The following is a 111,960-nucleotide window of genomic DNA, read 5'->3' as shown; positions in this document are numbered from 1 at the left end:
TCAACAAGATCATGCGACCTCGTTGCCTATCCGGTCTTAGCATTCGTTTCCGAATGTTATCCCGGTCTTCAGGGCAGGTTGCCTACGTGTTACTCACCCGTCCGCCGCTAACCAAGTTCAGAAGCAAGCTTCTAAACAAGATCCGCTCGACTTGCATGTATTAGGCACGCCGCCAGCGTTCGTCCTGAGCCAGGATCAAACTCTCCATAAAGGTAAGCTTGACTTGCTCATTTCATTGCTGGTATAACTTTTGCTTCCACCCCGAAAGGCTTCAGCGTCCGTTTGTTTTAACGCTCGATGTTCAGTTTTCAAGGAGCAATCTCGTTCGTCGCTTGCAATATTTCCTCGCAATGGCGACTTTTATAATATATCACAGCGAGCCCAGACATTGCAACTTGTAAGATTTGTAAATCCTCATCTTCTTCTTCGCTGCAGTGCTTGTCCGCTCTCCCCTTCAGGAGGGGCGTTAGATAATTTATCACATTACGTCGTATATCGTCAACCTTTTTATTCCACTTTTTTCTATCTTTTATAACTGCGTATTACGGCGCTTCAGGAGCGTTGATTGCGAAGCCCCGAAGCGTATCTCGAGAGCTCTCTGGGCGCCGCAATTCTCGCATACATTCTAAAAATCGTCTTGTAGCGTTTAAAGATCGCTTCCTTCACCGGGCCTTCCATTCTCCGGTCGCCCAGATCGAGCAGCATCTCGTCAAGTTCCTTGCGGAGCATATAATCCAGCTCTCTGCATTCCTTATCGGTGAACATCATTCCCAGCATCCTACGGTTGGCCTCCTGTGCAATCCCAGCATCGCGTTGCGGCAATCCGCCTTTAAGCGTTTTACTGTTATGCACCAATTCAGCCTGAATTATGACAGGGGACGCTGTAAAAAATCAGGACTTCACGAGATACAGCGTCAGCGTGCTCTCGATGACCGCCGCCACGAGAAGCAATAGCGCTACAACGGCATAGATCGCTACCGAGCCTTTCATCGCTTCGGCGAATCTTGCCCAAGGCTTGGTTTTGCCCGTCAAAGAACGTCCGATCCCCTGCATCAAACGAACGCCGAGCAGAATGCCGTATGCGCAAGCGAGAAAAATAGCCGGAAGCTCCAGAATGCCATGCGGCAGTATCCCCCGCACGATTACCGACCAAAGATTTGCGCCTTCATTCGCCATTTGTCCGAACAAATACCCCATTACGAGTCCGTTTACCCCCAGCGTAAATAAGGGCATGATGCACGCCGCAATGCCGAGGTACATCGCGAACGCTGTAGCTACGAGATTGTTTACGAGAATGAGCCAGAACATCGAAAGGCTTACATTGTCCGATGCATTAGCCTTCTTCGCAATGTCGCTTATGCTTTGAAGCTGCTTATCCAGCCAAGCGATGTCTCCATTCGACATGGCACCGGCGAACAGGCCGGCAAAAAAAATGACGGCTGCCGCCCAGAAGTAAGGCTTGACGTCCGTCCACGCTTGCCGAAGCATTTTTTTGATCAAATCGAATCTCCCCTTCGCTCCCTTATCATAACTTGCTATGGGTCAAGCATACATTGCAATTAGAACAAGCTGTAGCGTCCAAGCCTTATTCTAACTTCTAATCGAGAGGGGATCGGAATCATGAATTACTTTTACGTATGGAGCGGCCGCCGCATCAAGCGGTACTTCTTCCTCACGCTCGCCGTACTGCTGTCTGCGGGGGTGATCTGGACGGAAAGGGATAACATCACCGTATTCGCCCCGCATCCGCCGGCCGCCGTATATAGCGTACCGACGGACCGCAAGATTGTCGCGCTGACCTTCGATATCAGCTGGGGCGATAAAAGAGCGCAGCCGATTTTGGACATTCTAAAAGAGAAGAACGTGAAGAACGTAACGTTTTTCCTGTCTTCGCCCTGGAGCAAGACGCATCCGGACATCGTCCAGAACATCGTGGACGGCGGCTACGAGATCGGCAGCCATGGTCATAAGCATGTGAACTACAGCCAATTGAGCGACGATGAAATTCGCAAACAGATCCAGACCGCCCATGGGATGCTCTCCGATCAAACCGGTAAAAGCCCGAACCTGATCCGAATGCCGAACGGCGACTTCGACAAACGGGTATTAAGAATCGCTGAAGACTTGAACTACAAGGTCATTCAGTGGGATACAGACTCGCTTGATTGGAAAAATCCCGGTGTAAACGCAATCGTGCAACGCGTCGTAACCAAGGCTCACCCAGGGGATATTATTTTGCTGCATGCGAGCGACTCTTGCCTGCAGACGCATGAAGCGCTGCCGCAAATTATCGATCAGCTCCGCGCCAAAGGCTATGAATTCGTAACCGTGTCCCAATTAATGAGTCAAACGGACACCAAAGGGCAAAGCGTCCAGGACAAGCAGACATGGAACCAAGTCGCTTGATTGCCGATGAAGCGCTAGTGGCTGCCCGCTTCGGCCTCAAGCTTCTGCGCCGCGCGCGGAACGCTTAAAATATGGTGCAAGCGCAAAATCTGATAAGCGTTGCACACGAAAATCGGAACGAGCGTAAACGTCAGCTGCGTCCAAAGCCCGCCTGACCGAAATCCGGGCAAGCCTTCGATCGTCGTTACGGCGATCATGAAAAACAAAGTCGGAATCCAGGCGCCGGCCGTCGTCTCCTTCACCTTGCGCCAGGCGACTGCAAGCGCACCGACCAACAGCAGCAGCGGCACGATCCAAAAAGCGGCGGGCGGAAACTCGCTATCGTGCGTCCAGTAAACAATCTCCGCCAGCACAAATAACGCGACAAAGCCTTGAAGCGCTACCCACAGGTACGGACGCTTGATAATGCTTCGGGCAATGTAATTGAGCATCAGGTACGCAAAAAAGCCCATATGCGCAAACGCGCCGAACGAAAGGCCTGCCAGCGCCATCATAATCACGTTAAACGTCCAGCCTTTTGCGCCTCCGATTTGAAAGTTCGGATCGCATACCATCATGATCACGCCGGTAATCAAAGCGGCCCCGCCGCCGATGAGAATCGTCGTGCCGAACAAGGTCATCCATTTGCGCAAATTCAATTGTATTCCTCCCCCGTCAGTACAAAAACATTTTACCATGTCCGTCCCAAAAAGCCATGAAGTCTTCCTTATAATCGACCCGCCGAAGTCGCATACTACGATCAAATTCCCGGAAAGGGTGATGATCGCATTATGCGGCTTCGCTTGTGGTGGACCGGCCTTGCCCTGACGGCCGTCATCCTGCTCTCTTCCTGCGGTCCGGAATCCAGCGCCAGCAGCGAGCAGATGAGCTATAAAGACGTCAAATCGATGGTGATCGACATCCTGGGCTCCCAGGAAGCGCAAGAAGCACTGAACAAAGCATCGACGGAAAAGTACGGAACCAGCTCGCTGCACGCGCAATCCTTGACCCCCTCCGACCAAGAACAGATTCGGACGGCCGTAAAGGACGTGCTGACCTCTTCCAATTATTCGAAGGTGCTTCGCGAAATCATGACCGACACGAAGTTCGCGGGCGAGTTTGCCAAGGCTGTCAGCAAGGACAACAAGCAAATCCATAAGGATTTGCTCAAGGATCCGACTTATCAGCAAGAACTCGGGAATGTGTTTAAAACCGGGGACATGAAAACCGTGCTATTCGAAACGACCAAGACGGCCGAATATCGGAAGCAGATGATGAGCGCCGTCGGCGAAGCGATCCAGAATCCGGTGTTCAAGCTGGAGCTCATGAAGATCTTGCAAGATGTCGTGAAGGAAGAGCTTACGCCGAAGCCCGAGCAATCTAAAGGCGAGTCCGGGAGCGGCGGCGGCGAAAGCGGAGGTCAAAGCGGCGGTGAAAGCGGCGGCGACCAGCAATCCGGCGGCGGCAGTGGCGGGCAATAGCGAAGAAAAAGAAAACAACCGTCGGTGCATGAGCGCCGGCGGTTGTTTTGTCCGTCTTATTTGCCGCAGCGGGCGATGACTTCATCCGCGAGCGCGAGATATTCTCGACCTGTCGGATGGTCCGCCTTGTATACGGAAGGGGAATAGTCGGGCTCCGAAGGGTGATTATCTGGTGCTCCCAGGGGAAATTGAGTGAGCAGCGACGTACGGAGCGTGTCGGCCAGCATGCCGCCGCCTCCTCTTCCGAACACGTAATCCCGCTCACCGTTTTTTTCGTACCAAGCCATGTTCTCGACAACGCCGAGGATCTCGTGCTCGGTCTTGATCGCCATCGCGCCGGCCCGCGCAGCGACGAAAGCAGCGGTCGCATGAGGCGTCGTCACGATGATCTCTTTGCTCTTGGGCAGCATCTGATGCACGTCCAGCGCGATGTCGCCCGTGCCCGGCGGCAGGTCAAGCAGCAGGTAATCGAGCTCGCCCCAAGCGATATCGGCAAAAAAGTTGCGCAGCATCCTGCCGAGCATCGGGCCGCGCCAGACAATCGGGCTGTTGTCTTCGACAAAGAAGCCCATCGAGATGACCTTGACGCCGAACCGCTCGATCGGCATAATTTTGTCGCCGACCTGCTCCGGCCGTTCTTCAATCCCCATCATGTCCGGCACGCTAAAACCGTAAATATCGCCATCGATCAATCCGACTCGCTTGCCGCGTCGTGCCAGCGCGACAGCCAGATTCACCGTCACCGTGGACTTGCCTACGCCGCCCTTGCCGCTCGCAATCGCGATCGATACAACCTCGCTGTCGGGACTAAGCAGCGGATGTTGTTCCATGCCTGCGCTGTGTCCTTTGACCGGCGCAGCCTCTTTCTTCGTTCCGGCCGCTGCCGCAGCCTCGGCTTGCCCGCCTTCGCGGCGCGATTGCGCTTCACTCTGCTCATGCTCCGTCATCGGCCGAATCCGCACATGAGGCTTGCCCGCATGGATGGCGGTCAATGCCATCACGATCTCGGATTCAAGTCGTGACGCAGTAGCGATGCTGTCCGGATGGAGCACGGCCGTCAGCGAGATCCCAGTGTCGCGGACGACGATGTCTCTAAGCAATCCCAAACGAGCAAGAGGCTGCTTCAAGGTTGGCTCTTCAAGCCCCTTTAGCGCCTCGATCACTTCTTCTCTCGTTGCCATTCGCGTTTCCAACCTCCAACCGTTGCGCGTTATCTTGAGTGTCTATTATAGCACAATCGCACCAGGCGAATGTGTATCGGACAGGCGACCGGCAAAGTCTCCAAGTCGGTAGCTAATGGATCGCTTGGGGAGCTGCGGATTTTCCCTCTCCTTCTACGTACCGGAGTATGCCTCTATAGAGGGCTGCCGCTACTTTCGTTTGATATCCCTCGCCCGCGAGCAGCCGCGATTCGCCTGGATTGGACAGAAATCCGACCTCGACGAGTGCCGTCGGCATCTTTAACGCTTTCAACAGGTAAACGTTATCCTTGGTAAGCGCTACGCGGTTCGTATTGCCCACAGACTCCCGGATCTCGGCTTGCACCAGTGTCGCGAGCCGTCCGCCCTCCGTGTTGGATGGGAAATAAAACGTCTGAGCGCCGGACCATTTGGCCGAAGGTACACTGTTCATATGAATCGTTAGCGCGATGTCCGGACGTTTGCCGGTTATGAATGCGGTCCGGTTGAGCAAGTCCTGGGTTTTGCGTTTGGAATATCCCTTAACGCCCGAATCCGCCAGATCATGATCGCCCTCGCGCGTTAAATAGACGATGGCTCCCGCCTGTTGCAAGTAATCGCGCAGCTGCAGCACGAGCGCCATATTGATATCTTTTTCGATCACGCCGTCGCGGCTCACCGCGCCTCCGTCCACGCCGCCGTGTCCCGCATCCAGTACGATCGTTTTTCCTGTGAGCGGCGTCTTTAGATAGCCCTGACCGCCAGTCTCCAGCGCGGGGATCTCCGCCCATAGCAAAATGCTGAGAAGCGCGACAAGCCCTGCCACGGCCGCGAGACGGACCGCTCCCTTGCGGGTGATCCAAACGATGATTCTTTTTGAATGCTTGCTGCCCGAATGACGCTGCCGCTCGTTCTGCCGCATAATAAAAACCACCCTGTCCATTTGATGTACGCTACATCTTATGGGACAGGGTGGTTATTTATGATCGTCCTTAACGGGCGGCCGTCTCGGCGGATGCCGACATGCCTTCGATCAGGATCTTGGCAACCTCGGGTCTGGAAAACTCAGGCGGCGGGCAGATGCCGTCGCGCAGCAGCGCGCGCACCTTCGTGCCGGACAGCGTCAGATGCTCTTCCTTGCCGTGCGGGCAAGTCTTGCTCGAAGCCATGTTGCCGCACTTTTTGCAAAAGAAGCTGTGCTCGAAGTACAGCGGCGTAATGCCGAGCTCGTCCGCCGAAAAAGTCTTGAGCAAATCCTGCGCCTCGTACGTGCCGTAGTAGTCGCCTACGCCGGCATGGTCGCGGCCAACGATAAAGTGGGAGCAGCCGTAATTCTTGCGGACCATCGCATGGAAAATGGCCTCGCGCGGACCTGCATAACGCATCGCTGCCGGGAATACGCCTAGGAATACGCGATCCTTCGGGTAATAATTCTCAAGCAAGGCCACATAAGAATGCATACGAACGTTAGCCGGCACGTCGTCGGACTTCGTCTCGCCTACAAGCGGGTTCAGGAAAAGCGCGTCGACGATCTCCATCGCACACTTCTGAATGTACTCGTGCGCGCGGTGAACCGGGTTGCGCGTCTGGAAGCCGACAACCGTGCGCCAGCCTTTTTCGGCGAAGATCCGCCGGGTCTCGGCCGGGTCGAAGTAATATTCGCCGAACTTCTCCGGTTGCGGACGGTTCAGCACCTGTACCGGTCCGCCGACATAGACGTTCGGACGCTCCATCAGCTTGACGACGCCGGGATGCTCCAGATCGTCCGTCTTGAACACTTGCACGGCTTCATGCTTCTTGTCCGGCGTGTAGATGCTCTCAATATCGACGACGCCGTATACGACGCCATCCTGTTCGCCTACCAGCGCCGCGCGATCGCCGATAGCCAGACCGGCCGCCTGCTCCTCGGTCACCGTCAGCGTGATCGGAATGCTCCATACCGTGCCGTCCGCCAGACGCATGGTGTCGACGACGCTCTTGTAATCCTGCTCGTTCAAAAAGCCTGTCAGCGGGCTGAAAGCGCCGACGCCGATGAGATCAAGGTCCGAGATCGTCCATGCGTTGACCTTTATTGACTTGAAGCCGCTCGCTTGAGCCAACAGTTCGTCCCTGGCGGCTCCTTCAAGCACGCGGTTGATCAAAGTGCCGCCATGCGGCTGAATCGTACTCATTAGATGTAGCTGCTCCTCTCGTAAGGCCGCTTATTTGTGCAGACCGCACTCGGTCTTCTCTTGACCTGCCCAACGTCCAGCGCGCGGGTCTTCGCCCGGCATGACTTGGCGCGTGCAATACTCGCAACCGATGCTCGGATAATAGTTGTCGTGAAGCGCGTTATAAATAATGTTGTTGGAACGAATGTAGTTCCATACGTCATCGTTCGTCCAGGAAGCGATCGGGTTGAACTTGACCAGACCAAACTTGGTGTCGTATTCGACCTTCTTCGCGTTGGCGCGCGTCGGCGCTTGATCGCGGCGAATCCCGGTGATCCATGCTTCGTATTGACCCAAAATGCGGGTCAGAGGCTCGACCTTGCGAATATTGCAGCACGCATTGGCATCAGCCTTCCAAAGCTCTGGGCCGTGCTGTGCTACTTGATCTTCAGGCGTAATGAGCGGGCTGACGCGAACGAACTCCAGGTTATAATAAGCCGCGAGCTTGTCGCGGGTCTCGTACGTTTCTTTAAAGTGGAAGTCGGTATCCAGGTAAAAAATATCGGTTTTCGGGCTGATTTTCTGAAGCATATCAACCAGCACGACGTCCTCTGCGCCGAAGCTGCAGGCAAACGTAATGTTAGGGAACGTCTCAACTGCCCAACGGATCACGGTCTCCGGAGAAGCATGCTCGAATTCTTCCGCTTTCTCGCGGATCAGCGCTTCTTTCTCAAGCAAATTCATTTTCACTACCCCCTGTTGACAAGTAGGTGATGCAATTCGATGCTTTAGTCTAAAAAATTATACGCTTCCTGATCGGAATATACAAGAATAAAATCGGCATAAAAAAGCCCCGACGTCGTCCGAAGAAGCCGTCGAGGCTTGAAAACATAGATTAACGCTTGGAGAACTGAGGCGCACGGCGTGCAGCCTTGAGGCCGTACTTCTTACGTTCCTTCATACGCGGATCGCGCGTCAGGAATCCGGCTTTCTTCAGGGAGCCGCGAAGCTCCGGATCAGCCTTCAGAAGAGCACGGGAAATGCCGTGACGGATCGCGCCTGCTTGGCCAGCGATTCCGCCGCCGTTAGCCAGTACGATGATGTCGTACTTGCCAGCGGTCTCGGTCAGGTTCAACGGTTGCTTAACAATCAGCTTGAGCGTCTCCAGACCGAAGTACTCGTTAATGTCGCGCTTGTTGATCACGATGCGGCCTTCGCCGGGCACGAGACGTACGCGCGCTACCGAATGCTTGCGTCGGCCAGTTCCGATATATTGCACTTGAGCCATTGGTAGGTCCTCCCTCTCGATTAACCGCGAAGTTCGTAAACTTCAGGTTGTTGTGCTTGGTGCGGATGCTCAGCGCCAGCGTATACCTTCAGCTTCGTTTGAAGTTGATGTCCGAGCTTGTTCTTCGGCAGCATGCCGTAAACGGCAAGCTCGATGATACGAGCCGGCTTCTTGGCGATCATATCGCCAGCCGTCGTCGTCTTAAGACCGCCCGGGTAGTGCGAGTGCGTGTAGTATTTCTTTTGTTGAAGCTTCTTGCCCGTGAGGACAATCTTCTCCGCGTTGATGACGATGACGAAATCGCCCGTATCGACATGCGGCGTGAATTCCGGCTTGTGCTTGCCGCGGATCAGCGCTGCGGCTTCGGTAGCCAGACGACCCAGCGTCTTGCCTTCAGCGTCGATGACATGCCACTTGCGTTCAACTTCGTTCGTCTTCGCCATGTACGTTGTGCGCATGTTACTTCCTCCTTCAATCCTGCTCTTATCCGTGATCGGCCTATAGGCCTCGTCAATTGCGTATCGGTCGGGAAATGCAAATGTTGCGATCGTCCGCTTCTGCGCCTCTATCTTCGGGAAGGAGAACGCGCGGCGCGCGACAGGCCGCTTGGCGTATTCTTCATCGGGGCCGTGGGAAGCCATGAAGAACACACAATGACTATTGTACATGATATTCCTGGGCGCCGCAATACTAATTCATGCATTTTAACGCATTAATTATAAGGCGGTTGCCAGTTCAATCCCCACTCGGGCCCATACGCCACGCTGCACATCGTCAGACCGTAAGGCACGGCCGTCGGACCGCTCCTTGCCCGGTTCTTGGCGGCGAGAATGTCGGCGATCTCTTGCGGCTTCCGCTTGCCTTCTCCGACCTGCAGGATCGTCCCGGTGATGATGCGGACCATGTTATAAAGAAATCCGTTCCCCGTAACCGTAATATGCGCGACGCCTCTTCCTGCCGCCTCGCTGCCATTTGCAGCCGTATCCACATGCAAGGAAGCTTCGTAAAGCGTACGTACATGATGCGGCTTGGTGGAAAGCGGCGAAGTGAAGGACGTAAAATCGTGCTCGCCCAGCAGATGCTGCAGCCCTTCGCGCATCGCGGCAAAGTTGAGCGGTGCCGGATGATGGAAGACGCGCTGCCGGGCGAATACGTCCGGGAAACGGAAGGAATTGATCGAGTAGCGGTAGGTCTTGCCTACGGCGCAGCGCCTGGCATGAAAATCCATGTCGACCTCGACGGCCGCATGCACGACGATATCGTCCGGCAGCCGGGAATTCAGCGCGATCGCCCAGCGTTCAGCCGGAATGCTTGACGTCGTCTGAAAATTAGCGACCTGTCCGAGCGCGTGCACGCCGGCATCGGTGCGACCCGAGCCCGTCAGCTTGACGCGCTCGCCGGAAAGCATACGAATCGCCTCTTCGATCTTGTCCTGCACCGTATTGCCGCCGGGCTGACTCTGGAAGCCGTAGTAGCCCGTGCCGTCGTAGCTCACGAGAAGCGCGATGTTGCGCATGCGCCATTCCTCCTTGTGACACAAAAAAAGGATGTGCCGAAAGGGTAGCATTCGGTCCATCCTTTTTTGAATTCAAAGCCCTGTTCGCCGTAGGCTATTTGAGCTTGGAATTCCTCCGCGTGAACGGACGCGCGCCTCCCGAAGGAGGGCGAAGCCGTTAACGCCGCGCAACGGCTTCTCATCTTGGAAGAGGTCGAAACCGATGCGCTGGATCCGCGGGATTTAAGCGCGGTCGACGAGCTCGAGATACACCATTGGAGCCGAATCGCCCCGGCGAGGTCCGAGCTTCAGGATGCGCGTGTAGCCGCCTGCGCGCTCCGCGTAACGCGGTGCGAGATCGGAGAACAGCTTTTGGATCGCGTCCTGCTCGCCGTTCAGCGTCTCGCGGCGCACGAATGCCGCCACTTGACGACGCGCGTGCAGGTCGCCGCGCTTTGCCAGCGTGATCAGCTTCTCGGCGATGGAGCGAACTTCTTTTGCTTTCGCTTCCGTCGTTTGGATACGTTCGTAAAGGAACAGGTCGGTGACCAGGTCACGGAAGAGCGCCTTCCGCGAGCTCGAATCACGACTCAGTTTCTGGTATGCCATCTGTTATTCCCTCCTTGTCGCTTGATGCGGTCTTGTCAGGTCTTCTATTCTTCGAAGCGAAGACCGAGACCGAGTTCTTCGAGCTTCTCCTGTACTTCCTCCAAAGACTTGCGGCCCAGGTTGCGGACCTTCATCATGTCTTCTTCGGTCTTGGTGATCAGCTCTTGAACTGTGTTGATACCGGCGCGCTTCAGGCAGTTGTAGGAACGAACGGAGAGATCGAGCTCTTCGATGGTCATCTCGAGCACTTTCTCCTTCTTGTCCTCTTCCTTCTCCTTCATCGTCTCGGTATCCTTGGCTTCGTCCGTAAGGCCGACGAACAGCGACAAGTGATCCGTCAGGATCTTGGCGCCCAGACTGACCGCTTCTTCGGGCCGGATGCTGCCGTCGGTCCATACTTCAAGCGTGAGCTTGTCGTAGTTGGTTACTTGACCGACGCGGGTATTCTCGACCTTGTAGTTAACGCGGGTAATCGGCGTGTAGATCGAATCGATCGGAATGACGCCGATCGGCTGATCTTCCTTCTTGTTGCGATCCGCCGGGACGTAGCCGCGTCCCTGTCTGGCGAAGATGCGCATGTGAAGACGCGCACCGGAAGCCAGCGTGGCGATATGCAGATCCGGATTAAGGATCTCCACGTCGCTATCTGCCCGAATGTCTCCAGCCGTGATGATGCCCTCGCCTTCAGCATCAATCTCCAGCACTTTCTCCTCATCCGAATGAATCTTCAGGGAGAGACGCTTGAGATTGAGGATGATCTCGGTGACGTCCTCAATCACGCCAGGAATGGTGGAGAATTCATGAAGCACGCCATCGATCTGAACCGATATGACGGCGGCGCCTGGCAGAGACGACAGCAGAATCCGGCGAAGGGAGTTGCCGAGCGTCATGCCATAGCCGCGTTCGAGCGGTTCTACCACGAAGCGTCCGTACCTCTTGTCTTCTTGAATCTCCACCGATTCGATCTTTGGCTTCTCGATCACAATCACAACCAAACCCTCCTTCAAAACGTCGCTGCGTTGCTGACGTTGCCGTTTGTTCGCCCCGTCCGGTCATCCGGGATGACGTACAGTCCCTCAACCAGTATAACCGAATTGGGCAAACCATGTAGTATGCCTAACCATTACAACCATTATTCACAAGTTGTTTTTGTTTGATACCACATAGTGGCGCATATTATACGCGGCGACGCTTCGGAGGACGGCAGCCGTTGTGAGGGATCGGCGTTACGTCTTTGATCATGCTGACTTCAAGACCTGCAGCTTGCAGGGAACGGATCGCGGCTTCGCGGCCGGCGCCAGGACCCTTGACCATGACTTCGACAGCGCGCATGCCGTGTTCCATCGCGGCGCGGGCAGCCGTCTCGGCAGCCATTTGCGCAGCGAACGGCGTGCTCTTACGCGAGCCTTTGAAGCCCATGTTGCCGGAGCTGGCCCAGGAGATCGCGTTGCCGTGCGGATCCGTGATCGTAACGATCGTGTTGTTGAACGTCGAGCGAACGTGCGCAACGCCGGACTCGACGTTTTTCCGATCGCGGCGTTTCGTGCGGACAACCTTCTTGCCTTTTTGTGCCATGCTGATTTATCCTCCCTTCTTACTTCTTCTTGTTCGCTACCGTACGACGCGGACCTTTGCGCGTGCGGGCGTTCGTTTTCGTACGTTGGCCGCGGACAGGCAGGCCGCGACGGTGACGGACACCGCGGTAGCAGCCGATTTCGATCAGGCGCTTGATGTTCAGCGCGATCTCGCGGCGCAGGTCGCCCTCGACCTTTTGCGTCTTGTCGATCGCATCGCGCAGACGAGCGAGCTCGTCTTCGGTCAGATCGCGGACGCGAGTGTCGGGGTTGATTTCTGCCGTAGCAAGAAGCTTCTGGGACGTCGTCTTGCCGATCCCGAAGATGTACGTCAGGGCGATTTCCACGCGCTTGTCGCGCGGGAGGTCAACACCACTAATACGTGCCATATGTTAGGAGCACCTCCTCTTAGCCTTGTTTTTGTTTGTGCTTCGGATTTTCGCAGATAACCATTACGTTACCCTTGCGGCGAATAACTTTGCATTTTTCGCAAATGGGTTTGACCGATGGTCTCACCTTCATGGTAATAGCCTCCTAAAGTGTGCGGCGGCGCTGATGCGCCTATGCGCGTCATGCTGCCGTCACGTGTGGTTCGGTAGACCGGAAGAACTATTTGCGGTAAGTGATGCGGCCTCGCGTTAGATCATACGGCGAGAGCTGGATCACGACCTTGTCGCCAGTCAGGATCCGGATAAAGTGCATCCGCAGCTTGCCTGAGACATGAGCCAGAATCTCATGGCCGTTCTCGAGCTTCACTCTGAACATTGCGTTCGGCAGCGGTTCGACGACCACGCCTTCCACTTCGATTACGTCCTCTTTGGCCACCGTCATTCTCCTTTCTCTTCAGCATGCGCTTCGAGCCGCCTCATGGCAGTGACGACGGTATGCCTAAGCTTGCCGTTGGTCACGCGTCCGGTGTCCCGAATGCTGCTTGCGACTTCGTCGCTCACGATGCCGACCGATTCGAGATGCAGCACGTTTTTGCGCTTCGGCCGGTCGAACCGGCGCTTGTCGCCGTCCGCGACGATCGCGAATCGTTCGTCGGCTAGGGCGATGACCACCGCGAGCTGACCTTCGTCTTTGCCGCGGCGGCTCCTCACGACTTCCCCGGGCGACAGCGATGGCGTCTCCGTCATGGCTGTCGCCTAGTCTTCCGCACGGGTCAGAATCTCGAACCCGTCCTCGGTTACGGCGATGGTGTGCTCAAAGTGCGCGCACAGCGAGCCGTCCACCGTCACGACCGTCCAGTTGTCCGAGAGGGTCCGCACGTAGCGCGAGCCCAGGTTCACCATCGGTTCGATGGCGAGCACCATGCCCGGCTTCAGACGCGGCCCTCTGTCGGGCACGCCGTAGTTGGGAATCTGCGGCTCTTCGTGAAGTTCGCGTCCAACGCCGTGTCCGACGTATTCCCGCACGACCGACATGCCCGCCTCTTCGATCACCTTCTGGATGCCGTGTGACACCGTGAACAGCCTGACATCGGGCTTCACAAGCGCAAGGCCAGCATACAGCGAGGCTTCGGTCACCTCGAGCAGACGCTGCGCGTCCGCGGAGATGGTGCCGACGCCGTACGTCCAGGCGGAATCGCCATGGTAGCCTTTGTACTGCGCGCCGATGTCGATGCTGATGATATCGCCCTCTTGAAGCACCCGGGGACCGGGAAAGCCGTGCACCAGTTCTTCGTTGACCGATGCGCAAATGCTGGATGGAAAACCGTTATAGCCTTTGAAAGACGGAACCGCGTCCTGGCTGCGGATGTACGTGTCGGCGATCCGGTCAAGCTCGGCGGTCGTCACGCCCGGACGCACAGCTTCTTTCATTAGCTGATGCGTCTTGGCGACGATCTCTCCGGCCCGTCTCATCAAGTTCAGTTCCGATTCGGACTTGCACACGATCATGGCCGGTTACCCTCTGAGGAGGGAGGAAATATCGGCCGTAACCGCGTCGATGTCCTTCTCCCCGTCCACTTCTCGGAGCAGCCCTTTGCCTTCATAGTAGGCAAGCAGCGGAGCCGTCTTGCTCGTGTATTCATCCAGCCGGGTGCCGACCTTCTCCTCCGTATCGTCGGAGCGCTGATACAACTCTCCGCCATCCTTGTCGCACACGCCCTCAACTTTGGGCGGATTGAACAGAACGTGATACGTAGCGCCGCAGGTCCGGCAGATCCGTCTGCCCGTCAGGCGCGCGAGCAAACGATCGCGATCAACCTTCAGGTTCACGACATGATCGATCTTCTTGCCGAGTCCGGCGAGAATCTCGTCAAGCGCTTCGGCCTGCGCCAGCGTGCGGGGGAAGCCGTCGAGCAGGAATCCCTTGTCGCAGTCGGCCAGGGACAGTCGGTCCTTGACGATGCCGTTGGTGACTTCGTCCGGAACGAGGAGGCCTTGGTCCACGTACTTCTTGGCTTCGACGCCAAGCGCGGTGCCTTCCTTCATCGCCAGACGGAATGCGTCGCCGGTCGAGATGTGCGGCACGCCGAACGAATCGACGATGCGTTCCGCCTGCGTGCCTTTGCCGGCCCCAGGAGGACCCATAAACAGGATGTTCATTGCCGTACCTCCTGAATGTCCCTCATTTTGAAGCAGCTTACTTATTGATGAACCCCTTGTAGTGACGCTTGATCAGGTTGCTCTCGACCTGCTTCATCGTCTCAAGCGCGACGCCGATAACGATCAGCAGCGACGTGCCGCCCAACTGAACCGACTTCGGAAGACCGAAGGCAGAACCGAAGATAACGGGAAGGATCGAGATGACAGCCAGGAACAGCGCCCCGGCGAGGGTGATGCGGGTAATGACTCTCATCAGATAGCCTGCCGTCGGCTTGCCCGGACGAATGCCTGGGATGTAGCCGCCGTTCTTCTTCATGTTGTCCGCGAGCTGTTGCGGATTGAACTGCACGAACGTGTAGAAGAAGGTAAACCCAACAATCAGCAAGATATAGAATACCATACCGAGCGGCTTGTTGTAGTACAGGTTGTTGATGATCCAGTTGGCCCAAGTGTGACCGGCCCAGAATTGGGCGATTGTGATCGGGAACATCAGGAGCGACGAAGCGAAGATGACGGGGATGACGCCCGCGCCGTTAACCTTGAGCGGGATATGCGTCGATTGGCCGCCATACATCTTCTGGCCGACTACGCGCTTGGCGTATTGGACCGGAATCTTGCGTACGCCCTGCTGGACGAAGATAACGCCGACAATGATCAACAGGATCACGATCAGGATGATGACCATCTTCAGGACGGCCCAGAAGATCTGGTCGCCGTTCACGAATTGGTCCTGATAGATCTCTTGGATATACGTCGGAATTCGGGAGACGATCGCCGCGAACATCAGAATGGAAATGCCGTTGCCGATGCCCTTCTCGTTGATCTGCTCGCCGAGCCACATCAGGAAGGCCGTACCGGCCGTAAGCACGATGGCGATCAAGATATAGGTCGCCGGCGACGGATCGATGACCATCTTCGCGCTATAGATACGGTTAAAGCCGATCGAGGTCGCGAAAGCTTGGATCAAACCGAGGACAATCGTTAGGTAACGGGTCAACTGCGCCGACTTGCGCTTGCCGATCTCGCCTTCTTTCGCCCACTCCGCAAGCTTCGGAATAACATCCATGGAGAGGAGCTGCACGATGATCGACGCCGTGATATACGGCATGATCCCGAGCGCGAAGATGGAGAATTGGAAAAGCGCGCCGCCCGAGAACGTATTGAGCAGGCCGAACAGCTCGTTACCTTGCTGATTGGCCTGTTCCAGCACGCTCTTGTCGATGTTCGGCACCGGGACAAAGGAGCCGACGCGATAGACGAGCAGTATGAAAAGCGTGAATAGGATCCTCTTGCGAAGGTCCTCGACCTTCCAGATGTTGCTCACGGTAGCGAACATTAGATCACCTCGGAGTTACCGCCGGCGGCCTGGATTTTTTCAGCAGCGGATTTGGAGAACTTGTGGGCTTTTACGGAGATAGCTGCAGTCAGCTCGCCGTTGCCCAGAATCTTGATGCCGTCCTTAGGGTTCTTTACGATCCCTTCGGAGAGCAGCAGTTCCGGCGTTACTTCCGTGCCGGCCGCGAATCCGCTCAGTTGATCCAGGTTAACAATCGCGTATTCCGTAGCAAAACGGTCGTTGTTGAAGCCGCGCTTCGGAAGTCTGCGGTACAACGGGTTTTGACCGCCTTCGAAGCCGGGGCGTACGCCGCCGCCGGAACGGGCGTTCTGGCCTTTATGACCGCGCGTGGACGTCTTGCCCATGCCGCTGCCGATGCCGCGACCGACGCGTTTGCGGCTGAACTTGGATCCAGTTGCAGGAGAAAGTTCATGCAATTTCATCGTTCGTCGCACCTCCTTGATTGATTTGCCTTGCTTTTGGCTATATAGCCTTATACTTCTTCGACGGTGATCAGGTGGCTAACGGTGTTAACCATGCCGCGGATCGCCGCGTTGTCTTCTTTGACGACCGTCGAATTCACTTTGCCGAGGCCCAGCGATTTGACGGTTTGGCGTTGGTTCTCAGGACGGCCGATCAAGCTGCGCTTGAGGGTGATCTGCAATTTCGCCATTTTAACCCCTCCTTAACCCAACAGCTCTTCCACGGTTTTGCCGCGGAGCTTGGCTACGTCTTCGGCGCGCTTCAGGCGGGACAGACCTTCCAACGTCGCGTTGATCATGTTCATCGAGTTGGAGGAACCCAGCGATTTCGTCAAAATATCGCCGACGCCGGCCAGTTCGAGTACAGCGCGGACAGGACCGCCCGCGATGACGCCCGTACCTTCGGATGCCGGCTTCAGCAGCACTTTGCCGGCGCCGAAGTGACCCGTAACGGCGTGCGGAATCGTTTTGCCGACAAGCGGAATGAAAATCAAGTTCTTCTTTGCGTCATCGACGCCTTTGCGGATTGCGTCCGGCACTTCGCTGGCTTTGCCGATGCCCGCGCCAACCCAACCTTTGCCGTCGCCTACGACGACAAGTGCGCTGAAGCTAAAGCGACGGCCGCCCTTGACGACTTTGGAAACGCGGTTGATCTGGACCATTTTTTCGGTAAGTTCCAGGGTATTAGGATCTACACGCAAGTCGTTAACCTCCTTGTTTGCGTAATATTAGAACTGAAGACCGGCTTCGCGAGCCGCGTCCGCCAGTGCTTGAATGCGTCCGTGGTACAGGTAACCGCCGCGGTCGAATACGATGCTCTCGTATCCCTTCGCCTTAGCGCGTTCTGCAACCAGTTGACCGACCTTAGCAGCCGCTTCAACGCTGCCGCCGTTGCCGATCTCGCCGATTTCCTTATCCAGCGTGGATGCCGATGCCAGGGTCACGCCCTTGACGTCGTCGATCAGCTGCGCATAGATATGCTTGGAAGAACGGAACACGGAGAGGCGCGGACGTTCGTTCGTGCCGCTGATCTTCTTGCGCACGCGCAGGTGACGCTTCAGACGGGCCTTGTTCTTATCGCCTTTGGTAATCATTCCGGGGTTCACTCCCTTCTCGCTTCGCTATCCGACCGGTCATCAGGCAACGGATCGCCGTGTGCCGGCCGAGTGCCATATCTTAAGCGGCGCGATGCCGCCTTTCATTACTTCTTCTTGCCGGCTTTGCCTTCCTTGCGGATAATGCGTTCGCCTTCGTACTTGATGCCTTTGCCCTTGTACGGCTCAGGCGGACGGACTTCGCGAATCTTCGCTGCGATCGCGCCGACCGCTTCCTTGTCGATGCCGCGAACCGTGATACGGTTCTGAGCAGGCACTTCGAATTCGATGCCGCTAGCAGCGACGAACTCGACCGGATGCGATTTGCCGACGTTCAGGACGAGCTTCTCGCCTTGCTTGCTGGCACGGTAACCGACGCCGACAAGCTCAAGGTTCTTAGCGAAGCCTTCGGTAACGCCGCTTACCATGTTGGCGACGACGGAGCGCGTCGTGCCGTGCAGGGCGCGGTGTTCTTTGTTGTCGGTAGGACGTTCGACGTTGATGACGCCTTCTTCGACAACCAGCTTCATGTCTTTATGCAGTGTGCGGCTCAGCGTGCCCTTGGGGCCCTTGACCGTGATGACGTTGTTGTCCAGGTTCACGTTCACGCCGTTTGGCACCTGGATGGGTTTGCGTCCGATACGGGACATTGGTACACCTCCTAACTTGTCGCTTTAAATTACCAGACGTAGCAAAGGACTTCGCCGCCGGCTTTCCCTTGACGGGCTTCCTTGTCGGTGATGATGCCTTTGGACGTCGAGATGATCGCGATGCCGAGGCCGCCGAGTACGCGCGGTACTTCGTTCGACTTCGTGTAGACGCGCAGGCCGGGCTTGCTGATACGCTTCAGGCCCGTGATGACGCGCTCGTTGTTCGGTCCGTACTTCAAGAAGATGCGGATCAAACCTTGCTTGTTGTCTTCAACGTATTCGGCGTCGCGGATAAAGCCTTCGCGCTTCAGGATCTCAGCAATTTGCTTTTTGACCATAGACGCAGGCAGCTCCACCGATTCGTGGCGGACGAGATTCGCGTTGCGAATGCGCGTCAGCATATCTGCAATGGGATCAGACATAACCATGGGGTAAACCTCCTTCCCGAACTAGGCTGATTACCAGCTCGCTTTTTTAACGCCAGGAATCTGGCCTTTGTATGCCAACTCGCGGAAACAAATCCGGCAAATTTTAAACTTTTGCAGAACGGAGTGCGGACGTCCGCAGCGCTCGCACCGCGTGTAAGCCCGAACTTGGAACTTCGGCGGACGTTGCTGCTTGATTTTCATCGACGTTTTTGCCACTTTGCTTTCACACCTCCCGTAGGGTACCTTGGCTTGGATAGCCAGGCTCGGCGGAGTTACTTCACGAACGGTGCGCCCAGTTGGGTCAGCAGTTCGCGCGCTTCTTCGTCCGTATTCGCCGTCGTGACGATGACGATGTCCATCCCGCGGACCTTATCGATCTTGTCGTATTCGATCTCGGGGAAGATCAGTTGTTCCTTCAAGCCGAGCGTGTAGTTGCCGCGACCGTCGAACGATTTGCTCGAGATGCCGCGGAAGTCACGTACGCGAGGAAGCGAGATGTTGAACAGCTTGTCGAGGAAGTAGTACATGCGGTCGCCGCGCAGCGTGACCTTCACGCCGATCGGCGCGTTTTCACGGAGACGGAAGCCTGCGATGGACTTCTTCGCACGGGTGATGACCGGCTTTTGACCGGCGATCTTTTGCAGATCTTCGACCGCTGCGTCCAGAACCTTGGAGTTCGAGACCGCTTCGCCGACGCCCATGTTGATGACGATCTTCTCGATCTTCGGTACTTGCATGACCGATTTGTAGCTGAACTTCTGCACCAGTGCAGGCGCGATTTCAGCGTTGTAACGTTCCTTCATTCTTGCTGCCATGTGTCACAGTGACCTCCTTTCTTTCAGGGATCGTATTAGTCGATTTCTTGGCCGGACTTCTTCGCGACGCGAACTTTTGTGCCGTTGTCCAGCACCTTGTAGCCGATACGCGTAGGCTTGCCGCTCTTCGGATCAACGTGCATGACGTTGGATACGTGAATCGGCGCTTCCTGCTCGATGATGCCGCCTTGCGGGTTCGTCTGGGAAGGGCGCGTGTGCTTCTTCACCAGGTTGACGCCTTCGATCAGTACGCGGTTTTGACGCGGGTAAGCGGCGATTACGCGCCCCTTCTTGCCCTTATCCTTGCCGGTGATGACGATGACGTTATCGTCTTTTTTGACGTGAAGCTTATTGTTGTGCGATTCCAGCACTTTTTTCAAACGGGGCATGGGTACACCTCCTTGAGTGTTTCTCCATGGACATCGGCCGGATTAAAGCACTTCCGGTGCCAGAGAAATGATTTTCATGAAATCACGTTCGCGAAGCTCACGTGCGACTGGCCCGAAGATACGGGTACCGCGCGGGCTCTTGTCTTCCTTGACGATAACGGCTGCGTTCTCGTCGAACGCGATGTAGGAGCCGTCTTTACGGCGTACCGAACGCTTCGTGCGGACGATTACGCATTTGACGACATCGCCCTTCTTGACAACGCCGCCTGGTGTTGCTTGTTTGACGGAAGCGACGATCAGATCGCCGATGTGACCGACGCGACGTCCCGTGCCTCCAAGCACGCGGATACACATCAGTTCCTTCGCGCCGGAGTTGTCGGCAACGCGCAATCTCGTAAACGGTTGAATCATCGTGAGGTCCTCCTTTCGGTGCTAAGGTGGCGTTTCTTACAGAATAACGGCTTTCTCGGTAACTTCGACCAGGCGCCAGTTCTTGTCCTTGGACAGCTTGCGGGTCTCCATGATCTTCACGGTGTCGCCGATTTGTGCTTCGTTGTTCTCGTCGTGCGCCTTGAACTTCTTCGTGTACTTGATCCGCTTATGGTACAGGCTGTGCTTCTTGTGCGTTTCGACAGCCACTACGATCGTTTTGTCCATCTTGTCGCTAACGACTTTGCCGATCTGAACCTTACGGTTGTTGCGTTCGCTCATGGTAATACTCCTTCCCGGAGGCGTCTTGGGCTCGATTCAGCAATTAGCTGATGATGCCCAGTTCACGCTCGCGCAAAATGGTTTTGGCCCGGGCAATCTCTTTCCGCAGTTCGCTGATGCGATGCGGGTTGTCCAGTTGGCCGGTAGCCAGTTGGAAACGAAGGTTGAACAGCTCTTCCTTGAAGCCGGAAACCTTCTGTTCGATTTCGACCGAAGTAAGGTTACGGAATTCACTGGCCTTCATTTGCTTCACCACCCAGTTCTTCGCGTTTCACGAACTTCGTCTTGATCGGCAGCTTGTGCGCAGCCAGACGCATCGCTTCGCGTGCGATTTCCTCGGAGACGCCTGCGAGCTCGAACAAAATCTTGCCCGGCTTCACGACGGCAACCCACTTCTCGACGTTACCTTTACCGCTACCCATCCGCACCTCGAGAGGCTTTTGAGTAATCGGCTTGGACGGGAAGATTTTGATCCATACCTTACCGCCACGCTTGATATAGCGGGTCATTGCGATACGCGCAGATTCGATCTGGCGGTTCGTCACCCACGAAGGCTCCAGTGCTTGCAAGCCGAATTCGCCGAAGCTTACTTCCGTACCGCCCTTGGCACGGCCCTTCATCTTCCCGCGGTGCTGCTTGCGGTGTTTGACGCGTTTAGGGACCAACATGCTTAGTTGCCTCCTTCCTCAGCTACTACTCTCTTCTTCTTGGCTGGAAGGACTTCGCCGCGGTAGATCCAGACTTTAACGCCGATACGACCGTAGGTCGTGTGCGCTTCAGCCGTACCATAGTCGATGTCGGCGCGCAGCGTGTGAAGCGGAACCGTTCCTTCGCTGTAGCCTTCCGTACGTGCGATTTCGGCGCCGCCCAGACGTCCGCTTACGAGGGTCTTGATACCCTTGGCGCCCATGCGCAGCGTGCGCTGCATCGATTGCTTCATAGCGCGGCGGAACGAGATACGGCGTTCGAGTTGTTGCGCGATGCTCTCGGCGACGAGGATGGCATCCATTTCCGGGGTCTTGATCTCGGAGATGTTGATGTGTACCTTCTTGCCGTTCGTCAGCTTCGTCAGCTGACCGCGGATAACTTCTACTTCGGAACCGCCCTTGCCGATGACCATGCCCGGCTTGGCAGTATGAATCGTGACGTTGACGCGGTTCGCGGCGCGTTCGATCTCGAAGCGCGATACGGATGCGTCCTTAAGCTTGGCCTTGAGGAATTCGCGGATTTTGACATCTTCCATAAGAAGCGTGCCGAAGTCCTTGTCGGCGTACCACTTGGATTCCCAATCGCGGATGACGCCGATACGAAGACCGACCGGATTTACTTTCTGACCCACACGTTATCCCTCCTTATTTCTCGGATACGACCAGCGTGATGTGGCTGGAGCGCTTGAAGATGCTGAACGCGCGGCCCTGCGAACGGGGTTGGAACCGTTTGAGGGTCGGACCTTCGTTGACGAATGCTTCGCTGATAACCAGCTTGTTGACGTCGAGCTGATAGTTGTGCTCTGCGTTAGCCACTGCGGAGTTCAGGAGCTTCTCCAGGATCGGGGAAGCCGAACGCGGCGTGTGGCGCAGAATGGCGATTGCGTCGCCTACCTTCTTGCCGCGGATCAGATCTGCGACCAGACGGACTTTGCGGGCCGGGATACGAATGTATCGCGCTACGGCCTTGGCTTCTTGTGCCATCGATGTACCTCCTCCCGTGTTGCGTTCGCCGGACGAAGCCGGCGCTTAGGATTTATCGTTTGCCGGTCTTCTTGTCATCGGCGGTATGGCCTTTGTACGTGCGCGTAGGCGCGAATTCACCAAGCTTGTGACCGACCATGTCTTCCGATACGTATACCGGCACATGCTTGCGGCCATCGTAGACGGCGAACGTATGACCTACGAATTGCGGGAAAATCGTCGAGCGACGCGACCACGTCTTGATGACGACTTTTTTGCTGGACTCGTTCAGCACTTCGACTTTCTTCAGCAGATAGCCGTCGATGAACGGGCCTTTCTTTAAGCTGCGACCCATGGGTAAATCCTCCCTTCAGCCCGTAATGGACTCGCCTTTACTTGCGGCGGCGTACGATGTATTGGCTCGAGGCCTTCTTTTTCTTGCGCGTCTTGTAACCGAGCGTCGGCTTGCCCCAAGGGGACAGAGGAGACTTGCGGCCGATTGGAGCGCGGCCTTCGCCACCGCCGTGCGGGTGATCGACCGGGTTCATGACGACACCGCGGACAACCGGGCGTTTGCCGAGGTTGCGGGAGCGGCCGGCTTTACCGATATTGATCAGCTCGTGGTCTTGGTTGCCCACGGATCCGATCGTAGCGCGGCACTGCTTCAGGATGCGGCGAATCTCGCCGGATGCAAGGCGGATCGTGACATAAGTCTCTTCCTTACCCAGCAGTTGAGCTTCGGTGCCTGCAGCGCGAACCAGTTGTCCGCCCTTGCCCGGCTTCAGCTCGATGTTGTGGATAACCGTACCGACCGGGATGTTCTCCAGCGGAAGAGCGTTGCCCACTTTGATGTCGGCGTCAGCGCCGGACACGATTTGATCGCCGACCTTCAGGCCTTTCGGAGCGACGATGTAGCTCTTCGCGCCATCCAGGTAGTGGATCAGAGCGATATAAGAGGTACGGTTCGGATCGTACTCGATCTGAGCGACCTTGCCCGGTACGCCGTCCTTGTTACGCTTGAAATCGATGATACGATATTTGCGCTTGTGTCCGCCGCCTTGGTGACGAACCGTAATCTTACCTTGGTGGTTACGACCGCCGCGCTTCGACAGCGGTGCAAGCAAGGATTTCTCCGGTACGTTCGTGGTTACTTCCTCGAACGTAGACATCGTCATCTCACGACGGCTTGGCGATGTCGGATTAAACTTTTTGACTGGCACTTGGTTTCCCTCCTTACTTTACGAAGATGTTAGACCGATGCTTCGAAAAATTCGAGCGGCTTGCTGTCCGCGGACAGCTGCACGATGGCCTTCTTCCATTCGGAAGTGTAGCCGGAGTGACGGCCGTAGCGGCGCGGCTTCGGCGGTACGCGCATCGTGTTGACGCTGACGACCTTCACCTTGAAGATCGCTTCGATCGCTTGCTTGATTTCCGTCTTGTTCGTGCGAAGGTCGACTTCGAAGACGTACTTCAGCTGATCGATGAATTCGCTCGTGCGTTCCGTGATGACGGGGCGCTTGATAATATCGCGAGGGTCTTTCATTACGCGAATACCTCCTCGACTTTAGCGACCGCGTCCTTCGTGATGATCAACTTGTCATGGACAAGAACATCGAGCACGTTGATTCCGTTGGCGGAGACGAACTTGACGCCAGGAATGTTGCGTGCGGACAGGGCCACATTGTTCTCATAATCGGCAGTGACGACGAGCGCCTTGCGGCCGACCTTGAGGTTGTTCAGAATGCCTTTGAATTCCTTGGTCTTAGGCGATGCCAGACTCAGTTGGTCCAGGACGATGATGTCGCTGGCGATGACTTTGCTGGACAGCGCGGACTTGATCGCCAGACGGCGAACCTTGCGAGGAAGTTTGAAGCCGTAGCTGCGCGGAGTCGGTCCAAAGACAACGCCGCCGCCCTTCCATTGCGGGGAACGGATCGAGCCCTGACGAGCGCGGCCGGTACCCTTTTGCTTCCATGGCTTACGGCCGCCCCCGCGTACTTCGGAGCGCCCTTTGGTCTTGTGAGTGCCTTGGCGCACGGCTGCTTGTTGAAGCACGACCGCGCTGTGCATGACCGATGCATTCGGGTTAACGCCGAAGATCAGGTCCGACAATTCGATCTCGCCGACCGCGCTGCCGCTCACGTTGTATACAGATACTTTAGGCATGTGGTAGTCCTCCTTTCTTGTTGAATCGGATTATTTCTTCACCGACGAGCGGAGTTTGAGGTAGCTGTTGCGAGCGCCCGGCACGGATCCCTTGATCAGGATAACGTTGCGTTCAACGTCGATCTTGACGACTTCAAGGTTTTGAACCGTGATCGTCTCGGAGCCGAGACGGCCGTGCATCTTCTTGCCCTTAGGTACGCGGTTCGCGTCGCGAATCGTAGCAAGCGAGCCGTTACCGCGGTGGTACTTCGAACCGTGCGTCATCTTGCCGCGTTGGAAGCCCCAACGCTTGATGGCGCCTGCAGTTCCCTTACCCTTCGAAATACCCGTTACGTCAACAAACTGCCCTTCGGCAAATACGTCAACTTTAACTTCAGCGCCGACTTCGAGTTCCGAAGATCCGCTAACTTCGCGGATGAAGCGCTTGGGCGCCGTACCGGCCTTCTTTGCATGGCCCGTTTCCGGCTTGTTTGCGAGCTTTTCGCGCTTGTCGGCAAAGCCGAGCTGCACAGCTTCGTATCCGTCGTTGTCGGAAGTTTTTTTCTGCAGCACGACGTTTGGCGTTGCTTCGATGACAGTGACCGGCACGACGCTTCCGTCAGCCGCGAACACTTGCGTCATACCGAGCTTACGTCCCAAGATTCCTGGCATGTTGACACCTCTCTTCTACTTCTTATTCACATCTGGATAAGTCTTTGTCGTGCTTATTACAGCTTGATCTCGATGTCAACGCCGGACGGCAGGTCCAGACGCATCAGCGCGTCGACCGTTTGCGGCGTCGGATTGACGATGTCGATCAGGCGCTTGTGCGTACGCATTTCGAACTGCTCACGCGAATCCTTGTACTTGTGGACCGCGCGCAGGATCGTGATGATCTGCTTTTCGGTCGGCAGCGGGATCGGACCGGATACGCCGGCACCCGTGCGCTTTGCCGTTTCTACGATCTTCTCCGCGGATTGATCAAGAATGCGGTGGTCGTAGGCTTTCAAACGGATACGGATTTTTTGCTTTGCCATAGAAAATTCCCTCCTTCATTCGCCCAATTTTGGAATCGGACATACTCCGTGAGAATACCCCGACAATCACCGCTCAGCCACCCTATGGCAAAGGGGCCGGGTGTGTCGGCAACCTCTCACATCATCGCACAGTCGCAGACCAACATTTATTATTATAGCGATTCGCCCAGGTCAATGCAACAAATTTTTAGGCAAATTGAAAACAAATCATGTGTCGCATCGCAAAGGGCGATTTTTATCCTGCTCGATCATACCGCCATTCAACGTGTTTCTTCTATATATAATAGCGATGGATACAAGAACAAGAAAAGCCGAACGCGTATGCGTCGGCTTCTCATTGATATCGCGGTTCGCTTAAATCCGAAATCGGCTGACCGCTTCGTTCAGCTCCGACGCCAGCGACCGGAGTTGTTCGGCCGAGCCTGCAATCTCCTGAACGGAGGCAAGCTGCTCCTCGGACGCTGCAGCCACCTGCTGCGATTCCTCGGTGGAGCGTTTGGCTACGCGTTCGAGCTCTTCGATCGAGGCCGCCACCTCCTGGCTGCCTGCGGACATTTGCTGGGAAGCGGCGGATACGTCCTGGACTTGGCCGGACACTTCTCGGATTGCCTGAAGTATCGTACGGAACGACTCTCCCGTTTGCGTCGCAAGCGCCGTTCCCGCCCGCGCTTCTTCCGCCGATTGCGACAAGGTCGACGCAGCTGCGGACGTTTTGGATCCGACCGCATGCAGAATCGTCGCGATCGCTTCGGACGATTCCTTGGAGCGTTCGGCCAGCTTGCGGATCTCCTGCGCGACAACGGCAAAACCCTTGCCTTGCTCGCCTGCGCGCGCCGCTTCAATCGAGGCGTTCAGCGCGAGCAAATTCGTCTGATTGGCGACTTCTGCGATCATGCTGACGATCTCCTGAATTCTCACGCTCGAAGCTTGCAGTTCTCCCATCATATCGCTGGCACCGAACACGTTTTGCTCGATCTGCCGCATTTGCCGTGCCGTATCCTCCAGCGTTTGCTCGCCTGACGTCGCCAGCTCGGCCGTACCGACCGCGAGTTCGGATAACGTTGCCGACGATTCTGCGATACGGCCGATCCCAATCGCGATCTCGGACATCGCACGCTGACATTCCTGCGAGCTCGTCAACTGCGCTTCGGCTCCCGAGGCCACAGTTTGAATGGACTCCGTAATTTCTCCTGTGGCGACAGCCGCTTGCGCAGAAGTATCCTTTAACGTGCGTGAAGCGGCGGTTACCTCGTCTGCCGTACGTTTAACGCTCCCCGTCAGATCCCTAAGGCTACGAACCATCGCATTAAATGATTCCGCCGCCTGTCCGATTTCATTATTCGAACTCACCGGCACTTGAACGGTCAGATCTCCCTTCGCTGCTTCTTGTGCGAGCGCGGCCAGTCGCTTGAGCGGGCGCAGCGCGTAACGCATAAAGAGGACAAGCAGCAAAATCGCGGCCACTGCGACCGCCACACCGATCCAGACCGCGCGAATCAAAATTCCTTTCATTCGCCCCTGAACCTTGCCGTAATCATAGTCGAGACCGAGTACCGCGACAACTTGTCCATTGCCGTTCTTCACCGGTCCCTGATAGGATATCCAAGTTCCGGCGTTATCCGTATAGGCATCGCTCAGCGAAGACTTCCCAGCCAAAGCATCCGTATATGCCCGTTTAAAATCCCCGGAAAGCATATAGTCGCTACCGGTATGAATACCGGCTTCGTCGAACGCTTGATTGACTTGAAGATGGACGACCTTCGTTCCTTCCGGCGTCTCTTCAGAAAACGTCGAGAAGTAATATGAATTGATCATAAGATCTCCGTCGGTCATGGCATTCAGCAATCTGCGCAATATGGCCTGATTCTCCTGGTCAGGCTCAGCTCCCTTTTCAAAAGCTTCGGCAACGGGCTGCAGCAGATTCGTATTGGCCGAGGCCTGCGCAGTGAGCCGATCGCCTATGGACATAAACTCTTTGTATGCAGCATCGCGCTGCGCGTTGTATTGAAGCCACGACATAATTCCAATCAACAGGATAAAGAGTACGGACAGCACAAGACTGCTTGTAAAAACCAGGCTTTTGCGAATTTGAAGTCTAGACAGATGGATGCACCTCGCCCTTGGATTTGTTTCTATTATAAGGGAGAAAGGTTAGAAATACATGTCATTTCTTGTCGAATTAAGACCGATATTGTCGTATTTTTTACAGACTTTGTTTACTGCAACAAAAAGAAGACCTTATCGAGCGCAGTGCCCGATAAGGTCTTCTCTAGGTAAGGCGAAATTACTTTTGGATGGAAGCAACAGCGCCGGCGCCAACCGTACGGCCGCCTTCGCGGATGGAGAAGCGAGTGCCTTCTTCAACAGCGATCGGAGCGATCAGTTGAACGGTAACGGTGATGTTGTCGCCAGGCATAACCATCTCAGTGCCTTCCGGCAGGTTGATGATACCCGTAACGTCAGTTGTACGGAAGTAGAACTGAGGACGGTAGCCCGTGAAGAAAGGCTTGTGACGGCCGCCTTCTTCTTTGGTCAGGACGTAGATTTGAGCCGTGAATTCCGTGTGTGGCTTAACCGAACCCGGCTTAGCGATAACTTGGCCGCGTTCGATGTCCTTACGGTCAACACCGCGAAGCAGTGCGCCAACGTTGTCGCCGGCTTGAGCGGAGTCAAGCAGCTTGCGGAACATTTCAACGCCCGTTACAACGGATTTGCGGGAATCTTCAACCAGACCGATGATTTCAACTTCATCGCCGATTTTGATCGTACCGCGCTCAACACGGCCCGTAGCAACAGTACCGCGACCCGTGATCGTGAAAACGTCCTCGACAGGCATCAGGAAAGGCTTAGCCGTGTCGCGTTCTGGTTGCGGGATGTAGGTATCGACTTGTTCGAACAGCTCAACGATCTTGTCAGCCCAAGGGCCGTCAGGATTTTGCAGAGCTTCACGAGCAGCGCCGCGGATGATCGGCGTGTCGTCGCCCGGGAACTCGTACTCGTTCAGCAGGTCGCGGACTTCCATTTCAACCAGCTCGAGGAGCTCTTCGTCTTCAACCATGTCGCACTTGTTCAGGAATACGACGATGTAAGGAACGCCTACTTGCTTGGAGAGCAGGATGTGCTCGCGCGTTTGCGGCATAGGGCCGTCAGCAGCGGATACAACCAGGATCGCGCCGTCCATTTGAGCAGCGCCGGTGATCATGTTCTTGACATAGTCGGCGTGTCCAGGGCAGTCAACGTGAGCATAGTGACGGTTAGGCGTTTCGTATTCAACGTGAGCCGTGGAGATCGTGATACCGCGCTCGCGCTCTTCAGGAGCCTTGTCGATTTGGTCGAACGCAACAGCTGCGCCGCCGTACTTCTTGGACAGAACCGTCGTGATGGCAGCAGTCAGCGTCGTTTTGCCGTGGTCGACGTGGCCGATCGTACCGATGTTAACGTGCGGTTTATTACGTTCAAATTTAGCCTTTGCCATGGATCTTTTCTCCTCCTTGTTAGTAAAGCCATTTTTATAGGGAGGACAAAGCCGGAGACCTCAGGCCCCGCGGCTCGTCCGAATGCCCGAAAACTTAAGCGCCTTTGCTCTTGGAGACGATCTCTTCCGAGATCGACTTCGGCACTTCTTCGTAGTGCGACAGTTCCATGGAGAATACGCCACGGCCCTGCGTACCGGAACGAAGGACGGTCGAGTAACCGAACATTTCAGCCAACGGCACCTTGGCGCGCACGATGAGCGCACCGTGACGGGTGTCGCTGCCTTCGATGCGTCCGCGGCGGGAGCTGAGCATGCCCATTACATCGCCCATATACTCTTCCGGAACAGTTACTTCGACCTTCATGATCGGCTCGAGCAGGATAGGATTACACTTGTCCTTGGCAGCCTTAAGCGCCATCGAGCCGGCGATCTTGAACGCCATTTCGTTCGAGTCGACGTCGTGGTACGATCCGTCGAAGATCGTCGCTTTGATATCGACGAGCGGGAAGCCGGCAAGTACGCCGTTCTTCATCGACTCTTCGATACCGGCTTGTACCGGCGCGATGTATTCGCGAGGTACTACGCCGCCGACAACCTTGTTCTCGAACACGAAGCCGGAGCCTGCTTCGAGCGGTTCGAACTCAACCCAACAATGGCCGTATTGGCCGCGTCCGCCGGATTGGCGAACGAACTTGCCTTCGACCTTCGCTGAAGTCTTGAACGTCTCGCGGTAAGCAACTTGCGGCTTGCCCACGTTCGTCTCGACCTTGAATTCGCGAAGCATGCGGTCAACGAGAATTTCCAGGTGAAGCTCGCCCATACCGGCGATAATCGTCTGGCCAGTCTCTTCGTCCGTATGCGCACGGAAGGTCGGATCCTCTTCGGACAGCTTCTGGAGCGCGATACCCATCTTGTCTTGGTCAGCCTTGGTCTTAGGCTCAACCGCAAGCTGGATAACCGGCTCGGGGAAGTTCATCGATTCGAGGATAACCGGGTTCTTCTCGTCACACAGCGTGTCGCCAGTCGTCGTGTCCTTCAGACCGACTGCTGCGGCGATGTCGCCGGAGTAGACGATGCTGATTTCTTGACGGCTGTTCGCGTGCATCTGCAGAATACGGCCGATACGTTCGCGCTTGTTCTTCGTCGCATTGACGACGTACGAACCGGAGTTCAGAACGCCGGAATAGACGCGGAAGAACGTCAGCTTGCCGACAAACGGGTCGGTCATGATCTTGAACGCCAGCGCCGAGAACGGCTCCGTGTCGGAAGAATGACGAACCGTCTCTTCGCCGTCTTCGGTCGTGCCCTTGATAGCAGGGACGTCGATCGGAGCCGGGAGGAAGTCGACGACAGCATCCAGCATTGGCTGAACGCCCTTGTTGCGGTAAGAAGAGCCGCAGACGACCGGGAAGATGCGAACATCTACGACGCCCTTGCGAAGAGCTGCCTTGATCTCGGCGACCGACAGTTCTTCCCCTTCAAGATACTTCGCCATGAGATCGTCGTCAAGCTCGGCAACCTTCTCGACGAGCTCAAGACGCAGCTCTTCGGCTTGGTCGGCCAAGTCGGCCGGAATCTCAACCGTCTTCGGATCTTTGCCGAGGTCGTCCTCGTACACATAAGCGACTCGTTCGATCAAGTCGATCATGCCTACGAACCCGTTCTCTGCACCGATCGGAAGCTGGATGGCAACAGCATTGGCTTGCAGACGCAAGCGCATGTCGCGGACAACGTTCAGGAAGTCCGCGCCGATGATGTCCATCTTATTAACGTAAGCGATGCGCGGAACGCCGTAACGGTCGGCTTGACGCCATACCGTTTCGGATTGAGGTTCTACGCCTTCTTTGGCGCTAAATACGCCGACAGCCCCGTCCAATACGCGCAGCGAGCGCTCGACCTCGACCGTGAAGTCAACGTGTCCCGGTGTGTCGATAATATTGATGCGGTGACCTTTCCATTGAGCGGTAGTCGCAGCAGACGTGATCGTGATGCCGCGCTCTTGCTCTTGCTCCATCCAGTCCATGGTGGCGGCGCCTTCATGCACTTCGCCGATCTTGTGGACACGGCCGGTATAGAACAGGATCCGCTCGGTCGTAGTCGTCTTGCCTGCATCAATATGCGCCATAATGCCGATGTTGCGCGTATTTTGCAAGGAGAACTCTCTAGCCATGCAATGGTCTCCTTTCGTTCCCTAGTGTCCGCGGGATTACCAGCGGTAGTGGGCGTACGCTTTGTTGGCTTCAGCCATCTTGTGCGTGTCTTCGCGCTTCTTGACGGCAGCGCCGGTGTTGTTCGAAGCGTCGAGAATCTCGGCCGCCAGACGCTCTTCCATCGTCTTCTCGCCGCGGTTGCGGGAGTAGTTGACAAGCCAGCGCAGTCCAAGGGACGTGCGGCGCTCCGGCTTGACTTCGATCGGAACTTGGTAGTTAGCACCGCCTACACGGCGAGCCTTAACTTCGAGCACAGGCATGATATTCTTGATGGCAGCTTCGAAAACTTCCATCGGATCCTTGCCGGAGCGCTCTTGAATCAGCGTGAACGCATTGTAAAGCAGCTGTTGGGCTACGCCCTTCTTGCCGTCGATCATGATGCGGTTGACGAGGCGAGTGACGAGCTTGCTGTTGTATACCGGATCCGGGAGCACGTCCCGCTTCGGTACTGGTCCTTTACGTGGCATCTGAGTTCCTCCTTTCCCCTATCAATGATAAAGCCGAAATGTTCCGGCAGAATTATCTTACTTCTTCACCTTGGCGCGCTTCGTACCGTACTTGGAACGAGCTTGCTTGCGGTTGTTGACGCCTGCGGTATCGAGCGCACCGCGAACGATGTGATAACGTACGCCCGGAAGGTCCTTGACCCGGCCGCCGCGAATCAGAACGACGCTGTGCTCTTGCAGGTTGTGACCGATACCCGGAATGTAAGCCGTGACTTCTACGCGGTTCGTCAGACGTACACGCGCATACTTACGAAGTGCGGAGTTTGGTTTTTTCGGCGTCATCGTGCCTACACGCGTGCATACGCCGCGCTTTTGAGGAGCGCTCAGATCGGTCTCGATGCGCTTCAGGGCGTTAAATCCCTTTTGCAGAGCAGGAGACTTGGACTTGACCACCTTAGGCTCGCGACCCTTGCGGACGAGCTGGTTAATTGTTGGCATGTTGCCACCCCCTTCCCATGATTGCCTTGCATGAAACTAACGGCTACCGGTTCCCGCGGCGCGAAGCCCACAGATCCAGGCGGTTCATTTTGAGAAAAACGAAAGGGTCCGCCCGCTGTACTCCCCATACGAGAAGCGCGGTAAGGTCCCGGTTCATGCTCTCTCTACTACCACGGCCATCGCCGTACCGACATCGATTCCGCACTGTCTGCCGAGCTCGCGCATGGTGCTCACCTCGTGTAAGGGAACGCCGCGTTGCTGGCATAACTGCGCGATGCGGCCGATCAGGCGCGAATCTGCATCTTGCGCGACATAGACGCCGATGGCCTTGCCTTGTTCTACCATCTTGGTCGTCTGCTTGGTGCCGACTTTGACGTTGTTCGCGAAATGATGAGCCATCAAGTCCATCAAAACAACTCCTACGAAACGATCAAAATCCACCACGTCGGGCACACACATAGGCTATCTTAACACCTTGGTCGGGCAGTGTCAAGGAAGCCTTTTACGCCCGTTTCATCGCGTCCAAGCGCTCTGAACGTCTACGGGTTGCAATCCTTTTCGCGGCATCTTTAATGATTTCAATAACTATCGCGCAGGGACGAAAAGATTCACGATCGTACAGGCAAAGGCGACAGCTGCGCGCCGGCAAATGGGCCACGCAGCTGTCTTGGCGTTTAGTTCGAAGGAAAACGCGAGCTTTCGGCTTCGCTATCTATTCTTCAGCCTGGCCCGCATAAAGATATATTCGGTATAGAAAGACTGCCGCTTCAGCCCTCGTCGCGTGTTCGGCGGGACGAATTCGTCCGTCATAGCCTTGAACCAGTCCGGCGGCCGCGAGTCCCGCTATTCCTTCGCGGGCGTAAGTAGAGATCTCGCCGAAATCCTCAAGCTCAGGCTGATGTCCGGCTTCCGGCGCTTCCATTTTGCCGGCCAACCGGAGCGCCCGCGCCGTCATCGTCATCATCTCCTGACGGGATATGACTGCGTTCGGCAGGAAGCGACCGTCTCCGGTCCCGTTCGCGATGCCGTTCTGCCGCAGAGCGCCGGCAGCCCGGTAGAAGTAATCCCCCGGCTTCACGTCGGGGAAGCTTGGCCGCGTATCGCCCGCAAGCCCCAAGGCTTCGACCAGCATAACGGCGAATTCGGCTCGCGTCACGCCGCGGCCCGGCTCGAAGGCCTGGCCGCCTACACCGCCGACGATCTCTTTTGACGCAAGCGCTTCGATGCTGTCGCGCGCCCATACATGGCGCTCCAAATCGGCGAAGCTCTTCTTCGAGAAGGCCACCCCGAAACGCGAGAAATGGTCTGTCGTGAAGACGACTGCGCCGCTCGCCTTGTCGTATCGGCCGTTAGGAATCGTGTCCATTCGCCCTTGGGCATCTACGTAATACGCAATGATGGCACCCGGCGTCCGGAGCTCCTCCTCCGAAGGCGCATAAGGAATCGCTACCGTAATCCTGGCTTGCGGGTTGCGCCATTCTTCGGATACCCCGTTCCGAAACAGGACGAGGTCGATCAGCGGTCTAACGCCCGCTGTTTGCGCAGACGGCTGATCGAGCCGCGACCGATCGCCCGGGGACACCCGGATCGCGATCTCTTCGCCTGCGTCCTCGACCTTCCGTTCCCGCTGCAGCATGTCGGAAGGGATGGTTACCGTGCCGAGCGCGGTTTTCACGGATACCCGGCGGCCTCCGTCCCCTGCGGCGAAAAAGCCGGCCGGCAGCTTTATTTTATAGGAATCGACGCCCGTAGTCTCCGGCAGCTCGATCAGGACCGATCGATTGCCTCCCGCGCTCTCCGAAGCGGCATCGAGCGCCTTAGCCAGCGCTGCCGAATCCAACGTTATGTCCAGTTCCTTCGCGGCGCGGTCGAGCATCGCCGTAGCGATGCCGCCCGGTACCGCCACCTGCTGCGTCGACGGCTGCTCAGTTGTTGACGGAAGGTCGGGACCTCCTGGATTCTCCGGATCAACGGAGCCGACGACCGTTACGTTTATAGAAGTCTCGAACGCGCCGTATACCGCCTTGACGACAGTCGTCCCTACGCCCTTCGCTTCCATCCATCCGTCCGGGCTCACGGACAAAATCAAACCGTCGTAGTCTTCGTACCTGATTCCCGCGGATGCAGCCGTCACGTCCCGTTCGCTACCGTCCGACATCGCCGCCCGGATGGCCAACTGCACCCCATCCTGGCCGAGCGTCATCGTCTCCGTCGGCCTGGCAGCCGAGATACCGGTCGCCACGGGCGCCGCGGCGTCGGTGCGAATATGATCGATAAAGAAATAACCGCCCCAAGGCCCCGAATAATGAGCCGTATCCTTGCCTCGATAAGAGATCTCCAAGCGCTTCACGCGATCGCGCTCCGCGAACGCGGAGATGTCCGCGGACACGGTCGTCCAGCTGTCGCTCGCGATCTGCCGTTCGACCGCAAACGTCTCGCCGCCCTCCGACGTCAGCCTGATGCCGGCGATGTACGCCGAAGACGTACCGCCCCAGCCGAAGATGTCGAAGTCGATCTTACCGTATGGGCTCAGGTCGACCGGCACTTGGAACGTCTTTGTCACTTTGCTCTCGGTCGTCGCGATTTTGGCGGTCTTCGCCGCCTCCAACATATAGCTTCCCTGCTTCGCCGCACCCGGCGTGCCGTTCGAGGAGCCCCTTTTCACCGCCCCGACAGCGGAAGTCTCGGCCCCTGCGATCCACCCGTCCTGCACGCCGCCCTCGAAGTCGCCGAACACGAGGCGGTCGCCGTCCCGCTTGTAGTCCGGCACATAGGCTTCGGTCAGGTCGAATGCGAACGTCTGCCCGTCCGCCGTCACCTCCAGCTTGCCCTTCTGACCCGCGACGGGCACGATGCCGGCGACGATCGCTTCGATCCGCTCGTCCGCGCCGGGCTGCACGGACACCTGCGCGGCGCTCCGGTCGAGCGCGACGCCGCCCACTCCCTTCAAGCCGATCGCGCCCGCAAAGACGCGGTTGCCTCCGTTATGCACGGCGATCGTGAGCTTGTCGCCTGCCTGTGTCTGTCCCGGCCGCGGTAGCGGATCCAGCGCAACAGACACGCTCGAGATCGCCGCAGAAGCGGCCAGGGAGACGTCGTCCACCTGCAATGCGCCGTTCGTCCAGGCGACTTTTTCTGTCGGCCGCGCCCATATTTTGATGCGATCGACGGCACCGAGCCCCTCCCAGCCGGTCAGATCGATCGCCACGTCGTTCCAGGCCTCGGCAGGCGCGACAGCCGAGCCTTCGATCACGCGATTGCCGCTGTAGGCGCGGATCATGAACTCCGCCTTGGCGCCGCTCCCGATGCCGCTGGCCTTGACCGACGCCCGCACGACCGGCGTCGCCGACAGATCGATCGGAGATGCGAAGCTTCGGGTCACGCCCTTGAAGTCGCCGCGATACGTCCCCACGACGCGAGCCTTCAGGCTGGACGCGCCCGAAGCATGATCCGCCGTGTCCCGCTCCGCGCCCGACACATTGTCCGTGCCCTTCCAGCCGTCCGTGTCGGCCTCGAAGTCGCTGAGCGGCGCTTCGCCTTCAATGCCCGACGCCGCGCCCATCTTCGCCGTCTCCTGGGCCGGCTTGTGTTCCAGCTGCGCCGGATCGAAGCCGGGAATGGCCTCCGCCCAGTCGGAGACGCCAATGATCGCCTTGGCGAACGCCGTCGCCTCCAGCGACTGGACGGTATCGATCCGCTTGAATACGTCGTAGATCGCCTTCGGCTGGTCCGCCTCCGCGATCTGTCCCTTCATGTTCGTCCACAGCCCGAGATTGAGCCCGCCTTCGCCCGCATGGTCCACATGCCTGTGCAGGATGAAAGCGTCGATTCCCGTCAGCGACTTCACCTTGTAATAGGCGTAGGCATACGCCGCAGCCTGTATGCGCTGCTCCTCGGGCGTATTGCCGCCGCTGTGGAAGCCTTGCTCGGACAGGATGACGTGGCGCTGGGCGCCCTCGTACGTCATCGAAGCCAGCTGCAGGTATTGCGTCAGCACCTGCAGGTTTTTGAAGGTGATCCGCTGCGTGTCGAAACTGTCGGTCGCCGTCGTGTCCTCCCACGTTTTCGGATCGAACAAGTCCTCCGGATACGGATGGAAGGCGACGTTCCACGCATAGTCCCCGCCCTCGCGGGCCAGCTTGGCCAGCGCGTCCACGAGCGCTTTGTTGCTGTAGATCCATTGCGAGTCCGGCGATTGATAGTCGTTCCAGAAGTGATCGAGCGAAAGGTACACCCTGCCGCTCGCGTTCACGCTGCGCACGATGTTGTAGGTCAGCCGGAGCTGGCGCTCGTACTGCTTCACGTATTCGCCCAGCAGCTTCGGTCCCATGTTGTTCCACACCTTATTTTGCCCCACCTCGTTGCCGACGATATAGCCCGCCAGCCTGCCGTAGGCCCGGTCCGCGCGCGAATACCGTTCCGCGAGGAAGCGGGTAATCGCCGCGTAGTATCGGACGCCCGTCTCGTTCGTCAGATTGGGAGCGAACACGGTTCCTTCCGCCGTGGCGTCGGGATGAACGATGTCCTTGTTGGGCGAGTCGGGATCCGTCATCCCTGTACGGTACAGGATCAAAATCGCGGTCACGGCCATTTGATTGTCCGTCATCGATTTGATCTGGCTGTCCAGGCCGTCTACCGCGGTTTTTCGGAAATAATAAGTATGGCCCTCGTACGAAAAAGGAATCGAGGAGGCGCCGTGGTCGGTCAGCGTCAGCATTTCGTTGTACGCGATATTGATCGCGCCGTGCCGCACGCCCAGTCTCTCCGCGTCTGCGGGCAATTGCACCTGCAGCCCCTTGATGCTGTCGGTGACCGGGTAAGGCTCCCGGTTCGCGGCCAGCGCCTCCGGATTGGTCACGTACTTCGGCCCGTCCACCAGCGCGAACTCGCCGCCGTCCTCCAGCACGGCGACGAATTTGTCGTATGCCCGGTTTTTGTCGCCTTCGGCCGCCGGGAACGACAGGCTGAAGGCCGCTTCCGCAGCGCGCTCCGAGAGCGGCGTCATGGACGTGTAGTCGACCGATTTCTCGTCCGCGTAAAGGGGCAGCTCGTAAATGCCCACCTTCGCGCCCGGATGGGCGGACAGATAAGCGGCGTCCACGCTCCCCTCCGCTGTCGCAACCGGCGGATCGCCGGCGATGTTCAGACGCTCGAGCTTGCCTTGATACGCGTAATCGTCCACGTTGCGGAGCGCAAAGCCGATCTTGTCGATGTCCAGCGTCTTATCGGCCGCCGCTCCTTCCGGATAAATGCGGATGCGGTCGACGATGCCTTTCCATAGCGGGCTCGCCATCACCAATTCGTAATCCGCGAACGAAGCCGCGTCCGAGACCGGGAACGATTGCGACTTCGCCTCGTCCCAATTCGGATCCTCGCGCGTCGTCCAGGAGATCTTGAGACGCGAAGCGCCTGTGTCGCCGGCCATGCGCAGCAGGACGGCATTGCGCTTCGCTGCGTCCAGGGACAGACCGGGCGACTCGAGGTACGATCCCGCCGGGTCCGTTACCGTATAGATCAGCGAACCCGACGCAGCCGACTGAACGGCCGTTCCCGACGAGGCGACGAAGCCTTCGGCCGAGCCCGGGATATGAAAGTCCAGATCGGCGGCCGCCGTCGCGGCGAGCGAATCGATCTGCAGCCTGCCGTCCCAATATTCGTAGCCGGGATCCCCCGGGGACATGCCCGCCAGATCGTAATTCTTCATAAAAGAGATCGACATCCCGTCGATGCCGGCTCTGCCGCTCCATGCGCGGATATCGAAGTAGACGACGTTCCACTTGTTGGCCGCGATCCCGGCTATCGCCTCGAACGTATCGTCGCCGCTATGCAGCGTCAGCTTCACGAAGAAGTCGTCCTGCTTCCAGCCCCAGATGTCGACGGCGGCGGCGATGAAGTTCGCGTCCGACAGGTCGAGCGGCTCGTCGAAGACGCGCGAGACCGTGCGCCATTCGTATGCCTTGACCTTGCGGGGCATCACCTCGAGCGCACCCGCGCCCTCGAACGGCGCCCCCGGCGCGTTCAGCAGCGTGCCGGTCACGCTCGTCTTGTCCACGTTCGGGCCGGGCGTCCACAGCGCCGCTTGCGGCGCATCGTTAAAGTCGTTAATCATCCGCAGCGGATAGATGGCATGTCCTTGGTAGGCATCCTTCTCCGTCAACGCCGGCTCGTAGGCGCCGGCCAGCGCGCCTGACCCGCCGACCAGTTGGACCAGCATGGAAGCGATCGCAATAATGATGATTGCAGTCGTTCGAAATAAGCGATGTCGCATAAAGTCTCCCACCTTTGTTTTAGTCGGAAGCGCGCGCTCCGGGCGGCCCGCAAGCCGCAGTCGGGGTCGCGGTCGGGGGCAGGGTCGGCCCGGAGGCACGCTCTTTCGCATGGTTAAGCGCCGAAGCCGATCTGATCGACCTGATACTTGGCGTTCCAGAGCGCCGTCGAATCGGTACTGAACCATATCTTGATCTTGTCGACGCTGCCCTTGTATGGCCAAGCGCCCGCGTCCATCGAGAACTTGTTCCATGCGTTCGGCGTCATCATCGCCTTGCCCTCAAAAATATGCTTGCCACTGTAGAGACGCACGGTCACCTTGTACTGAGTGGCGCCCGGGCACCCGCCGTAGGCGTCGATCGCGAACTGGAACTTCGGAGCGGCAGTCGCGTCGACAGGCGCGGCGAACGTCTTCACGATGCCTTTTTCCGCCCGCGCGCCTCCGACGCCGTCGCCGGCCGTCGCCGTGTCCATCGTCACTTCCAGCGACCTGGCCCCCGCGAACGGCGTTCCGGGCGCATTGGCGAAGCTCGACGCGGTGGCGACGGACGTGGCATATTCGGATGCCGTCCATCCGTCGGACGACGTCTCGAAGCCCGATACGGCCAGAGAAGGCGCGATTGAACCGACGGCGGACAACGTTCCGGCCGCGGGGGGCTCGCGGTCGGCGAGCTGGGCGGCATTGTAACCGGGAATGACGCTCGCCCAGTCCGAGATGCCGATGATGCTCTTGGCGAAGCTCGCGACGGCTGCGGACTCGCTCGTATCGATTTTTTGGAAAACGTCGTAGATGTACTTGGGATCTTTGGGAGCCGATGCGGCCGATTTGGTCGGATCGCGCGTCCACAGACCGAGATTCAGCCCGCCCTCCTGGCCGTGGTCCACGTGCCGGTGCAGGATGAACGAGTCGATGCCACCGAGAAATTTGGCCTTATAATAGGCGTACACATAAGCCGCTGCTTGCGTTTTCTGGTCGGCCAGCGAGTTGCTGAGCGAATGGAAGCCCTGTTCGGACAGGATGATCCGGCGTTTGCTCCCGTTGTACAAGTAATCGGATGCGCCGATGTAGCCGGTCAGCACCTGCAGGTTTTTGAAATTGATGCGGAGCGTGTCGGCGGACGCCGTCGCGGTCGTATCGTTCCACACGGTCGGATCGAACAAGTCTTCCGGGTACGGATGGTAAGCGATGTTCCACGGAATGTTACCCTCCGCCCGGATGCGCCGGTTGAACTCGTCGAGCAGCGCCTTGCCCTTGTACGTACGGAGGGCGTCAGTCCCGACGCTGCCGTTCCAGAAGTGATCCAGCGAGATGTACGTCCGGCCGTTCGCGTAATATTTTTTGACCGCCGTCTCGGCAATGCGGTAGGCGCGGGCGTACTGTTCCACGAAATCCTGCAGCGTCTTTGATCCCATATCGTACCAATAAGCCTGCGAGTTCACCTCGTTGCCGACGATGTAATTGACCGCCCGCCCGTACTGTTGGTCGGCTCTCGTGTAGCGGCTCGCCAGAAACTCCATGCCGGCCTTCCAGTAACGGATGCCGTCTGCGTCCGTGACATTGATGGCGGCGACCGTCCCGCTGCCCGAGAAGCCCGGGTGCGTCAGCTTAGCGGTGATCGTCCCGCTGCCCGGATACAAGATGAGGATCAGACTGACGACGACGCCCTCGTCGGACAGCGTCTTGATGTCGCGATCCAGCTGCGTCACATACGAAGCGTTCAAATAATAGGTCGTTCCGTCCAAAACAAAAGGGACCGCGCCCGCCGCGCTGTCGGCGAACAGCTGGTTGAACGCGACATTCAGCGCCGCGTGGCCGATGCCGAGCTTCTGCGCGTCGTCGATCGTCTGCACCTGAAGTCCTTTGATCGAGGCGGCTGTCGGAAAGGCGTACGCATTGGCCGGCGCCGTCTGCGAGGTGATGTAAGTTGGGCTCGCAACCAGCTTTTTCGTGGCATGGTCGACGACGACGAACTTGGAATACACCTTGTCCCGGGAGCCGCCGTATCTCGCTCCGCTCAGCGCGAAGCTCGCGACGCCGCCGCTCGGCGCGACGGATTGCGTGGCCATGGCCGTATAGGAGGCGGTCATATCGTACTTTTCATAGGGCTGAAGCTCGATAAGGTCGAGCTGCGCCGACGAGGACGTCGCATACGTGCCGGATACGTCGATCTGCGTCGCCGAAGCCGTCGCTTGACCGATCGAGCCGAGATAGACGGCGGGATAGGCGGAAAAGCCAACGTTGTCCAGCTGATGCTTGCCGGCCCAGTTCGTCGCGAAGGTGACGGAGCGATAGGCGACCTCGATTTTCGTAATGGCCGTTCTGTAGCTCCACCCGCTTAAGTCCACGCTGAGCTCGTTCCAGCGGTCCCCCTGAATGGCCTGCGTGGATACGAACGTCTGGCTGTTGCTGTAAAACGTAATTCGCGCTTCGAACTGGGTGTTGGACGCGTCGATGCCGTAGGTGTTGAACGCGCCGTGGAAGTAAGGCACGGACGAGACGTTCAGCGCCGGCGAAAAATCGCGGTACACCGACCGCCAGGATGTGCCCGGCACGCCCGCCGTCGTCAGCTCGGCCATCCGGTTGCCCGCATACGGCGTCGTCGGCGCGTTGGCGCTGCTCGCCACATGGGAGAGCGCGGTCACGTTGGCTCCCCATTGCCAGCCGTCGGTGCCGCCTTCGAACCCGCCGATCTCGGTGTCCGGCACGGCGGCCGACGCCCGTCCTCCGTCTCCGGCAGGCAATAAAGGCAGCAGCAAAGCCAGGCAGACCGTCGCGGCCAGCCACCTTTTGGATATAAGCTTCATCACAAGCCTCCTCTTGATCGTGCTATCTATATAAAAAGAGCAAGCCGGCATCGGAAAAACCAAATGCGACTTGCTCTTGCGCGATCTTGGCGCCAAGCTGCGGCATGCGCGGCACGGTACTACTTACTGTACGGATCAACGGCGCTCGACGGACAGCCGCACGCCCGACAAGCCGCAGGATGCAAACGAATAGGCTGCGCCGGGAGGAGGGCCTTCGGCCGGTCCGCTTTTCCACATCCAGGGCGAAGCGATTCGCGCTGGCGGATCGGCGTGATGCGGTCCCCATACGTTCTGCTGGGTGGCCGACACGACGACGGACAGCCGGTTGATCCCGGGGGACAGCAGCGAGGTGACGTCCGCGGCGGCAGCGCCCATATGGATCGGCAGCCTGCAGCCGTTGACGCGTACATGCGCCGCTGCCCCTTGCAGCCCCACCGGCCGTACCACGTATTGATTGAGCGCGAGCGCCCCTGCGTCCGCCTCAATCGGCTCCAACTCGTATTCCACCTGTCCGCCGTAGAAGGGCAGTCCCTGGTGCGTCCAATCGCCGGACGCGAGTCTTGGCATGCCTGCCGATATGCGAAATCCCGCTTCGCAGGGCGCTACCGAGAAGTCGCCCAGCACATAGGCCGGCTCTAGCTCCAGAAGCGGATCGAAATCGGGCGCGGTCAGCTTCAGTACGTTTTCGCCGGCCGAGAGCGCGTCCGCGAGATCGTAAACGGCGAACGTGCGGTCCATCCATTGCTCCGATGGAGATGGTGCAAGCGTCATGCCGTTGACTTCGAGCCGCATCCGGCTTCCCTGCTCGACGCCCAGCCGGATACGCGCCGGAACCGCGTCGACCGCGAGGCGGAACGCTGCCTCGAAGCCCTGCGCGCTTGCGCTCGGCGCCCGCTCCGCGATGCGGCGTTTGTACTGCACGGCATTGTCCCACGGATTGCCGTCGAAGCCGTTCTCCCGGTAGAGCAGCGGGCACGCCCGGTACACGGACACGCCTTTCATCTTCAAGTGCCGGCTCGTCACATCCGAATAGTCGAGCATCAGCGCGTTTTCGCCGAGAGGAACGATACTTTGGATCGGCAGGCTGCGGTCGGAACCGATCTCCGGCTCAACGGCGGACACGCCCCGCGCTTCTAATCCTGCCTCTGCCCAGCCCTCATCGCCGATTGAGGCCTGCCGCTCGGTCCGCGCCGTGAACGGCAGTGCCGAGGCAATCCGGCTTATCGCAGCTTCGTTATCCAGCAGCAGATAGCAGCAAGACTCCCCTTGCTCCAGCCTCAGCTCCTGCACCTCCCCTGCAGCGGCTGCCGGGACGGCCGTCCCGCGCAGCAGATCGAGCCTCATCGCCGCCGGCGAATGCAGGGTCATCTTCACGGTCAGCGGCTCCGGCGCGCTATAGGCCAGGAACAGCAGCCGCCCCCCATCCGGAAGCTCGCGCGACTGGACGGCGAGCCCCCTGATCTCAACGGCATCGGACGCATGGATCGAATCGGTCCCTTCGATCGCCGCGTCCCCGCCGCTTGTGCCGGCCAGGCTCAGCCCGTACCCGCACCGCCGTCGGCTGTTCGCCGACCAGGCCGCGATCAACGCGTCCGCGGACGCGCGGACGAACGATTCGGGCCGCCGGGCCGCCAGCGCCGCCAAGGCGTCGTCGCGCCTGCCGTCCACGTAGTCCGGCATGCGGTCCCCCAGTACGCGCACGATGCCTCCCGCGGCGGCATACGCTTCAAGCAGTCTTACCGTCGAACGCATCGCCGACTCCATGCCTGCGGGTAGAATGACCTCGTCGTAGCTCGCCGTGCCGACGACCCATCGGCCGTCCGCATCGATTCGGCCGTGCCGCGCCATGATCTCCTCGTCGCCCAGGTCGTAATCGATGCCCGCATCCGACAGCCGCTGCAGCAGCGTCTTGTACGACGTCACCATCTCCTCGAAGGGGTGGCCGGCCGCTTCCCAGCTCGTCGTGGCGGGATACAGATAGGCGGTCCGCGTCGGATGCAGCAGCAGGACGCGCCGGTCCGCCTTCCCTTGGGTCAGCGCAAGCTGGGCTCTCGCGATGTAATCCGTCAGCTGTCTCAGCTCATACTGCCACGGCAGGCGCCAATCGAACGATTGCGGATGATCCCGCTTCCTCGCGCCGGCGAGAGAGGCGGCCGTCAGATGCGGATTCAGGAAGTCGATGCCGTGCGCAAGCAGCCAGTCTCCGATCCGCTTGAAATCCTGCGTCGAGGCGTCGAAGCCCCCGGCGCCGAATGCCTCGCACAGCGTCCGCGCCTTGCCGAGCTGGCGAGAAACGCTCGCCGCCTCGCGCACGGTGACGAGGAGGGAGTCGGTACCGTCCGCCGCCAGCGGGCTGCACGTCAGGAAGTCGATCCCCGGCCAGTCCATGTATTCGTAGAGCGACATGATGCCCGGAGAAAAGCGCACCCACGGAATCGGCCATTGATGCTCGAGATAGTGTCCCGTAAACGCCAGGCCGTTCGCCCGGCACCACTCGCCCAGCGGGATGACATAGTTGTCGCGCCAGAGCTCGAACATGATCCGGTAATAATCGGCGCGTACCTCCTTCGCGTCGCGCAGCTCGCCCGTACCGTCTTCGACGTCCTGGAACAGCAGCGGCAGATGCGCGATCAGATCGTAGCCGGTGCGGTCCGCGAACTGCGCGGCGAACCAATAGGAGAACGGGACCGCCGTCTCCGCCTGGAACAGGTTGCCCGGCGACACCTCCGGCTCGTCGGTGAACACCGCCGGAATCGTCTTGCCGAAGCTGGCGCCGAAGCGCGCCTTGTAGCGCTCGTGCGTCCGCTCGATGAACACGCGCGCGACCTCCGGCCGCAGCAGATCGACGTAGGCGAAGCCGCCCAGCCAGCCGTTCGTCTCCGCGGCGCGCCAGTCGTAGACCAGGTAGGAATGGCCATGCTGCCCCCATTCGGACGAGGGCATCCCGTCCAGACGGCGGGTCAGGCGGATCGCGCCTGCCGGCGTGCGCTCGAACGCATACGCCGCGATCGGCTGCCCGGGACTGGATAGAAAGTGCGCGTTCGCGTAGGGCAGCTCGCCCGGCCCCGGACGCTCCAGGATCTTCTGGCCGGCGGACCGGCTCAGGCAATCCGGCAGCTCGGCGGACACGTGTCCGCCCGCGAAGCCGGAGGGATACGAATTTTCGTCGTATATATAAAGCTGAAGACCTCTTTTCTCCGCCTCGTCCAAAGCAGCCCCAAAAAGGTCGAACCATTCGTCGCTCAAATACTCGTTAACGAGACCCGGGCGCGGATGAAAAAATCCGCCGCCCATGCCCATCTCCTGCAGCCGCGCGACCTGCTCCCGGATCTCCTCCGCGTCGTGCCGTCCGTTGATCGACCATAGCGGCACGGGCCGATACTTGGCCGGCGGATCTTCGTAGGCCTCCAGCCATTTGTACAAGCCGTTTTGCATATGCGACTCCCCCTACATTTTCAAGGCGCCCTGGACCATCCCTTGAATGTAATACTTCATGCCCAGCGAGAAGATAACGATGAGCGGCAGCGACGAGATGGAGTAGGCTGCGAACTGGACGCCTTTGTCCGTAATGCCGAACTGCTTGGTGAACTGCGTCAGCCCGACGCCGATCATCTGCATGCTGCTGTCCCGGATCGTGAGCAGCGGCCAGACGTAATCGTTGTAGGTGCCGACGGTCTGCATAATAAATATGGTCGCCAGAATCGGAACGGACAGCGGGAGCACGATGCGCGCGAACACGGTCAGCTCCTTCGCGCCGTCGATGCGGGCGGCTTCGAACAGCGAGGACGGGACGGACGCCATCGAAGTCCGGCACAGAAAGGTGCCGAAGATCTGCCCGCCGGCCGCGTGGGCGATGATGATCGCGAGCGGCGTGTTCGTCAGCCCCAGTTTCTCGTACCAGACGTAGGCGGGGATCAACGTAAGGATGCCCGGCACCATCATCATCGCGAGCAGCAGCAGGAACAGGAACTCCTTCCCCGGGAACGCCTTCTTCGCGAACACATAGCCGGATACCGCGGACAGGCCGACGACGAGCAGGCTCGCCCCTCCTGCGTATAAAATCGTATTGAGCACGTAACGCCAGATGCTGGCGAAAGCCTCTCCGTAGTTCTCCCATTGCGGCGGCGAGGGCAGCGACCAGAAGCTGCCGAGAATCTGCGAATTGCTCTTCAGGGAGCTGTAAAACATGAACAGAATCGGGACGAGCGTCAAGACGATCAGCAGCGCGAGCGTCCCGATCAGCAGCGTCTGACGGACGGCTGCCGGGCTCGGCATCGGCAGGCCGGCGATCGTTCTGGGCGCGCTCGTCGCGCGAACCGGGGCAGGCATGGGCATCCTCCTCACTCCTGCGAGCTTCGCAGAAACTTCATATTGACGACCGTGATGACCAGGATGACGAAAAACATCGAGACGCCGAGCGCCGAGGCATAGCCGAGCTCGTCGAACTTCGTTGCGGCGTAATACATCTGCAGCGCGGGCACGTAGGTCGAGTCCATCGGTCCCCCGCCGGTCACGATCAATATGGCGTTAAAGTCCTGAATGACGCCGATCAGCGTCAGGATGATCAGAAATTTAAATTGTCCCGCCAGCAGCGGCAGATGGATGGAACGGATGATGCGCGGCAGCCGGGCGCCGTCCATCTTGGCGGCTTCGATCAGTTCGTCGGGAATGCCGATCAGGCCCGAATAGAGCACGAGCAGCTGCAAGATGCCGACGAACGGAAAGCCGATGAAAATAACGGCCCAGATCGCCGTCTGGGGATCGCCGAGCCACGAATTCGTCAGCCCGTCCAGCCCGACGGCTTCGAGGAAGCGGTTGATGAGTCCGACGTTAGGGTCGTACAGGTTTTGCCAGATCAGCAGCAGTGCGACGGCCGGCACGATCATGGAAGTCACGAACGCCGTACGGAAGTAATACTGGAGCCGTTTGTTTTTCAGATGGTAGATCAGCTCCGCTACGAACAGCGGGGGCACGATGGCCTTCAGTAGACCCGTGACGATCAAAATGCCGAGATTGACGATGCCTTTGCCGACGTAGTCGTCGCTTAAGATTCTGCGGAAATTGGCCAGGCCAACGAACGAAGATCTGCCGCCAGGGTTCCATTCGTAGAGCGAATGGTACAGACCGGACAGCGCAGGCACGTACATAAAGCCGATCAGCAGGATGAAGGCCGGAGACAAGCACAAATAGATCCACTTGGCCTGCCAGATGCGTTTGAAAACGGATAGCCGGTTATATCTTTTGAGCAGGTAGAGCCCGGCAGCGATCAGCAGCAACGCGACCGCGACCGCGGCGATCAGCAAGATTCGTTTTTGCGCCGCTGCGGACTCTGCGCCCGCGACGACGTTCTTCACTTCGTAGCTGTAGACGCCGCCGTTCTCCGTTCCGCCATACAGCGTCTTGCCCTCCGCGCCGAACGCGAGCTGCGTCGCCGGAGCGGGCACCTGCGTCTGCCAGATCGTTTTGCCTGACGAAGAGATCAGATAAAAATGACCGGCATAATCCGCCGCACCGATCGTCTCGCCGTCCGGCGTCAGGGCGACGTCCTTGACCGAATCGAGCACGGCGATCTCGTGCAGCTTGCTGCCGTCGCGATCCAGGAGCACGACCGTCGACGACGTCAAGCCCGCGGCCACGCGGCCTTCGTCCGATACGGCGACGCTGCCGATCGTGCCGTTCATGCCGGCTTTGAACAGCACGTTGCCGCTGCCGTCCAGCAGGTACACGTTCTGGTCCTTGCCGCCTACCGCGATATAGCCGCCGCCCGGAGCCGCTGCGACATCGGCCGCGCGCGCGCCGAGCGACGCCTTGCCTTGCGTCCGTCCGTCGGCCGGATCGATCAGGAGCAGATCGGCGCTGTTCTGTACCGTCACTGCAGCCGTTGAACCGTCCGCCGACGGCGCGACGCCTTCGACGCGTTTTTTCAGGTCCTGCTTCCACAGCAGCTCGCCGTTCAAGCCGAAGGCGTACAAGCTGCGGTCGTCGGAGGAAGCCAGCAGCCGGTCCGCGCCGGCGAAGCCCACGCCCGTGACGACGTTGCCGGTCTTCATGACGGCGACCTGCTTGCCGGCCTCGTCGAACAGATAGACATGCGTGTCCGAGCTGCCGACGGCGAGCATTTTGCCGTCCGGAGACATCGCCATTGCGGTGACCGATTTTCCTTGTTCCAGATTCCACGCCGTCTGCGCCATCGCGCTAACCGGCGCGAGCAGCAAGCACAACGCTATGAAGGCCCAACTCAGCTTCCTGGCTTTGCGCAAGTCATCACCCTCTCCGATGCTTCGAAGCGCAGCGTCCCGCGCGGACGGCAAGCGCGCGAGCGGGACGCCGCGTTCTTATTTTCTCTCCGGCGGCTGCCGTTCCGGCGTCTCCAGATCGGACAGCTCCTTCTTCTTGTCCTTCAGCGCAGCCTCCAGGTACTTGTCGACCGTTGCTTGATATTTGGTCAAGTACTGATCGATCGCGATTTTGCCGCCGAAGTATTGCTGGATGAGGCCGACCCACTCTTGCACGGAGGGCTGATAGTCCCACAGTCCGCGAGCCAGCATGTTGTTCGCGCTGGTGAAGCCTTCCGTATTGCCGATCGGCTCGAAGTTCGCGAACGCCTTCGCCATCTCTTCGGGCAGCTCGATGTCCTTCAGCGCCGGCGCTCCCGCGAGCGAAGCATCCTTGCTGTTCTGAATCGCGGTTACGTACGCCTTGTAGCCTTCCGGACTCGTCAGGTACATCATGAAGTCGACGCCGAGCTCGGTTTGCTTGGCATCCTTGGACACCAGGCCGTAGAACCCGATCGGGATCTGAATCGTGCGCGCAGGCGCCAATACCCCTTCGCCTTCCATCGACGGCATGTTGAAAAATCCGTATTCGAACGCCTTGGCCCCGCCCTTGGTGCCCGACTTCTTCTCGTCGGCCAGGTCCTTGGGCAGCTGCCAGTAAGCGCCCGGGGTCGTGAGCATCGTCGCCGCCTTGCCGGTCAGGAACAGGCTGTACGCCTGATCCGCGTTCACGCCGAAAAATCCGGGCTCGGTGTACTGAAACAGCGTCTTCAGATTTTCCATGAACGCCTTCCACTGCGGATTGCCTTCAATCTTGAACGGCCCCGTCTTATCCTTGATCGCCTTCCAGACGCGGAGGTCGTTCTTGGTCACTTTGCTGTTGGAGTCGTTGTACGGATCGGTCGGATCATACTTCCAGACATCGTCGACCCCGGGCACGAAGTTGTAATCGTTGGGTTGCGAACGAATGACGTTAACCGAATCCCGCATATATTGGTCGCCGTACACCCGCACGAGCCAGCCCGCTTCTCCGCTCCACATCGAGTTGGAGTTGCCCGCGAGAGACAACGGAATATAGCCGGCCGCTTTAATTTTTTTGAACGCTTCGATCAGCTCGTTAAACGTCTTGGGCGCTTGCGTCACGCCGGATTTGTCGAAAATCTCCTTGTTGTATAGCCAGACGATTTGCACCGATTCGAAGTTAAGCGGATACAAATGGTCGTTTTCTCCGAGCGCATCCAGGTTGATGCCCATCGTGCCGAGATCGAGGCTTTCCTTCCACGCTTTGCCGGTATACGGGTTGTTTTTGTCCAGCCAGGGCAGGAAGTCGACGAACTTCTTGTCGTCCTGCAGGCTGCCGACTTCGTTGATGACCGCCAGGTCCACGTCCGGCGTACCTGCAGCGAACTGGGAGGTCAACCATTCCTTGTAGCCGTCCATCGGTTTGTTGTCGACGGTAACCTTTACGCCGGGGTGCTTGGCCATGTAAGCTTCGGCGACCGCGTTCCATACCGAAGCGGAAGCGTTGGGCAGCGAAATTTTGAAAGTTCCCGACAGTTCCGAACCGGCCTGCGCCGATGACGATCCGGAAGGGGCTGCAGATGCGGATGGAGCCGACGAGCTACTGCTGGAATCGCTTTCATTCGGAGGCGGCGAAGCATTGCCGTTGCCGTTCGAGCATGCGGCGACCATGGCGATCGCCAAGGTGGAGCCGATTGCGGGCAACCATTTGTTCAGGGCTCTCATAGGACCTCTCCTCAACTTAATTGAGTATACTTGCATTTATTAATATATACTTTGATAAAGATTTATTCAAGAATAAAATAAAAAAACGGCCCGAGGGCCGTTCTGTGCTTGCGATGGCGTTGCATTTCATTCGTCTGCGTTCCATTCGGCCGTGCTGTCGCGAACGATGAGGCTGGGCTCGATCTCGTCCTTGCTGAACGTCTTGCCGCTCGCAATATCGCTTTCGAGCAGTAATTCGACCGCCCTTTTGCCGACGCGATACGTATTCTGATTGACGGATGTCAGGCTGGGACGGACGTAGCTGCTGACGAACAAATCGTCGTAGCCGACGACGCTGACGTCTCCCGGAATAGCGAGTCCTCTACGCTCCGCGGCCTTCATCGCGCCGAATGCCTTGATATCGCTCGTCAGAAAGACCGCCGTCGGCGGCGCGTCCAGATCCATAAGCCGGTCGAAGCCCTGCGCGCCCGAGTCCGCCTGCTCCATGCTGCCCTCGATGACGACGACGAGCGACGGATCGAATTCGATCTTATACTGCGACAGCGCCAGTTTGTAGCCCTGGAAGCGCAGCGAGAATTCCTGATTCAGCCCTGCGACCGAGCTCCCGGTCAACACGATGCCGATGCGCCGGTGACCGATCGAGAGCAGATGCTGAGTGGCGAGGTATCCGCCCGTCATATTGTCGACGATGACATACGGAATCTGAAGATGCGGAAAATAAAAATGCACCGTTACGATCTTGCGGCCCTCGCTCTTCCAGCCGGCCACGATATCCGCCGATACGAATTCCGTCTCCATCGCTCCCGGCAGCAGAACCAGACCGGAGCGCTCGGGATTCGGCGGCAGCTTCTCGCGCTCCCCGATATCCCATAGCTGGAATTGCACCCGGTTTTCCTCGCACTTCTCGTGCAGTCCCCGCAGCAGATCTGCGAAAAAGCCATGGTTGAACTGCTCGACCGGCAAGGCGTGATAGATCAAATAAATGGTTTCGATGCGGGCTTCGGCGCCGAATGCTTCGGCATAGGACCGGCTGACGTACGAGCCTTTCCCCCGGACCCTATAGATAAGTCCCTCTTGGGCCAGCTCGGTCAGCGCGCGCCGCGACGTAATTTCGCTCGTTTCATATAATCTGGCCAGCTCGATCTGCGATGGAATCGGCTCTTCGGTCGAGATCTCGCCGTTTAATATTTTTCGTTTAACGTCGTCAACGATCAATTGATACATCGGACGCTTTACCGTCTTCATGCTGCCAATCGCTCCTCCCGTCACAAACCTAGTATACTTTACTCGATATTTGAATGCAAAGTATATTTCGTTTGCAGGAAGGTGCCATTCACCAGACAAGAAGTGCTAAGTCAAACAGTCGCCGATCGGTCCCGCCTCGTGTCAGGAACGCTTGAGCAGCAAGTAAATAAAATAAGGCGCGCCGATAAAGGAGACGACGATGCCGGCCGCGATCCCTTCGGGCCCCGCCACGTTCCGGCCGATCGTGTCGGCCAGCAGCAGGAGGAACCCGCCGATCAGTACAGAGACGGGTATGAAGCGTTGGAACCTGGGGCCGACCAGCGACTTGGCGATATGCGGCGCCATCAAACCGATGAACGCAATACCGCCCGTGACCGCCACCGCCGACGCCGCGAGCGCTACCGCAGCGAGAAGCAGCAGACCGCGGTCGCGAGAGATCCGGACGCCGCTGCCGACGGCAGTCGCGTCATTGAGCGAGAGCAGGTTCAGCGCGTTGGATTTGTACATCGCATATGGCAGAAGTACGATAAGCCAAGGCAACTGCGCCCACAAGAAGGTCCAATCGGTGCCCCACACGTTGCCGGCCAGCCAACGCGAGATAAAGTCAACCTTATAAATATCGACCGCAGACGTAATGAATACCATCAATCCAGATAAACCGAGCGAAAAGCCGATGCCTGTAAGGACAAGCCGCATGGGATGAAGGCCGGATTCCCGGCTGTAGGAAAATACATACAGCAGACCCGCCGTTAAAACCGCGCCGATAAAGGCGGACACCGGGATGACGTATACAAAGGCGCCGGGATCGGCCGGAATGAGCAAAAAGCTCACCGCGACGCCGAGTCCCGCCCCCGAATTAATGCCGAGTATGCCGGGATCGGCCAGATCGTTGTTCGTAACTCCCTGCAGAATGGAGCCCGACAGCGCCAGCGCCATGCCGGCCGCCAGTACGATGCATATGCGGGGCAGTCGAAGCTCGAACAAGACGAACTTTTCCTTGAACTCTCCGTGCCCGAGCAAGGTCGGCAGTATTCTGCCATAGGAGACGGAAGACGAGCCTAACCCCAGGCTTACAATAATGGTCAGCAAAATGAGCGCGGCCAGCGCCACGAGCAAGGCACGCTGCTTGCGAATCGAACGGGCGTCCGTCATGGGGTGGTCTTCACTCCTTTTCGCACGATAAACAAGAAGAACGGCAGCCCCATGACCGCGATGATGGATGCCATCGGCGCCTCATAGGGAGCGATTGCGTTCCGCGCGATCGTGTCCGCTGCGACCATGAAGAGCGCGCCGACAACGGCGGACATCGGAACCACCTTGCGGTAATCCGTGCCGACGACAAACCGTACGATATGCGGGATCATCAAGCCGACGAAAGCCATGTTGCCGATAAGCGCGACTGAGGCCCCGGTCAAAACGACGACCGCAGCGTACAGGACAAACTTAATCTGCCCGGTGCGGAGCCCGAGACCGATGGCCGCCTCTTCATTGGCGCTGAGCAGCGTGAGCGCCTTGCCCAGGACGATCGCCGCGACGATGCCCGCTGCGATGAACGGCACGATCGTGCCGATCTGCTGCCATGTTGTGCCGATAAGCCCGCCGGCCGTCCACATCGATACGCTTTTAGAAATTTTAAAGGAAAGACCGATGCCTTCAGCTATGGCATACAAAAATAAGGACACAGCCGAACCGGCAAGCACCATCCGGATCGGAGACATGCCGCCTCTGCGCGAGGCGCCGATGCCGAGCACCAGGCAGGCGCCGATCCCCGCGCCGATGAAGCAGGCGACCATCGTACCGAAGTATCCGACAGCGGGCATCGTCGCCATCGTGAAGGCCAGCGCCGCATTGGCGCCCGAGGACAAGCCGATTAATCCGGGATCGGCAAGCGGGTTGCGCGTCAGACCCTGCATGACGGCTCCGGCAACCCCGAGCGCCGCGCCGACGATCATGCCCGCCGTCTCGCGGGGAAGGCGAAGCTCGCGGAGCACAGTAAGCTGCTCGCCTGCTGCATGCGTCGTTAAGGCGAGCCATACGTCGTGAAGCGTCGTGGTTTTTGCGCCATAAACCATGGAGATCGCGAACATGACCGCAAGCGCGACCAACCCCAAGAAGATGGCCAACACAAAATTCATTTTTTTATTCGAATTCATCAGCCGCTCCACTTTCTATTAAAAAATAGGAAAGGGGAATTCCGCGCGCTCGCGAAATTCCCGGTGTATACGGGGATCGTTAGTTGCCGAGGAACTTCTCCTTGAAAAATTCCAGCTGCCATTCCAGCGTCATGGCGTCGTTGAAGTAGAACGTCCGCGAGTCGACTTCGTATACGCGGTTGTTTTTCACTGCCGGAATGTTCTTGTAGGTAGCGGTCTGCTGGAAGGAAGTGTCTGCGCCAGGGTCCTTGCTCAAAACGATGTAGTCGCCGGCATAGTCGGGCAGCACCTCTGCCGATAGCGTGAAATAGCCGTCTTTTGCAGTCGCTTCCTTTACCTTAGGCTGCATGTTGAGGCCCATCAGCTGGAACAAAATCTCCGTGCCGCGTCCCCATGCATCGCCAAATGTGTAGACTTGCTTGTCGTACGCCTCGATGACCGAGACGGTGGCGTCGGCGCCGATCTTCGCCTTGATCTGCTCGCCTACGTCCGCCGCACGCTTCTTGAAGTCGTCGATCCAGGCTTGGCCTTCCTTTTCCTTGTTCAATGCCTTGGCGATCTCCAGATACTGCGTCAGATAGTCGACCTTGTTGTATGTATAGGTGACGAGCGGCGCAATCTTCTTCAGCTTATCGAGGTTTTTGCTGTCGGAGGCGCCGATGATAAGATCGGGCTTCAGCTCGATGATCTTTTCCAGATCTTCGTCGGACACCTCGGCTACGCCCTGAAGCTTCTCGGCGAATTTAGGATTGTTCAGCGACCACGAATCGACGCCGACCATCGGCACGCCGAGTTGGAGCACGTCGCCCGTATAGCCGGTCAAGACGATCACGCGCTGCGGATTCGCGGGCATTTCGATCGGACCGTTCTCCGACTGGTAGGTAATCGTACCGGTCTGTGCCACTGCCGACGGGCTGGCGGATGGACTGGCCGAAGCGCTCTCGGAAGCGCCGGTTGTCGCGGCGGCGGAGCTGCTCGCGGCAGGCGATGCATGGCTTCCCTTATTATTGTTGCCGCATGCGGCCAGCGCGAATGCTGCGACCATGAGCAAGGCGATCAGCAGCAGACCGCTGCCGATTGTAGTGCGATTCCATTGCGAATGTGCCTGTCTTTTCATTACTCTGCCCCCAAATATGAATGATTATCATTATCAATGATAACGTTTATCATTACTTTAGAGGCTACCGGCTGTTTTGTCAACGAAAAACTAGCGGCAAACGCCAGGTTGCCGTCTAAAACTTTTTACCAGAAGCCCGTACGACAAAGCCTCCACATAAAAGCCCTGCATACGCAAACGCATACAAAATGGTTCCGACCGCCGTCCAGGACGAGGCATGCTCCAGCCCGGTCAGCACCTCCGACAAGACGCCGGCAGGCGGCAGCAGCCAGCGGACGAACATCATGCGCTCAGGGAGCTGCGCAACCGCGCTGGCGGAAGCAAGCGACAGCACGATGACGCCGATCAGGGCAGGAAGCGATGCCGCGGATCTGCCAAAGCCGCGGTCCGTGAACCAAAGGGCGATTCCCATGCCCAGCAAGGAAGAAGCGACATGCACACAGGCAGCGACCAACCATTCATCCGGAGCGGGCCACCGTTCCAGCTTCCCGGCTAGCGCCGGATAGAGGACGGCAAAAGCAGCGAGCAGCAGGTCGACAGCTGCCATCAGCAGCAGTTTGGACAGATAATAGGCGCATGCACTGCCGGCATGACTCGCTGTCACCGCTTGCTGGACTTCCGGCTCCAGATCCGACAAGCCCCAGGCGATCCAGGCAGATATGACGAACAGCCAAACGGACGAAAACGCATAGCTCTCCAAGACCGGGTTCGGCGATATCGTGTAGATGAACAGGAGCAAGCCGACATAAGCGATCAATGGGGCCAGGTATCGGTAAGATCTCGTATAATAAGACCAGTGGTATCGTATCAGCGGCAGCACGTTTACACCGTCCTCCCGACGCCCGTTGTAACCGAATCAATGGAGGCTCCCGCCTCCAGCAGCTCTCTCAGCAACGCATCGCTGCTTGCAGGTTCGGTCCAGTAAACGACATGCCGCTTCTCCTCACGGCATTTTATCATTCCCGGCCAGCTCGCGAACGCCTTCGCGTCCTCCAGCCGTCCTTCCGGCCATTGAGCAACGATACGTCGCCAGCGGATGCCCTCTATCGAAGCAGCGTTCGCCGCCACTGACTGGATTCGGCCTTCCGAGATCGCCACGATCCGGTCCGTCCATTGACCGATTAGCGCCTGTTCATGGCTTGCCACCACAATAGCCGTCCCCTTCTGCTTTAAACGCATCAGCACGTTAGCAAGTACGCCTTGCGCTTCTTCGTCCAATCCGCCGATCGGCTCGTCCAATATGAGCAGCTCCGGATCGCCCAGCAGTGCCTGGACGAGATTCACCTTTTGAAGCATGCCTTTCGAAAAAAACTTCATTTGCTGCCCGGGCTTGTCCCGCAGGTCCACCAACTCAAGAAGCTCCTCGATTCTTCTCGTCCTCGTCGCCGCTTCCAGCCCTCGAATCGAAGCCATATGATGCAAATATTCGCGAGCCGTGAATTTAAGCTTTGGAAGATGATCAGGCGAGTAACCGATGATGAGTCTGCCCCCTTCGCCGGATCCGCTCGCTTCTCTTTTGCCCGAAGAAAGCGCCGAGAGCCCCGCCATTAGTTTAAGCAGCGTACTCTTGCCCGAGCCGTTCGGTCCGGTGAGAGCCACTGTCTCTCCCCTGCCCATCTCCAGGGACACGCGATTGAGCACTGTTTTCCCTTTATATTGCTTGCTCGCCTGCACAAGACGGAGTATGACGTTCGGATTCATGGCCCTTCCTCCCGTTCGTTAACGGACATTTATATTAATACTATTAAAATTAAAGTCCGTTTCACAATGCGTTTATTCACATTTTCGGCTGAATTATCCCGAACTTGTGGGCAGTTTGGGGAAATATTGGGGTTATTTCATGCCTTTCTCACTTATGCACAGGCGAATAATCCGTTCATCGGCTATCCCCCGTGGACAAGCGAGCGGAGATTCGCTCTATCCACATGTGGATAAGCGCCGGCACGCCAAATAGCCTGTCCGCTCGCTTCATAAAGAAGGAGGCAAACAGGCCTTATGGGCCGGTGTACGAAACAAATGAAGCAGGCTCCCTTGCGGCGTTTAGAAGGCGTCCAGGAAAAAGACGACATAGATTGCGGCCAGCAGCCATAACACAGGGATGAAGCCCCACCAGAGCGCGCCTTTGAACCTCCGCTTGTGGTAAAGCGCCCAGCTGACGATCAGACTGGCAATCAACGCGACCGGATAAGCCCAGTAAAAAACGACAACTGCGAACGGCCATTTGTCTATGACGGAGTCCGGGGAATCCAAAGCGATAAAAGACGTTAGGGCGACGACTACCCAGGGGACAACGAGAAGTACAAAGATGAGTTGGCAAAAGAATAGCGTCGCTGCTGTTTTAGCGTTTTTCAAGGCGCAGATCGCCCCCTTCCCTTAGGTCCCCGTCTGCAAGACGATGGCGCAACGGCCTTCCTCTCCTATCGCACAGGGCTTCCTAGATTTTACCCATTTTTTTAGGGTTTCGTAAACCTTGCTCAACAAAAAAACTGCCGGGCAGCGTGCCCGGCAGTCTGCGATGCATGGCTTAATTGAAACGTTCGAACGATCGGCGGCGCATTAGTCCGCCGATACCGGCTCCAGCTCGGCTTCGTCCTCGTAGCCTTCTTCGGTCGGATCGACGACGCGGATGTTGCGGTAACGCGACATCCCCGTGCCCGCCGGAATGAGCTTGCCGATGATGACATTCTCCTTCAGGCCGAGCAGGCGGTCAACCTTGCCCTTGATGGCTGCGTCGGTGAGGACGCGAGTCGTCTCTTGGAAGGACGCGGCCGAGAGGAACGAATCGGTCTCGAGCGACGCCTTCGTGATGCCGAGCAGGACCGGACGCGCAACGGCAGGCTCGTTGCCTGCAAAGATCGCTTCGCGGTTCGCTGCTTCGTATTCGTGCACGTCGACGAAGGAACCAGGCAGCAGCGTCGTGTCGCCCGGATCGACGATCCGGATCTTGCGAAGCATTTGCTTGATCATAACTTCGACGTGCTTGTCGTTGATTTCTACGCCCTGGTTCCGGTATACGCGCTGTACTTCTTGCAGAATGTAGTTCTGCACGCCGCGTACGCCCTTGATTCGGAGCATTTCCTTCGGATCGATCGAACCGTCGGTGAGTTCGTCGCCGGCTTCGATGTGCAGACCTTCGTAGACGCGGATACGGGAGCCGTAAGTGACAGGATATACCTTGGTCTCGGCATCCCCTTGCACTTCGATCTCGCGGCGATCCTTGGTCTCGCGAATTTCCTTGACGACGCCGTCGATCTCGGAGATGACCGCCTGGCCCTTCGGGTTCCGGGCTTCAAAAAGCTCCTGGATACGCGGAAGACCTTGGGTGATATCGTCTCCGGCAACGCCGCCGGTGTGGAACGTACGCATCGTCAGCTGGGTGCCCGGCTCGCCGATCGATTGGGCGGCGATGATGCCGACCGCTTCGCCGATCTCGACCTTCTTGCCCGTTGCCAGGTTGCGGCCGTAGCACATCTTGCACACGCCGTGACGGGCGCGGCAGCTCAGCACGGAACGAATCTGCAGCTTCTGTACGCCTGCGCGGATCAGCTCTTCCGCCTTCGGCGTGTCGATCAGATCGTTGCGGCCGACGATGATCTCGCCTGTCTCTGGATGACGGATCGTCTCGAACGCATAACGTCCTTCGATCCGGTCGAACAGCTCCTCGATGACTTCCTTGCCGTCCTCAATGCGGCTGACAATGATGCCTTTGTCCGTGCCGCAATCTTCTTCGCGGACGATAACGTCCTGCGCGACGTCGACGAGGCGGCGGGTCAGGTAGCCCGAGTCGGCGGTACGAAGCGCCGTATCGGCCAGACCTTTACGCGCACCGTGCGTCGAGATGAAGTACTCGAGGACCGTCAGGCCTTCGCGGAAGTTCGACTTGATCGGGAGTTCGAAGATTCGGCCCGACGGCGTCGCCATCAGTCCCCGCATGCCGCCCAGCTGGGTGATCTGCGACTTGTTGCCCCGCGCCTTGGAGTCGACCATGAGCATGATGGAGTTGTAGCGGTCCATCGATTTCATGAGCACTTCCGTGATTTCGTCCTTCGTCTTCGACCAGATGTCGATGACGCGGTCGTAGCGCTCGGCGTCCGTGATCAGACCGCGGCGATACTGGTTCGATATCGTCCTGACGGCTTCGTCGGATTTCTTCAGAATCTCGACCTTTTCCACCGGCACCGTGACGTCCGACACGGCAACCGTGATGCCCGCGCGGGTCGAGTAGGTGAAGCCGAGCTGCTTGATGTCGTCGAGAATGATCGACGTCTTCATCGTATGGTAGATGCGGAAGCACTCGCCGATAATATGACCCAGATATTCCTTGCCTACTGCGCCAGGCGTCGGGATATCCTGCATGATCTGGTCGAGGTTCGCGCCCTTGTCGTAGATGAAGTATTTCTCAGGCGTACCCTTCAACAGATTGTCCTTGGTCGCCTCGTTGATGTACGGGAACGTGTCAGGGAAAATCTCGTTGAAAATGATCTTGCCGATCGTCGTCACGAGCAAAGCTTCCTGCTGCTTCTCGTTAAACGTCTTCTTGTTCAATGCCTTGACCGGAATGACGACGCGCGCATGAAGGTCGGCTGCGCCGCGTTGGTACGCGGACACGGCTTCGTTCACTTCGGCGAGGCGCATGCCGGCGCCGTGCGCGTCCTTGTTGTCCATCGTCAGATAGTAGCAGCCGAGGACCATATCCTGCGAAGGCGTGACGACAGGCTTGCCGTCCTTCGGGTTCAGGATATTGCCGGACGCCAGCATGAGCAGGCGGGCTTCAGCCTGCGCTTCAGCCGACAGTGGCACGTGAACGGCCATCTGGTCGCCGTCGAAGTCGGCGTTGTACGCCGTACAGACAAGCGGGTGAAGCTTGATCGCGCGGCCTTCGACCAGGATCGGTTCGAATGCCTGGATACCCAGACGGTGAAGCGTAGGGGCGCGGTTCAACAGAACCGGGTGCTCCTTGATGACTTCTTCAAGAACGTCCCATACTTCCGGGCTGACGCGTTCGACTTTGCGCTTCGCGCTCTTGATGTTGTGTGCCTGGCCCTTGAGCACGAGCTCCTTCATGACGAACGGCTTGAACAGCTCGAGCGCCATCTCCTTCGGCAGACCGCATTGGTACATCTTCAGGCTCGGCCCGACGACGATAACGGAGCGTCCGGAATAGTCGACGCGCTTGCCGAGCAGATTCTGACGGAAGCGGCCTTGCTTGCCCTTCAGCATATGGCTGAGGGACTTAAGCGGACGGTTGCCGGGACCCGTCACCGGGCGGCCGCGGCGGCCGTTGTCGATCAGGGCGTCTACAGCTTCCTGGAGCATCCGCTTTTCGTTCTGTACGATGATGTCCGGCGCGCCCAGGTCGAGCAGGCGCTTCAGACGGTTGTTCCGGTTGATGACACGGCGGTACAGGTCGTTAAGGTCGGAGGTCGCGAAGCGGCCGCCGTCCAGCTGTACCATCGGACGGAGCTCCGGCGGGATGACCGGCAGCACGTCGAGAATCATCCAGTCCGGCAGGTTGCCGGAGTTGCGGAACGACTCGACGACTTCAAGACGCTTGATCGCGCGGTTGCGGCGTTGGCCTTGAGCCGTGCGCAGCTCTTCCTTCAGCATGTCGAGCTCGCGGTCGAGATCGATATCCTGCAGCAGCTTCTTCACCGCTTCGGCGCCCATGCCGGCGCTGAACGCATAACCGTACTTCTCGCGGTAGCTGCGGTATTCCTTCTCCGAGAGGAGCTGCTTCTTTTCAAGCGGCGTATCGCCCGGATCCGTCACGACGTACGAAGCGAAGTAGATGATCTCTTCGAGCGAACGCGGCGACATGTCGAGAGCGAGGCCCATGCGGCTCGGGATGCCTTTGAAATACCAGATATGCGAAACGGGAGCGGCCAGCTCGATATGGCCCATGCGCTCGCGGCGAACCTTCGCACGGGTGACTTCGACGCCGCAGCGATCGCACACGACGCCCTTGTAGCGGACGCGCTTGTACTTGCCGCAGTGGCATTCCCAGTCCTTGGTCGGCCCGAAGATCTTTTCGCAGAAAAGACCTTCTTTCTCCGGCTTAAGGGTACGATAGTTAATCGTCTCCGGCTTTTTGACTTCGCCTCGGGACCATGAACGGATCTTGTCCGGGGAAGCTAGCCCGATCTTCATAAACTCAAAATTGTTAACGTCTAACAAGGAGCAAGCCCTCCTTCATCGTGGCTCGGATTACGTTGCGATTGACGAACGGTCGTGACGATCTCATGCTGCTTACGTCGGCGATGGCCCGGACGGGATCCATGCGGTTCACGCACGGGCCCCGTCCGGATCCTATCGGTATTACTCGGCGCTGACCTCTGAGCCTTCCAGGTTCAAGTTCAGCTTGTCGCCGGTCGTATCGTCCTCGTCGTCGCTCTCTCTCATCTCGATCTCCTGCTCGTCGCCGGACAAGATCTTCACGTCCATGCCAAGGCTCTGAAGCTCCTTGATCAAGACCTTGAACGATTCCGGCACGCCAGGTTCAGGGACGTTCTCGCCCTTGACGATCGATTCGTACGTCTTCACGCGGCCGACGACGTCGTCGGACTTCACGGTCAGAATTTCTTGAAGCGTATAGGCAGCGCCGTAGGCCTCGAGCGCCCACACTTCCATCTCCCCGAAGCGCTGGCCGCCGAATTGGGCTTTACCGCCCAAAGGCTGCTGCGTAACGAGCGAGTACGGGCCCGTAGAGCGCGCATGGATCTTGTCGTCGACCATGTGCGCGAGCTTGATCATATACAGAACGCCGACGGTGACTTCGCGCTCGAACGGCTCGCCCGTGCGGCCGTCGTACAGCTTCGTCTTGCCGTTGCGCTGCATGCCGGCTTCTTCCATCGTGTCGAACACGTCGTGCTCGCGCGCGCCGTCGAATACCGGCGTCGCGGCACGAATGCCGAGGTAGCGGCAAGCCATGCCGAGGTGAACCTCGAGCACCTGACCGATGTTCATCCGCGACGGTACGCCCAGCGGGTTCAGGACGACCTGGACCGGCGTGCCGTCCGGCAGGAACGGCATGTCTTCCTCAGGCAGGATGCGAGCGATAACGCCCTTGTTGCCGTGGCGTCCGGCCATTTTGTCGCCTTCGGAGATCTTCCGCTTTTGCGCGATATAAGCGCGCACCAGCTGGTTGACGCCCGGCGGCAGCTCGTCGCCATTTTCCCGCGTGAACACTTTGACGTCGACGACGATGCCGTCGGTACCGTGCGGTACGCGGAGCGAGGTGTCGCGCACTTCGCGCGCCTTCTCGCCGAAAATCGCGTGCAAGAGACGCTCTTCCGCAGTCAGCTCGGTGACGCCCTTCGGCGTAACCTTGCCTACGAGGATGTCGCCCGCACTGATCTCGGCGCCGACGCGGATGATGCCGCGCTCGTCGAGATTGCGGAGCGCATCTTCGCCGACGTTCGGAATGTCGCGCGTGATTTCTTCCGGTCCGAGCTTGGTATCGCGCGCTTCGGACTCGTATTCTTCAATATGAATCGAAGTGTAGACGTCTTCTCTCACGAGCTTCTCGGAGAGCAGGATCGCATCCTCGTAGTTGTAGCCTTCCCACGTCATGAACGCGACGACGACGTTGCGTCCGAGCGCCAATTCGCCGGTATCCGTGGACGGACCGTCGGCGAGGATGTCGCCCTTCTTGACGATGTCGCCCTTGCGGCAGATCGGGCGCTGGTTGATGCAAGTGCCTTGGTTCGACCGCATGAACTTCTGCAGCTTAAACTTGATGACGTCGCCTTTGACTTCCTTGCCGTCAAGCAGCTCGATGCGGCGCAGCCAGATCTCGTTGGCCGTAACGCGCTCGATGACGCCGTCGTGCTTGGAGACGATGCAGACGCCCGAGTCCTTGGCAGCCTTGTGCTCCATGCCTGTGCCGACGTACGGCGAATCCGGCACGAGCAGCGGTACGGCTTGACGCTGCATGTTCGAACCCATCAGCGCGCGGTTGGAGTCGTCGTTCTCGAGGAACGGGATCATCGCGGTCGCGACGGACACGACTTGCTTCGGCGATACGTCCATATAGTCGACGCGGTCGCTCGGCATCGTCAGAATGTTGTCCGCTTGCTTGTTGTAACGAACGATGACCATATCGTCTGCGAACTTGCCCTCTTCGGTGAGCTGGGCGTTCGCTTGGGCGATGATGTAGTTGTCTTCTTCGTCGGCGGTCATATAAACGATCTCTTCGGTGACGACGCCGTTGCTGTGATCGACCTTGCGGTAAGGCGCTTCAATGAAGCCATACTCGTTGATCCGAGCAAACGTGGACAGCGAGTTGATCAGGCCGATGTTCGGACCTTCAGGCGTCTCGATCGGACACATGCGGCCGTAGTGGGACGGGTGAACGTCGCGCACTTCGAAGCCCGCGCGTTCCCGCGTCAAACCGCCCGGACCGAGCGCGGACAGACGGCGCTTGTGCGTCAGCTCGGCAAGCGGGTTCGTCTGGTCCATGAACTGCGACAGCTGGGACGAACCGAAGAATTCCTTGATTGCTGCGATAACCGGACGAATGTTGATCAGCGCCTGCGGCGTGATCGCGTTCTGATCCTGGATCGACATCCGTTCGCGCACGACGCGCTCCATCCGGGACAGGCCGATGCGGAACTGGTTCTGCAGCAGCTCGCCTACCGAACGCAGACGACGGTTGCCCAAGTGGTCGATATCGTCGGTGCTGCCGATGCCGTGCAGCAAATCGATGAAATAGTTAATGGACGAAATGATGTCCGCCGGCGTAATGTGCTTCACCGACTTGTCGATGATGCCGTTGGAAATGATCTTGACGACTTTGCCTTCCTCGACCGGCGAGTGTACGAGAATGCTTTGCAGCGGAATGTCTTCCGCCTCGTTGACGCCGGTGACGCGGTAGTTCTTGAAGCCGACGTTCTTCTCCAGCATCGGGAGGATCTGATCGAGCAGACGGCGGTCAATGACCTGTCCGGATTCGGCGATGATCTCGCCGGTCGACGGATCGACGAGCGTCTCCGCGAGACGCTGGTTGAACAGACGGTTTTTAATATGAAGCTTCTTGTTAATCTTGTAGCGGCCGACGTTCGCCAGATCGTAGCGCTTCGGATCGAAGAAGCGGGCGATCAGCAGGCTGCGCGCATTTTCCAGCGTAGGGGGCTCGCCCGGACGCAGACGCTCGTAAATCTCGATCAACGCCTTCTCGGTGGAGTCGGTGTTGTCCTTCTCGAGCGTATTGCGGATGAACTCGTCCTGACCGAGCAAGTCCAGAATCTCGGCGTCCATGCCGAATCCGAGTGCGCGAAGCAGTACGGTTACCGGAATCTTGCGCGTGCGGTCGATACGTACGTAGATGATATCCTTGGCGTCCGTCTCGAGCTCGAGCCAAGCGCCGCGGTTCGGAATAACCGTTGCGGTATACGTCTTCTTGCCGTTCTTGTCGATCTTGGTGCTGTAGTAGACGCTAGGCGAACGTACCAATTGGCTGACGATGACGCGCTCTGCGCCGTTGATAATGAAGGTACCGGTCTCCGTCATGAGCGGGAAGTCGCCCATGAACACTTCTTGTTCCTTGACTTCGCCCGTCTCTTTGTTGAGAAGGCGAACCTTGACGCGCAGCGGAGCCGCGTAAGTCACGTCGCGCTCCTTGGACTCGTCAACCGAATACTTCGGCTCTCCAAGGCTGTAATCGACGAACTCGAGCACGAGGTTGCCCGTGAAGTCCGAGATCGGAGAAATGTCCTGGAAGATCTCGCGCAGCCCGTCGTCCAGGAACTTCTGGTACGATTGCTGCTGGATCTCGATCAGGTTCGGGATGTCCAGCACCTCATGAATGCGGGCATAACTGCGCCTGGTGCGGCGACCATACTGAACAAGATGTCCTGCCAACTTATCCTCACCCCTTCAGTCTACTGTGAAGCATATGGTAGCGGAGCGAGATCCTCTCTCCAGCACTAGCAGAGGCAGCCGTCCGCGGAGAACCCTGCGGTTATGATAAAAAGCGGAAAGTGGGTAAAATAACATCGGGAGGACGCAATAAGCGCAATTGTGCATACAAAATCACAGCGGCAAACAAATAAAAGCCCCTATGCCCCAAACGGAGGCACAATGGCACTCGTATCCAGCCCATTCACCCAATATACGCCAAACGGCGTATTTTTATTCCTCTGAATGGCGCTAATTGCATAACTTCTTTGCATACAGACAACTAGCCCATCTTAAATCTGACATCTTCTAATAGTAACACAAGCGCCTAAACAGGTCAAACGAGAATATGAGACGGCGAAAGGAAAGTCCGGCGCACGCTTTAACATTTGCTAAAACAACGCATTTGCATCGCTGCACAAAGGCCGCTTTTCTGTTTAAGCCTTAACCGCCCTGTACACGCGATATCCTTTGTCCTTGCCTGCTTCGCTCACCTGATCTTCGCCGAAGCATGCTTCCAGCTTGGCTCTTGCGCTCGGCGCGCCTTGCTTGTTCTGAATGACGATCCACAGCGATCCGCCGGGCTTCAAGTGCGCCGCGGCTTCTTCGAGGATACGGTGCACGACCGCCTTGCCCGCCCGAATCGGCGGATTGGACAAGATGACGTCGAACGTCTTGCCGCCTATCGCTTCATATAGATCGCTGACCTGAATATCCACGTTGCCGATGCCGTTGAGCGTGGCATTTTCCCGGCTCAGCGCGACGGCCCGTTCGTTCACGTCCAGCATCGTCACATGTCCTCGCGGCACCAGGCGGGCCGCCGTCAGGCCGATCGGGCCGTAGCCGCAGCCGACATCAAGCACCCGGTCTTGCTGCTCCAGCTCGATATGCTCGATGAGAACCCGGCTGCCGTAGTCCACCCCGTCCCGCGAGAACACGCCGGAGTCGGAGACGAACTGAAGCTTTTGCCCCCGCAGCACGGCCTCGATTTTTTTGCGGTCGCTGCGCGCGCTGGGCTGCTGCGTATAATAATGGTCAGCCATCTCCTCGTCCCCTCTGCACAAACATGCACAAACCCCTCGAAGGCAAGCTTCAAGGGGTTCGCGATTCGATTGTTAAGCTGAATTACTTAACTTCGACCTTAGCGCCGGCTTCTTCGAGCTTAGCCTTAACAGCGTCAGCTTCGTCCTTAGCCACTTTTTCTTTAACAGCTTTAGGAGCGTTGTCGACAACGTCCTTCGCTTCCTTCAGGCCGAGACCCGTGATTTCGCGAACAACCTTGATAACGTTGATCTTGGAAGCGCCAGCTTCGAGCAGGATAACGTCGAATTCAGTTTGCTCTTCAACTTCTGCTACTGCAACTGCGCCAGCAGCAACAGGTGCTGCAGCAGTTACGCCGAATTCTTCTTCGATTGCTTTGACCAGGTCGTTCAGTTCCAGGACGCTCATGCCTTTGATGGCTTCCAAGATGGACTCTTTGCTCATGGTAGTACCTCCGTTAAATTAGATAATTTGTTGGTGGAAAGTCAATTCGCGCGCCCCGGAAGCCGAGGCGTTCGACTTATGCGCTTGCTTCGTTCTTCTCTGCGACAGCCTTGACGGCGAGCGCGAAGTTGCGGATCGGCGCTTGCAGGACGCTGAGGAGCATGGAGAGCAAACCTTCGCGGGAAGGCAGGTCAGCCAGCGCCTTGACTTGAACGGCATCGATAAAGCGACCTTCGATGACGCCGCCTTTCAGCTTAAGCGCATCGTTCTTCTTGGCGAAGTCGTTGAGGATCTTCGCTGCGGCAACGACGTCCGTAGCGCTGAACGCTACAGCGGTAGGACCCGTCAGGACGGAATCCAGGTCGCTCAGCTCGACGCTAGCCGCAGCGCGGCTAACGAGCGAGTTCTTCAACACTTGGAATTCGATGCCGGCTTCGCGCAGACGCTTGCGAAGTTCCGTGACTTGAGCGACGTTCAGGCCGCGGTAATCGGCAACGACCGTGCTCGCGCTGGACTTCAGCTTGGCGGCGATCGCTTCGACTTCCTGCTGCTTGGCTTCGATAATCTTTGCATTTGCCATTTGGTACACCTCCTGGTCGTAGGACTTCACCGTATCGATCGTCTATAAGGCTATAGCCTTCACGAAGGCATTAAAAATGCCCCCGCAGACATCGCGGAGGCATGACGTTACATTAATCTTACGCATCCCTGCAAGGCAAGGACGGGTAACGAATGTATGCACACACCTCGGTAGGAAATTAAGCCTCTCGGCACCTACGGTCTACGGTATCAATATTCAACTTGATTAAAGTAACACGTCCATACTCGGTCTGTCAACCGCCAGAAGCTGGCGATTAGAGACGGTATGCCGAAACGTTCAGACGCGCGCCTGGGCCCATCGTCGAGGAAATCGAGATGTTCTTCAGGTATACGCCCTTCGCAGCGGATGGCTTGGCGCGGTTCAGCGCGTCGACCAGGGCCTTCAGGTTGTCGGCGAGCTTCGCCGAATCGAAGGATACCTTGCCGATCGGAGCGTGAATCTGACCTGCCTTGTCCAGACGGTACTCGATCTTACCGGCCTTGATCTCTTGGACGGCCTTGGTCACGTCGTTCGTAACCGTGCCGGCTTTCGGGTTAGGCATGAGGCCCTTACCGCCGAGGATACGGCCGAGCTTGCCGACTTCGCTCATCATGTCCGGCGTCGCTACGCAGACGTCGAATTCGAACCAGCCCTGCTGGATCTTGTTGATGAGGTCCGTGTCGCCGACATAGTCAGCGCCAGCGGCTTCGGCTTCTTTGAGCTTGTCGCCCTTGGCGAATACAAGCACGCGCTGGGTCTTACCCGTGCCGTGAGGCAGGACGACGACGCCGCGCACGTTCTGGTCTTGCTTTCTCGGATCGACGCCGAGACGGACAGCTACTTCGACGGACTCGTCGAACTTAGCCTTGGCCGCTTGCTTCACAAGCTCGATCGCTTCGGCAGCTTCATAAGTTGCGTCGCGGTCGATCAGCTTGGCGGCTTCTTGGTACTTCTTGCCGTGCTTAGCCATGTAGTTCTCCTCCTTGTGTGGTAGTAACGGAAGTCTCCTCCCACTTCGCTCTTCGTCCCAAGGACGGTCCGAAGCGCGATCGCGATCCCTATATCAGGTCCGCTGCGATTAGTCTTCGATGACGACGCCCATGCTGCGCGCCGTGCCTTCGACCATACGCATAGCCGCTTCGACGGAAGCCGCGTTGAGATCCTGCATCTTCTGCTCGGCGATCTCGCGAACTTTCGCACGCTTAACGGTAGCGACCTTCTTCTTGTTCGGCTCGCCGGATCCCTTCGGGATGCCAGCAGCGACGCGAAGCAATACTGCCGCAGGCGGCGTCTTCGTCTCGAACGTGAAGGAACGGTCTTCGAATACGGTGATGACGACCGGAATGATCAGGCCGGCTTGGTCAGCCGTACGCGCGTTGAATTCCTTACAGAAGGCCATGATATTAACGCCTGCTTGACCCAGTGCGGGACCGATAGGCGGCGCAGGGTTAGCCTTGCCGGCCGGCACCTGCAGCTTGACCATTTTAATGACCTTTTTTGCCATGTTGTTGCACCTCCAGCTCAAAATGCGGTATAACGGGATGCTTGGTCCCTCCCGCTCAAATCCAGAAACCTGCGAGCGGCGGCGCGAACGCCTCCATCCGCCAGACTATTATATCTTCTCCACCTGAGTGTAATCCAGCTCAAGCGGGGTTTCTCTGCCGAACATGTTGACGTGCACCTTCAGCTTGCTCTTGTCGTGAAGGATCTCTTCGACCGACCCGACGAAGTTCGCGAAAGGGCCGACCTTGACGCGGACGTTCTCCTTCAATTCGAAGTCGATGACCGGCTTCGGTTCCTCCATGCCCATGTGTTTCAGAATCTGATCCACTTCTTCGGGCAGCAGGGCCGTAGGCTTCGATCCCGATCCGGTCGATCCGACAAACCCGGTGACGCCGGGCGTGTTGCGGACCACGTACCAGGAATCGTCCGTCTGAACCATCTCGACGAGGACGTAGCCCGGATACACCTTGCGCATCACGGTCTTTTTCTTGCCGTCCTTGTTGACGAGCTCTTCCTCCATGGGCACGAGCACACGAAAAATCTTGTCCTGCATGCCCATCGATTCCACGCGCTTCTCCAGGTTCGTCTTAACCTTGTTCTCGTAACCGGAGTACGTGTGTACTACATACCATCTTTTTTCCATCGGAAAAGCCACCTTTGGGTTCCGCGTTAAATGACGAGGTCGATCAAGCGCGAAATGATGACGTCCAGTACCCAGAAGTAAATCGTAACGATCAGCACCGTCACAATAACGACGAGCGTGTAGCTGATCAACTCTTTACGCTTGGGCCAGCGGACCTTCTTCAGTTCACTCCAACTATCGGCAAAGAACGAAGTAAAGGACCCAAAGCTCTGTTTCATTTTGGCCAGGAAAGTCACGTCCCAAAACCTCCTAGAGCTTAGCGCGTCTCGCGATGAGCCGTGTGCTCATTGCAGAACTTGCAGAACTTCTTCAGTTCGATGCGATCGGAGTGCGTGCGCTTGTTCTTGGTCGTCGCATAATTCCGCTGCTTGCAGGTCGTGCAAGCGAGAGTGATGATTACCCGCATCTGTTCCACCTCCCGGGCTGTGCCAGATCACAAAAAAAAAGACATTGAATCCGGGTTAATACGCCTAAGCCGTTACGTACGACAACGACACCTGGCGTATCACACCATATTCAGGGCTGCGCATAAAACTCCACCTTAAGGTTACTAAAGTAATTTATCATAGCCCATACGCAATGTCAACGAGAAAGCTTGACAATCGTGTACGGGCGGCAGGTGCGGGACGTTATTAAGACTCTGCGGCCACAGAGCTCTCTATTATTCTAGCCCATCTGGAGCGGTCTTTAAACCCTGAACGGCGCAACTGCTGCAAAAACGAAAAAAGCAGCCTGCCGTCCGGCGCTGCCTCTGTACGCTTCCACTATGTAGCTGACGGCTTCGGCCGGCCTATAGACCGATGTCTCTGACCTCCAGGTATCGCTCCAGCTTGCGCTTCACGCGCTGAAGGGCATTGTCGATGGACTTGACGTGGCGATCGAGGTCGACGGCGATCTCCTGGTAGGAGCGCCCGTCCAGATAGAGCATCAGCACCTTGCGTTCCAGGTCGCTCAGAATCTCGGACATCTTGTCCTCGAGACCGTAGAATTCCTCCTGGTTGATGATCATCTCCTCGGGATCGCAGACGCGGGAGCCGCAGATGACATCCAGCAGCGTACGGTCCGAGTCCTCGTCATAGATCGGCTTGTCCAGGGAAACATAAGAATTGAGCGGAATATGCTTCTGCCGGGTCGCCGTCTTGATCGCGGTGATGATCTGGCGCGTGATGCACAGCTCCGCGAACGCCTTGAAGGAGGCCAGCTTGTCCCCCTTGAAGTCGCGGATCGACTTGTAAAGGCCGATCATGCCCTCTTGCACGATATCCTCGCGCTCCGCGCCGATCAAAAAATAAGAACGGGCCTTCGCCCGGACAAAATTGCGGTATTTATTGATCAGATACTCCAGTGCCTCGGCATCGCCCGCGCGTACCGACTCGACGATATCCTCGTCGGTCTTGAAGTCGTATTCATATGTGACAAGGTCGTTAACGTCGACGCTCACGGTCATCCCTCCGGCTTCAAGACTTTAAGGATACGTTCTGGATCTACCAAACTATTACCAATATACTTGATGCAGCCCATAGCGTCAATGAAGAAAACCCTTATAATTCAAGGCTTCCGGGCAATGCGGACATGTGTTTGCGTTTTGGCGAAGAGACTTGCAGCCTACTTCGGGCGCAACGATCGTTCGGGCAGCGGCGGGAGACTGGTCCCGCCCGGCTCCCGTCCTAGGACTTGCCGCCCGAATCGTCGGACGCACGCTCGCCACGGCGCCACTGCTCCAAGACCCGCGCCACATCGTCGCTCAGCACGCCGCCCAGCGGATTGCGCTTGGGCGGCGGCGCCTTGCGAATCGTCTTGCCGATCTCGCGCCGGCTCTCCTCCACCGCGAGCAGCAGCTCTCGCGCGGACAGCCGCAGCGCGCCGCGTCCGAACGCAACGTGCTGCTCGGTCTGGTCGGAGGTGGCGACATATACGTCCCGCCGAACCGAAGTCACTTCGCCGACGAGCCGCTCGATGCATTCGTCCGCCGTTTCTTTCTCGCGGGTGTATACGACGCCGAGCCGATGCTGCTTGAGTTTGGCGCCCGCGCCGGGCACGCGAAACGCGTCGAACACGACTACGACCTTCAGTCCCAGGTAACCCTGGTAATCCGCCAGCATGTCGAGCAGCCGGTCGCGCGCGTCCTCCAGCCGGGTCGCCTTCAGACGGTCCAGCTCCGGCCACGCGCCGATCATGTTGTAGCCGTCGACGATGAGGACGTCCTCACGGCGAAGCATGGCCGCCCTTGCCCGGATCGCCGCCGCGCTTCGCGAGCCGCTGACGCACGGCTTCGTAGAGGATGATGCCCGCTGCTACCGAAGCGTTGAGCGAGTTGAGCTTGCCGAACATCGGCAGGGAGATCAGAAAATCGCACTTCTCGCGGATCAAGCGGGACAAGCCCTTGCCTTCGCTGCCGATGACGATGGCGATCGGCCCCGTCAGGTCCGTTGCGTAGACGTCCGCCTTCGCCTCGCCGGCTGCGCCTGCGATCCAGACGCCGGCTTCCTTCAGCCGATCGATCGTCTGCGCCAGGTTGGATACCCGCGCGACGGGCACGTACTCGACCGCGCCGGCGCTCGTCTTGGCGACGACGGCCGTGAGGCTCGCGCTGCGGCGCTTGGGCACGATGACGCCGTGGGCGCCCGTGCAGTCGACCGACCGGAGGATGGAGCCAAGGTTATGGGGATCCTCGACCTCGTCGAGGAGCACGATGAGCGGCGCCTCGCCGCGCTCGGCCGCCCGCGCGAGCAGCTCTTCCGGCTCGGCGTAAGAGACCGCCGCCGCCTGTGCCACGACTCCCTGGTGCTGGATGCCTGGCGCCAGGCTGTCAAGCTTGCGCTTGTCTGCGTACTGAACCACAACGCCGCGACCCTTGGCCTCCTCCAGAATCGGCTGAACGAGACTCTTCTGAGCCTGATTCGAGAGCCAGATCTTGTTCAGCGCACGGCCGGCTTTAAGCGCTTCGAGCACCGGATGCTTGCCGGCCAGGTACTGCTCGCCTTCGCCTTCCGCATCGTCCGTCGACATGGCTTCAGCCGTTTCGTCCTCAAGTGCCGCGACGCGCGCGCGAGCCTCGCGCTCGGCAGCGTCGGCTTCATGCCGGCGGCCCTGCGCCTGTTGCGTGGCTCCGCCCCTGCGGTCCGCCGCGAAGCCGGGCTTGTAGCCGCCGCCCGCGGACTTGCGTGCGCCGCCGGCAGACGGCCTGTCCGCTGCCCGCCCATCAGCCGGCCGCCCTTCGTCCCGGCCGCTCGATCGGACCTCCGCCTGACGGCGTCCGTCCCGGCCCCCTGCGCCCGCCCCTCCATAGGCGGACGGGCCGCCCGCGCCACGCGCGGGACGATCCGTTTTCCCCGGTCCCCCCGGGCGATTGCTGCGATTGCTGCTCATGTCGTCTCTTCCTTTCGCCCGGGTCGCGCCGACCCCTCCGGCTTCGTTTCTTCGGGCTCGAAGGCCAGCCCGATCAACTTCTCGAGCCTTTCCCGTTCCCCTCGGTAATACAAATAACCCACTAACGCCTCCAAACCGGTCGCGTGGCGGTAATCGCCCGGATCCGCATTGCGCGGGAGCGAACCCGACTTCGCGTTGCGGCCGCGCCTTGCGATATCGGCTTCTTCCTCCGTCAGCAGCGGCCCCCACCGCACCAGCAGCCGCGCCTGCGCAGCGGCGGATACGTACCGGGTGGCCGCCTTATGCAGCTCATGCGGCTTGCGTGACGAAAAAGCGATCAGCCGCTGGCGGATATACACCTCGAACACCGCGTCCCCGACGTAGGCGAGCACGATCGGATTGAGCAGATTGACCGGCTGATCCGGCGGCAGCTCCGGCGCGATGACCGGGAGCGACGGCACATGCGTGCGAAGCTCCGTCATTTCCGGCGCCACCGCATCCCCTGTGCCGTATCTTCGAGAATGATCCCCTTGTTTGCCAGCAGGTCGCGAATCTCGTCCGCCCGCGCGAAGTCGCGGCGCTTGCGCGCGTCGGCGCGCTCGGCGATCAGGCTGTCGACCTCCGCGTCCAGCAGCTCGGCGCCCGCCTCCGGCGGCAGCAGCCCAAGCACCTTATCAAACTCCGCGATCAGCTCCAGATAAGCGTGAATGTCCGCGGCGCAGGCCGCATCGCGCTTGAGATACGTATTGGCGTCGGACACCGTCTGGAACCACACCGTGATCGCGTCGGCCGTATTGAAGTCGTCGTCCATCTTGGCGTCGAACGCCGCCCGGAACTGCGCAAGCCTCGGGGCCACCGAAGGATCGGCCGGCACCAGCTCGGAGACGGAGGACAGGCGATGCTTCAGGTTGTCGCGCGCATTGGCGAGGCGCTGAATGCTGTTTTCTCCCTGCGCGACCGATTCGTCGCTGAAATTGATCGGGCTCCGGTAATGGCCGGTCAGCATAATATAGCGAATCGCCTGCGCGCTCGTCTTCTGCAGCAGCTCGCGCGGGTTGACCACGTTGCCGATGGATTTTGACATTTTTTCGTTGTCGATGTTGACAAAGCCGTTATGCATCCAGTAGCGCGCCAGCGGCTTGCCGGTCAGCGCCTCGGACTGCGCGATCTCGCACTCGTGGTGCGGGAACTGCAGATCGTTGCCGCCGCCGTGGATGTCGAGCGTCTCGCCCGCATACTTGAGCACCATTGCCGAGCACTCGATGTGCCAGCCCGGACGTCCATCGCCCCATGGGCTGCTCCAGCTGATCTCGCCCGGCTTGGCCGCCTTCCAGAGGACAAAGTCCTGCGGCGATTCCTTGCGTTCGTCGACCTCGATCCGGATGCCGTACTGCAGATCCGCAAGGTTTTTGTGCGACAGCTTGCCGTAGTCGGGGAATCGCGCGGTCCGGTAATAGACGTCTCCGCCGCTCTCGTAGGCGAAGCCCTTTTCCTCAAGCGTCCGTATAAACGAAATAATCTCCGGGATCGTGTCCGTCACCCGCGGATTTTGCGTAGCCGGAATGACGCCGAGGGCGGACGTATCCTCGATAAAAGCCTTGATAAACAGCTCGCCGAGTTCAGGTACCGTGATGCCCATCTCTTCCGCGCGCCGGATCATCTTGTCGTCGACGTCGGTGAAGTTAGTCAAGTAATTGACCTTGTAGCCGATATGCTCCATGTACCGGCGCACGACGTCGAAAAAGATAACGGGACGCGCGTTCCCGATATGAATATACCCGTATACGGTCGGTCCGCATACGTACATCGTGACTTGGCCGGGCTGTTGAGGCACAAATGGTTCGGCCTCGCGGGTCAGCGTATTGTAAATGCGAAGGGTCATGGTCGATTATGGCTCCTTTGATGTTCTTGAACGGGTGGAAGAATACACGGGCTCCTCTTGGCGCTCGCGGCCGTCTCCCGACTTGGCATTGCCTTCGGCCGGGTGGCCGTCGGCGCTGTCGGTTGCCGAGTCGCATCTTGCCTTGAGCTTGAGCGGCGGCGGATCGAAATATCCGCTGCGTTCCCGCTTCAGATGCTCCAGCTCGCCTTTGAGATCGTCGATTTCCTTTTGCATGAATCGAAACGTCTCGATGACCGGGTCCGGCAGGTTCGTATGGTCGAGACGGTCTCCGATCCGTTGTCCGCCCCGCTTCACGACGCGCCCCGGTATGCCGACGACCGTGCTGTCCGGCGGCACCTCCCGGAGCACGACGGAATTCGCGCCTATATTGGAATTGTCGCCCACTTTGAACGAACCCAATACTTTGGCACCCGAAGCGATAACGACGCGGTTGCCGATCGTCGGGTGACGTTTTCCTTTTTCTTTGCCGGTCCCGCCGAGCGTCACGCCCTGGTAGATGACGACCTCGTCCCCGATCTCGCAGGTCTCCCCGATGACGACACCCATCCCGTGGTCGATGAACAGCTTGCGCCCGATCCTCGCGCCGGGGTGGATCTCGATGCCGGTCATGAACCGGCTCACCTGCGAGATGACGCGCGCTGCGGTAAACCATCTTCTTTTGAAAAAGCCGTGCGCGATTTTGTGCGCCCAGATGGCGTGCAGCCCCGAATACGTGAAAATGACCTCGAACCGGCTCCGGGCTGCCGGATCGTTTTCGAACACCGCTTCTACGTCGGAACGCACCGTCTCCCAGAAGCCCATGTTCTTCCCCCCTTGATGTGTGCAGCCATAACTACAGCAGGATGCGAAACAATCGCGGGAGCTGCGCAGCGGGTGCGTCATGCGCAAAAAAGACGCCCCGGCAGCTCTCGCTGCAGAGGCGTCTTCGGACGCGGTCCCACTCTGCTTGGCGCGATCGGCGCTCTTGCTCTTCCAGCAAGGCGCGGCGGATCGCCCGTCTCATTCGGCCGTTAACGGGGCCCCCGGCAACGCCTAACACAAGTTAGCCGGTCGACCGATTCGATGGGATCGAATCGGCGACGTCCGGCGCTCCGCTCGGCGCTGCGGCTCCCAGGCGCATTTCCCCCACGTCGGATACGAGACTGCTCTCACCCTAGGCAGTCCTCTCTGGCCGCTCCTCGTCGTGGCGTACTCTCCTGTTCGTCGCTATTACAGCAAGTATAGTGCAAGGTCCGGCAGGTGGCAAGGGGCGCGAGCGGGCAAGAGCGGAGCATGGGCCGGAATTGTCGTTCGCTAGTGTTCTACAACGCAAGTGCACCGAGTCAGGCAGCAACATACATGAACGTACAAGCGTCATTGCACGCTGCCTCGGCGCACATCGCTATTCCATCATATTCCCGCAGCTTCGGCCAAATAACGACGTCGCACATCGCTATTCCGTCGCTTTTCACATCCTCAGCCAAATAACGATGGCGCACATCGCTATTCCGCCGCATTCTCACATCCACGGCCAAATAACGATGTCGCACATCGCTATTCGGTCACATTTTCACGTCCGCGGTCAAATAACGATGTCTTACATCGCTATTCCGTCGCATCCGAGGCAATAGCGGCAAAAAGTTACGCTACCCCTTCTCCACTCGCTATATCCAGCAAGAACGCCGTTCCGTTCTCGAATGCTAGCCCCGGCCCGCCGGCAGCCGCCCCTAGCGTCCTGCGATCAGCCGAGCGAAGCCGCCGTCTCCCGCAGCCGCGAGAGCACGCGGTCGCGGCCGAGCAGCCAGATCGTGCCGTTCAGGTCCGGCCCGTGCATCTGGCCGGTCAGCGCCACCCGAATCGGCATGAACAGGCCCTTGCCTTTGGCGCCGGTCTCCGTCTGCACGGCCTTGATGAGCGCCTTCATGCCATCAACCGTGAAGCCGTCTTCGCCGGCGGCCTCGATCTGACTAGCGAACGCGTTCAGCACCGTCGGCACCTGCGGATCCGCCAGCACTTCGCGCGCCTCCTCGTCGACCTCGATCCGCTCGCGGACGAACAGCTCGGACAGCGGCACGATCTCCGCGCCGTAACGCAGATGCTCGCGCAGCAGCGTCACGAGCGCCGCGGCCCAGGCCATCTCGCTATCGTCCGGCTGCTCGGCGATGCGACCCGCCTTTTTCAGATGCGGCAGGCACAGCTCGAGCAGGCGCTCCGGCGATACGCTTTTCAGATAATGCTGGTTGATCCAGTTGAGCTTCACCGTATCGAACACGGCTGGACTCTTGGACAGCCGTTCCGCCTTGAAGATCTCGATGAACTGTTCGCGGGTGAAGATCTCCTCTTCGCCTTCCGGCGACCAGCCGAGCAGCGTGATGAAGTTGAACAGCGCCTCCGGCAAATAGCCGAGACCGTCGTACTGCTCGATGAACTGAACGATCGACTCGTCTCGCTTGGACAGCTTCTTGCGGCTCTCGTTGACAATGAGGGTCATGTGGCCGAACACCGGCGGCTCCCAGCCAAGCGCCTCGTAGATCATCAGCTGGCGCGGCGTATTGGTGATGTGATCCTCGCCCCGCAGCACGTGGCTGATCGCCATGTGATGATCGTCCACAGCCACCGCATAGTTGTATGTCGGGATGCCGTCGCGCTTGACGATGACGAAGTCTCCGAAGTCCTCTGAACGGAACGTAATCTCGCCTTTGACCATGTCGTCAAAAGTATAAGTACGCCCTTCCGGCACGCGGAACCGGATCGCCGGAATGCGCCCCTCCGCGATCAGCTGCTCCTCGTGCTCCTTCGTAATATCGCGATACTTGCCCGAATACGCCGGCGTCTCGCCGCGCGCGAGCTGTTCTTCGCGCTCCGCCTCGAGCTCTTCCTCGGTCGCATAGCAACGGTAAGCGAGTCCGCGCTCCAGCAGCTGCTTGGTGAACTCGTCGTATATATGCAGACGCTCGGTCTGCCGGTACGGACCGTAATCTCCGTGCCGGTCCACGCTCTCGTCCCAATCGACGCCGAGCCATTTGAGATAGGTCAGCTGGCTCTCTTCGCCGCCTGCGACGTTGCGCTTGACGTCGGTGTCCTCGATCCGAATGATGAAGTCCCCGCCGTGATGACGAGCGAATAAGTAGTTAAAAATAGCGGTGCGCGCGTTGCCGATATGCAGATGCCCCGTCGGGCTCGGCGCGTAGCGAACCCTGACCTTGCCGGTTTGTCCGTTGCTCATGTTCATTGCCCCTCCCGTTCCCGTTCCAGTCTTTAAGCTTCCTTCACGAGCAAGACGACCGCCTGCGCGGCGATGCCCTCGCCGCGGCCCGTGAAGCCGAGCCGCTCCGAGGTCGTCGCCTTCACGTTCACTTGATCGGCCTCGCCCCCGAGCGCCCGGGCGATCACTTCGACCATCGCAGGGATATGCGGCGCCATCTTGGGCGCCTGTGCGATGATCGTCGCGTCCACGTTGCCGAGCCGGTAGCCGCGGTCCGTCGCGAGCGCCCATACCCGCTCGAGCAGCACGACGCTGTCCGCGTCCTTAAAGGCCTCGTCCGTATCGGGAAAATGCTTGCCGATATCGCCGAGCGCCAGCGCGCCGAGCACGGCATCGCTGATCGCGTGCAGCAGCACGTCGGCGTCGGAGTGGCCGAGCAATCCCTTTTCGTATGGAATATGCACGCCGCCGATGATGCACGCGCGCCCCTCGGTCAATTGATGCACGTCAAAACCTTGTCCTACTCTAATCATCCGATTCGCTCCGATCCGTCGCGCCGGCGCCGTTCCAGCAGCAATTCAGCGATGGGCAGGTCCTCCGGCGTCGTAATTTTCAAGTTGGAATAATCGCTCTCCACGATGGCCACCTTGCGGCCGAGCCGCTCCAGCAGCATCGCGTCGTCCGTCGCCTGCGCGCCTTCGCGGCGCGCGCGCTCGTGCGCGTCCATCAGCTCCGCGCGGCGGAACGCCTGCGGCGTCTGGACCGCCCACAGCAGGCTCCGCTCCGGCGTCGACACGATCATCCCGCTGCCGTCCGACAGCTTGATCGTGTCCTTGACCGGCACCGCCAGCGCGGCAGCGCCGCTCGCCTCCGCCGCCGCGCAGCAGGCTGCGATCCGCTCCGGCGTCACGAGCGGCCGTGCCGCGTCGTGGACGAGCGCGCCTTCGGCACGCAGCGCCGCCAATCCGGCGTACACGCTGTCCTGCCGCTCGGCGCCGCCGGGGATGACGGCCGTGAGCTTGCGGATGCCGTGCTCGCGCGCGAGCGCCTCGGCCTGCGCTTCTTCGCCCGCCGCCGCCACGATCACGATCTCGCTCACCGCGCCGCAAGCTTCGAACGCTCCCAGCGCATGCGCCAGCACCGGACGTCCGTCCAGCGGCAGATACGCCTTGTTCATGCCGGCGCCCATGCGCTTGCCGCTGCCCGCCGCGACGATGACCGCTCCCCAATCCATGTCCATGCCCTCTTTCGCCTTGGCATGATCGCGGACGGACAGCCTCAAGGCCCGCTGCACCGTCCGCAATCGTGAAGAAGGACGGGACCCCAGCGGGTCCCGCCCGTATACCCTTCCATCATACCCGGTCGGCGTTCATTTTCCAAGAGGTGGAGACGAGTCGTCCTTTTACAAAGCCCGCTCCAGCAGCTTCGGCTTCGCGAAGATCATCCGGCCCGCCGACGTCTGCAGGACGCTCGTGACGAGCACTTCCATGGTCGTGCCGATAAAGTCTCGCCCGCCTTCCACCACGATCATCGTGCCGTCGTCGAGGTACGCGACCCCTTGCCCGTGCTCCTTGCCGTCCTTGATGACCTGCACGACGATCTCCTCGCCCGGCAGCACGACCGGCTTCACGGCGTTCGCCAGATCGTTGATGTTCAGCACGGATACGCCCTGCAGCTCGCATACTTTGTTGAGATTGAAGTCGTTGGTGACGACCTTGCCGCGCATCGCCTTCGCAAGCTTCACGAGACGGCTGTCGACCTCGCCGGTCTCGTCGCCCGGATCCTCGTAGATGAGCACCTTTACGTCAAGTTCCTTTTGAATCTTGTTCAAAATGTCGAGCCCCCGGCGGCCGCGGTTGCGCTTGAGCAGGTCGGAAGAATCCGCGATATGCTGAAGCTCCTCCAGCACGAACTCGGGAATGACCAGCGTGCCTTCGATGAACCCCGTCTTGCAGATGTCGGCGATGCGGCCGTCGATAATGACGCTCGTATCCAAAATCTTATGTTCCTCGAATCTGGGCGCATCCTCTGCCGGCGGCTCCGGCTTGCGCCTGTCCGCGCCCCAGCCCGCGACCTCCTCCTGCTTGCGCAGGCCGATATGCGTCCCCGCATAGGCGAATGCCAGCGCCGTCGCCGCGGAGATCAGCGCGCCGACACGCGGCACCGCTCCGAGATAAGGCATGAGCAGCATCGCAAGGACGAGCCCCGTACCGCCGCCCGCCAGCCCTGCGATCAACTGCGTGGCGGGCATAACCGCGAGCCGTTCGACGCCCTTGCGCAGCAGCTCCGAGAGCGGCCCCGCGCAAGCCGTCGCGATAAGCAACCCGAGCGCCGCGCCGATCCAGGTCGCATAGGCGCCGATTCCTCCGCCGTAAGCCGCCGTGCCGAGCGCGCCGCTCATCCAGGACGTCCGGCTGCCGCCGGAAGCGCCGGCGGAAGACGCAAATCCTTGTCCGATCGCAAGACCCGCCAGCAGCCCGAAGGCTTGTATCAATCGTTTCATCAACATAAAGTATCACTCCCAAGAATAACCTGATTTGCTACCAGTATGGTCCAAATTCGGGCGAATTAATCCTGTCTCGGGAGCGGAAAACGAATGTGCCGGCTCAAGCGTTTTTGATAGAGGTTGCCATAGAAAGGCTGGGGCTGTCTGACTGCTTTCTCACAGCGATGTGCAGCAGTCCAGTCGCTTTTCGTTTTGTATTACGGAAGCCCTTGCTCTATAATGAGTTCTATGCAACGCCAATACAGGCAACCGAGGTGGATGGGATGAGCGCGCCAACACTGCAGGAATTTCAGCAGCAGGTGTCTGAGCTTTTGCTTCGTCACCGCAGCTTGCTGGATGTTATGACCAAGTACAGTCAATCGAACGCTTCGGTCAACCGGGCTGTGTCCAAGTCCATCACCGAATGCGGGTGCATCGAGCTGAATGCCAGGCAGCAGGGTTTCTCCCCCGACCTGGAGCTCGGCGAAGCCATACGCCAGACCAAGGCCCACATGGCAGGCGAGCTCTGCGAGCAATGCGCCGACATCATCCGTTCGGAGATGGGCAAGAATCTGTTCTATCTGTCCGCTTATTGCAATCTGCTTGGCGTCAACCTGGATGAAGTCGTCACCAAGGAATCGGAAAAGTGCAGCACGCTCGGATGGTTTAACCTGACCTAGCTCGGGAACGACGTCCGCGCACGCTAAGAGAAACCGTCAGGGAAAATCGCCCTGACGGTCTCTTTTTTAGGATGGCCGATATCCGCAACTTAATTGGTACGATACGTCTGTCGACGGCTCACCCGATAGCGGTCCGATGGGTCCGTCCGATGGTCGCCCGCGTCGTTTGTACGCCGAAAAGCCTGCAATAATACATCTAATTTCGCCGATATCTATCCATCTGAGAAGAAAAGATGCGAAAATGCAGGTTTTATCCTCCATCAGCCCCATTTCCGGCATGTGCTTCGCATTTACCTGCATATTTTCAGGTATTTGGCGAAGTGTAGGTTGTCGGTAAAAAATACATGTAAAAATGCAGTTTTTCGACCCGCCAAACTTTCGAAGAAACGCCGGCACGACTAAAGTGCGCATACTGGAACGAATCGCCGCCAAATCACGCCTTCTGAATGCCATCTGAATATCGTAAAAAGCCGTCCAACGCCAATATGGCGAAGGACGGCTTTTGTGTTACCGCAAAAGACGGCTTGGCGTTGCCGAGAGCTCGGCCCGCGCAGCGCTTAAGCGCCGCGGCGGGGACGCTCCTCGTTTTTGCGGCGTTTGCGGCGCAGGCGCTTGTAGGCGCCGGAGAACATCCGTTCAACGTTTTTTTTTAGGCCCCAGAGCGCATACAGGAGCAGCATTACGAGGATGAAGTTCGGGATCGCGCGCGGGAACATGAACGCCAGAATCACCGCAGCCGCGACGACGAGTGGTACCGCCCAAATCGCGGCCTTGGGCAAGCCGAGCTTCTTGAAGTTCGGATACTTGAGGCTGCTGACCATCAGAAAGGACAGCGCCAGCGTGGCAACGAGCAGCAGGTATACGTGCAGATCGGCGTGAAACAGCGCGAGCGTCGCCAGCACGCCGCCGGCCGCCGGAATCGGCAGTCCGATGAAGTAGCCGGGAATGCCCTCGATCACGTTGAAGCGGGCGAGACGCAAGGCGCCGCAGATCGGGAAGATGGCGGTGATGATCCAAGCGAGCGCGGGATTGACGTTGGTAAAGGCGGCTTGGTACATGATGAAGGCCGGCGCGACGCCGAACGAGATGACGTCGGACAGCGAATCCAGCTCCTTGCCGAAATCGCTCTGGACGTTCAGCGCCCGGGCTACACGGCCGTCGAGGCCGTCGAGCAGCATCGCGATGATGACGAGCAGGGCCGCGCCGTCCGCACGATCGTTAAACGCCAATATGATCGATAATACGCCTAAAAATAAATTGCCTATGGTGAACAGGTTCGGCAATGACTTTGCAAACATTGGACTTCACCTCTACTTTACTATACCCGATCGGACCTGTCGCCAACGCGCGAGTCGGCATGGACCCGGCCGGGCTAGTCTAAGAGCCGGGTGCGAGCGGATGCAGATATCGTCTCCACAGGCAACATTCCCCATTGTATGATGCCTATATCTGTCTGTCAATGAACACCTGATCCCGGATCCGCTTCAGTCCGTCCCGGATCGCTCTGGCGCGGACTTCCCCGATGCCGTCGACCTCGTCGAGATCCTCGATCGAAGCTTGGGCGATATGGGTCAGCGCGCCAAAGCGATCGACCAGATTGTGAATGATGACGGCCGGCAGACGCGCGATCTTGCCGAGGATCCGGTAGCCGCGGGACGGCAGCCCCTCCTCCGCAACGGCGCTCAGCGACAGGTAACCCAACAGCCGGATGATCAGCACCGAATCCAGCAGCTCGTCTGAGCTCAGTTTCTTAAGCGCGTGCTGAATCTCTCGGATGCGCTCCTCCGAGGCTTCTTTGGCGTAATCCTTAAGCAAGAGACGCGCTTCTTCCTCGGCATGGCCGACCAGCTCCTCCATCTGCATGTTGATCAGACGGCCTTCGTTGCCCAGCTCGAGCACGTACCGTTTGATCTCCATCCGGATGCGCAGCACCATCTCGGCACGCTGCAGCGCGTAGACGACCTCGTGCATCGTCACCTGGTTCTCGAACTCCAAAGCGGACAGATCCGTCAACGTCTGCGTATAGACCACCCGGTATCGCTCCAGCGTCTGGATCGCCTGGTTCGCCTTGGTCAGGATGACGGCCATGTCCTTGAGCGCATAGCGCAGCTGTCCCTGATACAGGGTGATGATATTGCGCCGCTGGGAAATGGAGACGACGAGCTGCCCCGTCTGCTTCGCCACCCGCTCGGCGGTACGGTGGCGGATGCCCGTCTCGATCGAGGAGATCGACGGATCGGGGATCAGCTGCGTATTGGCGTACAATATGCGCTTGGCGTCTTCGCTCAGGATGATCGCGCCGTCCATCTTGGCGAGCTCGTACAGATAGTTCGGGCTGAAGTCGCAGTTGATCGAAAAACCGCCGTCGACGACCTCCATGACCTCGGGGCCGTAGCCGACAACGATGAGCGCGCCGGTCTTGGCGCGCAGCACGTTCTCGAGCCCGTCGCGCAGCGGCGTGCCCGGCGCGACCATCCGGAGCAGCTGGTTCATGACGTCCTGCTGCTCGCGTTCTTTGTCTTTGATCTCCTTCGTCACGCGATTCGTTCCCCCTATTCCAATGCCGCCTTGAGCGCCTCGGCTACGGACTTGACCGGCACCAGCCGGATGCCCGCGGGCGGCTGCCAGCCCTTCATGCTCGCTTCGGGCAGGATGACCCGCTTGAAGCCGAGCTTGAGCGCTTCCTTGACGCGCGTCTCGGCGCGGGAGACCGCCCGTACCTCTCCCGTAAGTCCCACCTCGCCGAAAACGACGTCGTCGGGCTTGGTAGGCAGGTCGCGAAAGCTTGACGCCAGGCTGACCGCGGCGGCCAGATCGGCCGCCGGTTCGTCCAGCTTAATGCCGCCGGCGACGTTTACGTATGCATCCTGATTTTGAAAAAACATGCCCATGCGCTTCTCGAGTACCGCGATAACGAGCGATATCCGATGATGATCCAGTCCCGAGGACATGCGCCTCGGCGAAGGGAAGTGCGTCGGCGCCACGAGCGCCTGCAGCTCGACCATCACGGGCCGCGTCCCTTCGATGCTCGCGACGACCGTCGAGCCGGACACGCCGAGCGGACGCTCGGTGAGGAACAGCTCGGACGGGTTGGACACTTCGCGCAGACCGTCCTCCGACATATCGAAGATGCCGATCTCGTTGGTCGAGCCGAAGCGGTTCTTGACCGCGCGGAGCAGCCGGTAAGAGTGATGGCGTTCGCCCTCGAAATAGAGCACGCAGTCGACCATATGCTCGAGCAGCCGCGGGCCGGCGATCGCGCCTTCCTTGGTGACGTGGCCGACGAGCACGGTCGCGACGCCGCCCTGCTTGGAGATGCGCATGAACTGGGCGGTGCACTCGCGCACCTGCGCGACGCTGCCCGGCGCGGACGGCACGTCGGGACGGTAGACGGTCTGGATCGAGTCGATGACGAGAAAGTCCGGCTTCACTTCCTCGATGGACTGCTCCACGAGGTCCAGGTTCGTCTCGCACAGCACGAACAGGCGCTCGCTAAGCGCGCCCAGCCGGTCGGCGCGAAGCTTGGTCTGGCGGACGGATTCTTCTCCGGACACGTACAGCACGGTCAGACCTTGGCCCGCAAGCGTGTTCGACGTCTGCAGCAGCAGCGTCGACTTGCCGATGCCCGGGTCGCCGCCCACGAGCAGCAGAGAGCCCGGCACGAGCCCGCCGCCGAGCACGCGGTTAAGCTCCCCGTTTCCCGTCGGGATCCGAGGTTCCTTGCCGCTTTCTATGTGTATGATGGACTGGGCCTTTTCTTTCGTCCGGGTCAGCTCGCTGCTGCGGCCGACGTTCGCCTTGACGACCGGCTCGGCTTCCTCCACCATCGTGTTCCAGGCGCCGCACCCCGGGCACTTCCCCATCCACTTGGGCGATTCGGTGCCGCATTCGGTGCAGACGAACTTGATTTTCAGCTTGGCCATGGGATTCCCTTCATTAATTCGCTAGTTACAAGAAGTGTATCACACTTGCTCTCCCCGGTTAAAGTCCGGTACCCGCCCGAACGCCAATATCCGCCGCCGGGAACAATCCTGGCGACGGACATTGGATGAGCGGCCTTGGCGACGTTTCATGCGGTAATGATTAGACGAAGGTTCTCGTGTCGTTGTTGCGGCTGAACTGAAAGATCGCGATCGCGGCGAAGGCGGCGGCAAAGGCGGCCAGCACCAGCAGGTTCATATACAGGCTGCCGAAGCTGTCGCCGTGCTGCAGGCGGTTCACCGTATCGAGCAGCCAATGCTGCGGGAGGAACGCGCCGATCTTACGGATGGCGTCGGGCATGATATCCATCGGGAAGTAGCAGCCGGCCAGCACGCATGTCGGCGTGATAATGAGATTTTGCAGCGCGCTGGACTGGCCCCTGGACTTGGAGAGCGAGACGATAAGCAGCGACAATGCGATCGCACCGAGGCCGAACAGCACCAGAACCGATGCGAGCTGCATGACCGGCACGCCCGAGTCGATATGGATCACCGCCCGCATGAAGGTCAGCGTCAGGGCGATCTGGCACACCATGGCGACGATATTGACCGCGACGTTCGCCGCGACGTACGACCTGGCGGTGACCGGCGAGGAGAGGAGGCGCAGGAACGTGCGGTTTTCTTTCTCGCGCAGGATCATCTCCGACATGTTGACGGACGAGAACATGATGAAGGCGACCAGGAAGCCCAGCGACTGATAAGTCGTGTCTTTGACGTTGGAAGCGTCGTTAAGGCGTTCGCGGTTGACCTTAAAGCCGCCCTGCGCATACTCGCCGTAAATCTTATCGAAGCGCGCCCCGTCTCCCGCCGTTTGCCCGGCGATCGAAGCGACATTGTTCAGGTAACCGTCCAGCATGGCCTGGACGTAAGCCGTCACCTGTGCGCCTTTGACGGACAGCAGCTCGAGTTGCTTCGGCGAACCCGCCTTGAGCGTCTCCCCGAATCCGGCCGGGATGACGATGCCCGCATCCAGCTTGCCTGCCGCGATCTGATCCTTCAGATCGGCGTCCGACGTCTCCGTCACCTTGACGCCATCGAGCGCACCGATGAAGGCGGCGACGTCGCGGCCGACGGCGTCCGCACCGTCCTGCTGCACGATGCCGATGCGAAGGCCGGCGCCGCCGGCGTTGCCATAGAGACCGGCGGAGAGCAGGACGCCGGCGACGGGCAGCAGGAACAAGATGATATTCGACCGTTTCCGGAAGGTGTTGCGCAAAGTATGGGCCATGAGCCAGAGGAACGTTTTCACGGTTAGATCGTCTCCCTTCTGCGGATCAGGAACATGCATACGGCGAGCAGGACGACGGCTCCCGCAAGATTAAAACCGGCGGCCTGCAAGGCAGGGGCGGTATGTCCGCCGAACACCGTCTCGATGACGCCGGCGTTGTTCCAGCGCAGCGGCGAATAATAGGATATGGTGCCGATAAAGCCGCCGAAGTCGTTCACCGGGAAGTAAGCGCCGCCTACGAACGAGGCGATCTGGATAAAGATGAGCAGGAACGAATGCGACGCTTTGCTGCGGAAGATCATGCCGACCGCGAGGCCGAAGCCGATCGCCATGAGCACCTCCGTAATCAGGACGAGCAGGACATGCCCCGGATGATCGCCCCAGTTCGCGCCAAACACGAAATGGCTGATCAGCATGACGGCGACGATGAAGATCGCGTTGATGGCGGTGCTGCCAAGCACCTTGCCGGCGAAGATCTCAGCCTTGGTCACCGGAGCGGCGGACAGCCGGACGATCGTGTGGCGGGTCCGTTCGCTCTCGATGAGCGCGGAGGCGCTAAGGGCCGCGTACAAGGCGATCATCGTCGTCATGGCGACCGCGTAGTAGTCCATGGAATTCGGCTGGCTGTCCGCCGTGAGCGACGTCGCTTTGACCAGTTGAGCGGGTGCCTGGCCGCTGCCGCCGGTCTGGGACGATACGCCGGCGCTCGCGAAGGCAGCTTCCAGATTGTAACGGTCTGCGAAAGAGGTCAGCATGCCCTGCAGGATGTTGCTCTCAACCGTGCTCCGGCTGTTGTCGTAGTATGCGATGCCCTTGTCGGAGACATCGGCAAAAGCCGCGTATTGCGCCTCTGCGACGGCCTGCTTGCCGTCCTGCCCGGGAGGCAGCGCTTCAATCGCGATTCCGTTCTGTTCGGCGGCCTTCGCGAAGCTTTGCCAGCCGGCGACCAACTCGGGGCTTGCTTGATCGATCTTGTATGCCATCTTGATGTCCCCGATCTCGATGCTGCCCGAGAAGGCGTTGGACAGCGCCAGCCCCAGGATGAGCATGAGCGCGATCGGAAAGGCGAGCATGAAGAGAAAGGTGGACTTGTTGCGCAGCGCCGATACGATTTCTTTTTTTGCGATATGCAGCGTATTCACGCTCTCGTCCCCCTTAGTCTCTCAGATTGCGGCCGGTCAGCGTCAGGAATACCGTCTCGAGATTCGGCGCCTGCTCCTCGACCGCGCGAATCTCCATGCCGTCGCGGATGAGCTGCTGGACGATATCGTTCAGGTTGGCGATCTCGGCGCGCGATTGGATCTTGATCCGCTGTTCCTCGATCCGGACGGCGAGGACGCCGCGGATTTCTTTGAGGCGCTCCTGATTCAGCCCTTCGATGCTCTTCACGTCGATCCAGATTTCCTTGGAGTCCGTGATGATCGCCTTGAGCTGTTCCTTGGTGCCGTCCGCGATGATCTTGCCGTGGTCGACGATTGCGATGCGCGTGCAAATCTCCTCGACCTCTTCCATGTAGTGGCTGGTGTAGAGAATCGTGCAGCCCATGCGGTTCAGTTCTTTGACCGATTGCAAAATGTAATTGCGCGAGTGCGGATCGATGCCGACCGTCGGTTCGTCCATGATGATCAGCTTGGGCCGGTGCGCGATGGCGCAGGCGATGTTGAGCCGGCGCTTCATGCCGCCAGAGAAGTTTTTGGGCAGCTCCTTGTGCTTGTCGCCGAGTCCGACGAAGCTAAGCGCCTCCTCCACCCGCGCCTTTAGCTCGCTTCCGCGGAAGCCATACAGCCCGGCGAAAAACTTCACGTTTTCGAAGGCGGACATATCCTCGTAAATGGCCAGGTCCTGCGGCACGATGCCGATGTTCATCTTGGCGAAATGCGCGTGCTTGGCGATGTTTTTACCGAGAAACTTGATCTCGCCCTTCGTCGGACGGAGCAGCGAGGCGATCATGCTGATCGTCGTGCTCTTGCCGGCCCCGTTCGCGCCGAGGAAGCCGAAGATCTCCCCTTCCTTCAGGTTGAGCGTCATATTGTCCACCGCTGCAAAGTCTCCGAACTTCTTGGTCAGTCCGCCGATCTCGATAATGTTCATCGCGCATTCGCTCCCGTCGTTCATTTGTTGATCTAATCATAAAAAAAAGGACGCTCTTATGTCAGTGCATAAGTTCATCCTTTGGCATGAGAAATCTCATATGATTCGCTCATGAGGATCTCATGAGCCTGCGCGTACGGGCAGCAGCGTCGTCACGCTGAAGCCGCGGGAGCCGTCGACGATGATCGTCCCGCCTTCCGTTGCCGCCCGCTCTTCCATGCCGACGATGCCGAGTCCCTTGACGACCTTGTCCGCCCCGCGTCCGTCGTCGCGCACGACCGCCTTGACGAATTTGTTCAGGACGAGCACCTCGACCGCGATCGACTCGGCGCCGCTGTACTTGAGGGAGTTGGTAACGGCCTCGGTGACATTCGCCTGGATGATGCGCCACTGAAGCTGGGTAATCGTATCCAGATCTCCGGCATAATTGAGCGTCGCCCGAATGTCCTGCTTGGCGGAGAGCTCGTCCACGAACAGCTGCAGGCGTCCGATGCCGAGCTGCTCGGCAGGCGGCTTGGACTGCTTCAGCGTCAGGCGGATGCGCTCCAGCCCTTCCTTGGAAATGACGATCGCATTGCCCAGCAGCTCTTCCGCCTTGGTCCGGTTCGTGTCGAGCAGCCGCCGGGCCGCCTCCATCTGAATGAGCGCGCCGGCCATCGAATGCCCGATCTCGTCGTGAATTTGCTGCGACAGCCGCCCTCGCTCCTCCAGCTTGATCGTATACGCGGACTGGCGCGCGTATTCCTCGTTGTCCGTGAGCGCGCGGGTCAGTCTGCGCGCGTCTTCCTGGAGCTTGTCCCGCTCCTCCTCGCGAAGGGCAAGCCGCGCGTACAGCTTGCAGGTCGAGATATAGAGCATGAAGCAAAGCGCAGCCGCCAGCGCATAGGTCGGCCTGTACGGTGCAGGCAGCAGCAGGCAGGCCGCGGCCGGCATGACGGCCGACTGCCAATTGGCGGCGCCGAGTCCCGAAGCAGCTTCGTACAGGTTCGGGATGGCCAGCAGCAGGAACAGCGGATGCAGCTCCAGCGAACCGTAGACCGCAAGTGCGGCGGACAGCGCCGACAGCGCGAGCGATGCCTTTTTGAAGCGTCGTGCGGTCGGAATGCCAAAGCTCAGACCCAAGTAAATTAACAGGACGAGCATATAAGCCGGCCGGAAAGCCCCGTCATGGGGCGCGCCGTACAGGACGTATCCGATAAACAGCAGCAGAGCGGCTTTGTTCCCGAGCAGCCATAGTTCCATCGGCGCTCTCTACTCCTCTTCCGGCACACGTGCTTCGCCCGTGAGGTAGTAAATCGCGATCTGCGTGCGATGCTCGAGGCCGGTCTTGTTCAAGACCGACGTAATATAGTTCGCCACGGTGCCTTCGGAAATAAACAGCTTGCGGGCGATCTCCTTGTTCGACAAGCCGCGGGCGATCTGCTGCATGATGTCGAGCTCGCGCTCGGTGAACAGGCTGCGGTCGATCGCTTCGCCAGGCTTGGCGGACGGCGCCGATGCCGCTGCCTGGGTTTGTGGCGTTGCGCCCTGTGCGAGCTGCGCCTTGATTTTGTCCAGCACGACGTCCTGGAGCACGTCGTGGTTGTTATGCACGCTTTTGATGGCGTCGCGGATTCGCTCCGGATCGTTATTTTTCAGCAGGTAGCCTCTGGCCCCCGCCTTGATCGCTTCGAGAATGTATTCCTCGTCGTCGAAGGTCGTCAGAATGAGCGGCTTGGTCTTCGTGTTGGCCGCGATGAGCCGCGCCGCCTCCACGCCGTTCATGTTCGGCATGCGAACGTCGAGCAGCGCCACGTCCGGCGCGTGCGCTTCGCAGAAGGCAGCGGCCTGGGCCCCGTCCTCCACCGTCCCCACCACCTCGAACTCCTCGAAGCTGGTTAGGATAATCTTCATCCCTTCCCGGATAAATGAGTTGTCGTCGGCGATCAGCACTTTGATCGGCAAACTCTTCCACCTCGCTTTAGGTCTATGTAGATCATAAGCGCTGCGAGGGCGGGGCGCAATCGGTTAGCTTGAAGTTGGCGTACACGTCGAGGTGGAGACCTGAGTTAAGAGGCTAACCGCCTTTTCGTGCACAAGAATTATGCACGATCAGCATCTGGCTAGCTAGTGAAGCGGCAAGCCGCTTATCCGTGCACAAGAATTGTGCAAGTCGGGTAAATGGCGAAGTTGCGAATAGGGAAGCAACGCAAAAAAACGCCAGGGGACGACTCTAACGAGCGTCCCGCCGGCGCGGATGTTGCGAGCAATCGGATTAGCTGTTGTTCTTGACCGCTTCGCTCTCTTCAGAAGAGGAACGGCTAGTTGTGTTTACGACCAGCGCGCCTTCCTTCTCGTCGATCTCGAGCGTGTCGCCCTTTTGGATCTTGCCGAGCAACAGCTCCTCGGACAGGCGATCCTCGATGTGCTTCTGGATCGCGCGGCGCAGCGGACGAGCGCCGTAGGCCGGATCGAAGCCTTCCTTGGCCAGAAAGTTCTTGGCGGCTTCAGTTAGTTCGAACTTGACGTTGTGCTCGACGAGGCGCCTCTTGAGGTCGTCCGCCATGAGCGTGACGATCTGCGCGATGTGCTCTTCGGCGAGCGGGTGAAAGACGATTGTCTCGTCGATCCGGTTCAGGAATTCGGGGCGGAACGACTTTTTCAGTTCGCCGAGCACCTTATCCTTCATGTTGTTGTAGTCTTTGCCCGAATCCTGCACGGCGGTGAAGCCGAGCGAAGAGTTGCGCTTGATCTGATCGGCGCCGACGTTGGACGTCATGATGATCAGCGTGTTGCGGAAGTCTACCGTGCGGCCCTTGGAGTCGGTCAATCGGCCGTCCTCCAGCACCTGCAGCAGCACGTTGAACACTTCGGGATGCGCCTTCTCGATCTCGTCGAGCAGGACGACGGAGTACGGCTTGCGGCGAACCTTCTCGGTAAGCTGACCGCCTTCCTCGTAACCGACGTATCCGGGAGGCGCGCCGACGAGGCGGGACGTCGAGTGCTTCTCCATGTACTCCGACATGTCGATGCGGATGACCGCATTCTCGTCGCCGAACATTGCCTCGGCCAGCGCGCGGGCCAGCTCGGTCTTGCCGACGCCCGTCGGGCCCAGGAAGATGAACGAGCCGATCGGACGCTTCGGATCCTTGAGTCCCGCACGGGAGCGGCGCACGGCGCGGGAGACGGCCTTGACGGCTTCTTCCTGGCCGATGACGCGGTCATGCAGGATGCTCTCCAGCTTGAGCAGGCGCTCGGTTTCTTCCTCGGCCAGCTTGACGACCGGAATGCCGGTCCAGCTCGCGACGACCTGGGCGATATCGTCCGGCGTCACCTCGGAGTCCGTGCGGCCTTGCTTTTCCTTCCACTGGTTCTTCGTGGAGTCGAGCTCCTCGCGGATCTTCTGCTCGGTGTCGCGCAGCGCCGCAGCCTTCTCGAACTCCTGGCTTTGCACGGCGGCGTCCTTTTCCTTGCGGATATCCTCAAGGCGCGCTTCGAGCTGCTTGAGATTCGGCGGTACCGTATACGAGCGCAGTCTCACCTTGGAGCTGGCTTCGTCGATCAGGTCGATCGCCTTATCCGGCAGGAAGCGGTCCGTGATATAGCGGTCGGACAGCTTAACTGCGGCTTCGATCGCGTCGTCCGTGATCTTGACCCGGTGATGCGCCTCGTAGCGGTCGCGCAGGCCGTTCAGGATCTGGATCGCTTCTTCTGGTGACGGCTGGTCGACGGTAATCGGCTGGAAGCGGCGCTCGAGCGCGGCATCCTTCTCGATATACTTGCGGTACTCGTCGAGCGTCGTCGCGCCGATGCACTGGAGCTCGCCTCTCGCGAGGGCCGGCTTCAGGATGTTGGACGCGTCGATCGCGCCTTCCGCGCCGCCGGCGCCGATCAGCGTGTGCAGCTCGTCGATGAACAGGATGACATTGCCGGCTTGGCGAATCTCGTCCATGATCTTCTTCAGGCGGTCTTCGAATTCGCCGCGGTACTTGGTGCCGGCGACGACGGAGCCCATGTCGAGCGTCATGACGCGCTTGTCGCGAAGCGTCTCGGGAATCTCGTTGTTCACGATACGCTGCGCCAGGCCCTCGGCGATCGCCGTCTTGCCGACGCCGGGCTCGCCGATGAGAACCGGGTTGTTCTTGGTCCGGCGGGAGAGCACCTGGATCACGCGTTCGATCTCCTTGGCGCGCCCGATGACCGGGTCGATATTGTTGTCGCGTGCGCTCGCCGTCAGGTCGCGGGCAAGGCCGTCGAGGGTAGGCGTGCTTACATTGTTAGAAGGCCCGTGATTCTGAGATACGCTCTCGCTGCTGCCGAGGAGCTGCAATACCTGCTGGCGCGCCTTGTTCAGACTGATGCCGAGGTTGTTGAGCACGCGTGCCGCCACGCCCTCGCCTTCGCGGATCAGACCGAGCAGGATATGCTCCGTGCCGACATACGTATGGCCGAGCTTGCGCGCTTCGTCCATCGACAGCTCGATGACCTTTTTCGCACGCGGGGTGTAGGCGATGTTGGTCGGCTGCTCCTGGCCGCGTCCGATGAGGGATTCGACTTCGTCCTGGATCTTCTCGAGTCCGAGGCCCAGCGCGATCAGCGCCTTGGCGGCGATGGACTCGCCTTCGCGGATAAGACCGAGCAGAATGTGCTCCGTGCCGATATTGTTGTGTCCCAAGCGCACCGCTTCTTCCTGTGCCAATGCAAGAACCTTTTGTGCGCGTTCGGTGAATCGTCCGAACATCATGAGACAGCACCTCCTCCGTATAATATAAGAATAGATGATTTAGGCATGAGTTGCCAGTCTGGACGAGATCAATTGGGCGCGGGTCATGTCCCGCTGCTCCGGACTAAGCGCGTCGCCGTACGCCTGCTGCAAAAATCCCGGCTGGATCGAGACGAGCAGCTCGTTAAGCGTCCCCTCTTCCACCTCGGGCAGCAGGCCCAGATGGATGCCCAGCCGCAGATCCGACAGACGCTGAGAAGCTTCCTTCGCATCGATGACGGCCGCGTAGCTCAGAATGCCGAACGATCTTTTGATGCGATCCTCGACCTTGAGTCTCGATTCGCCCATCAGCTTGGCCCGCGCCGCCTTCTCGTGCTCGATGATCTGGCGGGCGACGGCATGCAGATGGTCGATGATCTCGGTCTCGGATTGGCCAAGCGTGATCTGGTTGGATACCTGGAACAGGTTGCCCGTAGCCTCGCTGCCTTCGCCGTACATGCCCCTGACCGCCAGGCCGACCTGCGTGACCGCCGACAGGATCCGGTTGATTTGCCCCGTCATAACGAGCGCAGGCAGATGCATCATGACCGATGCGCGAATGCCCGTGCCGACGTTGGTCGGACAACTGGTCAGGAACCCGTATTTCTCGTCGAAGGCGTAGTCGACGGCTTCCTCGAAGATGTCGTCGATCTTGCTCGCGGTATCCCAGGTCTCCTTCAATTGAAATCCCGCATGCAGACATTGAATGCGCAAATGGTCCTCTTCGTTCACCATCAGGCTGACATCTTCGCCGGGGCCGAGCATCAGCGCGGCATGCTGCGCCTGATTCGCCAGCGCCGGACTGATCAGATGCTTTTCCACCAGCACCTGCTTCTCCAGCTCGCTCAGCTCGGACAAGCGCACGCTGCTGACTTCCCCGAGTCCGTTAAGCCTGCCGCTTTCGTTCACCGAGAGCAGCCGGTCCATCGCCTCCGCCGCCTGGACGGCGCTGGCCATCATCGGAAACGGCAGATGCCGCAAATTCCGGGCGATGCGGACCCGGCTGCTCAGCACGACGTCGCGATCCGGCGCATCTTCCTTCATCCAGGGGCTCAGCGCCTCCGCGGTATATTTCCGATTACCCATGTGCCTTGCCCCCTAACCGTTCTGGACTTCGCGCTCGAGCTCGCGGATGCGGTCGCGCAGGTCGGCCGCGGATTCGAAATCCTCGCCCTCGATCCGGCTCTGCATCTCCCGCTTCAGGCCGTCGATCTCGCGGCGCAGCCTGACCAGTCCGCCGGCCCGCTTCGGTACTTTGCCGACATGGACCGTATTCCCGTGCACCCGCTTGAGCAAGGGGTCGAGCCGTTCCGCGAACTGCTTGTAGCAATGGGCGCAGCCGAACCGGCCAAGCTTGCTGAACTGACCGTACGTCATCCCGCAGCCCTCGCAGCGCTGCTGCTGTTGGACTTGCGCTTTGGCGCCGGACAATCCGGATGGGTCGAAGTCCATGAGGCCGGAGAGCAGATTGTGGATGGAAAAGCCCGACGACGTGCCGGGAATGAGCTCGCCCTTCTCCCTCGCGCATGCCTCGCATATGTGCAGCTCCGTCTTTTCTCCGTTGACGTACTTTGAAAAATGAAGCGTAGCCGGCCGCTGGCCGCACTCCTGGCATAGCAACTTGATCTCCTCCCCACGGCTATATAGGTTAGGTACATTGACATTGGCAAAATCTAACGCGCAAGAAGCGCCAGCAGCATGACCCGCATCAGGTTGGACCTCAGCTCGTCCTGCAGCGGCTGCTTGAGCGGCAGCGCCTCCGTCGACAGCGCGGTGCGCATCAGGTGCGCCTCCCGGGCGGTAACGATGCCGGCCTCTTCGAGCTGATAGATCAAACCGTTGGCCTTGTTCTCGTCGATCCGGCTGCCTGCGCTCTGGTGCAGCAGACGCTGCACGGCTTCCAGCGAGGGGAGGTCCACGCGCTGAATGCGGATGTAGCCTCCGCCTCCTCGTTTACTCTCTACACTATACCCCTTTTCGATCGTAAACCGCGTGCTGATGACGTAGTTGATCTGGGAGGGCACGCATGAGAACTTCTCCGCGAGATCTCCCCTCTGAATCTCGATCGAGCCTGCGCTGCTCTGCAAAATCTGCTTCAGATAGTGCTCGATCAGATCGGATATGTTGCGCATAACAAGAGCCTAACCCCCTTTCCGGAGAACGGCTTCGACTTCTGACTTTGACTTTCTTTGACTATAACCATATTATACGCACTTTATGATAAAATGCAACCCCGCCGGTTGTTCCGGCCGGCAGCCGGGACCAAGTCGCTCTCCTCCTCAGTATGCACCGATTCGAGTCCGTTTAACGATCGTACGCTTGTGCTTTTCCTCGCCCGGAAAACTGGTTATCATTTACATTATAAATCTCGTTGGAAAGCGGTGACCGTACATGTCCATTGTAAATACGATTCTGCTCGTGATAGCAATCGTTCTTCTGCTGCGGATCAATTCGAAGCTCCCCGGCAGGGATCGTCCAGGAGGCGCTCGACAAATATGAGGCCGCCAAAGGTCCAAAGTCGTAGTGCCGGCCGATTTACACTTGAGCAGCTGCTGCCGGGCTGCAATGGTTGCAAAAGGCGCAAAGCAATGCCGCCAAGTTGGGCGGATTGGCAATGCGCCTTTCCCCGTCGCTTAAAAAAAGTCCATTAAAAACGTATCGTATCTCGGCACGCGGCGTTCGAGCAGGTCGACGACAGCCGAATCGCCGCCCAGTCTTCCGGCCTCGGCCAACAATCCCGGACGGCGCCCGCCCAATAGCAGCGCGGTCAGCGTCTGAATATCCAGCGTGACTGCAGCCGCGGAACCGTCTTCCGCGCGAGCCAGCTCCGCTTGGCCGTCCGCCCCGATCGACAGTCGGAACGTGCCGTCGTTCCACGCGGCATGCGCATCCCGGAGGCGAAGCAGCAGCGAGTCTTCCGCGCCGGACGCGAACCGGTATTGGGATACGAACGCTTCAGCGTCTACGATACGCGACATGAAGTACGGATGCGTCTCCTGTTTGAAGCGGGGATCGGCGACCAGAAACGGCAGCGGGTCGTCCGAAGGCACCGTCAACAGGAGCCGGTCGATCATGGAATCGTGGTTGCGCACGAAATCCCACAATCCGCCGCGCGCTTCCTTGGTCGTCGCGACCCACTCCAGCACCGTCAACACCCGGTTTTCCACTTGATAATGCAGATAGCCTTCCGGCTCGCCTCGCGCATTGCGATACATAGCCAGCAACCCCGGCGTATTCCAGCGCCGCCGCGTCCACCAGTCCTCCGAACGGTCCAGCGTGCCGGTATACCGCGCGGCCGCCTTGGCATACAGCTCCGGCACCTCGGCCATATCCGTCCCGATCCGTTCGACAGTGCCCGGCGCATCGCTCTTTGCCGGGAAGTGCCGCGGCTCCAGCTCATACTTCTTGCGTTCGACCGTCATCTCCCAGCCGTACTTGCGATAAAAAGGAAACGCGAACGGATGCAGCATACTGACCGTCTGCCCCTGCTCGCGCATCTGCTCCAGTGCCGTTTGCAATAGCCGCGACACGCAGCCGTGCCGCCGGGCTTCCGGCCACGTCGCCACGCCGGCGACGCCTCCCATTTTCAGGCTGGCGCCGTTTACCCAGACGCGCAGCGGGAGCAGGATCAGCGCCGACAGCAGCTTTCCGCTATCGTCGAATGCACCGATGTGCTCCTCGGGCCGTAAGTGCCGCCGCTCCGTCTCCCGCCGCTCCTCCGAAATCTTGAACTGAAACGCGAATTCGGATAGCGCGATCCGCTCGTCAAAATCCTCGAGCGTCAAATGGCGAATGTACATGCGATTTGCCCAACCTCCCTTATGCTACAACTATAGCTTAAGGGCGTTCCGCTTGCACGGCCGGAGCAAGCACGGGCTTCGCGCCTCTGCCGCGGAGGTAAAGGTAGGCGCAGCCGATGGACAGCAGCACGACGACGACAAGGCCCCAGTAGATGTTGCTATAGGCATCATGCAGCGGCAGGTTTTTCTGCCAGTCGATCGCGCTCGCGGACAACGCTACGCCGAAGGCGCCGCTCACGAACTGGAGGAGCTGAAACAGCCCCATGCCCGAACCGATCTGCGAGGCGGGCAGCAGCCGCGACATTTCGTTGGAGATGCTGCTGGTCATGAAGGTGAAGCCGAGGCTGAGCAGCATGTAGATCAACAGGATCGACACGTACGACGTCCCGGACAGCAGCGCAAACAAGGCGACGGAGAGCAGGATAAGCACCGGAACGTAACGGATAATCGACGCGTTGCCGCTGCGGTCGATGATGCCGCCGACCTTGCGGGACATCAGGAGCGCGAGCAGGGAACCCGGGAAAATCACGAGACCCGACTCGATCGCGCTGAGACCGTGGAGATGAACGAGAATCTGAGGCAGCAGAAACAGCGTGGCGAAGCTGGACAGATACGCCGCGACGCCGACTGCGCTGAGCAGCAGGTACTTGCGGTTCGCGAACAGCGCCGGCAGCACGAAAGGATTGCGGGCCGTCCGGATGCGGACGGCGAACAAGATGAGTGCCAAGGCTCCGCCGGCGAGCATGTACCATTGGTGGTTCGTCAAAAATAACAGCAGGCCGGTCGTGCTGACGGCGGCCAGCAGCGCGCCCGGCAAGTCGAGCGAGCCGGCGCCCTTGCGTTCGCTCGGCAGCACGATCGCCAGCACGGGCACGAGGATCAGCGTAAGGGCGCTGACGGCAAACAGGAAATGCCAGCCGAGATATTGCACGACGGCTCCGCCGACGACCGGGCCCAATCCGAGACCGAGCGATGCGGCGGACATAATGATCGCCATCGCGGCGCCTCTGCGCTCCACCGGTACGTACCGGCTGATAAGCACCAGTGATAATGAAGGAATCGCGCCTGCTCCCGTCGCCTGCACGATCCGTACGATCAGCAGCATCAGGAAGCTGTCGGCGAACAGTCCGACGATAGCGGCAAGCCCGAACAGCAGCAGGCTGATCACGACCAGCCGTCTGATCGGCACGTAGTCCGACAGCCGGCTGTACGTAATGGAGGAAATCGCGAATACGATGGAATAACCGGTCACGATCCACGATGCGCTCGACGGCGATAGCCCGAATTCGAGTGTGACGTCCGGCAGCGCCAGATTGAACATCATCGTATTCATAATGACGAGTACCATGGCCAGGCCAAGAATAAGCGTCGCGACCTTCTCCGACTTAAACGCCGGATTTTCCGTTTCCGCAGCTGCGCCGTTAACGGCCCTTGTTGCGTTCATTCGATTCATCTCCATTCACTTATTTCAATGTTTTAATGTTCTATGATTATCGAACAATAGAAATATAACATCCCTTATGCTAAAATGCAATTACGAATCTAAACCAAGGAGGGCTGCGCCATGAAGCCGCTCTTTCATCCGGATACAGCGGATATCCAGCTCTCTTCCGTTCTATATGCGCTCAGCGACCCGGTTCGCCTGACAATTGTCTACAAGCTGAGTCAAAACGGCGAACGCGCTTGCGGCGATATCGAGCTGCCGATCGCCAAGTCCACCGTCTCCCATCACAGCCGTACGCTGCGAGAAGCAGGCGTCATACGGACACGGACGCACGGTACCCAGCGGCTGTTGTCCCTTCGCGAAGCGGACCTGGAGACGCGCTTCCCGGGACTGTTAAATGCGATCTTGGCATCTTATGAAGAAACCGACGAGCTTTAAGCGCTCATTTTTTCCGTTTCGATGACAACACTTGTCACCATTAGCGGGTAGGCTAGCCTTGAGGATGCCGATCGGCGACTCAATAAGCGCTAAGGAGCTGACCGCAATGAGCATTCATTTTGTTCCCTTTATCCAGTTAGACGGCCGCGCCCAGGAAGCCATCGATTTTTATGTCCAAGCGCTTGGCGCAGACGTGACGTTCAGCCAGACCTTCGGCGCCGGCCCCGGCGCATCGGAGGGCAATATGCCGAAAGCCGTGAAGGAACGGATCGCGCACAGCGAATTAAAAATCGGCGAAGCCCAGCTCATGGTCGCCGATTCCGAGCCGGGCAAGCTTCCGCGCGAAGGAGACCTGCTCACGGTCTGCATCACGACGCCGGATGCCGAGGTAGCTACGCGTATGTATAATGCGCTTCGCGAAGACGGCGAAGTGATCACGCCGCTCGGCGCCTTTCACTTCAGCCCCGCCTACGGCGTCGTCAAGGACAAGTTCGGCGTCACGTTTCAGTGCTTCACCTCGAGGCGGCGCAGCTAGCCCGATATAGGCGCTCGCCGGCCTCGTTCATTCGCCGCAATGCCTGCAAATATACATCTTTTTATGCCGATGTCGACCCGTTTGGACAGAATAGATGCTAAAATGCAGTTCATTTCCTTCATCAGCCCGATTTCCGGCTAGCGCTTTGCATTTACCTGCATATTCATATTTGCAGGTATTTCATCCAGTATCGCATGTAGCAAAAAATACCTGTACAAATGCAGGTCTTCAACCGCCAAGCTATCGAAAATGCCGGGACGAGGACAGCGCGCGTCATAGTATGCGAACGGTCGCCGATTTATACTTCCTGATCTTGCAAAAAAGGAGCCGCCCCGGCGGGGCGCAGCTCCTTTTTGCATTCAACATTATTCGTAGGGAACCGGCAGCTCCTTGCCCGCCTTCGCCGACCGTTCCGTCGTCTCGATCACCGCGATAATCCGCCTGGTCTGCTCCGGCGTCACGGTCAACGCTGCGCCCGTCGTCAGATGAGAGGCGACATTTTTATAAAATGCATCATGCCGATCCTTGAAGTAAGGTATCTTCGACTCCACCTGCAGGCCGTTCACTTCGGTCTGGAGCGTCAGGCTGCCGTCTCCGTAATCGACCACGGCGCCCTGGGTTCCGAGAATCCGGCGATGCGCCTTCCCGAGACGCGCGATGGACGATTGCTGCACGAAGGCGACCGCGCCGTCCTCGTAGGCGATGATGCTGTCCATCTGATCTTCGTTGGACACGTCGTACCATACCCGCTTATGAATGAAGCCCCGTACCGACGCGATCTTACCCGGCAAGAGGCCGAGCAGCCAATCGAGGTAGTGCGCGCCCCAGTCGTAAAATACGCCGCCCGATATCGCTTTGTCCGACCGCCACCAGGTACCGGGATTATAGTAGCCGCCGTGATACATCTCCACGTGGAAAATGTCGCCCAGGATGTCCTTGCGTATCAAATCCTGCACAGCCAAATACCAGCCGTCCCATCTCCGGTTGTGATAGACGCTCAGCATCAGCCCTTTGTCCGCCGCCAGCCGGACGAGCCGGTCGGCATCCTCGGCGAAAATGCACATCGGCTTCTCCAAAATGCAGTGCTTGCCGCTCTCAAGCACCTGTGTCGCCAGCGGCGCATGCGTATTGTGCGGCGTGATGACGGTGACAACGTCGATATCGTCGCGGGCGAGCAAGTCCTCGACTCGCGTATAAACGCCGATGCCGGGAAAATCCTGGCCGGCCTGCGCCGCTCTCGCCGCGTCCAGATCGCAGGCCGCGACGAACTCGATGCCCGCCGCGATCATTTGCTCCGCATGCGCCTTGCCCATATTGAAGGCGCCTCCGTAGCCGATTACCGCGCCTTTGCGTTTGTTCCCGTTCAAGCTGTTTCTCCCCTTCCGTTGATGTTAGGACAGCGGACAGCTCGTGTCGATCTCCGCGAGCTCCGCCTTGGATAGCGCCACGTTGATGGCGCCGAGGTTATCCTCCAGCTGCGCGAGCGACTTGACGCCCAGGATCGGGATGACGGCTGGCCCCTGATGCAGCAGCCAACCCAAAGCCAGCTGCGCCAGGCTTACGCCACGCCGGTCTGCGATCGCCTGCAGCCGTCCCACCGCTTGCGCCTTTAGACGGTTGTCTTCGGCCTGCAGATCCCATTCCGCGCCGCGGCTGCCTGCCGGCGCCTTGTCGACGCCGCTGTACTTGCCGCTGAGCCAGCCGCCGTGCAGCGGCGAATAGCACAGCGTCGCCAGGCCATACTTGTGGCTGACGGGCAGGATCTCCCGTTCGATATGCCGGTCGAGCAAGCTGTAGGAGGGCTGGTTGCTGGCGAGCCGCTCCAGGTTCATCCGGTCGCTCGCCCAGAGGCTCTCGACGATCTGCCAGCTCTCAAAGTTGGAGCAGCCGATATATCGGACCTTGCCCTGGCGGACGAGATCGTCGAGCGCCCGCATCGTTTCTTCGATCGGGGTAGCTGCATCGGGCCTGTGAATCTGGTACAAATCGATATAATCCGTCTGCAGATTGCGCAGGCTGTTCTCGACCTGGCGCATAATCCGGTGACGGCTGGCACCGGCACCGTTGGGCCCCTCCTCCGTCCGAATGGCGAACTTGGTCGCCAGTACGATCCGATCCCGTTTACCCTTCAGCGCCTGTCCGACCACCTCCTCGGACGTACCGTACAGGTCCGCCGTATCGATAAAGTTAATCCCGGCCTCGACGGCCCGATCGATGACAAGACGGGCGTCTTCCGCGCCGATGCCCCAGGAGCCGAATGTCATCGAGCCCAGGCAGAGCCGCGACACCTCAAGCCCCGTTTTTCCCAAATGCGTATACTCCATGCCCCGTTCTCCTTCCTTTATTAACCGTCACACTGCCCGGCCTTCCGTTAGTTCGCTACTTCGCCGGTAGCCGCCCACTCGCAGCCGCGCAGGAGGACGTTCTGAAAATCCCGGCTTTCCACCGCGATCATGCTGGCGCCCTTGTATTCGCCCTCCGGATCTCCCGGCCAGACATGGCCAAGCAGATGATGATAGACGCGGCCTTGTCCGAACGCGAGTGTCGCGATCATCGGCTCGTTCCGGCCGCTGCCCCCTTTCTCCGGCGCCGAGTAGGCCGTCGCCAGGACACGCAGCGGCACGTCGTGGACGTTGACGAGACGGTGGTACAGCTCATCCCAGGTCCGGAAGCTGCCAAGCCCTCGCGTGACGGGATGATCCGCATCGGCGATCTCGACTTCGAATTCGTGGAATTCGCCGTGCCCGGCTTCCTCCCGGAATGCAAGGCCGATCGTCTTCTCGTAGTCGGTCCAGCCTGCGAAGGCATTGTTGGCGGCGTGCAGCACGACGACGCCCGTGCCGGCGCTTACCGCAGCCGAGAAGTTCGCACGGGCCGCCTCCCCCCAATCCTTGCCGAAGTAATCGAGGAAGAACAGCCGGTACTTCTGCATCTCATTGGCGTCCGCCAGCACGTCCTCCGGCCGTTCCGTCAGATCGACGGTAAATTTGCCGCTATCCTCCAGCAGCTTCTTGAAATACGGAGCGGTCCTCCGCCAGTCGTGATTGTTGTCTCCGGTTATCAGCAACGTATGAATCGCCAAGCTTCCTCACGCCCCCGCCTGTCTTAGTCCGTACGCCTCAATTCGTCCAACCTATTTCGACTATTTCAATCCGTCCGTCTCTTCATCCGTCTCTTCATCCGTCTCTCTTCATCCGTCTCTCCATCCGTATCTCTTCATCCATCTCTCTCAGACGCTCCGCCACTCGCGCCAGCCGGTCGGCCGACGGTTCGGAGAGCGTGCCCTCCTGATAAACGCCAATGTTCCAGGTCACGGCTCCGCCTTGCCGACGGCAGGCCGCCGTGTACGCGTACATCTCGTCTTCGGTGAAACGGGGCGGCGGGATCGTTCCCTCCGCATCCCTGTCATGCATCCAGAAGCAGTCCATCCAGACCAACGCCTGCCACTGCATGCCGTCGACCAGCGGTCCCGTCGGGAGCTGCTTCAGATCGTTGGCCTCCCCGCCGAGATAATCCTGCTCTGCGAACGCATAACCCATTTCGTCCGCGCCCGGATTCATCGACACGACGGCGGCCGGATTGCCTGCCTTGGCCGCGCCTGCCCAACTCGCATAATCGAAGCGCCCGTTGTTCCAGCCGTGGGTTCGCATGAAGCTCATCACCGCCGCGTCGTAGCAGCCGTCGAACCACCAGCCGTCAACCGCCGCCCCCCATCGCTCGGACCAGGACCGGATGAAGTCCATGTATCTTTCCTGAAAGACGGACTTATCGCTTGGATCGATATCCCAGCCGAAGGCGTCTCTCAGCGCTTCGTCCGCCGTATCGACCTCCGACGGCAAATAGGCGATAAACCGGATTCCTCTCGCTTCCAGGTTCGTCGCGATCTCGAGCGCCAGGTCCCGCTTCGAGCAGCGCCCGGGCAGCAGCGCCTCCAGCACCGGATTCGGCGAGCAATAATAGCCGTTGTTCTGCCCGAGCGTAAAGATGAGCCACTTTGCGCCGGTCGCCTCTACCTCGCGGCAGAAGGACGCGACGGGGAATGCGTCTACCAGCTCGTCCCAGTCTTCGATCGGGGCGCCATCCTTCGGCTTGACCTGCTTGAGATAGTGAACCATGAGTCCAAAAGGTCCCTGCTGCATCCAATCGATCTCACCCATTGTGAATTCCTCCTTCTACACCCGCCGCCTCGGAAAAGGGAGTCACGAGGTCCACGCTTTGTATGCCGAACGTCCCGGTGCCCGCATAATTGCCGTACACGGTCAGCCGCACATAGGCCGCTGTCTGTGGCGGAAAGTCCACGATCTGCGCGCCTCGCCGATTCCGCAGCGTGCCTTGCGCGACGGGGTCGCTCCAGTTCTCGCCGTCCCGGCTGAGATGGACGGCGTAGTCCTTGAGCCGCTCGCTGACCGGCGCGGCGTATCCGCCGGTCGTGACCGCGCCCATCTCCGCCTGCAGCACGCGGATGGCGGCGATCTCGCAATCGTCGTCCAGCCGCAGCGTGACCGACCTCGGCCACGGCGCTTGAGCTTGTGCTGCCTCGTTTTGTATCGCCTCGCTTTGCGTCGTCCCTCTCGAGTCCGGCTCGCTTCGTTCCGCCCCACTTCTTTGTTCCGCCCCGATGCCGCTCTCCGCGACCATAAACTTATCCCCCTGAATCAGGCGTACGCCAGGTGCCGTCTTCAGCTTGATCACCAGGTCCCCCTCCGTCGACACGGCCATCCAGGAGGGCACTTCAATGCTGAGCTGCCGCGCGTCCTGCGAGAACACAAGCGTCCGGCCTGTCTTCAGATCCGTCGCCTCCAGCACGTCGTAACCTGCGTCGGGCAAACGCAGCGTATTGCCAACCGGCGGCGTCAACACATGAACGTAATGCGTCCTGCCGTCCGGCGTGAGCGTCGTCGCCCCGTACGCGCCGTCGTTCCACGCGCCGGGCGGCCATCCGCCCTGGCCGTATCCGCCGCCGACCGTACCGTAGATCGCTTCCTCCGCCCAGGACATAAAGCGTTCGAGATGCGCCGTGAAGTCCTCCAGCGGCGCAGGAAAGTCGCCGCCGATCAGTGGACCGTAGCCCAGATTGGCATTCCAGGAGGCGCCGATTACGGAGACCAGTTGCTTGACGTAATAAGCGTTGGCGGGCAGTTCCTCGTCCGTGGGCCAGATCTCCGCCCAATCCGGCTGCCCGCGCCCGACGTAGAACCAGTTCAGCTTGATGCGAAACGCGTACTCCTTCTGCCCCGGACCCACCCAGGCCCCGCTGGCGTAATCGTAGTCCGGCTCGCATACTTTGCCGAATTCCTCCAGCGACATAACGTCCTCGTCCGCCACCGGCCCATGGCTGAAGTCGTTGTTGATCGTCACGATCCCCGGCGCGCGGGCATGAATGCCCGCGAATACCGGCTGCGCCTCCGCTTTGTCGTGATACCCGTCGAACCAGAAGCCCGCCAGCTTGGGATACGTATCGATAAGCTCATAGATGACATCCAGGCTGTAGGCAAGAAAGCCTTTATCCGTCGCGATGTCCACGTCCGCGTCGTTTTTGTAAGCTTGATAGGCTTCCTTATCCAGCCACGTGATGCCGCCGTGAACCGCATTTTTGGCGGAACGGTTAATGTAGACGATAACCCGGATGCCCGCGGCGTCGGCCGCCTCGATCAGCTCTCCCAGAAAATCGCGCCGCGTACACGGGCTCCCGGGAACCCCGGAAGGCCACACCTTCAGATAGCCGAGCTCGCAGTGGTAGGTCGCGATCGTGATGTACTTCGCCCGGAGCCGCTTGGCGGTATCCACCCAGCGTCCGGCGCTCCAGCCTGCGGCGGCCGCGGCCGTCTCGAACGCCTCCGGCGTCTCGTACGGATAGCGGACATGAGGTCCGAACGGATCCGCCTCATGCTCGCCGGTGAGCATACCCCAGTGCAAGAACAAGCCAATTCTCGCGTGATCGAACCAGGCTGCCAGCCGTTGTTCTCGTGTCGGTCCCGACATTCGCGCCCCCCTGTTCCGGAAGAAAGGCAGTCCCGCCCGCCGCAAGCGCGGTTTGGCCGACTGCCTTTCGAATCCTGCTGATTGCCAGCCTTATTTGAACACTTCGTCGTATTTTTGCTGCGCTTCGGCCATCACCTTTTCGCCGCCCATCTTCTTCCACTCGGCTACGAACTGGTCGAACTGGTCGAGCGGCCGCTTGCCGGTGATGAAATCGATGAAGGCCTTGTTCGTCAACTGCGTGAGACGGTCTTTGTACTCGTTAAAGATCGGCTTCTCGATCGGCTCGAGAATATCGTATTTGCCGACCGCCTTCGCTTCCGTTTCATTGCGGATGTCCATATATTTGCTTTTTGTCATATACGGCTTCAGGAAGTCGTAGTCGTTGAACGAGCCGGGGAACTGTACGAAGCCGACGCCGTATTTGGCCCGTTCGTCTTCCTTGTCGTAAGGCGGAATCCAATCGATATCGCCGTTGTTTTTGTTGAAGGTCACGCCTTCCTCGCCGTACGTTACTTTCTCGTAGGTAGGCGTATCGAAGCTGGTCGCTTCAAAAATTTGAATATACTTGATCATCTTGTCGCGGTCCTTTTCCAGCTGCTTGCCGAACTGCAGGCCGGAGCTGACGACCGGATTGATCTGTTGATCGCCTTTCTGGCCGTTCGGCCCCGTCGGCGCTCCGATAACGCCCCATTTAACGTTCGGGTTCTTGGTTACGATCTTCTCGTAGTAGTCGCCGCCGCTGAACGCGTCGGCCGGCGTGAAGTCCCACCAGGCGTTCGTCACGACGCCCGCTTTTTCCGAGATGATCTTGTCGTCCGCGTTGCTGTACTTGTTGACGACGAACTCCGGATCGATCAGCCCCTGCTTATACCACTTGGCCAGCACGGTCAGCGCATCCTTGGCCGCCGGCTCGATCTCGCCCCGGACGACTTTTCCGTTCTCTTCGGTAAAAATGTTGGGATATACGCCGTATGCGCCGAACACCGGTTCGAAAATGCTCGGGAACACGCCGGTCAAGCCGATCGTATCCTGTTTGCCGTTGCCATCCGGGTCGCCGTGGCTGAATTTGTCCAGCGCAACCTCCAGCTCGTCGAGCGTCTCCGGCACCTTCGTGATGCCTACCTTCTCCAGCCAATCCTGACGGATGCCGGTGGCGTGGAATCGCGGCCCGATTGACCACATGATCGGCATGGAATAGTTTTTGCCGTCGCGCATCGTGTACTGGAACGGATTGTCGCCCAGCTCCTTTTTCAGCCATTCCACATACTTCGGCGCATACTGCTCCAGCAGCTCCGGCGGAATCTCGGCGACGACGCCCTGATCGACGAACTTGTCGTAGTCGGCGAAGTTTTGGTCGTTGAACCAGTCCGGAATCTGCCCGGAGGCGATATCCAGCAGCAGCTTTTCGCGATACGTTTCGCTATTCCGCGGCTTCAGCTCAATGTTGACGTTGAACTGCTGCTCCACCGTTTTGACTGCAAAGCTGTCCTTATTCACCTTTTCCGGGTTGGTCGTCCAGAACATGACGTCCATCGGCTTCTCCGAAGCCGAGGCGGACGCAGACGATGAAGCAGATGAATTCGAGGCGGGCTGCGACGAGGCGCCCTTGTCCGCATTGTCGTTGCCGGAGCCGCCCGAGCAGCCTGCCAGCAGCGTACCGGCCAGTGCCACGCTCATGGCGCCGGAGAGAACGATTTTCTTTTTTGGCATAGTTTTCGGCATAAATTGATGCCCTCCCTGTCGAGTGTGTTGAAGCGCAAAGCCGATCTCGCTTTCTATTGAAAGGACCCGATCATCCTTTAATAGCGCCCAGCATGATGCCTTTGACGAAGTACTTCTGCACGAACGGGTAGACCAGGATCATCGGGATGACGGAAAACATGATGATCGTCGCCTGCAGCTGCCTGCCGGAGTACTGTGTCGTAGAACCGACTTTGTAGATGATCGTGTTGATGTCGTTCGAGTTGTTCTCGATGATAATTTTGCGCAGCACGATCTGCAGCACCTGCTTGTTCGGATCGGAGATATAAATCAGGCTGTCGAACCAGGCGTTCCAATGTCCCACGGCCACCCATAGGGCGACTGTCGCCAGCACGGGCGTCGATAGCGGAAGGATAATCTTGAGGAAGATCCGAAAGTACCCCGCGCCGTCGATCCGTGCCGACTCCTCCAAGCTCTCCGGGAGAGATCGGAAGAAGTTGCGGATGATGAACACATTAAACGCGCCGATAAGACCAGGAATCACGAGCGCCCATATCGTGTCGTACATGCCGAGCTTCTTGATGAGCAGGTAGTTGGGAATCAGCCCCCCGCCGAACAGCATCGTGAACAGGATGTAAGCCGACACCGCCCGGTTGAACGGAAGATCCTTTTTGGACAGCGGGTAAGCGGTCAGCGTCGTGAAGAACAGGCTCAGCGCGACCCCCAGCACGGTCCGCAGGATCGTGTTGCCGTAGCCGATCCAGAGCGGCTTGTACTGGAACACCATATGATAGCTGTCGAAGGAAAACGCGGACGGGAACAGCAGGATGCCCGATGAGTAAGCGGACTCGTCGGTGCTCATGGAGAGCACGACCTGGTTCCAGAACGGGTAGAGCGTGACGAGGACGATCAAACCGAGCAGCAGGTACAGCAGCCAGTCGAACGCCTTTTCTCCGGCCGTCTTGCGGATCATCGCTTCTCCTCCCCTCTCACCATAGCGTGTGCTCCTTGCCGCCGATCGATTTGACGATCCGGTTCATCGCGACGATCAGCACGAGCGCCACCAGCGACTTGAAGATGCCGATCGCGGTCGAGTAGCTGTACTCCATGTCCGTCAAGCCTTTACGGTAGACGTACGTGTCGATGATGTCCGCGACGTTGTATACGTTCGTGTTGTACAGGTTGAAGATCTGATCGAAGCCGGCATCCAGGATCGATCCCATCTGCAGAATCACCAGAATCGCGATGACAGGCACCAGCATCGGCAGCGTGATGTACCGGGCCCGCTGAAGCCGGGTCGCTCCGTCGATGACCGCCGCCTCGTACAGCTGGTCGTCGATGCCGGCGATCGCTGCGAAGTAGATGATGGACGCCCAGCCGAAGCCTTTGAAAATATCGGTGACCACGAGGATGGTCCGGAAGTATCGCTCGTCGGCCAGCATCAGGATCGGCTCGTGTCCGAGCAGCTTGATGATGGCGTTGACCGGACCCTCCAGGGAGAAGAAGTTGATGAAGATGCCGCCCAGTACGACCCAGGAGATGAAGTGAGGCAAGTAAGAAACCGTTTGCACGAATTTCTTGAACTTCACGTTCATGACTTCGTTGAGCATAAGCGCGAACAGGATCGGTACCGGAAAGCCGAAGATCAGCTTGTATACGCTGATGATCAGCGTATTGCGCAGTACGACGATAAAGTTCGGGTCGTTATAGGCCTTTTCAAAATACTTGAATCCCGTCCAGGGACTGCCCAGTATCCCCTGCGTGATCTTGAAGTCCTTGAAGGCGAGCACGATGCCGTACATGGGCAAGTAATTAAAAACGAAAAAGTAAATCAAAGCGGGGACCAGCATCAGCAGCAAAATACGGTATTGCTTCAGCCTGGAGCGCTTCCTCCTCTGCACGGGCGCAGTAGGCGCCCTCGCCGTTTCCAACGTCGTATCGATGTCCCTCGCTCCCCTCGGTGCTTGGCTTCTGTGTTAATCTTAGCAAGCGGGGCGAAGGATTTAATCATCAAATTTTTCGGATTCGTTTTGCTTTTTGGATCAAAAAACAAAAAACCGGCATGCGGCCCACCTGCCCGCGCTGCCGGCCTATCGTCTGTGTTTCGGAATGACGACGCTCATCCGCGTGCCCCGATCGGGCTCCGAGTCGATGAGCACGCCGTAAGGCTCGCCGAAAAAGAGGCGAAGCCGGTCATGCACGTTTTTCAGGCCGTAGCCCTGGGTCTGCGTCGTCAACAGGGCGTCGCGCACTTCGGCTTGCATGCCCGGGCCGTTGTCCTCGACGGTGAAAATGAGCTTGTCCGCCTCGGCCTTTCCCGCGATGCGAAGCCGGCCTCGGCCTGCCCTGATCCGGTCGATGCCATGCTCGATCGCATTCTCCACAATCGGCTGCAGCACCAGATTAATCATTTCGTATTCATATATCTCCTCGTCCAGGTCGTACTCGACGTCGAAGCTGTCGTCGTGCATTACGAGCTGAATGCGAATATAGCTCCGGATGTTGTCCAGCTCGTCCTTGACCGATATGACATTGCTCCCTTTGTTCAGGGAGGTACGGTAGAACCGCGACAACGAAGTCACCATATCGCTGATATCCTGCGCGTCGATCTGCAAAGACTTCCAGTTGATGATCGACAGCGAGTTGTACAGGAAATGCGGGTTGATCTGCGATTGCAGCGCCTTCAGCTCCGCTTCCGTCTGCACGATTTTGTTCTGGTAGGCTTCCTGGATCAGCTCGTTGATCCGGCCCAGCATATTGCCGAAGCGGTTGGTCAGCTCTCCGATCTCGTCGCGCGAAGCGCTGCCGACGGCGACTTGCAGATCGCCCCGCTCGACCTCCCTCATCTTTTTGTTCAGGCGCAAGATCGGATTGACCAGCGTATGGGAAAACAGCCAGACGAGCACGAGCAGGATGAGCAGACAGATCGCGATGACCACGACCGTCGCTTTCACGATGCTGCTCGAATCCACCGCGATTTCGTCGGAGGGAATGTAATAGGTGAGCGTCCAGTCCGGCCGCGTGATTGCCTTTTGAATGACGATGTATTTTACCTTGTCGATCTCTGCAATCCCTTGCCCCGAGGAGACGATGCGTTCTACCGTATCCGCCTTCTCTCCTGTCCCGTCCCGGTTGGAAAATACGATATGCTGCCGCTTGTCCGTGATCGCAATGCCGTAGCCGTCCGCGGACATATTGCCGAACCCGCCGAATACTTGCTGCGGATCGATCTTGAGATAGAGCACCGTGATATTGTTGTGAATGTACAAATCCGGAAATTGGCGCGCCGCGATAAATGCGCCCTGGCGGTAATGCCAGCCTGTAGCCTTCTCTCTGAGCGCGTCCTGGTACCAGTCCGTCTCTTTAACCTTGGACGCCGCTTGCATGTATTCGCCGATCTCGGGCAGATCGCTCTGGGAGTATACGCGCAGCTGCTGGATGTCGTCGTTGAGGTACAGCGTCATGTTGAAGTAGGGCTCCAGGTAGTTCGTGACGTCATAGGAGAGGCTGCTCAGATCGATGTACTGATTGCTGAAGATGCGCTGCAATCCCCCGTTCAGCACGATCGAGTTGATAATGCCCTCGTACCGCTCCAGCTTCGCGTTGAAGCCGTCCGAGATGGCGCTTACGGTCTCCCGCAGCCCTTGCTCGGCCTGCTTCTGCAGGAACAGCCTGGACTGGTTATACGAGTACAAGCCCAGGATCAGGATCGGGATCAGAATTACCGCCAGATAGGACAGCATCAGCTTGTGCCGAAGCCGCAAGTGGGTAAAGCCCAGCAGCCAGCGGTTCACATTAATCCTCTTCCCGGTATTGCGTCGGAGTCGCCCCGTAATAATTGCGGAAAATGGTGCAGAAATAAGAGAAGTTCGTGTAGCCGACCTCGCTTGAGATATCGATGATTTTCATGTTGGTCCGGCGCAGCAGCTCGCTCGCCCGCTTGAGCCGGTAAGCGGTGATGTACTTCACGATGCTCGTCCCCGTCTCGTTCTTGAACAGATGACTGAGGTAGCCCGGCGACAGATACACCTTCTCCGCCAGCGACTCCAAGCCGATGTCCTGCTTGTAATCCCGATGGATGATATGAAGGACTTCTTCAATGGCTTTTCGAGGCACCTCTTCGTCTTGCGGAATGTCCTTTGCGATCGTTCCCACCAGAATATGCTTCAGCTCGGCCAGGTTCTGGGTCTTATAAATCCGTTCCGCAAGCTTTTGAAAATCGTGTTCGCGCCCGCGCTCTCCGTTTTCCAGCAGCGCCTTCACGATCTCCGTGCAGACGTACTTCACGTAAATGGTCGAGCGCTTCCCGCTGTCCTCCATGTCGCGGAACAGCCGTTCGATCTGATCGCCTACCTTGTCCCGTTCGCGGCGGCCCATCAGTTGGACGATCTCCTCGAGCGTTTGTTGGAGGAGGTCCTGGGACGGCGGGGTTGACGCTTCGCCTGCCCCGGCGACGAACACGGCCGGCTCGCTACGGAAAAACTTGCTCTCCAGCGTCTGTTCCATCAGCTGGTACGCGCTGGCGATGGCGCTCGTGCCGTCCAGCGTATCGCTGAACACTAGCGTTGCGTCGGCGCCGTCTTCCTGCTTCAGCCGATACTGAAGGGTCCGGCCGAGCTCGCGCAGCTGTTCTTCGCTCCGCAAGTCTCCCGTCTCTTCATAAAGGAACAGCACGCTCTGGTATTCGTTCAAGTTGACGTAATCGATCGGGCACGGCAGCCACTGCGCCAGGCGGCTTGAGAACGTCTCTGCCACGGCGTCGAAAAACCGGTGCTCCGTATCCAGAAGCAGCAGTCGGAGCGGCGCTGTCCCGTCCCATTCCCATCTGGCTTCGCGCGCTCTCAGCCGCATTTTGTCCGCGGATGTCGTGCCATGAAGCAAATCGAGCAGCAGCCGTTCCTTCTCGTAGCGAAGCCCCTTATGATACCCCTCCAGCAGCTCGTTTTCCCGTACGTTCCGCTCCCGTTCCTCCTCGCACAGCTTGAGCACCCGCTGCATTACGTCCGTAAACTCGGCCACGTCTACCGGCTTCAGCAGGTAGTGGAAGACATCCAAATGAATCGCTCGCTTGGCGTAATCGAACTCGCCGTAAGCGCTTAATATAATCGTCTTGAGATTCGGTTGGATGGCCGCTGCACGCTCGGCAAGCTGCAAGCCGTCCATAAAAGGCATCTTGATGTCCGTAAACAAAATATCGACGGGGTGCGTCTCCAGGTAAGCAAGCGCCTTCTCCCCGTTCTCCGCATCCGCGACCTCGGCTGGAATCGCTTTCTTTTTGATCAAAAACCGAATGCCTTCGCGTTCGATCTTCTCATCGTCCACGACCAGAATGTTGAACATATGCCAGCCTCCTCGTTTAGAAACCCATCAAGTTTTCAGTCTACGATGTTATATCACGAACGAAGGAAACAGAGCCGCTCAAAATTAAAATCACTATAAACGATCATTGCCGACTTTGTAAATGGGAGTATGCGGCTGGATGGCGGTATTAGACAGTGTTTGAGCGACTCCATTTTTGTCGTAACGACTGCGTAGATCGCCAAATTCGGCATTCTTTCGGACACAGATGCCGTTATTTGTGCTCAGACTGCAATAACCGATTCCAAGTGGACACAGGATCGGCTAAAAAGATACCTCCAGTCCGTAAACGTCGAAAGTGGCCCGCTTTTTAGAAATAGCGGCGCCCGTGTCCGTCTCTCCTCGCACTGACTTGTGATCCATGGTTCCCCTGTCCCCGTATCGTCGTCCGCGTCGCTCTTTCGCCGCAATGCCTGCAAATATACATCTATTTTCGCCGATGTCGGCCCTTACTAGGCTGAAAAGATGCAAATGCACATTTATTTTACTTCTCCGGCCCCATTTCCGGCTTGAGCTTTGCATTTACCTGCATATTTGCATCTTTTCCATCGCATGTCGTTGGTCCGAAGAAAATACCTGTACAAATGCAGGTATTTCGACCCGCAAAACCATCGAAAAGCGCCAGCACGCCGTAAGTGCGCTTACCTGCCCCCACCATCGCCGTCCGATGGTACGTTCTGTAGAGTAGACTTCCTTGACCTTCGCCCACAGATCCCGGGCTCGGCTCTCTTTGTCACGGGGCTTCAACCTTAGGATCTCTCCACCAGTTGCTCGTCAGCTACGAGGCGACTTGGCTCTTACCTCGACCGGACTTCCACCGGCAAGTTGTGCCTAGCTTGACTTAGGCGCGCGACATGCACAAAAAAACCACCTTCCGAAGAAGGTGGTTCTCTCTTGCTGCTCTTAGCCTGGCGACGTCCTACTCTCCCAGGACCCTGCGGTCCAAGTACCATTGGCGCTGGAGGGCTTAACGGTCGTGTTCGAGATGAGTACGCGTGGGACCCCTCCGCCATTACCACCAGACCTGCTGTTTGGCTGCTGCCATACAGCTTTGCAGCTTCACAGAGCTTGCGCCCTGAAAACCGGATGCGAAACGAATATGCGCTTAGAAATGCTCTTACCTGTGCGGCTTGCCGTTTGTTCCTCGTAAGGAACAGTAGGATAAGCCCTCGACCGATTAGTACTCGTCAGCTGCACGCATTGCTGCGCTTCCACCCCGAGCCTATCAACCTC

The 111,960-nt window shown here is 58.8% G+C and carries 109 protein-coding genes, 2 rRNA genes and 1 other annotated feature; of the genes, 5 read left to right on the top strand and 106 right to left on the bottom strand.

Annotation, left to right across the window (positions count from 1 at the left end):
• The 3 genes from ACFSR7_RS21485 to ACFSR7_RS21475 all read right to left on the bottom strand — a co-directional run.
• Positions 1-211 (bottom strand): 16S ribosomal RNA (locus ACFSR7_RS21485); the annotation flags it as partial.
• A 341-nt stretch (positions 212-552) separates the two neighbouring features.
• The gene (locus ACFSR7_RS21480; RefSeq protein ID WP_217597906.1) at positions 553-777 is read right to left on the bottom strand and encodes a hypothetical protein; all 225 of its coding nucleotides are present in this window, start codon (positions 775-777) and stop codon (positions 553-555) included.
• Between the two features lie 114 nt (positions 778-891).
• The gene (locus tag ACFSR7_RS21475; protein ID WP_378165107.1) at positions 892-1,500 is read right to left on the bottom strand and encodes a stage II sporulation protein M; all 609 of its coding nucleotides are present in this window, start codon (positions 1,498-1,500) and stop codon (positions 892-894) included.
• A 120-nt stretch (positions 1,501-1,620) separates the two neighbouring features.
• Here ACFSR7_RS21475 and pdaB point away from each other — a divergent pair, with 120 nt between their 5' ends.
• On the top strand, positions 1,621-2,406 hold the full coding sequence (gene pdaB / locus ACFSR7_RS21470) for a polysaccharide deacetylase family sporulation protein PdaB (protein WP_378165105.1): 786 nt from the start codon (positions 1,621-1,623) through the stop codon (positions 2,404-2,406).
• 14 nt (positions 2,407-2,420) lie between these two features.
• On the opposite strand, the gene ACFSR7_RS21465 is transcribed toward pdaB, so the two are convergent.
• The gene (locus tag ACFSR7_RS21465; RefSeq protein WP_378165103.1) at positions 2,421-3,044 is read right to left on the bottom strand and encodes a KinB-signaling pathway activation protein; all 624 of its coding nucleotides are present in this window, start codon (positions 3,042-3,044) and stop codon (positions 2,421-2,423) included.
• Positions 3,045-3,176: 132 nt separating this feature from the next.
• Between ACFSR7_RS21465 and gerD the strand changes: the two genes are divergently transcribed.
• Positions 3,177-3,866, top strand: a complete 690-nt coding sequence (gene gerD, locus ACFSR7_RS21460) for a spore germination lipoprotein GerD (protein ID WP_378165101.1) — start codon at positions 3,177-3,179, stop codon at positions 3,864-3,866.
• Positions 3,867-3,922: 56 nt separating this feature from the next.
• Here the strand turns inward: gerD and ACFSR7_RS21455 are convergent, their stop codons facing one another.
• The 77 genes from ACFSR7_RS21455 to ACFSR7_RS21075 form a co-directional block, all read right to left on the bottom strand.
• On the bottom strand, positions 3,923-5,047 hold the full coding sequence (locus ACFSR7_RS21455; RefSeq protein WP_378165099.1) for a P-loop NTPase: 1,125 nt from the start codon (positions 5,045-5,047) through the stop codon (positions 3,923-3,925).
• A gap of 112 nt (positions 5,048-5,159) precedes the next feature.
• Positions 5,160-5,966 carry an N-acetylmuramoyl-L-alanine amidase CwlD gene (gene cwlD / locus ACFSR7_RS21450; protein WP_378165097.1) on the bottom strand — a complete coding sequence of 269 codons (807 nt, stop codon included), beginning with the start codon at positions 5,964-5,966 and terminating at the stop codon, positions 5,160-5,162.
• 70 nt (positions 5,967-6,036) lie between these two features.
• Positions 6,037-7,215 carry a sulfate adenylyltransferase gene (sat, locus tag ACFSR7_RS21445; protein WP_378165095.1) on the bottom strand — a complete coding sequence of 393 codons (1,179 nt, stop codon included), beginning with the start codon at positions 7,213-7,215 and terminating at the stop codon, positions 6,037-6,039.
• 30 nt (positions 7,216-7,245) lie between these two features.
• Positions 7,246-7,938, bottom strand: coding sequence for a phosphoadenylyl-sulfate reductase (locus tag ACFSR7_RS21440; protein ID WP_378165093.1), 693 nt, complete (start codon positions 7,936-7,938; stop codon positions 7,246-7,248).
• A gap of 151 nt (positions 7,939-8,089) precedes the next feature.
• Positions 8,090-8,482, bottom strand: a complete 393-nt coding sequence (gene rpsI / locus ACFSR7_RS21435) for a 30S ribosomal protein S9 (RefSeq protein ID WP_217597898.1) — start codon at positions 8,480-8,482, stop codon at positions 8,090-8,092.
• A 20-nt stretch (positions 8,483-8,502) separates the two neighbouring features.
• Positions 8,503-8,940: a 50S ribosomal protein L13 gene (rplM, locus tag ACFSR7_RS21430; protein WP_378123707.1), complete on the bottom strand. Its 438-nt coding sequence runs from the start codon at positions 8,938-8,940 to the stop codon at positions 8,503-8,505.
• A 254-nt stretch (positions 8,941-9,194) separates the two neighbouring features.
• Positions 9,195-9,998: a tRNA pseudouridine(38-40) synthase TruA gene (truA, locus tag ACFSR7_RS21425; RefSeq protein ID WP_378165091.1), complete on the bottom strand. Its 804-nt coding sequence runs from the start codon at positions 9,996-9,998 to the stop codon at positions 9,195-9,197.
• A gap of 222 nt (positions 9,999-10,220) precedes the next feature.
• The gene (gene rplQ / locus ACFSR7_RS21420) at positions 10,221-10,586 is read right to left on the bottom strand and encodes a 50S ribosomal protein L17 (protein ID WP_090117889.1); all 366 of its coding nucleotides are present in this window, start codon (positions 10,584-10,586) and stop codon (positions 10,221-10,223) included.
• A gap of 44 nt (positions 10,587-10,630) precedes the next feature.
• Positions 10,631-11,575 (bottom strand): DNA-directed RNA polymerase subunit alpha, encoded by a 945-nt coding sequence (locus ACFSR7_RS21415; protein ID WP_271754068.1) that lies wholly within the window; start codon positions 11,573-11,575, stop codon positions 10,631-10,633.
• 187 nt (positions 11,576-11,762) lie between these two features.
• Positions 11,763-12,161 carry a 30S ribosomal protein S11 gene (rpsK, locus tag ACFSR7_RS21410; RefSeq protein WP_217598039.1) on the bottom strand — a complete coding sequence of 133 codons (399 nt, stop codon included), beginning with the start codon at positions 12,159-12,161 and terminating at the stop codon, positions 11,763-11,765.
• 19 nt (positions 12,162-12,180) lie between these two features.
• Positions 12,181-12,549 carry a 30S ribosomal protein S13 gene (gene rpsM, locus ACFSR7_RS21405; RefSeq protein ID WP_090117892.1) on the bottom strand — a complete coding sequence of 123 codons (369 nt, stop codon included), beginning with the start codon at positions 12,547-12,549 and terminating at the stop codon, positions 12,181-12,183.
• A gap of 19 nt (positions 12,550-12,568) precedes the next feature.
• A complete protein-coding gene (rpmJ, locus tag ACFSR7_RS21400; RefSeq protein WP_003333770.1) occupies positions 12,569-12,682 on the bottom strand; it encodes a 50S ribosomal protein L36 in 114 nt (37 codons plus the stop codon).
• An 87-nt stretch (positions 12,683-12,769) separates the two neighbouring features.
• On the bottom strand, positions 12,770-12,985 hold the full coding sequence (infA, locus tag ACFSR7_RS21395) for a translation initiation factor IF-1 (protein WP_090117962.1): 216 nt from the start codon (positions 12,983-12,985) through the stop codon (positions 12,770-12,772).
• Between the two features lie 2 nt (positions 12,986-12,987).
• A complete protein-coding gene (locus ACFSR7_RS21390; protein WP_378165088.1) occupies positions 12,988-13,296 on the bottom strand; it encodes a hypothetical protein in 309 nt (102 codons plus the stop codon).
• A 9-nt stretch (positions 13,297-13,305) separates the two neighbouring features.
• Positions 13,306-14,058 carry a type I methionyl aminopeptidase gene (gene map / locus ACFSR7_RS21385; RefSeq protein WP_378123703.1) on the bottom strand — a complete coding sequence of 251 codons (753 nt, stop codon included), beginning with the start codon at positions 14,056-14,058 and terminating at the stop codon, positions 13,306-13,308.
• Between the two features lie 6 nt (positions 14,059-14,064).
• Positions 14,065-14,709 carry an adenylate kinase gene (locus tag ACFSR7_RS21380; protein WP_271754058.1) on the bottom strand — a complete coding sequence of 215 codons (645 nt, stop codon included), beginning with the start codon at positions 14,707-14,709 and terminating at the stop codon, positions 14,065-14,067.
• 37 nt (positions 14,710-14,746) lie between these two features.
• Positions 14,747-16,045 carry a preprotein translocase subunit SecY gene (gene secY, locus ACFSR7_RS21375; protein ID WP_378123702.1) on the bottom strand — a complete coding sequence of 433 codons (1,299 nt, stop codon included), beginning with the start codon at positions 16,043-16,045 and terminating at the stop codon, positions 14,747-14,749.
• Positions 16,045-16,488 (bottom strand): 50S ribosomal protein L15, encoded by a 444-nt coding sequence (rplO, locus tag ACFSR7_RS21370; RefSeq protein WP_090117897.1) that lies wholly within the window; start codon positions 16,486-16,488, stop codon positions 16,045-16,047. Before rplO ends, secY begins: the two co-directional genes overlap by 1 nt.
• Positions 16,489-16,538: 50 nt before the next feature.
• A complete protein-coding gene (gene rpmD / locus ACFSR7_RS21365; protein ID WP_090117898.1) occupies positions 16,539-16,718 on the bottom strand; it encodes a 50S ribosomal protein L30 in 180 nt (59 codons plus the stop codon).
• A gap of 12 nt (positions 16,719-16,730) precedes the next feature.
• Positions 16,731-17,228 carry a 30S ribosomal protein S5 gene (gene rpsE / locus ACFSR7_RS21360; RefSeq protein WP_090117899.1) on the bottom strand — a complete coding sequence of 166 codons (498 nt, stop codon included), beginning with the start codon at positions 17,226-17,228 and terminating at the stop codon, positions 16,731-16,733.
• Positions 17,229-17,255: 27 nt separating this feature from the next.
• The gene (rplR, locus tag ACFSR7_RS21355) at positions 17,256-17,621 is read right to left on the bottom strand and encodes a 50S ribosomal protein L18 (RefSeq protein WP_217597976.1); all 366 of its coding nucleotides are present in this window, start codon (positions 17,619-17,621) and stop codon (positions 17,256-17,258) included.
• Positions 17,622-17,728: 107 nt separating this feature from the next.
• Positions 17,729-18,271 (bottom strand): 50S ribosomal protein L6, encoded by a 543-nt coding sequence (rplF, locus tag ACFSR7_RS21350; RefSeq protein ID WP_378123700.1) that lies wholly within the window; start codon positions 18,269-18,271, stop codon positions 17,729-17,731.
• A 29-nt stretch (positions 18,272-18,300) separates the two neighbouring features.
• The gene (gene rpsH, locus ACFSR7_RS21345; protein ID WP_378165085.1) at positions 18,301-18,699 is read right to left on the bottom strand and encodes a 30S ribosomal protein S8; all 399 of its coding nucleotides are present in this window, start codon (positions 18,697-18,699) and stop codon (positions 18,301-18,303) included.
• Positions 18,700-18,729: 30 nt separating this feature from the next.
• Complete coding sequence (locus ACFSR7_RS21340) at positions 18,730-18,915, bottom strand: type Z 30S ribosomal protein S14 (RefSeq protein ID WP_090117903.1); 186 nt, start codon at positions 18,913-18,915, stop codon at positions 18,730-18,732.
• Positions 18,916-18,971: 56 nt separating this feature from the next.
• Positions 18,972-19,514, bottom strand: coding sequence for a 50S ribosomal protein L5 (gene rplE / locus ACFSR7_RS21335; RefSeq protein WP_282906477.1), 543 nt, complete (start codon positions 19,512-19,514; stop codon positions 18,972-18,974).
• A gap of 35 nt (positions 19,515-19,549) precedes the next feature.
• Positions 19,550-19,903, bottom strand: a complete 354-nt coding sequence (gene rplX / locus ACFSR7_RS21330) for a 50S ribosomal protein L24 (protein WP_090117905.1) — start codon at positions 19,901-19,903, stop codon at positions 19,550-19,552.
• A gap of 42 nt (positions 19,904-19,945) precedes the next feature.
• A complete protein-coding gene (gene rplN / locus ACFSR7_RS21325; protein WP_090117906.1) occupies positions 19,946-20,314 on the bottom strand; it encodes a 50S ribosomal protein L14 in 369 nt (122 codons plus the stop codon).
• A 36-nt stretch (positions 20,315-20,350) separates the two neighbouring features.
• On the bottom strand, positions 20,351-20,614 hold the full coding sequence (gene rpsQ / locus ACFSR7_RS21320) for a 30S ribosomal protein S17 (RefSeq protein WP_282906476.1): 264 nt from the start codon (positions 20,612-20,614) through the stop codon (positions 20,351-20,353).
• A 43-nt stretch (positions 20,615-20,657) separates the two neighbouring features.
• Positions 20,658-20,858, bottom strand: a complete 201-nt coding sequence (gene rpmC, locus ACFSR7_RS21315; protein ID WP_090117908.1) for a 50S ribosomal protein L29 — start codon at positions 20,856-20,858, stop codon at positions 20,658-20,660.
• Positions 20,845-21,282, bottom strand: coding sequence for a 50S ribosomal protein L16 (gene rplP, locus ACFSR7_RS21310; RefSeq protein WP_282906475.1), 438 nt, complete (start codon positions 21,280-21,282; stop codon positions 20,845-20,847). Before rplP ends, rpmC begins: the two co-directional genes overlap by 14 nt.
• Before the next feature lie 2 nt (positions 21,283-21,284).
• Positions 21,285-21,953, bottom strand: coding sequence for a 30S ribosomal protein S3 (gene rpsC / locus ACFSR7_RS21305; protein ID WP_090117910.1), 669 nt, complete (start codon positions 21,951-21,953; stop codon positions 21,285-21,287).
• A gap of 13 nt (positions 21,954-21,966) precedes the next feature.
• Positions 21,967-22,305 carry a 50S ribosomal protein L22 gene (gene rplV / locus ACFSR7_RS21300; RefSeq protein ID WP_090117911.1) on the bottom strand — a complete coding sequence of 113 codons (339 nt, stop codon included), beginning with the start codon at positions 22,303-22,305 and terminating at the stop codon, positions 21,967-21,969.
• A 52-nt stretch (positions 22,306-22,357) separates the two neighbouring features.
• Positions 22,358-22,639, bottom strand: coding sequence for a 30S ribosomal protein S19 (rpsS, locus tag ACFSR7_RS21295; protein WP_271754045.1), 282 nt, complete (start codon positions 22,637-22,639; stop codon positions 22,358-22,360).
• Positions 22,640-22,676: 37 nt separating this feature from the next.
• Positions 22,677-23,504 carry a 50S ribosomal protein L2 gene (gene rplB / locus ACFSR7_RS21290; RefSeq protein WP_378123698.1) on the bottom strand — a complete coding sequence of 276 codons (828 nt, stop codon included), beginning with the start codon at positions 23,502-23,504 and terminating at the stop codon, positions 22,677-22,679.
• Positions 23,505-23,533: 29 nt separating this feature from the next.
• Positions 23,534-23,827, bottom strand: a complete 294-nt coding sequence (rplW, locus tag ACFSR7_RS21285) for a 50S ribosomal protein L23 (RefSeq protein ID WP_090117914.1) — start codon at positions 23,825-23,827, stop codon at positions 23,534-23,536.
• Positions 23,827-24,450 (bottom strand): 50S ribosomal protein L4, encoded by a 624-nt coding sequence (gene rplD / locus ACFSR7_RS21280; RefSeq protein ID WP_378123697.1) that lies wholly within the window; start codon positions 24,448-24,450, stop codon positions 23,827-23,829. Before rplD ends, rplW begins: the two co-directional genes overlap by 1 nt.
• Before the next feature lie 30 nt (positions 24,451-24,480).
• A complete protein-coding gene (rplC, locus tag ACFSR7_RS21275; RefSeq protein WP_090117916.1) occupies positions 24,481-25,101 on the bottom strand; it encodes a 50S ribosomal protein L3 in 621 nt (206 codons plus the stop codon).
• Between the two features lie 56 nt (positions 25,102-25,157).
• Positions 25,158-25,466: a 30S ribosomal protein S10 gene (gene rpsJ / locus ACFSR7_RS21270; RefSeq protein WP_027087350.1), complete on the bottom strand. Its 309-nt coding sequence runs from the start codon at positions 25,464-25,466 to the stop codon at positions 25,158-25,160.
• Between the two features lie 354 nt (positions 25,467-25,820).
• Positions 25,821-27,434 (bottom strand): methyl-accepting chemotaxis protein, encoded by a 1,614-nt coding sequence (locus ACFSR7_RS21265; protein WP_378165083.1) that lies wholly within the window; start codon positions 27,432-27,434, stop codon positions 25,821-25,823.
• Positions 27,435-27,750: 316 nt separating this feature from the next.
• Positions 27,751-28,941 carry an elongation factor Tu gene (gene tuf / locus ACFSR7_RS21260; RefSeq protein WP_090117918.1) on the bottom strand — a complete coding sequence of 397 codons (1,191 nt, stop codon included), beginning with the start codon at positions 28,939-28,941 and terminating at the stop codon, positions 27,751-27,753.
• A gap of 94 nt (positions 28,942-29,035) precedes the next feature.
• Complete coding sequence (gene fusA, locus ACFSR7_RS21255) at positions 29,036-31,111, bottom strand: elongation factor G (protein WP_378165081.1); 2,076 nt, start codon at positions 31,109-31,111, stop codon at positions 29,036-29,038.
• Between the two features lie 36 nt (positions 31,112-31,147).
• A complete protein-coding gene (gene rpsG, locus ACFSR7_RS21250; protein ID WP_090117920.1) occupies positions 31,148-31,618 on the bottom strand; it encodes a 30S ribosomal protein S7 in 471 nt (156 codons plus the stop codon).
• Positions 31,619-31,675: 57 nt separating this feature from the next.
• A complete protein-coding gene (gene rpsL / locus ACFSR7_RS21245; RefSeq protein WP_090117921.1) occupies positions 31,676-32,095 on the bottom strand; it encodes a 30S ribosomal protein S12 in 420 nt (139 codons plus the stop codon).
• 153 nt (positions 32,096-32,248) lie between these two features.
• Positions 32,249-32,503, bottom strand: coding sequence for a L7Ae/L30e/S12e/Gadd45 family ribosomal protein (locus ACFSR7_RS21240; protein ID WP_378165079.1), 255 nt, complete (start codon positions 32,501-32,503; stop codon positions 32,249-32,251).
• 304 nt (positions 32,504-32,807) lie between these two features.
• A complete protein-coding gene (locus ACFSR7_RS21235; RefSeq protein WP_378165077.1) occupies positions 32,808-38,363 on the bottom strand; it encodes a DUF5722 domain-containing protein in 5,556 nt (1,851 codons plus the stop codon).
• Positions 38,364-38,476: 113 nt separating this feature from the next.
• Positions 38,477-41,167: a DUF5722 domain-containing protein gene (locus tag ACFSR7_RS21230; RefSeq protein WP_378165075.1), complete on the bottom strand. Its 2,691-nt coding sequence runs from the start codon at positions 41,165-41,167 to the stop codon at positions 38,477-38,479.
• Between the two features lie 135 nt (positions 41,168-41,302).
• Positions 41,303-44,602, bottom strand: a complete 3,300-nt coding sequence (locus tag ACFSR7_RS21225) for a glycosyl hydrolase (protein ID WP_378165073.1) — start codon at positions 44,600-44,602, stop codon at positions 41,303-41,305.
• 12 nt (positions 44,603-44,614) lie between these two features.
• Positions 44,615-45,502 carry a carbohydrate ABC transporter permease gene (locus ACFSR7_RS21220; RefSeq protein WP_378165071.1) on the bottom strand — a complete coding sequence of 296 codons (888 nt, stop codon included), beginning with the start codon at positions 45,500-45,502 and terminating at the stop codon, positions 44,615-44,617.
• 5 nt (positions 45,503-45,507) lie between these two features.
• Positions 45,508-47,427, bottom strand: a complete 1,920-nt coding sequence (locus ACFSR7_RS21215) for an ABC transporter permease subunit (protein WP_378165069.1) — start codon at positions 47,425-47,427, stop codon at positions 45,508-45,510.
• Between the two features lie 75 nt (positions 47,428-47,502).
• Complete coding sequence (locus ACFSR7_RS21210) at positions 47,503-49,188, bottom strand: ABC transporter substrate-binding protein (RefSeq protein WP_378165068.1); 1,686 nt, start codon at positions 49,186-49,188, stop codon at positions 47,503-47,505.
• Between the two features lie 126 nt (positions 49,189-49,314).
• The gene (locus tag ACFSR7_RS21205) at positions 49,315-50,433 is read right to left on the bottom strand and encodes a substrate-binding domain-containing protein (protein WP_378165066.1); all 1,119 of its coding nucleotides are present in this window, start codon (positions 50,431-50,433) and stop codon (positions 49,315-49,317) included.
• A 141-nt stretch (positions 50,434-50,574) separates the two neighbouring features.
• Entirely contained in the window at positions 50,575-51,585 is a 1,011-nt protein-coding gene (locus ACFSR7_RS21200) for a FecCD family ABC transporter permease (RefSeq protein WP_378165064.1), read from the bottom strand.
• Positions 51,582-52,586, bottom strand: coding sequence for a FecCD family ABC transporter permease (locus ACFSR7_RS21195; protein WP_378165062.1), 1,005 nt, complete (start codon positions 52,584-52,586; stop codon positions 51,582-51,584). Before ACFSR7_RS21195 ends, ACFSR7_RS21200 begins: the two co-directional genes overlap by 4 nt.
• Positions 52,587-52,665: 79 nt before the next feature.
• On the bottom strand, positions 52,666-53,703 hold the full coding sequence (locus tag ACFSR7_RS21190) for an iron-hydroxamate ABC transporter substrate-binding protein (protein ID WP_378165061.1): 1,038 nt from the start codon (positions 53,701-53,703) through the stop codon (positions 52,666-52,668).
• Between the two features lie 115 nt (positions 53,704-53,818).
• Positions 53,819-54,523 (bottom strand): hypothetical protein, encoded by a 705-nt coding sequence (locus ACFSR7_RS21185; RefSeq protein ID WP_378165059.1) that lies wholly within the window; start codon positions 54,521-54,523, stop codon positions 53,819-53,821.
• 2 nt (positions 54,524-54,525) lie between these two features.
• Complete coding sequence (locus ACFSR7_RS21180; protein WP_378165057.1) at positions 54,526-55,404, bottom strand: ABC transporter ATP-binding protein; 879 nt, start codon at positions 55,402-55,404, stop codon at positions 54,526-54,528.
• Positions 55,405-55,743: 339 nt separating this feature from the next.
• The gene (locus ACFSR7_RS21175; RefSeq protein ID WP_378165055.1) at positions 55,744-56,055 is read right to left on the bottom strand and encodes a hypothetical protein; all 312 of its coding nucleotides are present in this window, start codon (positions 56,053-56,055) and stop codon (positions 55,744-55,746) included.
• 204 nt (positions 56,056-56,259) lie between these two features.
• On the bottom strand, positions 56,260-59,877 hold the full coding sequence (rpoC, locus tag ACFSR7_RS21170; protein WP_378165053.1) for a DNA-directed RNA polymerase subunit beta': 3,618 nt from the start codon (positions 59,875-59,877) through the stop codon (positions 56,260-56,262).
• Positions 59,878-60,018: 141 nt separating this feature from the next.
• Positions 60,019-63,561: a DNA-directed RNA polymerase subunit beta gene (rpoB, locus tag ACFSR7_RS21165; protein WP_378165051.1), complete on the bottom strand. Its 3,543-nt coding sequence runs from the start codon at positions 63,559-63,561 to the stop codon at positions 60,019-60,021.
• A gap of 473 nt (positions 63,562-64,034) precedes the next feature.
• A complete protein-coding gene (locus ACFSR7_RS21160) occupies positions 64,035-64,640 on the bottom strand; it encodes a class I SAM-dependent methyltransferase (protein ID WP_378165049.1) in 606 nt (201 codons plus the stop codon).
• A gap of 82 nt (positions 64,641-64,722) precedes the next feature.
• Positions 64,723-65,082 carry a 50S ribosomal protein L7/L12 gene (gene rplL / locus ACFSR7_RS21155; RefSeq protein ID WP_090117931.1) on the bottom strand — a complete coding sequence of 120 codons (360 nt, stop codon included), beginning with the start codon at positions 65,080-65,082 and terminating at the stop codon, positions 64,723-64,725.
• Positions 65,083-65,158: 76 nt separating this feature from the next.
• A complete protein-coding gene (rplJ, locus tag ACFSR7_RS21150) occupies positions 65,159-65,662 on the bottom strand; it encodes a 50S ribosomal protein L10 (RefSeq protein ID WP_378165048.1) in 504 nt (167 codons plus the stop codon).
• A 63-nt stretch (positions 65,663-65,725) separates the two neighbouring features.
• Positions 65,726-65,887, bottom strand: a sequence feature (ribosomal protein L10 leader region).
• A gap of 49 nt (positions 65,888-65,936) precedes the next feature.
• Positions 65,937-66,632, bottom strand: coding sequence for a 50S ribosomal protein L1 (gene rplA / locus ACFSR7_RS21145; protein ID WP_277533364.1), 696 nt, complete (start codon positions 66,630-66,632; stop codon positions 65,937-65,939).
• Positions 66,633-66,740: 108 nt separating this feature from the next.
• Entirely contained in the window at positions 66,741-67,166 is a 426-nt protein-coding gene (rplK, locus tag ACFSR7_RS21140) for a 50S ribosomal protein L11 (protein ID WP_090117934.1), read from the bottom strand.
• A gap of 108 nt (positions 67,167-67,274) precedes the next feature.
• Positions 67,275-67,808 (bottom strand): transcription termination/antitermination protein NusG, encoded by a 534-nt coding sequence (gene nusG / locus ACFSR7_RS21135; RefSeq protein WP_090117935.1) that lies wholly within the window; start codon positions 67,806-67,808, stop codon positions 67,275-67,277.
• 26 nt (positions 67,809-67,834) lie between these two features.
• Positions 67,835-68,044: a preprotein translocase subunit SecE gene (secE, locus tag ACFSR7_RS21130; protein ID WP_277568446.1), complete on the bottom strand. Its 210-nt coding sequence runs from the start codon at positions 68,042-68,044 to the stop codon at positions 67,835-67,837.
• A 20-nt stretch (positions 68,045-68,064) separates the two neighbouring features.
• Positions 68,065-68,214, bottom strand: coding sequence for a 50S ribosomal protein L33 (gene rpmG / locus ACFSR7_RS21125; RefSeq protein WP_271754013.1), 150 nt, complete (start codon positions 68,212-68,214; stop codon positions 68,065-68,067).
• Between the two features lie 384 nt (positions 68,215-68,598).
• On the bottom strand, positions 68,599-69,255 hold the full coding sequence (sigH, locus tag ACFSR7_RS21120; RefSeq protein ID WP_378123682.1) for an RNA polymerase sporulation sigma factor SigH: 657 nt from the start codon (positions 69,253-69,255) through the stop codon (positions 68,599-68,601).
• A 220-nt stretch (positions 69,256-69,475) separates the two neighbouring features.
• On the bottom strand, positions 69,476-70,027 hold the full coding sequence (locus ACFSR7_RS21115; RefSeq protein WP_090117939.1) for an NYN domain-containing protein: 552 nt from the start codon (positions 70,025-70,027) through the stop codon (positions 69,476-69,478).
• The gene (gene rlmB, locus ACFSR7_RS21110) at positions 70,014-70,817 is read right to left on the bottom strand and encodes a 23S rRNA (guanosine(2251)-2'-O)-methyltransferase RlmB (RefSeq protein WP_378165111.1); all 804 of its coding nucleotides are present in this window, start codon (positions 70,815-70,817) and stop codon (positions 70,014-70,016) included. The genes ACFSR7_RS21115 and rlmB overlap by 14 nt, the downstream gene beginning before the upstream one ends.
• 356 nt (positions 70,818-71,173) lie before the next feature.
• Positions 71,174-71,659 carry a Mini-ribonuclease 3 gene (locus ACFSR7_RS21105; RefSeq protein ID WP_378165045.1) on the bottom strand — a complete coding sequence of 162 codons (486 nt, stop codon included), beginning with the start codon at positions 71,657-71,659 and terminating at the stop codon, positions 71,174-71,176.
• Entirely contained in the window at positions 71,656-73,059 is a 1,404-nt protein-coding gene (cysS, locus tag ACFSR7_RS21100) for a cysteine--tRNA ligase (protein WP_378165043.1), read from the bottom strand. The genes ACFSR7_RS21105 and cysS overlap by 4 nt, the downstream gene beginning before the upstream one ends.
• A 6-nt stretch (positions 73,060-73,065) precedes the next feature.
• Positions 73,066-73,881 carry a serine O-acetyltransferase gene (gene cysE / locus ACFSR7_RS21095; RefSeq protein ID WP_378165041.1) on the bottom strand — a complete coding sequence of 272 codons (816 nt, stop codon included), beginning with the start codon at positions 73,879-73,881 and terminating at the stop codon, positions 73,066-73,068.
• Between the two features lie 919 nt (positions 73,882-74,800).
• Positions 74,801-76,285, bottom strand: coding sequence for a glutamate--tRNA ligase (gene gltX / locus ACFSR7_RS21090; RefSeq protein WP_378165039.1), 1,485 nt, complete (start codon positions 76,283-76,285; stop codon positions 74,801-74,803).
• Between the two features lie 32 nt (positions 76,286-76,317).
• The gene (gene ispF, locus ACFSR7_RS21085) at positions 76,318-76,797 is read right to left on the bottom strand and encodes a 2-C-methyl-D-erythritol 2,4-cyclodiphosphate synthase (protein ID WP_378165037.1); all 480 of its coding nucleotides are present in this window, start codon (positions 76,795-76,797) and stop codon (positions 76,318-76,320) included.
• Positions 76,794-77,498 carry a 2-C-methyl-D-erythritol 4-phosphate cytidylyltransferase gene (ispD, locus tag ACFSR7_RS21080; protein WP_378165109.1) on the bottom strand — a complete coding sequence of 235 codons (705 nt, stop codon included), beginning with the start codon at positions 77,496-77,498 and terminating at the stop codon, positions 76,794-76,796. The genes ispF and ispD overlap by 4 nt, the downstream gene beginning before the upstream one ends.
• 168 nt (positions 77,499-77,666) lie before the next feature.
• On the bottom strand, positions 77,667-78,773 hold the full coding sequence (locus tag ACFSR7_RS21075) for a PIN/TRAM domain-containing protein (protein ID WP_378165035.1): 1,107 nt from the start codon (positions 78,771-78,773) through the stop codon (positions 77,667-77,669).
• A gap of 260 nt (positions 78,774-79,033) precedes the next feature.
• On the opposite strand from ACFSR7_RS21075, the gene ACFSR7_RS21070 reads away from it, so the two are divergent.
• Positions 79,034-79,429, top strand: coding sequence for a nucleoside triphosphate pyrophosphohydrolase family protein (locus tag ACFSR7_RS21070; RefSeq protein ID WP_378165033.1), 396 nt, complete (start codon positions 79,034-79,036; stop codon positions 79,427-79,429).
• A gap of 557 nt (positions 79,430-79,986) precedes the next feature.
• Here ACFSR7_RS21070 and pssA read toward each other — a convergent pair.
• From pssA to ACFSR7_RS21000, 14 genes are all read right to left on the bottom strand, one after another.
• Positions 79,987-80,727, bottom strand: a complete 741-nt coding sequence (gene pssA / locus ACFSR7_RS21065; protein ID WP_378165031.1) for a CDP-diacylglycerol--serine O-phosphatidyltransferase — start codon at positions 80,725-80,727, stop codon at positions 79,987-79,989.
• Between the two features lie 145 nt (positions 80,728-80,872).
• Positions 80,873-81,967 (bottom strand): DNA integrity scanning diadenylate cyclase DisA, encoded by a 1,095-nt coding sequence (disA, locus tag ACFSR7_RS21060; protein WP_378165029.1) that lies wholly within the window; start codon positions 81,965-81,967, stop codon positions 80,873-80,875.
• 14 nt (positions 81,968-81,981) lie between these two features.
• Complete coding sequence (radA, locus tag ACFSR7_RS21055; RefSeq protein WP_378165027.1) at positions 81,982-83,352, bottom strand: DNA repair protein RadA; 1,371 nt, start codon at positions 83,350-83,352, stop codon at positions 81,982-81,984.
• 160 nt (positions 83,353-83,512) lie between these two features.
• Positions 83,513-84,658 (bottom strand): ABC transporter permease, encoded by a 1,146-nt coding sequence (locus ACFSR7_RS21050; protein ID WP_378165025.1) that lies wholly within the window; start codon positions 84,656-84,658, stop codon positions 83,513-83,515.
• A gap of 2 nt (positions 84,659-84,660) precedes the next feature.
• Entirely contained in the window at positions 84,661-85,779 is a 1,119-nt protein-coding gene (locus ACFSR7_RS21045; protein WP_378165023.1) for an ABC transporter permease, read from the bottom strand.
• Positions 85,780-85,792: 13 nt separating this feature from the next.
• Positions 85,793-86,728, bottom strand: coding sequence for an ABC transporter ATP-binding protein (locus ACFSR7_RS21040; RefSeq protein ID WP_378165021.1), 936 nt, complete (start codon positions 86,726-86,728; stop codon positions 85,793-85,795).
• Positions 86,729-86,848: 120 nt separating this feature from the next.
• A complete protein-coding gene (locus tag ACFSR7_RS21035; RefSeq protein ID WP_378165019.1) occupies positions 86,849-87,970 on the bottom strand; it encodes a sensor histidine kinase in 1,122 nt (373 codons plus the stop codon).
• A gap of 9 nt (positions 87,971-87,979) precedes the next feature.
• On the bottom strand, positions 87,980-88,672 hold the full coding sequence (locus tag ACFSR7_RS21030; protein WP_378165017.1) for a response regulator: 693 nt from the start codon (positions 88,670-88,672) through the stop codon (positions 87,980-87,982).
• A 310-nt stretch (positions 88,673-88,982) separates the two neighbouring features.
• The gene (locus ACFSR7_RS21025) at positions 88,983-91,451 is read right to left on the bottom strand and encodes an ATP-dependent Clp protease ATP-binding subunit (RefSeq protein ID WP_378165015.1); all 2,469 of its coding nucleotides are present in this window, start codon (positions 91,449-91,451) and stop codon (positions 88,983-88,985) included.
• A 39-nt stretch (positions 91,452-91,490) separates the two neighbouring features.
• Positions 91,491-92,555: a protein arginine kinase gene (locus tag ACFSR7_RS21020; protein WP_378165013.1), complete on the bottom strand. Its 1,065-nt coding sequence runs from the start codon at positions 92,553-92,555 to the stop codon at positions 91,491-91,493.
• Between the two features lie 12 nt (positions 92,556-92,567).
• Positions 92,568-93,089 carry a protein-arginine kinase activator protein McsA gene (mcsA, locus tag ACFSR7_RS21015; RefSeq protein WP_378165011.1) on the bottom strand — a complete coding sequence of 174 codons (522 nt, stop codon included), beginning with the start codon at positions 93,087-93,089 and terminating at the stop codon, positions 92,568-92,570.
• A 53-nt stretch (positions 93,090-93,142) separates the two neighbouring features.
• Positions 93,143-93,601, bottom strand: coding sequence for a CtsR family transcriptional regulator (locus ACFSR7_RS21010; protein ID WP_378165009.1), 459 nt, complete (start codon positions 93,599-93,601; stop codon positions 93,143-93,145).
• 501 nt (positions 93,602-94,102) lie between these two features.
• Positions 94,103-95,269 (bottom strand): GNAT family N-acetyltransferase, encoded by a 1,167-nt coding sequence (locus tag ACFSR7_RS21005; protein WP_378165007.1) that lies wholly within the window; start codon positions 95,267-95,269, stop codon positions 94,103-94,105.
• Between the two features lie 37 nt (positions 95,270-95,306).
• Positions 95,307-96,713: an MFS transporter gene (locus tag ACFSR7_RS21000; protein ID WP_378165005.1), complete on the bottom strand. Its 1,407-nt coding sequence runs from the start codon at positions 96,711-96,713 to the stop codon at positions 95,307-95,309.
• A 120-nt stretch (positions 96,714-96,833) separates the two neighbouring features.
• Here ACFSR7_RS21000 and ACFSR7_RS20995 point away from each other — a divergent pair, with 120 nt between their 5' ends.
• Both ACFSR7_RS20995 and ACFSR7_RS20990 read left to right on the top strand, forming a co-directional pair.
• The gene (locus ACFSR7_RS20995; protein ID WP_378165003.1) at positions 96,834-97,151 is read left to right on the top strand and encodes an ArsR/SmtB family transcription factor; all 318 of its coding nucleotides are present in this window, start codon (positions 96,834-96,836) and stop codon (positions 97,149-97,151) included.
• A gap of 106 nt (positions 97,152-97,257) precedes the next feature.
• Complete coding sequence (locus tag ACFSR7_RS20990) at positions 97,258-97,686, top strand: VOC family protein (RefSeq protein WP_378165001.1); 429 nt, start codon at positions 97,258-97,260, stop codon at positions 97,684-97,686.
• A 365-nt stretch (positions 97,687-98,051) separates the two neighbouring features.
• Here ACFSR7_RS20990 and ACFSR7_RS20985 read toward each other — a convergent pair whose 3' ends face one another.
• The 11 genes from ACFSR7_RS20985 to rrf all read right to left on the bottom strand — a co-directional run bounded on the left by ACFSR7_RS20985 (position 98,052) and on the right by rrf (position 111,750).
• On the bottom strand, positions 98,052-99,053 hold the full coding sequence (locus ACFSR7_RS20985; RefSeq protein WP_378164999.1) for a Gfo/Idh/MocA family protein: 1,002 nt from the start codon (positions 99,051-99,053) through the stop codon (positions 98,052-98,054).
• A 24-nt stretch (positions 99,054-99,077) separates the two neighbouring features.
• The gene (locus tag ACFSR7_RS20980; RefSeq protein WP_378164997.1) at positions 99,078-100,010 is read right to left on the bottom strand and encodes an aldo/keto reductase; all 933 of its coding nucleotides are present in this window, start codon (positions 100,008-100,010) and stop codon (positions 99,078-99,080) included.
• A 47-nt stretch (positions 100,011-100,057) separates the two neighbouring features.
• Positions 100,058-100,768, bottom strand: a complete 711-nt coding sequence (locus ACFSR7_RS20975; protein WP_378164995.1) for a ThuA domain-containing protein — start codon at positions 100,766-100,768, stop codon at positions 100,058-100,060.
• A gap of 94 nt (positions 100,769-100,862) precedes the next feature.
• A complete protein-coding gene (locus ACFSR7_RS20970; protein WP_378164993.1) occupies positions 100,863-101,843 on the bottom strand; it encodes an alpha-L-fucosidase in 981 nt (326 codons plus the stop codon).
• On the bottom strand, positions 101,836-103,668 hold the full coding sequence (locus ACFSR7_RS20965; RefSeq protein ID WP_378164991.1) for an alpha-L-fucosidase: 1,833 nt from the start codon (positions 103,666-103,668) through the stop codon (positions 101,836-101,838). Before ACFSR7_RS20965 ends, ACFSR7_RS20970 begins: the two co-directional genes overlap by 8 nt.
• 90 nt (positions 103,669-103,758) lie before the next feature.
• Complete coding sequence (locus tag ACFSR7_RS20960; protein ID WP_378164989.1) at positions 103,759-105,390, bottom strand: extracellular solute-binding protein; 1,632 nt, start codon at positions 105,388-105,390, stop codon at positions 103,759-103,761.
• A 70-nt stretch (positions 105,391-105,460) separates the two neighbouring features.
• On the bottom strand, positions 105,461-106,342 hold the full coding sequence (locus ACFSR7_RS20955) for a carbohydrate ABC transporter permease (RefSeq protein WP_378164987.1): 882 nt from the start codon (positions 106,340-106,342) through the stop codon (positions 105,461-105,463).
• Between the two features lie 16 nt (positions 106,343-106,358).
• Positions 106,359-107,270 (bottom strand): ABC transporter permease, encoded by a 912-nt coding sequence (locus ACFSR7_RS20950; RefSeq protein ID WP_378164985.1) that lies wholly within the window; start codon positions 107,268-107,270, stop codon positions 106,359-106,361.
• 189 nt (positions 107,271-107,459) lie between these two features.
• The gene (locus ACFSR7_RS20945; RefSeq protein WP_378164983.1) at positions 107,460-109,163 is read right to left on the bottom strand and encodes a cache domain-containing sensor histidine kinase; all 1,704 of its coding nucleotides are present in this window, start codon (positions 109,161-109,163) and stop codon (positions 107,460-107,462) included.
• Between the two features lies 1 nt (position 109,164).
• Complete coding sequence (locus ACFSR7_RS20940; protein WP_378164981.1) at positions 109,165-110,709, bottom strand: response regulator; 1,545 nt, start codon at positions 110,707-110,709, stop codon at positions 109,165-109,167.
• 924 nt (positions 110,710-111,633) lie between these two features.
• A 5S ribosomal RNA gene (gene rrf / locus ACFSR7_RS20935) occupies positions 111,634-111,750 on the bottom strand.
• Between the last annotated feature and the right edge of the window lie 210 nt (positions 111,751-111,960).

Origin of the sequence: Cohnella sp. GCM10020058 (assembly GCF_042683485.1) — a bacterium.
Lineage (GTDB): Bacteria > Bacillota > Bacilli > Paenibacillales > Paenibacillaceae > Cohnella.
This window is presented reverse-complemented; position numbering and strand designations above follow the sequence as displayed.

Coding starts and splice junctions, on each gene's coding strand:
- ACFSR7_RS21480 (WP_217597906.1), bottom strand. CDS start 777: ATGCTGGGAATGATGTTCACCGATAAGGAATGCAGAGAGCTGGATTAT.
- pdaB (WP_378165105.1), top strand. CDS start 1,621: ATGAATTACTTTTACGTATGGAGCGGCCGCCGCATCAAGCGGTACTTC.
- gerD (WP_378165101.1), top strand. CDS start 3,177: ATGCGGCTTCGCTTGTGGTGGACCGGCCTTGCCCTGACGGCCGTCATC.
- ACFSR7_RS21455 (WP_378165099.1), bottom strand. CDS start 5,047: ATGGCAACGAGAGAAGAAGTGATCGAGGCGCTAAAGGGGCTTGAAGAG.
- cwlD (WP_378165097.1), bottom strand. CDS start 5,966: ATGCGGCAGAACGAGCGGCAGCGTCATTCGGGCAGCAAGCATTCAAAA.
- sat (WP_378165095.1), bottom strand. CDS start 7,215: ATGAGTACGATTCAGCCGCATGGCGGCACTTTGATCAACCGCGTGCTT.
- ACFSR7_RS21440 (WP_378165093.1), bottom strand. CDS start 7,938: ATGAATTTGCTTGAGAAAGAAGCGCTGATCCGCGAGAAAGCGGAAGAA.
- rpsI (WP_217597898.1), bottom strand. CDS start 8,482: ATGGCTCAAGTGCAATATATCGGAACTGGCCGACGCAAGCATTCGGTA.
- rplM (WP_378123707.1), bottom strand. CDS start 8,940: ATGCGCACAACGTACATGGCGAAGACGAACGAAGTTGAACGCAAGTGG.
- truA (WP_378165091.1), bottom strand. CDS start 9,998: ATGCGCAACATCGCGCTTCTCGTGAGCTACGACGGCACGGGCTACTAC.
- rplQ (WP_090117889.1), bottom strand. CDS start 10,586: ATGGCATACCAGAAACTGAGTCGTGATTCGAGCTCGCGGAAGGCGCTC.
- rpsK (WP_217598039.1), bottom strand. CDS start 12,161: ATGGCACAAAAAGGCAAGAAGGTTGTCCGCACGAAACGCCGCGATCGG.
- rpsM (WP_090117892.1), bottom strand. CDS start 12,549: ATGGCACGTATTAGTGGTGTTGACCTCCCGCGCGACAAGCGCGTGGAA.
- rpmJ (WP_003333770.1), bottom strand. CDS start 12,682: ATGAAGGTGAGACCATCGGTCAAACCCATTTGCGAAAAATGCAAAGTT.
- ACFSR7_RS21390 (WP_378165088.1), bottom strand. CDS start 13,296: ATGACGGAGACGCCATCGCTGTCGCCCGGGGAAGTCGTGAGGAGCCGC.
- map (WP_378123703.1), bottom strand. CDS start 14,058: ATGATCGTGTGCAAGTCCGAATCGGAACTGAACTTGATGAGACGGGCC.
- ACFSR7_RS21380 (WP_271754058.1), bottom strand. CDS start 14,709: ATGAACATCCTGTTTATGGGTCCTCCTGGGGCCGGCAAAGGCACGCAG.
- secY (WP_378123702.1), bottom strand. CDS start 16,045: ATGTTCGCTACCGTGAGCAACATCTGGAAGGTCGAGGACCTTCGCAAG.
- rplO (WP_090117897.1), bottom strand. CDS start 16,488: ATGAAATTGCATGAACTTTCTCCTGCAACTGGATCCAAGTTCAGCCGC.
- rpmD (WP_090117898.1), bottom strand. CDS start 16,718: ATGGCGAAATTGCAGATCACCCTCAAGCGCAGCTTGATCGGCCGTCCT.
- rplR (WP_217597976.1), bottom strand. CDS start 17,621: ATGATTACCAAAGGCGATAAGAACAAGGCCCGTCTGAAGCGTCACCTG.
- rplF (WP_378123700.1), bottom strand. CDS start 18,271: ATGTCCCGTATCGGACGCAAACCCATCCAGGTGCCAAACGGCGTGAAC.
- rpsH (WP_378165085.1), bottom strand. CDS start 18,699: ATGGTTATGTCTGATCCCATTGCAGATATGCTGACGCGCATTCGCAAC.
- rplE (WP_282906477.1), bottom strand. CDS start 19,514: ATGGCAGCAAGAATGAAGGAACGTTACAACGCTGAAATCGCGCCTGCA.
- rplX (WP_090117905.1), bottom strand. CDS start 19,903: ATGCCCCGTTTGAAAAAAGTGCTGGAATCGCACAACAATAAGCTTCAC.
- rplN (WP_090117906.1), bottom strand. CDS start 20,314: ATGATTCAACCGTTTACGAGATTGCGCGTTGCCGACAACTCCGGCGCG.
- rpsQ (WP_282906476.1), bottom strand. CDS start 20,614: ATGAGCGAACGCAACAACCGTAAGGTTCAGATCGGCAAAGTCGTTAGC.
- rpmC (WP_090117908.1), bottom strand. CDS start 20,858: ATGAAGGCCAGTGAATTCCGTAACCTTACTTCGGTCGAAATCGAACAG.
- rplP (WP_282906475.1), bottom strand. CDS start 21,282: ATGTTGGTCCCTAAACGCGTCAAACACCGCAAGCAGCACCGCGGGAAG.
- rplV (WP_090117911.1), bottom strand. CDS start 22,305: ATGGCACAAGAAGCCAAGGCCGTAGCGCGATACATTCGTATCCCGGCC.
- rpsS (WP_271754045.1), bottom strand. CDS start 22,639: ATGGGTCGCAGCTTAAAGAAAGGCCCGTTCATCGACGGCTATCTGCTG.
- rplW (WP_090117914.1), bottom strand. CDS start 23,827: ATGAAAGACCCTCGCGATATTATCAAGCGCCCCGTCATCACGGAACGC.
- rplD (WP_378123697.1), bottom strand. CDS start 24,450: ATGCCTAAAGTATCTGTATACAACGTGAGCGGCAGCGCGGTCGGCGAG.
- rplC (WP_090117916.1), bottom strand. CDS start 25,101: ATGCCAGGAATCTTGGGACGTAAGCTCGGTATGACGCAAGTGTTCGCG.
- rpsJ (WP_027087350.1), bottom strand. CDS start 25,466: ATGGCAAAGCAAAAAATCCGTATCCGTTTGAAAGCCTACGACCACCGC.
- ACFSR7_RS21265 (WP_378165083.1), bottom strand. CDS start 27,434: ATGTCCATAGGCGATCGGCTCACTGCGCAGGCCTCGGCCAATACGAAT.
- tuf (WP_090117918.1), bottom strand. CDS start 28,941: ATGGCAAAGGCTAAATTTGAACGTAATAAACCGCACGTTAACATCGGT.
- fusA (WP_378165081.1), bottom strand. CDS start 31,111: ATGGCTAGAGAGTTCTCCTTGCAAAATACGCGCAACATCGGCATTATG.
- rpsG (WP_090117920.1), bottom strand. CDS start 31,618: ATGCCACGTAAAGGACCAGTACCGAAGCGGGACGTGCTCCCGGATCCG.
- rpsL (WP_090117921.1), bottom strand. CDS start 32,095: ATGCCAACAATTAACCAGCTCGTCCGCAAGGGTCGCGAGCCTAAGGTG.
- ACFSR7_RS21240 (WP_378165079.1), bottom strand. CDS start 32,503: ATGGACTTGATGGCTCATCATTTCGCGAACAACGTCAAAGTCGGCACC.
- ACFSR7_RS21235 (WP_378165077.1), bottom strand. CDS start 38,363: ATGCGACATCGCTTATTTCGAACGACTGCAATCATCATTATTGCGATC.
- ACFSR7_RS21230 (WP_378165075.1), bottom strand. CDS start 41,167: ATGAAGCTTATATCCAAAAGGTGGCTGGCCGCGACGGTCTGCCTGGCT.
- ACFSR7_RS21225 (WP_378165073.1), bottom strand. CDS start 44,602: ATGCAAAACGGCTTGTACAAATGGCTGGAGGCCTACGAAGATCCGCCG.
- ACFSR7_RS21220 (WP_378165071.1), bottom strand. CDS start 45,502: ATGCCCATGCCTGCCCCGGTTCGCGCGACGAGCGCGCCCAGAACGATC.
- ACFSR7_RS21210 (WP_378165068.1), bottom strand. CDS start 49,188: ATGAGAGCCCTGAACAAATGGTTGCCCGCAATCGGCTCCACCTTGGCG.
- ACFSR7_RS21205 (WP_378165066.1), bottom strand. CDS start 50,433: ATGAAGACGGTAAAGCGTCCGATGTATCAATTGATCGTTGACGACGTT.
- ACFSR7_RS21200 (WP_378165064.1), bottom strand. CDS start 51,585: ATGACGGACGCCCGTTCGATTCGCAAGCAGCGTGCCTTGCTCGTGGCG.
- ACFSR7_RS21195 (WP_378165062.1), bottom strand. CDS start 52,586: ATGAATTCGAATAAAAAAATGAATTTTGTGTTGGCCATCTTCTTGGGG.
- ACFSR7_RS21190 (WP_378165061.1), bottom strand. CDS start 53,703: ATGAAAAGACAGGCACATTCGCAATGGAATCGCACTACAATCGGCAGC.
- ACFSR7_RS21180 (WP_378165057.1), bottom strand. CDS start 55,404: ATGAATCCGAACGTCATACTCCGTCTTGTGCAGGCGAGCAAGCAATAT.
- ACFSR7_RS21160 (WP_378165049.1), bottom strand. CDS start 64,640: ATGGCTGACCATTATTATACGCAGCAGCCCAGCGCGCGCAGCGACCGC.
- rplL (WP_090117931.1), bottom strand. CDS start 65,082: ATGAGCAAAGAGTCCATCTTGGAAGCCATCAAAGGCATGAGCGTCCTG.
- rplJ (WP_378165048.1), bottom strand. CDS start 65,662: ATGGCAAATGCAAAGATTATCGAAGCCAAGCAGCAGGAAGTCGAAGCG.
- rplA (WP_277533364.1), bottom strand. CDS start 66,632: ATGGCTAAGCACGGCAAGAAGTACCAAGAAGCCGCCAAGCTGATCGAC.
- rplK (WP_090117934.1), bottom strand. CDS start 67,166: ATGGCAAAAAAGGTCATTAAAATGGTCAAGCTGCAGGTGCCGGCCGGC.
- nusG (WP_090117935.1), bottom strand. CDS start 67,808: ATGGAAAAAAGATGGTATGTAGTACACACGTACTCCGGTTACGAGAAC.
- rpmG (WP_271754013.1), bottom strand. CDS start 68,214: ATGCGGGTAATCATCACTCTCGCTTGCACGACCTGCAAGCAGCGGAAT.
- sigH (WP_378123682.1), bottom strand. CDS start 69,255: ATGACCGTGAGCGTCGACGTTAACGACCTTGTCACATATGAATACGAC.
- ACFSR7_RS21115 (WP_090117939.1), bottom strand. CDS start 70,027: ATGCTTCGCCGTGAGGACGTCCTCATCGTCGACGGCTACAACATGATC.
- rlmB (WP_378165111.1), bottom strand. CDS start 70,817: ATGTCGACGGACGATGCGGAAGGCGAAGGCGAGCAGTACCTGGCCGGC.
- ACFSR7_RS21105 (WP_378165045.1), bottom strand. CDS start 71,659: ATGACGGAGCTTCGCACGCATGTGCCGTCGCTCCCGGTCATCGCGCCG.
- cysS (WP_378165043.1), bottom strand. CDS start 73,059: ATGACCCTTCGCATTTACAATACGCTGACCCGCGAGGCCGAACCATTT.
- cysE (WP_378165041.1), bottom strand. CDS start 73,881: ATGGGCTTCTGGGAGACGGTGCGTTCCGACGTAGAAGCGGTGTTCGAA.
- gltX (WP_378165039.1), bottom strand. CDS start 76,285: ATGAGCAACGGACAAACCGGCAAGGTCAGGGTTCGCTACGCGCCGAGC.
- ispF (WP_378165037.1), bottom strand. CDS start 76,797: ATGATTAGAGTAGGACAAGGTTTTGACGTGCATCAATTGACCGAGGGG.
- ispD (WP_378165109.1), bottom strand. CDS start 77,498: ATGGATTGGGGAGCGGTCATCGTCGCGGCGGGCAGCGGCAAGCGCATG.
- ACFSR7_RS21075 (WP_378165035.1), bottom strand. CDS start 78,773: ATGTTGATGAAACGATTGATACAAGCCTTCGGGCTGCTGGCGGGTCTT.
- ACFSR7_RS21070 (WP_378165033.1), top strand. CDS start 79,034: ATGAGCGCGCCAACACTGCAGGAATTTCAGCAGCAGGTGTCTGAGCTT.
- pssA (WP_378165031.1), bottom strand. CDS start 80,727: ATGTTTGCAAAGTCATTGCCGAACCTGTTCACCATAGGCAATTTATTT.
- radA (WP_378165027.1), bottom strand. CDS start 83,352: ATGGCCAAGCTGAAAATCAAGTTCGTCTGCACCGAATGCGGCACCGAA.
- ACFSR7_RS21040 (WP_378165021.1), bottom strand. CDS start 86,728: ATGAACATTATCGAGATCGGCGGACTGACCAAGAAGTTCGGAGACTTT.
- ACFSR7_RS21035 (WP_378165019.1), bottom strand. CDS start 87,970: ATGGAACTATGGCTGCTCGGGAACAAAGCCGCTCTGCTGCTGTTTATC.
- ACFSR7_RS21025 (WP_378165015.1), bottom strand. CDS start 91,451: ATGATGTTCGGACGATTCACCGAACGCGCACAAAAGGTTCTTGCATTG.
- ACFSR7_RS21020 (WP_378165013.1), bottom strand. CDS start 92,555: ATGGGTAATCGGAAATATACCGCGGAGGCGCTGAGCCCCTGGATGAAG.
- ACFSR7_RS21010 (WP_378165009.1), bottom strand. CDS start 93,601: ATGCGCAACATATCCGATCTGATCGAGCACTATCTGAAGCAGATTTTG.
- ACFSR7_RS21005 (WP_378165007.1), bottom strand. CDS start 95,269: ATGTACATTCGCCATTTGACGCTCGAGGATTTTGACGAGCGGATCGCG.
- ACFSR7_RS21000 (WP_378165005.1), bottom strand. CDS start 96,713: ATGAACGCAACAAGGGCCGTTAACGGCGCAGCTGCGGAAACGGAAAAT.
- ACFSR7_RS20995 (WP_378165003.1), top strand. CDS start 96,834: ATGAAGCCGCTCTTTCATCCGGATACAGCGGATATCCAGCTCTCTTCC.
- ACFSR7_RS20990 (WP_378165001.1), top strand. CDS start 97,258: ATGAGCATTCATTTTGTTCCCTTTATCCAGTTAGACGGCCGCGCCCAG.
- ACFSR7_RS20980 (WP_378164997.1), bottom strand. CDS start 100,010: ATGGAGTATACGCATTTGGGAAAAACGGGGCTTGAGGTGTCGCGGCTC.
- ACFSR7_RS20970 (WP_378164993.1), bottom strand. CDS start 101,843: ATGGGTGAGATCGATTGGATGCAGCAGGGACCTTTTGGACTCATGGTT.
- ACFSR7_RS20965 (WP_378164991.1), bottom strand. CDS start 103,668: ATGTCGGGACCGACACGAGAACAACGGCTGGCAGCCTGGTTCGATCAC.
- ACFSR7_RS20960 (WP_378164989.1), bottom strand. CDS start 105,390: ATGCCGAAAACTATGCCAAAAAAGAAAATCGTTCTCTCCGGCGCCATG.
- ACFSR7_RS20955 (WP_378164987.1), bottom strand. CDS start 106,342: ATGATCCGCAAGACGGCCGGAGAAAAGGCGTTCGACTGGCTGCTGTAC.
- ACFSR7_RS20940 (WP_378164981.1), bottom strand. CDS start 110,709: ATGTTCAACATTCTGGTCGTGGACGATGAGAAGATCGAACGCGAAGGC.